The 112,261-nt window shown below is 59.4% G+C and carries 115 protein-coding genes (1 of these 115 running past the window's edge); 42 read left to right on the top strand and 73 right to left on the bottom strand.

The genetic code is table 11. From position 1 onward, the window contains the following. Positions 1 to 29: 29 nt before the first annotated feature. Positions 30 to 737, bottom strand: a complete 708-nt coding sequence (locus tag E4O98_RS05510; protein WP_248134378.1) for a tellurite resistance TerB family protein — start codon at positions 735 to 737, stop codon at positions 30 to 32. A gap of 304 nt (positions 738 to 1,041) precedes the next feature. Between E4O98_RS05510 and E4O98_RS05515 the strand changes: the two genes are divergently transcribed. Further along, positions 1,042 to 2,667 (top strand): glucan biosynthesis protein D, encoded by a 1,626-nt coding sequence (locus E4O98_RS05515; protein WP_032877493.1) that lies wholly within the window; start codon positions 1,042 to 1,044, stop codon positions 2,665 to 2,667. Between the two features lie 53 nt (positions 2,668 to 2,720). Here E4O98_RS05515 and E4O98_RS05520 read toward each other — a convergent pair whose 3' ends face one another. The 3 genes from E4O98_RS05520 to E4O98_RS05530 all read right to left on the bottom strand — a co-directional run bounded on the left by E4O98_RS05520 (position 2,721) and on the right by E4O98_RS05530 (position 6,342). Next, positions 2,721 to 2,906: a hypothetical protein gene (locus E4O98_RS05520; protein WP_005785481.1), complete on the bottom strand. Its 186-nt coding sequence runs from the start codon at positions 2,904 to 2,906 to the stop codon at positions 2,721 to 2,723. Between the two features lie 301 nt (positions 2,907 to 3,207). Continuing rightward, positions 3,208 to 4,314, bottom strand: coding sequence for an NADH:flavin oxidoreductase/NADH oxidase (locus tag E4O98_RS05525; protein WP_005785478.1), 1,107 nt, complete (start codon positions 4,312 to 4,314; stop codon positions 3,208 to 3,210). Between the two features lie 126 nt (positions 4,315 to 4,440). Then, positions 4,441 to 6,342, bottom strand: a complete 1,902-nt coding sequence (locus E4O98_RS05530; protein WP_005785476.1) for a potassium transporter Kup — start codon at positions 6,340 to 6,342, stop codon at positions 4,441 to 4,443. Positions 6,343 to 6,643: 301 nt separating this feature from the next. On the opposite strand from E4O98_RS05530, the gene rimO reads away from it, so the two are divergent. From rimO to tsaA, 5 genes are all read left to right on the top strand, one after another. After that, positions 6,644 to 7,972, top strand: coding sequence for a 30S ribosomal protein S12 methylthiotransferase RimO (gene rimO / locus E4O98_RS05535; protein ID WP_169899532.1), 1,329 nt, complete (start codon positions 6,644 to 6,646; stop codon positions 7,970 to 7,972). Between the two features lie 109 nt (positions 7,973 to 8,081). After that, positions 8,082 to 8,555, top strand: coding sequence for a GNAT family N-acetyltransferase (locus tag E4O98_RS05540; RefSeq protein WP_032877496.1), 474 nt, complete (start codon positions 8,082 to 8,084; stop codon positions 8,553 to 8,555). A gap of 71 nt (positions 8,556 to 8,626) precedes the next feature. Then, entirely contained in the window at positions 8,627 to 9,337 is a 711-nt protein-coding gene (locus tag E4O98_RS05545; protein WP_005785471.1) for an rRNA pseudouridine synthase, read from the top strand. 68 nt (positions 9,338 to 9,405) lie between these two features. Continuing rightward, a complete protein-coding gene (locus tag E4O98_RS05550; RefSeq protein WP_005785469.1) occupies positions 9,406 to 9,867 on the top strand; it encodes a DUF1456 family protein in 462 nt (153 codons plus the stop codon). A 3-nt stretch (positions 9,868 to 9,870) separates the two neighbouring features. Beyond that, positions 9,871 to 10,566 carry a tRNA (N6-threonylcarbamoyladenosine(37)-N6)-methyltransferase TrmO gene (gene tsaA / locus E4O98_RS05555; RefSeq protein WP_005785467.1) on the top strand — a complete coding sequence of 232 codons (696 nt, stop codon included), beginning with the start codon at positions 9,871 to 9,873 and terminating at the stop codon, positions 10,564 to 10,566. Positions 10,567 to 10,694: 128 nt separating this feature from the next. Here the strand turns inward: tsaA and fpr are convergent, their stop codons facing one another. Continuing rightward, positions 10,695 to 11,474, bottom strand: a complete 780-nt coding sequence (gene fpr, locus E4O98_RS05560; protein WP_003189055.1) for a ferredoxin-NADP reductase — start codon at positions 11,472 to 11,474, stop codon at positions 10,695 to 10,697. A gap of 125 nt (positions 11,475 to 11,599) precedes the next feature. Between fpr and E4O98_RS05565 the strand changes: the two genes are divergently transcribed. Beyond that, positions 11,600 to 12,526 (top strand): LysR family transcriptional regulator, encoded by a 927-nt coding sequence (locus E4O98_RS05565; protein WP_248134380.1) that lies wholly within the window; start codon positions 11,600 to 11,602, stop codon positions 12,524 to 12,526. Between the two features lie 3 nt (positions 12,527 to 12,529). Here E4O98_RS05565 and E4O98_RS05570 read toward each other — a convergent pair whose 3' ends face one another. From E4O98_RS05570 to E4O98_RS05580, 3 genes are all read right to left on the bottom strand, one after another. Then, positions 12,530 to 12,892 carry a diacylglycerol kinase gene (locus E4O98_RS05570; RefSeq protein WP_003189051.1) on the bottom strand — a complete coding sequence of 121 codons (363 nt, stop codon included), beginning with the start codon at positions 12,890 to 12,892 and terminating at the stop codon, positions 12,530 to 12,532. A 75-nt stretch (positions 12,893 to 12,967) separates the two neighbouring features. After that, positions 12,968 to 13,618, bottom strand: coding sequence for a response regulator transcription factor ErdR (erdR, locus tag E4O98_RS05575; RefSeq protein ID WP_032877498.1), 651 nt, complete (start codon positions 13,616 to 13,618; stop codon positions 12,968 to 12,970). A gap of 251 nt (positions 13,619 to 13,869) precedes the next feature. Then, the gene (locus E4O98_RS05580) at positions 13,870 to 14,589 is read right to left on the bottom strand and encodes a tRNA-uridine aminocarboxypropyltransferase (RefSeq protein WP_032877499.1); all 720 of its coding nucleotides are present in this window, start codon (positions 14,587 to 14,589) and stop codon (positions 13,870 to 13,872) included. A 178-nt stretch (positions 14,590 to 14,767) separates the two neighbouring features. Here E4O98_RS05580 and E4O98_RS05585 point away from each other — a divergent pair, with 178 nt between their 5' ends. Together E4O98_RS05585 and E4O98_RS05590 are read left to right on the top strand one after the other, a co-directional pair. Next, positions 14,768 to 15,208 (top strand): PA3611 family quorum-sensing-regulated virulence factor, encoded by a 441-nt coding sequence (locus E4O98_RS05585; RefSeq protein ID WP_103733429.1) that lies wholly within the window; start codon positions 14,768 to 14,770, stop codon positions 15,206 to 15,208. 293 nt (positions 15,209 to 15,501) lie between these two features. Further along, positions 15,502 to 16,614: a TIGR00730 family Rossman fold protein gene (locus tag E4O98_RS05590; protein WP_032877501.1), complete on the top strand. Its 1,113-nt coding sequence runs from the start codon at positions 15,502 to 15,504 to the stop codon at positions 16,612 to 16,614. 62 nt (positions 16,615 to 16,676) lie between these two features. Here E4O98_RS05590 and recX read toward each other — a convergent pair whose 3' ends face one another. From recX to E4O98_RS05795, 41 genes are all read right to left on the bottom strand, one after another. Continuing rightward, complete coding sequence (recX, locus tag E4O98_RS05595; protein WP_005785456.1) at positions 16,677 to 17,144, bottom strand: recombination regulator RecX; 468 nt, start codon at positions 17,142 to 17,144, stop codon at positions 16,677 to 16,679. An 8-nt stretch (positions 17,145 to 17,152) separates the two neighbouring features. Then, entirely contained in the window at positions 17,153 to 18,211 is a 1,059-nt protein-coding gene (gene recA, locus E4O98_RS05600) for a recombinase RecA (protein ID WP_005785454.1), read from the bottom strand. An 83-nt stretch (positions 18,212 to 18,294) separates the two neighbouring features. Beyond that, complete coding sequence (locus E4O98_RS05605) at positions 18,295 to 18,795, bottom strand: CinA family protein (RefSeq protein ID WP_005785452.1); 501 nt, start codon at positions 18,793 to 18,795, stop codon at positions 18,295 to 18,297. A gap of 81 nt (positions 18,796 to 18,876) precedes the next feature. Beyond that, the gene (locus E4O98_RS05610; protein WP_248134382.1) at positions 18,877 to 19,371 is read right to left on the bottom strand and encodes a lysis system i-spanin subunit Rz; all 495 of its coding nucleotides are present in this window, start codon (positions 19,369 to 19,371) and stop codon (positions 18,877 to 18,879) included. Continuing rightward, positions 19,359 to 19,910: a glycoside hydrolase family 19 protein gene (locus E4O98_RS05615; protein ID WP_103733426.1), complete on the bottom strand. Its 552-nt coding sequence runs from the start codon at positions 19,908 to 19,910 to the stop codon at positions 19,359 to 19,361. Before E4O98_RS05615 ends, E4O98_RS05610 begins: the two co-directional genes overlap by 13 nt. After that, positions 19,907 to 20,098 (bottom strand): hypothetical protein, encoded by a 192-nt coding sequence (locus tag E4O98_RS05620; RefSeq protein ID WP_103733425.1) that lies wholly within the window; start codon positions 20,096 to 20,098, stop codon positions 19,907 to 19,909. Before E4O98_RS05620 ends, E4O98_RS05615 begins: the two co-directional genes overlap by 4 nt. Continuing rightward, complete coding sequence (locus E4O98_RS05625; RefSeq protein WP_103733424.1) at positions 20,091 to 20,444, bottom strand: hypothetical protein; 354 nt, start codon at positions 20,442 to 20,444, stop codon at positions 20,091 to 20,093. Before E4O98_RS05625 ends, E4O98_RS05620 begins: the two co-directional genes overlap by 8 nt. After that, a complete protein-coding gene (locus E4O98_RS05630; RefSeq protein ID WP_005785442.1) occupies positions 20,441 to 21,535 on the bottom strand; it encodes a hypothetical protein in 1,095 nt (364 codons plus the stop codon). Before E4O98_RS05630 ends, E4O98_RS05625 begins: the two co-directional genes overlap by 4 nt. A 70-nt stretch (positions 21,536 to 21,605) precedes the next feature. After that, positions 21,606 to 21,932: a hypothetical protein gene (locus E4O98_RS05635; RefSeq protein ID WP_103733423.1), complete on the bottom strand. Its 327-nt coding sequence runs from the start codon at positions 21,930 to 21,932 to the stop codon at positions 21,606 to 21,608. 2 nt (positions 21,933 to 21,934) lie between these two features. Then, positions 21,935 to 22,966, bottom strand: a complete 1,032-nt coding sequence (locus E4O98_RS05640) for a pyocin knob domain-containing protein (RefSeq protein ID WP_146097857.1) — start codon at positions 22,964 to 22,966, stop codon at positions 21,935 to 21,937. Between the two features lie 66 nt (positions 22,967 to 23,032). Further along, on the bottom strand, positions 23,033 to 23,746 hold the full coding sequence (locus tag E4O98_RS05645) for a hypothetical protein (RefSeq protein WP_248134383.1): 714 nt from the start codon (positions 23,744 to 23,746) through the stop codon (positions 23,033 to 23,035). Further along, positions 23,743 to 24,012, bottom strand: coding sequence for a hypothetical protein (locus E4O98_RS05650; protein ID WP_146097855.1), 270 nt, complete (start codon positions 24,010 to 24,012; stop codon positions 23,743 to 23,745). The genes E4O98_RS05645 and E4O98_RS05650 overlap by 4 nt, the downstream gene beginning before the upstream one ends. 28 nt (positions 24,013 to 24,040) lie before the next feature. After that, positions 24,041 to 27,865, bottom strand: a complete 3,825-nt coding sequence (locus E4O98_RS05655; RefSeq protein ID WP_248134385.1) for a phage tail protein — start codon at positions 27,863 to 27,865, stop codon at positions 24,041 to 24,043. Between the two features lie 59 nt (positions 27,866 to 27,924). Beyond that, positions 27,925 to 28,584, bottom strand: coding sequence for a tail assembly protein (locus E4O98_RS05660; RefSeq protein WP_228309406.1), 660 nt, complete (start codon positions 28,582 to 28,584; stop codon positions 27,925 to 27,927). Next, positions 28,581 to 29,210 carry a tail assembly protein gene (locus E4O98_RS05665; RefSeq protein ID WP_005785432.1) on the bottom strand — a complete coding sequence of 210 codons (630 nt, stop codon included), beginning with the start codon at positions 29,208 to 29,210 and terminating at the stop codon, positions 28,581 to 28,583. Before E4O98_RS05665 ends, E4O98_RS05660 begins: the two co-directional genes overlap by 4 nt. Before the next feature lie 33 nt (positions 29,211 to 29,243). Then, the gene (locus E4O98_RS05670) at positions 29,244 to 30,017 is read right to left on the bottom strand and encodes a Mov34/MPN/PAD-1 family protein (protein ID WP_005785430.1); all 774 of its coding nucleotides are present in this window, start codon (positions 30,015 to 30,017) and stop codon (positions 29,244 to 29,246) included. 2 nt (positions 30,018 to 30,019) lie between these two features. Continuing rightward, entirely contained in the window at positions 30,020 to 30,703 is a 684-nt protein-coding gene (locus E4O98_RS05675; RefSeq protein ID WP_223017650.1) for a phage minor tail protein L, read from the bottom strand. A gap of 50 nt (positions 30,704 to 30,753) precedes the next feature. Next, entirely contained in the window at positions 30,754 to 31,092 is a 339-nt protein-coding gene (locus tag E4O98_RS05680; protein ID WP_005785426.1) for a phage tail protein, read from the bottom strand. 28 nt (positions 31,093 to 31,120) lie between these two features. Continuing rightward, positions 31,121 to 32,344: a phage tail tape measure C-terminal domain-containing protein gene (locus E4O98_RS05685; RefSeq protein WP_078820431.1), complete on the bottom strand. Its 1,224-nt coding sequence runs from the start codon at positions 32,342 to 32,344 to the stop codon at positions 31,121 to 31,123. 62 nt (positions 32,345 to 32,406) lie between these two features. Beyond that, positions 32,407 to 32,661, bottom strand: coding sequence for a hypothetical protein (locus E4O98_RS05690; RefSeq protein ID WP_032803291.1), 255 nt, complete (start codon positions 32,659 to 32,661; stop codon positions 32,407 to 32,409). Between the two features lie 29 nt (positions 32,662 to 32,690). After that, complete coding sequence (locus E4O98_RS05695) at positions 32,691 to 33,041, bottom strand: phage tail assembly chaperone family protein, TAC (RefSeq protein ID WP_005785418.1); 351 nt, start codon at positions 33,039 to 33,041, stop codon at positions 32,691 to 32,693. A gap of 8 nt (positions 33,042 to 33,049) precedes the next feature. Further along, on the bottom strand, positions 33,050 to 33,541 hold the full coding sequence (locus E4O98_RS05700) for a phage tail tube protein (protein WP_005785416.1): 492 nt from the start codon (positions 33,539 to 33,541) through the stop codon (positions 33,050 to 33,052). 92 nt (positions 33,542 to 33,633) lie between these two features. Beyond that, complete coding sequence (locus tag E4O98_RS05705; RefSeq protein WP_228391189.1) at positions 33,634 to 33,831, bottom strand: hypothetical protein; 198 nt, start codon at positions 33,829 to 33,831, stop codon at positions 33,634 to 33,636. A gap of 62 nt (positions 33,832 to 33,893) precedes the next feature. Next, positions 33,894 to 34,904, bottom strand: coding sequence for a contractile injection system protein, VgrG/Pvc8 family (locus E4O98_RS05710; RefSeq protein ID WP_103733419.1), 1,011 nt, complete (start codon positions 34,902 to 34,904; stop codon positions 33,894 to 33,896). Between the two features lie 9 nt (positions 34,905 to 34,913). Further along, complete coding sequence (locus E4O98_RS05715; protein ID WP_005785409.1) at positions 34,914 to 35,126, bottom strand: tail protein X; 213 nt, start codon at positions 35,124 to 35,126, stop codon at positions 34,914 to 34,916. After that, entirely contained in the window at positions 35,119 to 35,502 is a 384-nt protein-coding gene (locus tag E4O98_RS05720; RefSeq protein ID WP_005785407.1) for a phage tail protein, read from the bottom strand. Before E4O98_RS05720 ends, E4O98_RS05715 begins: the two co-directional genes overlap by 8 nt. Further along, positions 35,502 to 37,058 (bottom strand): tail tape measure protein, encoded by a 1,557-nt coding sequence (locus E4O98_RS05725; RefSeq protein ID WP_223017646.1) that lies wholly within the window; start codon positions 37,056 to 37,058, stop codon positions 35,502 to 35,504. Before E4O98_RS05725 ends, E4O98_RS05720 begins: the two co-directional genes overlap by 1 nt. 127 nt (positions 37,059 to 37,185) lie before the next feature. Further along, positions 37,186 to 37,758 (bottom strand): phage tail assembly protein, encoded by a 573-nt coding sequence (locus E4O98_RS05730; RefSeq protein ID WP_032877507.1) that lies wholly within the window; start codon positions 37,756 to 37,758, stop codon positions 37,186 to 37,188. 180 nt (positions 37,759 to 37,938) lie between these two features. Beyond that, positions 37,939 to 38,445 (bottom strand): phage major tail tube protein, encoded by a 507-nt coding sequence (locus E4O98_RS05735; RefSeq protein ID WP_005785401.1) that lies wholly within the window; start codon positions 38,443 to 38,445, stop codon positions 37,939 to 37,941. Then, entirely contained in the window at positions 38,445 to 39,611 is a 1,167-nt protein-coding gene (locus E4O98_RS05740) for a phage tail protein (RefSeq protein ID WP_248134388.1), read from the bottom strand. Before E4O98_RS05740 ends, E4O98_RS05735 begins: the two co-directional genes overlap by 1 nt. Positions 39,612 to 39,613: 2 nt before the next feature. After that, positions 39,614 to 39,787: a hypothetical protein gene (locus tag E4O98_RS05745; RefSeq protein ID WP_003189022.1), complete on the bottom strand. Its 174-nt coding sequence runs from the start codon at positions 39,785 to 39,787 to the stop codon at positions 39,614 to 39,616. Positions 39,788 to 39,877: 90 nt separating this feature from the next. After that, complete coding sequence (locus E4O98_RS05750; protein WP_005785396.1) at positions 39,878 to 40,114, bottom strand: tail fiber assembly protein; 237 nt, start codon at positions 40,112 to 40,114, stop codon at positions 39,878 to 39,880. Between the two features lie 9 nt (positions 40,115 to 40,123). Then, the gene (locus E4O98_RS05755) at positions 40,124 to 40,876 is read right to left on the bottom strand and encodes a hypothetical protein (RefSeq protein ID WP_005785395.1); all 753 of its coding nucleotides are present in this window, start codon (positions 40,874 to 40,876) and stop codon (positions 40,124 to 40,126) included. Positions 40,877 to 40,929: 53 nt separating this feature from the next. Then, complete coding sequence (locus E4O98_RS05760; RefSeq protein WP_228309401.1) at positions 40,930 to 41,460, bottom strand: phage tail protein; 531 nt, start codon at positions 41,458 to 41,460, stop codon at positions 40,930 to 40,932. Then, positions 41,457 to 42,095, bottom strand: a complete 639-nt coding sequence (locus E4O98_RS05765) for a phage tail protein I (RefSeq protein ID WP_248134390.1) — start codon at positions 42,093 to 42,095, stop codon at positions 41,457 to 41,459. Before E4O98_RS05765 ends, E4O98_RS05760 begins: the two co-directional genes overlap by 4 nt. Then, positions 42,092 to 43,087, bottom strand: a complete 996-nt coding sequence (locus E4O98_RS05770; protein ID WP_248134392.1) for a baseplate J/gp47 family protein — start codon at positions 43,085 to 43,087, stop codon at positions 42,092 to 42,094. The genes E4O98_RS05765 and E4O98_RS05770 overlap by 4 nt, the downstream gene beginning before the upstream one ends. Then, positions 43,084 to 43,416: a phage baseplate protein gene (locus tag E4O98_RS05775; protein ID WP_005785388.1), complete on the bottom strand. Its 333-nt coding sequence runs from the start codon at positions 43,414 to 43,416 to the stop codon at positions 43,084 to 43,086. Before E4O98_RS05775 ends, E4O98_RS05770 begins: the two co-directional genes overlap by 4 nt. Positions 43,417 to 43,425: 9 nt before the next feature. Beyond that, positions 43,426 to 44,037 carry a phage baseplate assembly protein V gene (locus E4O98_RS05780; RefSeq protein ID WP_032877515.1) on the bottom strand — a complete coding sequence of 204 codons (612 nt, stop codon included), beginning with the start codon at positions 44,035 to 44,037 and terminating at the stop codon, positions 43,426 to 43,428. Between the two features lie 3 nt (positions 44,038 to 44,040). Next, on the bottom strand, positions 44,041 to 44,556 hold the full coding sequence (locus E4O98_RS05785) for a hypothetical protein (protein WP_248134394.1): 516 nt from the start codon (positions 44,554 to 44,556) through the stop codon (positions 44,041 to 44,043). A 23-nt stretch (positions 44,557 to 44,579) separates the two neighbouring features. Further along, on the bottom strand, positions 44,580 to 44,918 hold the full coding sequence (locus E4O98_RS05790; protein WP_005785384.1) for a phage holin family protein: 339 nt from the start codon (positions 44,916 to 44,918) through the stop codon (positions 44,580 to 44,582). Positions 44,919 to 45,508: 590 nt separating this feature from the next. Next, the gene (locus E4O98_RS05795) at positions 45,509 to 46,252 is read right to left on the bottom strand and encodes an XRE family transcriptional regulator (protein WP_177327421.1); all 744 of its coding nucleotides are present in this window, start codon (positions 46,250 to 46,252) and stop codon (positions 45,509 to 45,511) included. Between the two features lie 233 nt (positions 46,253 to 46,485). Here E4O98_RS05795 and E4O98_RS05800 point away from each other — a divergent pair, with 233 nt between their 5' ends. From E4O98_RS05800 to fdxA, 4 genes are all read left to right on the top strand, one after another. Next, positions 46,486 to 46,974 (top strand): type II toxin-antitoxin system antitoxin SocA domain-containing protein, encoded by a 489-nt coding sequence (locus E4O98_RS05800; RefSeq protein WP_032877518.1) that lies wholly within the window; start codon positions 46,486 to 46,488, stop codon positions 46,972 to 46,974. Beyond that, entirely contained in the window at positions 46,967 to 47,338 is a 372-nt protein-coding gene (locus tag E4O98_RS05805) for a hypothetical protein (protein ID WP_248134396.1), read from the top strand. The genes E4O98_RS05800 and E4O98_RS05805 overlap by 8 nt, the downstream gene beginning before the upstream one ends. Positions 47,339 to 47,619: 281 nt before the next feature. Next, positions 47,620 to 50,211, top strand: coding sequence for a DNA mismatch repair protein MutS (gene mutS / locus E4O98_RS05810; protein WP_032877521.1), 2,592 nt, complete (start codon positions 47,620 to 47,622; stop codon positions 50,209 to 50,211). 142 nt (positions 50,212 to 50,353) lie between these two features. Next, positions 50,354 to 50,677 carry a ferredoxin FdxA gene (gene fdxA / locus E4O98_RS05815; protein WP_003208688.1) on the top strand — a complete coding sequence of 108 codons (324 nt, stop codon included), beginning with the start codon at positions 50,354 to 50,356 and terminating at the stop codon, positions 50,675 to 50,677. Positions 50,678 to 51,139: 462 nt separating this feature from the next. Here the strand turns inward: fdxA and apbC are convergent, their stop codons facing one another. Then, positions 51,140 to 52,234, bottom strand: a complete 1,095-nt coding sequence (gene apbC, locus E4O98_RS05820; protein ID WP_032877523.1) for an iron-sulfur cluster carrier protein ApbC — start codon at positions 52,232 to 52,234, stop codon at positions 51,140 to 51,142. A gap of 172 nt (positions 52,235 to 52,406) precedes the next feature. Between apbC and metG the strand changes: the two genes are divergently transcribed. The 4 genes from metG (at position 52,407) to E4O98_RS05840 (ending at position 56,498) form a co-directional block, all read left to right on the top strand. Further along, positions 52,407 to 54,458 (top strand): methionine--tRNA ligase, encoded by a 2,052-nt coding sequence (gene metG, locus E4O98_RS05825; protein WP_078820415.1) that lies wholly within the window; start codon positions 52,407 to 52,409, stop codon positions 54,456 to 54,458. Positions 54,459 to 54,545: 87 nt separating this feature from the next. Then, the gene (gene rsxB / locus E4O98_RS05830) at positions 54,546 to 55,514 is read left to right on the top strand and encodes an electron transport complex subunit RsxB (protein ID WP_032877526.1); all 969 of its coding nucleotides are present in this window, start codon (positions 54,546 to 54,548) and stop codon (positions 55,512 to 55,514) included. Positions 55,515 to 55,572: 58 nt separating this feature from the next. Next, positions 55,573 to 56,211, top strand: a complete 639-nt coding sequence (gene nth, locus E4O98_RS05835; RefSeq protein WP_032877527.1) for an endonuclease III — start codon at positions 55,573 to 55,575, stop codon at positions 56,209 to 56,211. Between the two features lie 107 nt (positions 56,212 to 56,318). Next, a complete protein-coding gene (locus tag E4O98_RS05840; protein ID WP_005785279.1) occupies positions 56,319 to 56,498 on the top strand; it encodes a hypothetical protein in 180 nt (59 codons plus the stop codon). Between the two features lie 82 nt (positions 56,499 to 56,580). On the opposite strand, the gene E4O98_RS05845 is transcribed toward E4O98_RS05840, so the two are convergent. From E4O98_RS05845 to E4O98_RS05855, 3 genes are all read right to left on the bottom strand, one after another. Then, the gene (locus tag E4O98_RS05845) at positions 56,581 to 57,213 is read right to left on the bottom strand and encodes a response regulator transcription factor (protein ID WP_005785278.1); all 633 of its coding nucleotides are present in this window, start codon (positions 57,211 to 57,213) and stop codon (positions 56,581 to 56,583) included. 632 nt (positions 57,214 to 57,845) lie between these two features. Further along, positions 57,846 to 59,063, bottom strand: coding sequence for an argininosuccinate synthase (locus E4O98_RS05850; RefSeq protein ID WP_005785276.1), 1,218 nt, complete (start codon positions 59,061 to 59,063; stop codon positions 57,846 to 57,848). Positions 59,064 to 59,191: 128 nt separating this feature from the next. Beyond that, positions 59,192 to 60,100, bottom strand: a complete 909-nt coding sequence (locus E4O98_RS05855) for an OmpA family protein (RefSeq protein ID WP_032877528.1) — start codon at positions 60,098 to 60,100, stop codon at positions 59,192 to 59,194. Between the two features lie 156 nt (positions 60,101 to 60,256). On the opposite strand from E4O98_RS05855, the gene pyrC reads away from it, so the two are divergent. Both pyrC and rnt read left to right on the top strand, forming a co-directional pair. Beyond that, entirely contained in the window at positions 60,257 to 61,303 is a 1,047-nt protein-coding gene (gene pyrC / locus E4O98_RS05860) for a dihydroorotase (RefSeq protein WP_223017644.1), read from the top strand. After that, the gene (rnt, locus tag E4O98_RS05865; protein ID WP_005785271.1) at positions 61,300 to 61,971 is read left to right on the top strand and encodes a ribonuclease T; all 672 of its coding nucleotides are present in this window, start codon (positions 61,300 to 61,302) and stop codon (positions 61,969 to 61,971) included. Before pyrC ends, rnt begins: the two co-directional genes overlap by 4 nt. 68 nt (positions 61,972 to 62,039) lie before the next feature. Here rnt and E4O98_RS05870 read toward each other — a convergent pair whose 3' ends face one another. Beyond that, positions 62,040 to 62,642 (bottom strand): peroxiredoxin, encoded by a 603-nt coding sequence (locus E4O98_RS05870; protein WP_003172097.1) that lies wholly within the window; start codon positions 62,640 to 62,642, stop codon positions 62,040 to 62,042. Between the two features lie 244 nt (positions 62,643 to 62,886). On the opposite strand from E4O98_RS05870, the gene E4O98_RS05875 reads away from it, so the two are divergent. Continuing rightward, positions 62,887 to 63,105: a bacterioferritin-associated ferredoxin gene (locus E4O98_RS05875; RefSeq protein WP_005785268.1), complete on the top strand. Its 219-nt coding sequence runs from the start codon at positions 62,887 to 62,889 to the stop codon at positions 63,103 to 63,105. Positions 63,106 to 63,305: 200 nt separating this feature from the next. Continuing rightward, positions 63,306 to 63,776 carry a bacterioferritin gene (bfr, locus tag E4O98_RS05880; protein ID WP_005785266.1) on the top strand — a complete coding sequence of 157 codons (471 nt, stop codon included), beginning with the start codon at positions 63,306 to 63,308 and terminating at the stop codon, positions 63,774 to 63,776. A gap of 61 nt (positions 63,777 to 63,837) precedes the next feature. Here bfr and grxD read toward each other — a convergent pair whose 3' ends face one another. Then, a complete protein-coding gene (gene grxD / locus E4O98_RS05885) occupies positions 63,838 to 64,176 on the bottom strand; it encodes a Grx4 family monothiol glutaredoxin (RefSeq protein ID WP_005785264.1) in 339 nt (112 codons plus the stop codon). Between the two features lie 86 nt (positions 64,177 to 64,262). After that, on the bottom strand, positions 64,263 to 66,371 hold the full coding sequence (locus tag E4O98_RS05890; protein WP_032877531.1) for a molybdopterin oxidoreductase family protein: 2,109 nt from the start codon (positions 66,369 to 66,371) through the stop codon (positions 64,263 to 64,265). A gap of 433 nt (positions 66,372 to 66,804) precedes the next feature. On the opposite strand from E4O98_RS05890, the gene argF reads away from it, so the two are divergent. Next, positions 66,805 to 67,725, top strand: a complete 921-nt coding sequence (gene argF / locus E4O98_RS05895; protein ID WP_057701405.1) for an ornithine carbamoyltransferase — start codon at positions 66,805 to 66,807, stop codon at positions 67,723 to 67,725. Continuing rightward, complete coding sequence (locus E4O98_RS05900; RefSeq protein WP_078820412.1) at positions 67,722 to 68,765, top strand: ABC transporter ATP-binding protein; 1,044 nt, start codon at positions 67,722 to 67,724, stop codon at positions 68,763 to 68,765. The genes argF and E4O98_RS05900 overlap by 4 nt, the downstream gene beginning before the upstream one ends. Before the next feature lie 61 nt (positions 68,766 to 68,826). Here the strand turns inward: E4O98_RS05900 and ybaK are convergent, their stop codons facing one another. Further along, positions 68,827 to 69,297 (bottom strand): Cys-tRNA(Pro) deacylase, encoded by a 471-nt coding sequence (gene ybaK, locus E4O98_RS05905; protein ID WP_248134398.1) that lies wholly within the window; start codon positions 69,295 to 69,297, stop codon positions 68,827 to 68,829. Between the two features lie 327 nt (positions 69,298 to 69,624). Here ybaK and E4O98_RS05910 point away from each other — a divergent pair, with 327 nt between their 5' ends. The 11 genes from E4O98_RS05910 (at position 69,625) to E4O98_RS05960 (ending at position 82,080) form a co-directional block, all read left to right on the top strand. Next, positions 69,625 to 70,479 carry an MIP/aquaporin family protein gene (locus E4O98_RS05910; RefSeq protein WP_032877537.1) on the top strand — a complete coding sequence of 285 codons (855 nt, stop codon included), beginning with the start codon at positions 69,625 to 69,627 and terminating at the stop codon, positions 70,477 to 70,479. A gap of 76 nt (positions 70,480 to 70,555) precedes the next feature. Further along, entirely contained in the window at positions 70,556 to 72,061 is a 1,506-nt protein-coding gene (gene glpK / locus E4O98_RS05915) for a glycerol kinase GlpK (RefSeq protein ID WP_005785253.1), read from the top strand. Between the two features lie 73 nt (positions 72,062 to 72,134). Continuing rightward, positions 72,135 to 72,890 (top strand): DeoR/GlpR family transcriptional regulator, encoded by a 756-nt coding sequence (locus E4O98_RS05920; RefSeq protein ID WP_003188962.1) that lies wholly within the window; start codon positions 72,135 to 72,137, stop codon positions 72,888 to 72,890. A gap of 276 nt (positions 72,891 to 73,166) precedes the next feature. Next, positions 73,167 to 74,705, top strand: a complete 1,539-nt coding sequence (gene glpD, locus E4O98_RS05925; RefSeq protein WP_228309395.1) for a glycerol-3-phosphate dehydrogenase — start codon at positions 73,167 to 73,169, stop codon at positions 74,703 to 74,705. Between the two features lie 362 nt (positions 74,706 to 75,067). Continuing rightward, the gene (locus E4O98_RS05930) at positions 75,068 to 75,994 is read left to right on the top strand and encodes a glutamate/aspartate ABC transporter substrate-binding protein (RefSeq protein WP_005785249.1); all 927 of its coding nucleotides are present in this window, start codon (positions 75,068 to 75,070) and stop codon (positions 75,992 to 75,994) included. Between the two features lie 193 nt (positions 75,995 to 76,187). After that, positions 76,188 to 76,934, top strand: a complete 747-nt coding sequence (locus E4O98_RS05935) for an amino acid ABC transporter permease (RefSeq protein ID WP_003188956.1) — start codon at positions 76,188 to 76,190, stop codon at positions 76,932 to 76,934. Beyond that, positions 76,934 to 77,605 (top strand): ABC transporter permease subunit, encoded by a 672-nt coding sequence (locus E4O98_RS05940; RefSeq protein ID WP_003188954.1) that lies wholly within the window; start codon positions 76,934 to 76,936, stop codon positions 77,603 to 77,605. The genes E4O98_RS05935 and E4O98_RS05940 overlap by 1 nt, the downstream gene beginning before the upstream one ends. Next, on the top strand, positions 77,602 to 78,336 hold the full coding sequence (locus E4O98_RS05945) for an amino acid ABC transporter ATP-binding protein (protein ID WP_003188952.1): 735 nt from the start codon (positions 77,602 to 77,604) through the stop codon (positions 78,334 to 78,336). Before E4O98_RS05940 ends, E4O98_RS05945 begins: the two co-directional genes overlap by 4 nt. 170 nt (positions 78,337 to 78,506) lie before the next feature. Continuing rightward, positions 78,507 to 80,408 (top strand): sensor histidine kinase, encoded by a 1,902-nt coding sequence (locus E4O98_RS05950; protein WP_228309394.1) that lies wholly within the window; start codon positions 78,507 to 78,509, stop codon positions 80,406 to 80,408. Next, the gene (locus E4O98_RS05955) at positions 80,405 to 81,742 is read left to right on the top strand and encodes a sigma-54 dependent transcriptional regulator (RefSeq protein ID WP_032877540.1); all 1,338 of its coding nucleotides are present in this window, start codon (positions 80,405 to 80,407) and stop codon (positions 81,740 to 81,742) included. The genes E4O98_RS05950 and E4O98_RS05955 overlap by 4 nt, the downstream gene beginning before the upstream one ends. Then, on the top strand, positions 81,742 to 82,080 hold the full coding sequence (locus tag E4O98_RS05960; protein WP_005785241.1) for a GlpM family protein: 339 nt from the start codon (positions 81,742 to 81,744) through the stop codon (positions 82,078 to 82,080). Before E4O98_RS05955 ends, E4O98_RS05960 begins: the two co-directional genes overlap by 1 nt. Positions 82,081 to 82,139: 59 nt before the next feature. Here E4O98_RS05960 and E4O98_RS05965 read toward each other — a convergent pair whose 3' ends face one another. Genes E4O98_RS05965 through E4O98_RS05990 form a run of 6 tightly spaced genes read right to left on the bottom strand, consistent with a single transcriptional unit; the run spans position 82,140 to position 89,469 of the window. Continuing rightward, positions 82,140 to 83,537, bottom strand: coding sequence for a sigma-54 dependent transcriptional regulator (locus E4O98_RS05965; protein WP_005785239.1), 1,398 nt, complete (start codon positions 83,535 to 83,537; stop codon positions 82,140 to 82,142). Continuing rightward, positions 83,527 to 85,305: a HAMP domain-containing sensor histidine kinase gene (locus E4O98_RS05970; protein ID WP_078820407.1), complete on the bottom strand. Its 1,779-nt coding sequence runs from the start codon at positions 85,303 to 85,305 to the stop codon at positions 83,527 to 83,529. Before E4O98_RS05970 ends, E4O98_RS05965 begins: the two co-directional genes overlap by 11 nt. Beyond that, positions 85,305 to 86,429, bottom strand: coding sequence for a GNAT family N-acetyltransferase (locus tag E4O98_RS05975; protein ID WP_032877545.1), 1,125 nt, complete (start codon positions 86,427 to 86,429; stop codon positions 85,305 to 85,307). Before E4O98_RS05975 ends, E4O98_RS05970 begins: the two co-directional genes overlap by 1 nt. A 58-nt stretch (positions 86,430 to 86,487) precedes the next feature. Beyond that, on the bottom strand, positions 86,488 to 87,381 hold the full coding sequence (locus E4O98_RS05980; protein ID WP_005785233.1) for an alpha/beta fold hydrolase: 894 nt from the start codon (positions 87,379 to 87,381) through the stop codon (positions 86,488 to 86,490). After that, on the bottom strand, positions 87,378 to 88,772 hold the full coding sequence (locus E4O98_RS05985; RefSeq protein ID WP_005785231.1) for an aminotransferase class III-fold pyridoxal phosphate-dependent enzyme: 1,395 nt from the start codon (positions 88,770 to 88,772) through the stop codon (positions 87,378 to 87,380). Before E4O98_RS05985 ends, E4O98_RS05980 begins: the two co-directional genes overlap by 4 nt. After that, positions 88,765 to 89,469: an MtnX-like HAD-IB family phosphatase gene (locus E4O98_RS05990; protein ID WP_032877547.1), complete on the bottom strand. Its 705-nt coding sequence runs from the start codon at positions 89,467 to 89,469 to the stop codon at positions 88,765 to 88,767. Before E4O98_RS05990 ends, E4O98_RS05985 begins: the two co-directional genes overlap by 8 nt. Positions 89,470 to 89,695: 226 nt before the next feature. Between E4O98_RS05990 and E4O98_RS05995 the strand changes: the two genes are divergently transcribed. Beyond that, positions 89,696 to 90,466 (top strand): MipA/OmpV family protein, encoded by a 771-nt coding sequence (locus E4O98_RS05995; RefSeq protein WP_005785228.1) that lies wholly within the window; start codon positions 89,696 to 89,698, stop codon positions 90,464 to 90,466. Between the two features lie 108 nt (positions 90,467 to 90,574). Here E4O98_RS05995 and E4O98_RS06000 read toward each other — a convergent pair whose 3' ends face one another. The 5 genes from E4O98_RS06000 to E4O98_RS06020 all read right to left on the bottom strand — a co-directional run bounded on the left by E4O98_RS06000 (position 90,575) and on the right by E4O98_RS06020 (position 94,161). After that, on the bottom strand, positions 90,575 to 90,979 hold the full coding sequence (locus E4O98_RS06000; protein ID WP_078820405.1) for an EamA family transporter: 405 nt from the start codon (positions 90,977 to 90,979) through the stop codon (positions 90,575 to 90,577). Next, entirely contained in the window at positions 90,976 to 91,356 is a 381-nt protein-coding gene (locus E4O98_RS06005) for an EamA family transporter (protein WP_032877549.1), read from the bottom strand. Before E4O98_RS06005 ends, E4O98_RS06000 begins: the two co-directional genes overlap by 4 nt. After that, the gene (locus tag E4O98_RS06010; protein WP_148853361.1) at positions 91,353 to 92,273 is read right to left on the bottom strand and encodes an arginase; all 921 of its coding nucleotides are present in this window, start codon (positions 92,271 to 92,273) and stop codon (positions 91,353 to 91,355) included. The genes E4O98_RS06005 and E4O98_RS06010 overlap by 4 nt, the downstream gene beginning before the upstream one ends. 159 nt (positions 92,274 to 92,432) lie before the next feature. After that, on the bottom strand, positions 92,433 to 93,086 hold the full coding sequence (locus tag E4O98_RS06015; RefSeq protein ID WP_032877552.1) for a DsbA family oxidoreductase: 654 nt from the start codon (positions 93,084 to 93,086) through the stop codon (positions 92,433 to 92,435). Between the two features lie 55 nt (positions 93,087 to 93,141). Then, positions 93,142 to 94,161, bottom strand: a complete 1,020-nt coding sequence (locus tag E4O98_RS06020; protein ID WP_103733405.1) for an alpha/beta hydrolase — start codon at positions 94,159 to 94,161, stop codon at positions 93,142 to 93,144. Between the two features lie 281 nt (positions 94,162 to 94,442). Between E4O98_RS06020 and E4O98_RS06025 the strand changes: the two genes are divergently transcribed. Both E4O98_RS06025 and metR read left to right on the top strand, forming a co-directional pair. Then, entirely contained in the window at positions 94,443 to 100,013 is a 5,571-nt protein-coding gene (locus E4O98_RS06025; protein WP_248134400.1) for a DUF6543 domain-containing protein, read from the top strand. 78 nt (positions 100,014 to 100,091) lie between these two features. After that, positions 100,092 to 101,009, top strand: coding sequence for a transcriptional regulator MetR (metR, locus tag E4O98_RS06030; protein WP_005785216.1), 918 nt, complete (start codon positions 100,092 to 100,094; stop codon positions 101,007 to 101,009). A gap of 459 nt (positions 101,010 to 101,468) precedes the next feature. On the opposite strand, the gene E4O98_RS06035 is transcribed toward metR, so the two are convergent. Genes E4O98_RS06035 through E4O98_RS06045 form a run of 3 tightly spaced genes read right to left on the bottom strand, consistent with a single transcriptional unit; the run spans position 101,469 to position 103,695 of the window. Beyond that, positions 101,469 to 101,975, bottom strand: a complete 507-nt coding sequence (locus E4O98_RS06035; RefSeq protein WP_032877554.1) for a GNAT family N-acetyltransferase — start codon at positions 101,973 to 101,975, stop codon at positions 101,469 to 101,471. Then, on the bottom strand, positions 101,972 to 102,385 hold the full coding sequence (locus E4O98_RS06040; RefSeq protein WP_005785212.1) for an NUDIX domain-containing protein: 414 nt from the start codon (positions 102,383 to 102,385) through the stop codon (positions 101,972 to 101,974). Before E4O98_RS06040 ends, E4O98_RS06035 begins: the two co-directional genes overlap by 4 nt. Beyond that, positions 102,382 to 103,695 (bottom strand): HD domain-containing phosphohydrolase, encoded by a 1,314-nt coding sequence (locus E4O98_RS06045; protein WP_032877556.1) that lies wholly within the window; start codon positions 103,693 to 103,695, stop codon positions 102,382 to 102,384. Before E4O98_RS06045 ends, E4O98_RS06040 begins: the two co-directional genes overlap by 4 nt. A 217-nt stretch (positions 103,696 to 103,912) precedes the next feature. Here E4O98_RS06045 and E4O98_RS06050 point away from each other — a divergent pair, with 217 nt between their 5' ends. Genes E4O98_RS06050 through E4O98_RS06065 form a run of 4 tightly spaced genes read left to right on the top strand, consistent with a single transcriptional unit; the run spans position 103,913 to position 109,971 of the window. Next, a complete protein-coding gene (locus tag E4O98_RS06050) occupies positions 103,913 to 105,787 on the top strand; it encodes a GGDEF and EAL domain-containing protein (RefSeq protein WP_032877557.1) in 1,875 nt (624 codons plus the stop codon). Between the two features lie 58 nt (positions 105,788 to 105,845). After that, positions 105,846 to 106,781 carry a cytochrome c peroxidase gene (locus E4O98_RS06055; protein WP_228309894.1) on the top strand — a complete coding sequence of 312 codons (936 nt, stop codon included), beginning with the start codon at positions 105,846 to 105,848 and terminating at the stop codon, positions 106,779 to 106,781. Next, positions 106,778 to 108,595, top strand: a complete 1,818-nt coding sequence (locus tag E4O98_RS06060) for a DAHL domain-containing protein (RefSeq protein ID WP_228309389.1) — start codon at positions 106,778 to 106,780, stop codon at positions 108,593 to 108,595. Before E4O98_RS06055 ends, E4O98_RS06060 begins: the two co-directional genes overlap by 4 nt. Further along, complete coding sequence (locus E4O98_RS06065) at positions 108,592 to 109,971, top strand: ATP-binding protein (RefSeq protein ID WP_032877560.1); 1,380 nt, start codon at positions 108,592 to 108,594, stop codon at positions 109,969 to 109,971. Before E4O98_RS06060 ends, E4O98_RS06065 begins: the two co-directional genes overlap by 4 nt. A 20-nt stretch (positions 109,972 to 109,991) precedes the next feature. Here E4O98_RS06065 and E4O98_RS06070 read toward each other — a convergent pair whose 3' ends face one another. Beyond that, entirely contained in the window at positions 109,992 to 110,261 is a 270-nt protein-coding gene (locus tag E4O98_RS06070; RefSeq protein WP_078820386.1) for a type B 50S ribosomal protein L31, read from the bottom strand. Positions 110,262 to 110,440: 179 nt separating this feature from the next. Next, positions 110,441 to 111,319, bottom strand: coding sequence for a hypothetical protein (locus E4O98_RS06075; protein WP_248134402.1), 879 nt, complete (start codon positions 111,317 to 111,319; stop codon positions 110,441 to 110,443). A gap of 238 nt (positions 111,320 to 111,557) precedes the next feature. On the opposite strand from E4O98_RS06075, the gene E4O98_RS06080 reads away from it, so the two are divergent. Continuing rightward, positions 111,558 to 112,261: the 5' end (the start) of an FMN-binding glutamate synthase family protein gene (locus E4O98_RS06080; RefSeq protein ID WP_248134404.1), read on the top strand. It continues 916 nt past the right edge of the window; the window shows 704 of its 1,620 coding nt (coding positions 1-704); it begins with the start codon at positions 111,558 to 111,560; its stop codon lies beyond the right edge, outside the window.

Consider the following 112,261-nt stretch of genomic DNA (forward strand, 5'->3'; position numbering starts at 1 on the left):
GCGGGGCAGAGCTGCGTCGATAGCCTTACTTATGCGTTGAGCCGCACTTGCTTTTCCAACTCCAGCTTTAAGCCGGGTTCAAGTTTCAGTTGGCGGGCCAGTTCATCCAGGTAGGCTTTTTCCATGAAATTTTCCTCATCCACCAGCATTACGCTGGCGATGTACATTTCGGCGGCCATTTCCGGGGTGCTGGCGGCGCGGGCGACGTCGGTGGGGTCCAGGGGCTTGTTGAGTTCAGCGTGCAGCCAGTGTTGCAGTTCCTGGTCGTTGTCCAGCTTGGTGAATTCGCCTTCGATCAACGCGCGCTCGCGCTCATCCACATGACCGTCTGCCTTTGCGGCGGCCACCAGTGCCTTGAGAATGCCCTGGCTGTGTTGTTCAACCTGGGCCGGAGGCAGGCGGTCGATGGTTTGTGGTTCGCCTTGGGGGGCGCTGGCTTGCTGGGCTTGCCAGTTGCCGTAGGCTTTATAGGCAATCACACCCAATGCGGCCAGGCCACCGTAGGTCAGGGCCTTGCCGCCGAATTTGCGCGCTTTTTTGTTGCCCAGCAGCAAGCCCATGGCTCCGGCCGCCAGGGCGCCGCCGCCGGCACCGCCGAGCATGCTGCCCAGCCCGCTACCGCCGAGTAAACCGCCAAGGGCGCTTTTGTCGTTGGATTTGCGTTGGCCGCCAGCCTTGTTTTGCAACATATCCTGGCCGGACTTGAGCAACTGATCGAGCAATCCGCGGGTATTCATTCGTAGCCTCCAGACACTTGGGTTCATAGGACCAATAGGCCCCCAGCGTAAGACGAAGTGCCAAAAAGCCGCGATCTAGAGTGCTTCCAGATGTAACGCGGGTATGCCAACCAGGAAACGTCTTGTTGCATATGCAAGGCCATCATCCCGCCATCAATCAATTTGCCTTGTTCATCGAACCGCTTAAGCTATCCGGCGTCTGTTTATTGTCCGTTGCGTTTGGCCGAAGGCATGTCCGAACCGTTATTTCTGATCCGCTACGTGCCAGGAACGGCGCGGGATTTGCTCACGACAGGTTGTCTCTATGCACCGCAGGAATTTGCTCAAAGCATCCATGGCCATTGCGGCTTACACCGGTTTGTCGGCCAGCGGCCTGCTGGCCGCGCAGGCTTGGGCCGGGAACCGTGCCGCCGACGGCGAGGCCGTGGCGTTCGATTTCGAAGCGCTCAAGGCGCAAGCCAAGCAACTGGCCACCCGTGGCTATCAAGACACTAAGCAGGTGCTGCCGCCAACCCTGGCCACCATGACCCCGCAGAATTTCAACGCCATTGGCTACGACGGTAACCATTCGTTGTGGAAAGAGTTGAACGGCCAACTGGACGTGCAATTCTTCCATGTCGGCATGGGCTTCAAGACGCCGGTGCGCATGCACAGTGTCGACCCCAAGACCCGCGAGGCTCGCGAAGTTCATTTCCGCCCTTCACTGTTCAACTATGAAAAAACCACGGTGGACACCCAGCAACTGACCGGCGACCTGGGTTTTTCCGGCTTCAAGCTGTTCAAGGCGCCGGAGCTGGACCGCCATGACGTGCTGTCGTTTCTCGGCGCCAGCTACTTTCGCGCGGTTGACTCCACCGGCCAATATGGCCTGTCGGCCCGCGGCCTGGCGATTGATACCTACGCGAAAAAACGCGAGGAATTCCCCGACTTCACGCAGTTCTGGTTCGAAACTCCGGACAAGAATGCCACCCGCTTTGTGGTCTACGCCCTGCTTGACTCGCCAAGCGCCACCGGCGCCTACCGCTTCGATATCGACTGCCAGGCCAACCAGGTGGTGATGGCAATCGACGCGCACATCAATGCACGCACTGCCATCGAACAATTGGGCATCGCCCCCATGACCAGCATGTTCAGCTGCGGCACCCATGAGCGGCGCATGTGCGACACCATCCACCCGCAAATCCACGATTCGGACCGCCTGGCCATGTGGCGCGGCAATGGCGAGTGGATCTGCCGCCCGCTGAACAACCCGGCCAAGCTGCAATTCAACGCGTTCGCCGACACCGACCCCAAAGGCTTCGGCCTGGTGCAGACCGACCATGAGTTCGCCAGCTACCAGGACACCGTCGACTGGTACAGCAAGCGCCCAAGCCTGTGGGTTGAACCTACCACCGCGTGGGGCGAAGGCTCGATCGACCTGCTGGAAATCCCCACCACCGGCGAAACCCTGGACAATATCGTCGCCTTCTGGACCCCGAAAAAGCCCGTGGCCGCGGGTGATTCGCTCAACTATGGCTACAAGTTGTACTGGAGCGCACTGCCACCGGTGAGCACGCCGCTGGCGCAGGTCGACGCGACCCGGTCAGGCATGGGTGGTTTTACCGAAGGCTGGGCACCCGGCGAGCATTACCCGAAGGTGTGGGCGCGGCGTTTCGCCGTAGACTTCAAAGGCGGCGGGCTGGATCGCCTGCCAGCGGGCACCGGCATCGAGCCGGTGGTGACCTGCTCCCATGGTGAGGTGAAGGATTTCAGCGTGCTGGTGCTGGATAACATCAAGGGCTATCGCATTCTGTTCGACTGGTACCCCACCAGCGACAGTGTGGAGCCGGTGGAGCTGCGCCTGTTTATTCGCACCCAAGACCGCACCCTGAGCGAAACCTGGCTGTATCAGTACTTCCCGCCCGCACCGGAGCAGCGCAAGTACACCTGAAATTAACCGCCTGATCATTCCCACGTCGCAGCGTGGGAATGATCGCAGGTGGCTTAGAACCGCGATACGCTTTTCATCGCGCCAATCAGATACCGCATCGCCACCTGATCACTCTCGGTCAGCGCCCGGTACTGGGCCAGCAACTCCATTTCATCCGAACTCAACCTTCGACCCCGCAATGACATCCGGCGGCTCAGAAAAGACGCCATTGCACCCGCTACGCCATAGGATTTGGCCATGGACCACTACTCCTGATATCAGTCAAATACTCCTGGTGCCCATTTCCAAACTCCCCCCGAAGCACAACGCTTTCGTGGTCAAGCAGCCTACCTCCCTGGGCTAGGAACCAGGCTTACCCTAAGCTTAGAAACTATCTTGTGGCACGTGGGATTTTTTTAGAGTATTCACTTAAAAAAATGGCCTCGGTAATAAAACCCTACAGCGCTTGCTTACGCCGTGGTCGATACAGGACGCGAGTTCTGGCAACCGCAAGAAAAAACCCACCGTATCAGGGTGGGTTCGACCTAACTGTGCGCGGGATCAATCGCGCAGATCCGACTCATGAATCGGCTGGTCCCGATGGGTTGCCCGCTGGTACTGCGCCGGCCAGATAGCCTTGCGCCCGCCCAGGTCATCGTCGGCATGCAGCGGCCAGTACGGGTCGCGCAGCAGTTCACGGGCCAGGAAGATGATGTCGGCCTGGCAGGTGCGCAGGATGTGCTCGGCCTGGGCCGGTTCGGTAATCATGCCAACCGTGCCGGTGGCGATGCCCGACTCCTTGCGCACGCGCTCGGCGAAGCGCGTCTGGTAGCCAGGGCCGGTGGGGATCTCGGCATTGGCGGCGGTGCCCCCGGAGGACACATCGATCAGGTCAACACCCAAGTCTTTCAGGCGGCGCGCCAATTCCACGGTTTCATCCGGGTTCCATCCGTCTTCGACCCAGTCGGTAGCCGATACCCGCACAAACAGTGGCAACTCCTGAGGCCAGGCCGCACGTACGGCCTTGGTCACCTCCAGCACCAGGCGAATGCGGTTTTCGAACGAGCCGCCGTAGTGGTCCTGACGCTGGTTGCTGATGGGCGAGAGAAACTGGTGCAGCAGGTAGCCATGGGCAGCATGGATTTCCACCACTTCAAAACCTGCGGTCAAGGCACGCTTGGCGGCAGCGACAAAGTCGGCGATTACTTGCTGGATCTGCCCTTCGTCCAATTGCTTGGGCTGGGTGTGATTGGGGTCGAAGGCAATCGGCGAAGGGCCCACCGGCACCCACCCGCCCTCCTCCGGCTTGACGCTGCCATGCTTGCCGATCCAGGGCCGATGGGTGCTGGCCTTGCGCCCGGCATGGGCCAGTTGAATACCCGCCACCGCGCCCTGGGCCGCGATAAAGCGCGTGATACGCCGCAGCGGCTCGATCTGGGCGTCGTTCCACAGGCCCAGGTCCTGGGCGGTGATACGCCCATCAGCAGTCACGGCGGTGGCTTCGGTGAAAATCAGCCCCGCGCCCCCCACGGCTCGGCTGCCGAGATGCACCAGGTGCCAGTCATTGGCCAGGCCGTCGTCGCTGGAGTATTGGCACATCGGCGAGACCGCGATGCGGTTGAGCAGGGTCAATTGGCGCAGGGTATAGGGTTCGAGCAGCTGACTCATGGCGCACCTCTTCTGGGTTCTATGGGCACTGTTCAACAGTGTTTAGAGCCTAGTCGACAACCACCGATTGCACAGGGTTCAGAAAGGAAAGCGGGAGCCGATTGCCGGCTCCCGTTATGCAGCGCCTTACATTTCGACCTGGGTGCCCAGCTCGATCACACGGTTTACCGGCAGCTTGAAGAAGCGCAGGTTACCGTTGGCGTTCTTCAACATGAAGGCGAACAAGGTTTCGCGCCAGCGCGCCATGCCCTTGATGCGCGAGGCGATCACGGTCTCGCGGCTGAGGAAATAGGTGGTGCGCATCGGGCTGAAATCCAGATCATCCAGATGGCACAGTTTCAGCGCTTCGGGCACGTCCGGCTCATCGGTGAACCCGAAATGCAGGATCACGCGAAAGAAGCCTTCGCCGTAGGAGTCCACCTCGAAACGCCGTGCGGCAGGCACCCGTGGAATGTCTTCGTAGACCACCGTCAGCAGCACCACCTGCTCATGCAGCACCTGGTTGTGCAGCAGGTTATGCAACAGCGCGTGGGGCACCGCATCCGGGCGCGCGGTCAGGAACACCGCCGTGCCCTGCACGCGATGAGGCGGCTGCACGCGGATGCTGCTGATAAAAATCGGCAATGGCAGCCCACCCTCGTCGAGGCGCTCGACCAGCAATTGCTTGCCGCGCTTCCAGGTGGTCATCAACACGAACAACACGATCCCCGCCAGTACCGGGAACGCGCCGCCCTGGATCACCTTGGGCACGTTGGCGGCGAAAAACAGACCGTCCACCAGCAAGCAGCAGAGCAACACCGGCACCGCCAGCACCGGCGGCCACTTCCACAGCAACAGCATGACCGCCGACACCAGGATGGTGGTCATCAGCATGGTGCCGGTCACCGCTACGCCGTAGGCCGACGCCAGGGCACCGGAAGATTCGAAGCCCAGCACCAGCAGGATCACGCCCACCATCAACGACCAGTTCACGGCGCCGATGTAGATCTGGCCTTGCTCGGCACTCGAAGTGTGCTGGATGTGCATACGCGGGATGTAACCCAACTGGATCGCCTGGCGGGTCAACGAGAACGCACCGGAAATGACTGCCTGGGACGCGATCACGGTCGCCAGGGTGGACAAGCCCACCAGCGGGATCAGCGCCCAGCTCGGTGCCAGCAGGTAAAACGGGTTGCGCGCGGCCTCCGGATCGCCCAGCAGCATCGCGCCCTGGCCGAAATAGTTGAGCACCAGCGCCGGCAGCACCAGGATGAACCAGGCACGGGCGATGGGCTTGCGCCCGAAGTGGCCCATGTCGGCGTACAACGCTTCGGCGCCGGTCAAGGCCAGCACCACCGCGCCAAGAATCGCCACGCCGATGCCGGGGTGAACCATAAAGAAGCGCACGCCCCATGCAGGGTTCAGCGCATTCAATACTTCAGGCTGCTGCAGAATGCCGTACACCCCGAGACCGCCCAACACCAGGAACCAGGTGACCATCACCGGGCCGAACAGCTTGCCGATACGATCGGTGCCGTGTTTCTGGATCAGAAACAGCGCCACCAGCACGATCAGCGCGATGGGCACCACCCATTTTTCCAGGCCGTCAAACGCCAGCTCCAGACCTTCAATGGCCGACAATACCGAAATCGCCGGGGTGATCATGCTGTCGCCATAAAAGAGCGCCGCGCCACACAGGCCGCACACCACCAGGAAACTGCGCAATTTAGCGCGCTCCCCAGCAGCCCGCCGCGCCAACGCGGTGAGAGCCATGATGCCGCCCTCGCCCTGGTTGTCGGCACGTAGCACGAACAACATGTACTTGATCGACACCACCCAGATCAGCGACCAGAAGATCAGCGCCAGAATCCCCAAGACGCCGTCATGGTTGACCTGCACCCCATAACCACCGTTGAACACCTCTTTAAGGGTGTAGAGCGGGCTGGTCCCGATATCGCCATAAACCACCCCGACCGCTGCCACCAGCATGCCAATCGGCTTGGCGTTTGAATGCTCGGCACCTGCTGCCTGACTACTTGCCTGACCCATCAACCACTCCTGCCCTTTGACCCAAGGTCTTTTATAAACAGCACGACTAAGCTGACCCTAGCATGCGCTGTTTTACTTCTCGAAACAGACGTTTTATTGACCCAAGGGCATTACCCGTGCGCAACGGCGCGAAGCATAGCGCAGCACTCGTCGCATTTCCCTGCATAAAGCTGGTCAAGTGCGCTGCCCGCCGATAGAATTGCGCACTTTTTGATCAGAGGCGCACCAAGCGCCCATCCGTTGCCTTGTCGTGCACGACCGGCAGCGTCATTCAATACCGAGGTTAGACATGTCCACCACCATCGCAAAAGCCAACCCCAAGGTTGGCTTTGTTTCCCTGGGTTGCCCGAAGGCTCTGGTCGACTCCGAGCGCATCCTCACGCAACTGCGTATGGAAGGCTATGACGTCGTGTCCACGTACCAGGACGCCGATGTGGTGGTGGTCAACACCTGCGGCTTCATCGACTCGGCCAAGGCGGAGTCGCTGGAAGTGATCGGCGAAGCCATCAAGGAAAACGGCAAGGTCATCGTGACCGGCTGCATGGGCGTGGAAGAAGGCAATATCCGTAACGTGCACCCGAGTGTGCTGGCGGTGACCGGCCCGCAGCAGTACGAGCAGGTGGTCAACGCCGTGCATGACGTGGTGCCGCCACGCCAGGATCACAACCCGCTGATCGACCTGGTGCCGCCCCAAGGCATCAAACTGACCCCACGCCACTACGCGTACCTGAAGATATCCGAGGGCTGCAACCACAGCTGCAGCTTCTGCATCATCCCGTCGATGCGCGGCAAACTGGTGAGCCGCCCGGTGGGTGATGTGCTTGACGAGGCCCAGCGCCTGGTCAAATCCGGCGTCAAGGAGCTGCTGGTGATCTCCCAGGACACCAGCGCCTACGGCGTCGACGTGAAATACCGCACTGGCTTCTGGAATGGCGCGCCGGTGAAAACCCGCATGACCGAACTCTGCGAAGCCCTCAGCAGTCTGGGCGTGTGGGTGCGCCTGCACTACGTTTACCCGTACCCGCACGTGGACGAGCTGATCCCGTTGATGGCCGCCGGCAAGATCCTGCCGTACCTGGACATCCCATTCCAGCACGCCAGCCCCAAAGTGCTCAAGGCAATGAAACGCCCGGCGTTCGAAGACAAGACCCTGGCGCGTATCAAGAACTGGCGCGAGATCTGCCCGGAGCTGATCATCCGCTCCACCTTCATCGTCGGCTTCCCCGGCGAGACCGAAGAAGACTTCCAGTACCTGCTCGACTGGCTGACCGAAGCGCAGCTGGACCGCGTCGGCTGCTTCCAGTACTCGCCAGTGGAAGGCGCTCCGGCCAACCTGCTGGACCTGGCCGTGGTGCCGGACGACGTCAAGCAAGATCGTTGGGAGCGCTTCATGGCGCACCAACAGGCGATCAGCTCTGCACGCCTGCAACTGCGCATCGGCAAGGAAATCGAAGTGCTGATCGACGAAGTCGACGAGCAAGGCGCCGTTGGCCGCTGCTTCTTCGATGCACCGGAAATCGACGGCAACGTGTTTATTGACGATGCCAGCGGCTTGAAGCCGGGCGACAAGGTCTGGTGCACCGTGACCGACGCCGACGAGTACGACTTGTGGGCTGAAAAGCGCGACTGAAGCGTGTTTGCGTAATATTTTGAAAAAGCCCCGCCTCTGACAAGATGCGGGGCTTTTTTAGGTCTATCGTTTTGCTCATCAGCGCAAATAACGCCAAGAGGCAGCGGTCATGCGACAGCATTCGGTCATCTATACGCCTAAATCCAGCGACTACCCGCGCCTGGCGCAGATCTGGGAAGCCTCAGTACGCGCCACCCACGACTTCCTGCCGGACAGCTATATAGACCGGTTGAAAAACCTGGTGCTGACCCGCTACCTGGATGCGGTGATGCTGATCTGCACCAAGGACTCGCGCCAGCGCATCACCGGGTTCGCCGGGGTGGTGGCCGGCAAGGTGGAAATGCTGTTTATCGACCCGCAACACCGTGGCCAGGGCCTGGGCCGGCAATTGCTGGGCTATGCCACCGAACACCTGAACGCCGAGGAACTGGACGTCAACGAGCAGAACCCCCAGGCGCTGGGCTTTTACCTCAAGCAGGGCTTCGAGGTGATCGGACGCACGGAGCATGATGGCCTTGGGCAGCCTTACCCGTTGCTGCATATGCGTTTGCGCCAGCTGCAACAACAGGCGCGCCAGGGCTAAATGAAATGGGCTCGGGATTAACCGGCGCCAGGCAGGTACAATAGCCGCCCCCTTTTGTTACGGCCCTTGTCATGACTGACCCCATACGCCTCTCCAAACGCCTTATCGAACTGGTCGGTTGCTCCCGTCGGGAGGCTGAGCTGTTTATCGAAGGCGGCTGGGTCTCGGTGGACGGCGAAGTGATCGACGAGCCGCAGTTCAAGGTCACAACCGAAAAAGTCGAGCTGGACCCAGAGGCCAAAGCCACCCCACCAGAGCCGGTGACCATTCTGTTGCACGCGCCGGCAGGCATGGACGCTGAAACCGCCATGGCCACGATCAGCGCCGAGACCTTGTCTGAAGAACACCGCTTCAGCAAGCGCCCGCTCAAGGGGCATTTCCTGCGCCTGACCGCCAGCGCCGACTTGCAAGCCAAGGCCAGCGGCTTGCTGGTGTTCACCCAGGACTGGAAGATTCTGCGCAAGTTGACCGCCGACGCCGCCAAGATCGAGCAGGAATACGTAGTAGAAGTCGAAGGCGACATGGTTGCCCACGGCCTCAACCGCCTGAACCACGGCCTGACTTACAAAGGTAAGGAACTGCCCGCCGTGAAAGCCAGCTGGCAGAACGAAAACCGCCTGCGCTTTGCGATGAAAAACCCGCAACCCGGCGTTATCGCGCTGTTCTGCGAAGCTGTTGGCCTGAAAGTCATCGCCATCCGCCGTATCCGCATCGGCGGCGTGTCCATTGGCAAGGTGCCAGTGGGCCAATGGCGCTACCTGTCCGGCAAAGAGAAGTTCTAAGCCGTTCCCCTTTTCCCGACACCGCCTGATTGGGCGGCGTCATCAGTTCAATAGCAGGATTGCTCACCATGATTCACAACGATGTACTGCGCAGCGTGCGCTACATGCTCGACATCAGCGACAACAAGATGGTCGAGATCATCAAGCTCGGCGGCATGGACGTGACCAAGGAAGACCTGCTGACCTACCTCAAGAAAGATGAGGAAGAAGGCTTCGTGTTCTGCCCGGATGAAGTCATGGCTCACTTCCTCGATGGCTTGGTCATCTTCAAGCGCGGCAAGGACGAAAGCCGTCCACCGCAGCCGATCGAAACGCCGGTGACCAACAACATCATCCTGAAAAAGCTGCGCGTGGCCTTCGAACTGAAGGAAGACGACATGCATGCCATCCTCAAGGCAGCGGAGTTCCCGGTGTCCAAGCCAGAGCTGAGCGCGCTGTTCCGCAAGTTCGGCCATACCAACTACCGCACCTGTGGTGATCAGTTGCTGCGTAACTTCCTCAAGGGCCTGACCTTGCGGGTCCGTGCCTAAGCCATGAGTTACCAGGTCTCGCCCGTCGGTTTCGTACGCTCCTGCTTCAAGGAGAAGTTCGCCATCCCGCGCCAACCGCAACTGGCACCGGCTGCCCGTGGCGTGCTGGAGTTGGTGGCGCCGTTCGACCAGGGCGAGGCGGTGCAGGGGCTGGAACAGGTCAGCCATGTGTGGTTGCTGTTCCTGTTTCATCAGGCCCTGGAAGACAAGCCACGCCTGAAAGTGCGCCCGCCACGCCTGGGCGGCAATACGTCCATGGGCGTGTTTGCCACCCGTGCCACTCACCGACCTAATGGCATTGGCCAATCGGTGGTCAAGCTGGACAAGGTGGAACCGGGACGATTGTGGATTTCCGGGATCGACTTGCTCGATGGCACGCCGGTGCTGGATATCAAGCCATATGTGCCCTATGCCGACATTGTCGACAGCGCCACCAACAGCATCGCCAGCAGCGCGCCGCAACTGATTGCGGTGCAGTGGCTCAAGACTGCGCTGCAACAGGCGCAAGGCCACGCTCAACGCCTCGGCGAGCCGTTGGTGGAACTGATTGAGCAGTGTTTGGCGCAGGATCCGCGGCCGGCGTATCAGGTTCCTACGTCGGAACGGGAATACGGTGCGCAATTCTGGGATGTGGATGTGCGCTGGCACTACCCGGAACCCGGGATGATTTGTGTGCTGGAAGTGGTTCCCGCCGGATAAAGCGGAGACTGAATGTGGGAGGGGGCTTGCTCCCGATAGCAGTGGGTCAGTCACCAGATGCAGTGACTGACACTCCGCCATCGGGGGCAAGCCCCCTCCCACATTTTGATCTGCTTACTGACGCGGTATTACTTCTCGACGAACGCACGCTCGATCAGGTAATCACCCGGCTCACGCATCCGTGGCGAAACCTTCAGGCCGAAGCTGTTCAGCACTTCGCTGGTCTCATCCAACATGCTTGGGCTGCCGCACAGCATGGCGCGGTCGTCTTCGGGGTTGATCGGTGGCAGGCCGATGTCGCTGAACAGCTTGCCACTGCGCATCAGGTCGGTCAGGCGGCCTTCGTTTTCGAACGGCTCGCGGGTCACGGTCGGGTAGTAGATCAACTTGTCACGCAGGGCCTCGCCGAAGAATTCGTTCTGCGGCAGGTGCTCGGTGATGAATTCGCGGTAGGCGACTTCGTTGACGTAGCGCACGCCGTGGCACAGGATGACTTTTTCGAAACGCTCGTAGGTCTCCGGGTCCTGGATCACGCTCATGAACGGCGCGAGGCCAGTGCCGGTGCTGAGCAGGTACAGGTGTTTGCCCGGCTTCAAATCGTCAAGCACCAAGGTGCCCGTCGGTTTTTTGCTGATGATGATCTCGTCGCCTTCCTTCAAGTGCTGCAATTGGGAAGTCAGCGGGCCATCCGGCACCTTGATGCTGAAGAATTCCAGATGCTCTTCCCAGTTCGGGCTGGCAATCGAGTAAGCGCGCATGAGCGGGCGGCCGTTGGGCTGTTGCAGGCCGATCATCACGAACTGACCGTTCTCGAAGCGCAGGCCCGGGTCGCGGGTGCACTTGAAGCTGAACAGAGTGTCGTTCCAGTGATGAACACTGAGGACACGCTCGTGGTTCATGTTGCTCATGTACGGGGGACTCCTGGAAATGGGTCTGCGCCAAAGGTAAGGATGCGCAATTGCACAGCATTCTAATGGCGGCGACAATATCTGTTAACTGGATTATTAAGATAAGGGTTATCGGTTATATCGATATGCGATTTACTCTCCGTCAACTGCAAGTTTTCGTCGCCGTCGCCCAGCAGGAAAGCGTCTCTCGCGCTGCTGGCCTTCTGGCCTTATCTCAATCCGCCGCCAGCACGTCGATTACCGAGCTGGAGCGTCAATCCAGCTGCCAATTGTTCGACCGCGCCGGCAAACGCCTGAGTCTCAACGCCCTCGGTCACCAGCTATTGCCCCAGGCGGTTGCACTGCTGGACCAGGCCAAAGAGATCGAGGACCTGCTCAACGGCAAGTCCGGCTTCGGCTCCTTGGCGGTCGGCGCGACCCTGACCATCGGCAATTACTTGGCGACGCTGCTGATTGGCAGCTTTATGCAGCAGCATCCCGAAAGCCAGGTGAAACTCCATGTGCAGAACACTGCACATATCGTGCATCAGGTAGCGCACTACGAAATTGACCTGGGTCTAATCGAAGGTGACTGCAGCCATCCGGACATCGAGGTGCAAACCTGGGTAGAAGACGAGCTCGTGGTGTTTTGTGCGCCCCAGCATCATCTGGCCAAACGTGGCGTGGCCAGCATGGATGAGTTGACCCACGAGGCGTGGATCCTGCGCGAACAAGGCTCGGGCACGCGCCTGACGTTTGACCAGGCCATGCGCCATCATCGCAGCGCGCTGAATATCCGTCTGGAACTGGAACACACCGAGGCGATCAAGCGGGCAGTGGAGTCGGGGTTGGGGATCGGCTGCATTTCGCGGCTGGCGCTGCGCGACGCGTTCCGCCGCGGCAGCCTGGTACCGGTGGAAACCCCGGAGCTGGACCTGGCCCGGCAGTTCTACTTCATCTGGCATAAGCAGAAATACCAGACCTCGGCGATGCGCGAGTTTCTCGAACTGTGCCGCGCTTTCACCGCCGGGGTGCAGCGCAGCGACGAGATCGTACTGCCGAGTATTGCCTGATCGTTAGATCAGGATCACCGCCCACACCAGGGTGATCATGGTCAGTGCCACAAATTGCGCGGCGCTGCCCATGTCCTTGGCGTTCTTCGACAGCGGATGGCGGTCCAGGGAAATACGGTCAATGGCCGCTTCTACCGCAGAGTTGAGTAATTCGACAATCAACGCCAGCAGGCACACTGCAATCAGTAGTGCTCGCTCGACCCGGCTGACCTGCAGGAAAAAGCTCAAAGGGATCAGGATGACGTTCAACAACACCAACTGACGGAACGCCGCCTCGCCGGTGAAAGCTGCGCGCAGACCATCCAGGGAATAGCCCCCTGCATTGAAGATACGTTTGATACCGGTTTGACCCTTGAAAGGCGACATAGATGTAGGCAACTGAACCAAAGAAGTGGGGAAGCTAGATCACGCAAAGTCAAAAAAGCGTGAAGCGGCTGTAACTTAATGTTGCGAGATTGACTCAAGTTGTTGCAAGAGCAACGCCGCCTGGGTCCGGGTACGCACTCCCAGCTTACGGAAAATCGCCGTTACATGGGCCTTGATGGTCGCTTCCGACACGCTCAATTCGTAGGCAATCTGCTTGTTCAGCAAACCCTCGCAGACCATGGTCAGCACCCGAAACTGCTGGGGTGTGAGACTGGCCAGGCCATCACGGGCGGCCTTGGCTTCGTCGGACACGTTGATTTGTTCAAACGCCTGGGGCGGCCAGGACACATCGCCGTCCAATACCGCGCGCACGGCTTTCTGGATATCTTCCATCGCGCTGGACTTGGGAATGAAGCCACTGGCGCCAAACTCCTTGGAGCGCACCACCACGTCGGCTTCCTCCTGGGCCGAGACCATCACCACGGGGATCTGCGGGTATTGCCCGCGCAGCAGCACCAGCCCGGAAAAGCCGTAGGCACCGGGCATGTTCAGGTCAAGCAGCACCAGGTCCCAGTCGGATTTTTCGGTGAGGCGAGCTTCCAGTTCGGCGATGCTGGCCACTTCGACCAGGCGAACATCAGGGCCAAGCCCCAGGGTGACTGCCTGATGCAGAGCGCTGCGAAACAGCGGATGGTCATCGGCTATCAGGATTTCGTATGTGGCCATTGGTTAAATGATCCTGTTTTTTATGGCAGCCCTGATGGTTCAGGGCTCACCAATACACAAGGCGACGGCCTGGCAGCTATCGCCACAGGGCCTGCTCAACGTCAAAAGCACTTGAAACGACGTCAGGCATTCACGGTTGCGCCCCAATCGGCGCCCAGCATGACCAGCGTAGCCTGGAGGGTCAAGCACTACGCCCGCGGGCATTTTAGCGGGTTGCAGGTTTACGGTGCCATCATGCAAACGTCGTCTGGTTATACCGCCGGGATGTAGGGTGCAAGGCGAGTATGCACAGCGTCCATCGGGTCCAGCGGCATTTGGAACTTGGCAGCCAGGTAATGGGTGCTGAATACATCGAGATAGGCATCCAACACTTCGCTGGCGGCCACGTCTTCGGCCAACTCCAGACAAAGTGCCGCCACCTCGGCGGTGCAGAAATGGTCATCACGCTTGGAACGCCGCAGTTTGTAGCGTGACAACTGCTCTGGCGCCAGGCTCAGTACCGGCAAGTGCTCCAAGTAGGGGCTTTTGCGAAACATCTTGCGCGCTTCGCTCCAGGTGCCGTCCAGCAGTATGAACAGCGGGCGCTTGCCCTCCTCCATGCGCACTTCACTGACCACCCGTTCCGGTGCCACGAATTCACCAGGGAAGACAATATATGGCTGCCACTGCGGGTCAGCCAACAATCTGAGCAAATCGGGGTCGACTTCGGTGCGCGACCATGCGAATGCAGTGGTGTCGTGTATGACATCAGCGATCAGCCAACCCGTGTTACTGGGTTTCATCGGCTCAACGTCATGCATCAACAGGCACATGGCCGACTTGGCTTGTACCTGGGGCCGCCAGGCACATAAGCAGTACTCGGGAATTACCCGACAGCCGGGGCAACGCTCAGCTCGGGAACCACGATTAAGAAACGGCCTGACGGCACGCGCCAGACGCTGAGCACGCAAACGGGAAACGGCGTGGCTCATCGGGCACGCGGCGAAGAAAAGGGAATCGGCACGGAAGAAACTCGTGAAAAGCAGAAGTCCCGCAGTTTACCAGCGATACGCCTGGCTGTAGTGGCAAGGGCTCACCTATAATTGCGCGCCACTGAACGCACAGCGCAGTGGCTGGTCTATGCACCAGTAACCGAATCAGGAGAGTTTCATGCTGCGTTCCATGCTGCGCCTTGTTGCCCCATCCCTCGCCATAGCGTTGGTCTTGCCTATGGGCGCCCACGCGGCCTCGCTGCTGGAGGCTCAAATGAATAGGAAACTGCAAAGCGTCGCGGCCGAAAGCAACAAGGACCTGCCCCGGGAAATTGATGAAAAGACCCTGGAAGTGGCCTACACCGTTGAAGGTATGCAGCTGATTGATCACCTCAGCGTTCAGCCTGATCGTGCCGAACAGATGCGTGCCAACCCCAAGGCTGTGTATTTCCAGCTCGGCCGCAGCGTCTGCACCAACCCAGGCTACCGCGAGCTGATGGCCAAGGGCGCAGTGATGCGCTATGAAATCACCGAGAACAAAAGCAACCGCCCTGTGGCATCGGTCAAGTTCGTTGAAGCGGATTGCCCGGCACCGGCTGCGGCGAAGAAGAAAAAGTAAGCACGATTTGACCGTCGCGCGCTGCTGTCCAGCGGCGCGCACTCCCCCGCTCCAGCTCCTGCCAACGACTAAACTACGCGATGAGTAACCAATAAGCGGTTGCCAGCCAAGGGTTTTTCGGCCCATGATCAAGCCATCCCATACGCCCGCCCACAGCTACTTCAATGCTGTTCTGTAACACTTTCAGGGCATAAGCGGCCTGCCCTCCTGTGGCATGCAACGACACATGCAGTGTCGTGGCCCCGACGACGCTCTCGTCGACTATCCAGGCCCTGTAAAGAAGGAGAAGTTGAATGCCTTATGAATCCAATGATCAGTTGCTTCGTCATTTTGAAGAAAACGGGACCGACCTCACGCAGCAGGTCGACGCGCAAATCCAGTTGATCGCCCCCAACAGCCCGAATATCCCCCTTTATCGCGACATGATCCTTACCGTTCTGCGCATGGCCCAGGACGACCGGGATCGCTGGAATGCCAAGATCACCCTGCGCGCCATTCGTGAATTGGACCATGCATTTCGCGTACTCGAACAATTCAAGGACCGGCGCAAGGTGACGGTGTTCGGCTCGGCACGTACACCTGTGGAAAGCCCACTGTATGCACTGGCACGAGAGGTGGGTGCAGCATTGGCGCGCTCCGACCTGATGGTGATCACCGGCGGTGGCGGCGGCATCATGGCGGCAGCCCACGAAGGCGCGGGCCTGGCGCACAGCCTGGGGTTCAATATCACGCTACCCTTTGAACAGCACGCCAACCCCACCATCGATGGCACCGAAAACCTGCTGTCATTCCACTTCTTCTTTACCCGCAAGCTGTTCTTCGTCAAGGAAGCCGACGCGCTGGTGTTGTGCCCAGGCGGTTTCGGCACCCTGGACGAGGCTTTGGAAGTACTGACCCTGATCCAGACTGGCAAGAGCCCGCTGGTGCCAGTAGTGTTGCTGGATGCGCCAGGCGGTGGGTTCTGGCAAGGTGCCCTGGACTTTATCCGCAGCCAGTTGGAAGCCAACCGCTACATTCTGCCTACTGACCTCAAGCTGATACGCCTGGTCTACAGCGCCGAAGAAGCAGTGGATGAAATCAACCAGTTCTATGCCAACTTCCACTCCACCCGTTGGTTGAAACGCGAGTTTGTGGTGCGCATGAACCATCCTCTCAGTGAGCGTGCTCTGGCCCATTTGCAGCAAGAGTTTGCCAGCCTGCGGCTCAGTGGCGAGTTTCAACAGCTCGCCTATACAGGCGAAGACCATGACGAACCAAGGTTCAGTCACTTGACCCGCCTGATGTTCAACTTCAATGGCCGCGACCAGGGGCGACTGCGTGAATTGGTGGATTACATCAACCTGCCGGAAAACTGGGCACAGGCCCAAGGCAAGACGCAGCAACGTGTGACGTCACTGCCGGCGTAGTTTTTTGCAGGCGAAAAAAAAGGCCCACTATTTTCATAGTGGGCCTTTTCGTTTTGGGGCGTTCAGTCGTCCATATCGCGGCCGCTCAACAAGCGGCTGATCATGTCCATCGAAAACCCGCGATAGCTCAGAAAGCGCCCTTGCTTCGCACGCTCCCTGGCGTCAATCGGAAGGTGCCCCGCAAACTTGCGGCGCCAAGTGTCTTCCAACTGCGACTGCCAGTTGATACCGCACTCACGCAGGGCAAGGTCGATATCGGCACGTTGCAGACCACGCTGGCTCAGCTCTTCACGAATCCGCGCAGGGCCGTAACCGGAGCGCGCTCGGTAGGACACAAAACTTTCAAGGTAACGGGCTTCCGACAACAGCCCTTCTTCTGTCAAACGGTCGAGGGCTGTTTCGATCATCTCAGGCTCTGCGCCGCGCTGACGCAATTTACGCGTCAGCTCGACTCGGCCATGCTCGCGGCGAGCGAGCAGGTCCATTGCAGTGCGCCGAACGGCAACGAGTGTATCCAGTACAACGGTCATCGTTTGCTTCAGATGTCAGTGTCGGCTTCTTCCATCTCGTCAACCGGCTCGCGGTTAGCGGCAGCTTTCACGTCCGGCGCCGGGGTCAGCAGCTTGTCGCGAATCTGCTTCTCAAGCGTGGCAGCGATATCCGGGTTGTCCGCCAGGAACTTGGCCGAGTTGGCCTTGCCCTGACCGATCTTGCTGCCGTTGTAGGCATACCAGGCACCGGACTTTTCGACGAAACCGTGCAGTACACCCAGGTCGATCATCTCGCCGTTCAGGTAGATACCCTTGCCGTAGAGAATCTGGAACTCAGCCTGACGGAATGGCGGGGCCACTTTGTTCTTCACAACCTTGACGCGAGTTTCGCTACCGACAACCTCGTCACCTTCCTTCACCGCGCCAGTACGGCGGATATCCAGACGGACCGAAGCGTAGAACTTCAGCGCGTTACCACCGGTGGTGGTTTCCGGGCTGCCGAACATCACGCCGATCTTCATGCGGATCTGGTTGATGAAGATCACCAGGCAGTTGGCGTTCTTGATGTTACCGGTGATTTTACGCAGCGCCTGGGACATCAGGCGGGCTTGCAGGCCCACGTGCATGTCGCCCATTTCGCCTTCGATTTCAGCCTTGGGTACCAGGGCAGCCACGGAGTCGACCACGATCACGTCAATGGCGTTGGAGCGCACCAGCATGTCGGTGATTTCCAGGGCTTGCTCGCCGGTGTCCGGCTGGGAAACCAGCAGGTCATCGACGTTGACGCCCAGCTTGCCGGCGTACTCAGGATCCAGGGCGTGCTCGGCGTCGACGAACGCGCAGGTGGCGCCCATCTTTTGCGCCTGGGCAATCACCGACAGGGTCAGGGTGGTTTTACCGGAAGATTCAGGACCGTAGATTTCAACGATACGGCCTTTTGGCAGGCCGCCAATGCCGAGCGCGATGTCCAGACCCAGAGAGCCAGTGGAAATAGCCGGGATCGCCTGACGGTCGTGATCGCCCATACGCATTACGGCACCCTTGCCGAATTGACGTTCGATCTGACCCAGGGCCGCAGCCAAGGCTTTCTTCTTGTTGTCGTCCATTAAAGTCCTCACGTAATCAATAAGGCCTGACGGCCAACACCTGTATAAGTAGACAGTATTGTTCCACAAAGATCGGTGATCGCCTACCCCTGTTTCTCGATTTCTGCTGCAGCTCGTCGCAACAAGCCCTCCAGTGCGGCTTTTACCGTTTGTCGGCGCACCTCGTCGCGGTTGCCGGGGAAGTGCGCAAGCTCGGCTGTCACCTCGTCGCCCACTGCAAAGGCCAGCCAAACGGTGCCCACCGGCTTGTCTGGCGAGCCGCCATCGGGGCCGGCCACACCGCTGACCGCCACGGCAAACCGCGCCAGGCTTTTTTCCTGCGCGCCGCGGGCCATCGCCTCCACCACTTCCTGGCTGACGGCGCCTACTTTGGAAAAGAGTTTTTCCGGCACGTTCAACTGCCGGGTCTTCTGGCGATTGGAATAGGTGACATAGCCCGCCTCGAACCAGGCCGAACTGCCCGGGATCCGCGTGATGGCTTCGGCAATGCCGCCGCCGGTACAGGACTCGGCAGTGGTGACGTGGGCACTGAGCACCTGCAAACGGCGCCCCAGTTCAGCGGCCAGTTGAGTGATTTCCTTCACGGTCGTCTCCAGGAGTGGGCGGGGGTTCGCCTACCCTACAGGAGCCTATCGGCCATGCAAGATACAGAGTGCATCAAGAGGCTAACGCGCGACGGCCTGCACATAGGCCTGGCAAGCGCGCAAGGCGATCAGGGCGCTGTCGCCGTCGTCGGTGATGCGGATAATTCGCTGAGCATGCGCCGGGTCAAGTCGGGCTCGCGGGGCTGCATGAACCAGGCTGCCGGCGGTGGTGGAGGCAGGCACTGTACAGCCAGTGGCGGCGCTGTCGAGAAGGACTGACAGCCGCACATCAGCAGTGGCCAGGCGGTCGCGCAGAGCAGCTTGATTGCGTTGGGCATTGGTTAATTCCTGGGTGTGTTGCTGGTCGCTGGCGTTGAGCTGTTGCTCAAGGGCCAGGCGCTTGGTCTGTTCGGCCTGTTGCTGGCGAAGGATTGCCTGGCTTTGTTGGCTGAGCGCTTGCGCGTGGACCACCGATTGCAGCTCCAACTGCGCCCTGTATCGCCACGCCTGCACCTGCCAAACAAGCGCCATGAGCAGGCACACACCCACCAAGCGAAACGCACCTAGGAAACGCATAGCACCGCCTTCGCCCGCGCCCACAACTGCAAACGGTCGTCCAGACCGTTGAGCCCACCGTTGATGCGCCGGGTGATGGTGGTGAACTGGTCTTTGTCGGCGAGCTCGTTGAGGCCGTTGCTTTGCCAGAACCAGGCGGCGGATTCGCAGGCCCATTGCGGTTGTTCCAGCAGTTGCGGCTGGAGCAGCAGGCGATCATCGCCGAACAGGGCCTGGCTGCACGCAAGGTAATTACGACGGCCGGTTATCTGGATCAGCCCTCTGCCACGATACTTTTGTCCATCTGCGTCCGCTTCGGGGGTGTTGCCCAGGCGCGCCGCCAAGACGCCGGTGTCGTATTTGCTCAGGTATTGATCACTGCCCAGCTCGCGCACGTAGTGCAGCTCACCGGACTCGTGACCGATTTGAGCGAGGAAGGCTGCGGCGCGTTGGGGAGTGTTGATTTGCCGATTCAGCATTGCCAAGTTGAGTGAGGATATGAAAACGCCCGCTAGAGAGCGGGCGCGTGGGAAGACTTGCTGAAGTTGCGCGAGCGTCATGGGATGACCTTGCCACGGGCCACCGCCCTGGCCGCCAGAATCTCTGCGGGTACGGGCGTGTTCTCTTCAAGAAACCGCAAACTGTACCAGTCGGTAGACGCCAGATAAGCGAGGGCCTCACGCGAGTCCGCCTGTGCCTGGAGGTCTTGGGGCGTCTGGTTTTTTTCAAGTTTCGACAAATCAAACATCGCTCAAGTCCTCCGCGGGTTTGGCTAAGTGAGTGGGCAGATCAATCGGCTCGACCGGAAAGGGAACCGGCCCGGCCGATACCTGGAGCCTGCCGTTCTGCCACATGTAAGCTGGCGCATCCGCGTTGACGGCCAGCTTCAAGGTCAATTCGATCTCGCCATTACGACGGCTGACGGGCCCTGCGAACAATTCATGCCCGATGGCGGACATCGGCAGGGTCATCCCGTCAGGGATCAGCGAAAGGTCAATCCTCTGGTCATTCAGGATCAATATTTCACCTTCGACAAAGGCTGTCGTGGGAGTCGCGGTGCCAAGAGGCCGAAAAGGAACATGGTGAATAATCATGCGTGCCATCTCCCGATTGCCGTCACTGTCACGATATTGTTCAGCGTCCGGTCAGACATAAAAAAGTAGGAACCACTATTGCCGTAGCACCTGGCCGACATGTCCCAGTCAATCGACGGGTAAATGTTGGGGAACACCGCCACAGGCGTATCCGCGAAAGCCGCCAGCCATGCAACGTTGCGCGTGACACCAGCGGTGTAGCCGGTGAAGCGCTGCTGACAGATTTGCAAACCGCCGGCAAAGCGGAAGTACCAATTATCAAGCGAACCACCGCGCTCGATGAGCCCCGAATTAATCGGCAGGGCACCCGAAGGGCCAGCGTTGAGTACCCCGGAAATCGCGTTGCCGTTATGAAGAATGCTGCGCCAGTTGGGCGCAGCCGCGCCTGGGTTGACACTGAACTGGCGGAAGTGAATACCGTCCCCCGATACCGCCATCGACAACTGCGCACGCCATTGCGGGTCATGGCCCCACGCCTGGGACAGCACACTGATCGCACCAAAGCCCGGCACACCGTCGGGGTGCAGGTAGTAGCTGTACAGGCCGGTATTGGCTTTGTTGGGCGAAGCGGTTTGCGCCGCCGATAGCCCCATCAATTCTCCCGGCGTCGCGCCTGGCGCAGTCCCCAGAGCGAAAACCGAGGTATTGATTTCGGCGCGCCACGGCGTCCACTGGCCATCAGCCCGTCGACCACGGGTGAAAACCGACTCATCCAGCATGGCTTTCGCGGTTTGCCAGATATAGCCACCCGAGTTGGCAATCTGCAGGATCTGCACATAAGGATTGGGGAGGTTGGCGCCCCCATTACCAAACTGAAACAACCCACTGACACGCGGCAGTTCGTTGGCATCGTCGGTGGGCTGTTTCGAAATGGGCTCGGCACCCCAGCCCGCATGACCCATCATTGACACCCGCCCTGGGGTGAAGTCGTCGCTGCCGCTCACCACGTTTTGAGTGGCTGCAGTGCCCAACTGAGCCTGGCGGGCGAACAGCTCCTGGGTCATTGCGTTGATCTTGATACTGGCGCTGCGCGGTGTGTCACCGCCGACGCCAGTGGGTGCCGCACCAATATTGATTTCCTGTCGTGCCATGTGGACTCTCCATAGTCATTTCAATAAAAAGCCCGCACAAAGGCGGGCACCGGAAACGCCAGTCAACTATTCAAAAAACTGGCACGACCACCGGAGCCGAATCAGCGATTTCACAATGCAAAGAGACGGCCCCCACCAACTCGTAGGGTTGCCCATCTTTTTGCAATTTAACGGTCATGATTTTTCGGGAGTACGTGACAACTGCCGAAACCTCTTTCTCACCCACTCCCATGCTGTAGCCCCACCCACTTCCTTCAGGCGCCAGCGGGATAAGACCCAACGTACCGCGCACTTCATAGACACCTTGAGCCTTTCGCTTGGAGGTGACTTTTTGATTGCTGAACGGCACAACCGTGCAGGCGCCCTCGGCCCCGCTTAGTTCAATGACTGCTCTCATTTTCAAATCGCCTTTATCGAGCCATCAGCCTGTTTTGCGCAGTTGGCCGTGTTCAGAGTGGTGATGACATTCAGCGCGCCCATGTTCATGCCGCTGGTAGGCGGTGCGATGTCCGCTTCTGTGATCCAGTTCGATGCAAAGGCGGCAGGCACTTCAAGGGTGCCAGTCTGAATTGAGTACATCGCAAACCGGGGCAGGTAGACCACGCCGGGAAAACCGATGTAAATCGACATCAGGCCGGTCTCTGGACGGCGGTACACGCTGACTTTCAAAGCGGATCCGCTTTGCACGCTGCCGATGGCCGGGGATGCTGCATTCAACAGCGCAACGCCGGAACTGAACGCGCCCTGGTAGTAGTACCAGGACAGGTCGAGCGTAAACGGCGACGTGTAACCGTTTATGCAGCCCACACAACGAATCAACGGCGACTCGCTCTCGGTATAGGGGATGGTGGTGTGGATGGTCAGCGAGGAAACCAGCGAACCACTGGCCCTCCCCGCCTCCGTAGTGTTCTGCCCCAGCAGGCGCTCACCATCGGCCTGGAAGGCACGCGACTTGAGACCCAGCCGTTGCTGGGTGGAAGCCAGGCCCGGGCCGTCGGTGAGGACTTTTTGCCAGGGTTGCCAAACACCCACAACCTCCACACGAACCCACCTCGAAGCGTCGTTGACGACGAAGTACTCTTGCATGGTATAGCCGGCGCCGGCCTCATTGACGGTCAACCAACCGTTTTGGCCTGTGGGGGTATGCAAGCCGGATATTGAATAATAGGTGCCCGCTTTGCGCACACCATCAAGGTCTGCTTCCGGGAGGGGATTGTAGGCACCCACGCCGAAGTCGCCCACGCGAACGACTCGGCCTGGAGTATGGTCATCGGCGCTTGTCGTCAATATGCCGGAAGCCGCCGAGCCAAGTGCATCCATCCGGCTATATAGCTCTTGAGTCATTGCGTTGATTTTAAAGTTAGCGCTACGCGGAGTATCACCCCCTACGCCGCTGGGGCGCGTACCGAGATCAATTTCTTGTCGTGACATCCTTCACCTCCAAATTGAAAATCCATTTCAAGCTCAGCAATATCCTTATCTTGTTATCTCTCGTAGTCATATCCCGCTTACGTCTACTACGAGGTAGCTGTAGGCTTCAGCTCGATAATTAAACTCTTTCACCTGATGCTGCTTGGTATAACCAAAATAATAATAATATTTGACCTTGAAATTTATTTTACCTGGGCCGTGAGTGAAGAAGTTGGTGCTCGCATACTCATTAATCCTAAAGTTCCCACCGCCACCTGTAAATTGCGTGGTGCGCCAACTTCGCCCACATCGGCCTCCAAACACAACTGCATATTTCTTGCCTGCTTCATAATTATGATCGCCGACCACCGCCTCAAAATTATCCGTTCCGACCAATACGTCTCTTACAATTAACTGAGGCGTCGTCGCGTCATACACCAACTCGCCATGGTCATTGAATATCTGCATGCCAAAGGCACCTCCCGCAGACACGCCCGGCCGGAAACGATATACATCCAAGTTGACGATCGTTGAACCGTCCGTGACGTAACGCTGGATGTAACCGCCGCCACTGCGCGATACATTCGCCAGGCACACTGAGTGAGCTTCATTCTGGGCGCGTACAGCCACAATTTCCTCGGCATCCGGTATCCAGACATCCAAGTACTGCCCCCACGCCGGGTTACTGCTGGTGGCAGTACTCACCTGAGTTGTCTTACTCACAAAACCGTAGGTTTTAAAGTTTTGATCAAGGAGGACACTACGGTCATCGTTTAAAACTTGAAAGCCAATAGCCATCATGAAATACCGTACGTAATAAGCCCTGGATTGACAGAGGCACTCCACATCAAGGTGTTCTGCGAAATACGGCATTGGGGCCCATCAGTAACATTGATGCCGGCCTCAAGTGTGACCATATACCAAGGACGACCTTGGGCAAATGCATCGACCACCAACGAACCTGCTCCCGTGCCGCTGCTTATTCTGCCAATGACCCGGGCAAGCCGAGTATTTACATCGACCAGCACTCCGCCCTGTGCATTGAACGCTTGAAATCCTGCTGCCATAGCCTCTCTCCTGTTGATGGGTTGGTGATTAACCCCAGATCCCGAATCGAACACGCAATACCTGGTTAGCATCAAACACTTGAACCAATTGATTGCTGATGGTCATCCGGCCACCGCCCCCTACCCCGTTAAGTTCCAACCCCCCCGCCTTGTCAAGCTTCCAACCACGGACACCCGGCTGATAATCATTGGACTGAATAACCTGACCAATTTTGGCGTTAGTGATCGTGCCGTTCTGAATGAATGCACTATCGATAAACGTCTCAGTCCCCCTGACTGCGAAGGGCGTTGTCGGCTTACCCGGGGTATTTTCGTTATAAATCGCAAACTGATCCGCCGAAATCAGAAACTGACTTTGCAACCCACCTGGACCATTCTCGATGCCCAACCCAATACCGGCGAACTTATAACCACCACCCGCAGCAACTTGCATCCGCACTGACCAATTCGCCGCCAACTTCCCATTGGTATCCGCAATCGCCGAGGCATTGGTCTGGATACTCACTGACTGTTGGTTAACTTTGGTCTGTACCGTTTCAATGCTTTGGGCCAGCGTTTTATCCGCAGTGGCCAAGGTCGTCAGTCGCGTATCGATCGATGCCGAGTTGTTATTGACCTTTGCATCCAGCTGCGTAACCCGCTGGCCAAGGGCTTCATCTCGGGAGGCAGAAGCGCTGTCTACGTTGGTGATACTGGCCTGGTTCTGACTGACCCTTGCATCCAGCCGCGTAACCCGCTGGGCAAGGGCTTCATCCCGGGAAGCAGAAGCGCTGTCTACGGTGGTAATACTGGCTCGGTTCTGATTGACCCTCACCTCCAACGCATCCGTCTTCATTGCCTGGGCAATATCACCCTCGGCAATCGCCGACATCACCGACCAAGTGCCAGCCATGGAAACGTCATCGCCCGCGAATGAGGTTTGCTCGTCACCTGCCATCTTCGGGTTGACCTGGGCATACACCCCGTCGGTTTTCTGGGCAGTACTGGTGACCTTGCCGTCCACCGTCTCAATCGCCGTTTTGTTCTGCTGGATCTGCAACGCCAGTGCATTGCTGGTTTGCACCAGGGAGCCAATGTCCAGCCAATAAGCCGCGTTAGGCGGTGGGCTGTTAGCCGGTACTGCCTGGATAGCCTGGTAAAGATGACTCTCCTGGCGTACAAACTCGCCACTGGCATATGCCCTGGCCGCGTCGTACAGCAACGCATCCGTGACTTGATCAACCAGTGCTTGCAGTTCTTTACGGGTATTGTCCAATCGGTCGTTGACCGAACCCGAGCCAGATCCATCAATCAACTCGATACGGTCGAGCAAGTGCTTGCCCAGTTCCGTCTCGCTGATTTGCCCTGCGATCAGATCCAGAATCGGCGACGCATCCGAACTCGCTTGCCCGTTGACGCCCGACCCGCTTGGAAACCACGGCCCGATATTGCCCGTGCGATCCACCAACCGTGCCCAGAAAAACAACGATGTCCCCGCCGCCAGCCCCATCATGGTCAAATCGGTCTGCGGATAGGCGTAATCCCCCAACTTGGTTGCCATCGCCAAATCAGCGGTTTTCCCGTACCAGATCTCCGTGCGTTGCAAATCCGCGGTGCTTACACCCTGCGGAATCTGCCATTTGACCTTGATCGCAAACACCAACGACTCCGTCGTCAGCGCGGCCACGGTCGGCGGCAGTGTGGTCTTGCCGTTAAGTACAGTCTCTACAGACTCGCTATACAGGGAGCCGATATCCAGCGCGTTGATCGCCCGCACCTTGGCCACATAACGCCCGGCATAAATGCCGGACACCTCGATAGAACTGCCGCCCGTGCGGCCAGCGTAGACCCACTCACCGTCGTTCTTGCGCCAGTAAGCCTCATAGGCAATGGCATTGGCCGCCCGCTGCCACTCGATGGTCATGACATTGACCGCGCTGCCTTGCTCGACGAAATGGTCATTACTGACCGTTACCCCGGTAGGTGCTGCTTGCACGCTCGGCGGGATCACGGTGATCGGCGGGCTGTCGATTTTGGCGCCGTTGTCGATGGCGGCAAATTTGCTCGGTACGTGCTTGACCGCGCTGAGGCTGTATTTGATTTCGTCATCCGAAAAGTCTTCGGAAATCGACAGTACGCGAAACTGTTGCAAAGCCAGGGTCGCGGAGTCGATGGCCCAGATCGATTGGGCCGGCGGGAGTTCGTCGAGCTTGGTTTGCAGCACTACCAACTGTTCATCCGCACCTGCGGCGCTGACGGATTTGACCGCTCGGGACACCGCCTTGCCGTTGGGCATTACCAGGGTGATGGTGTCGCCGGCAGTGGCGGTGACTTCGGCATCCAGGGTCAGGCTGTCGAGTGTGGCAGCACGCAGGCGCCCGCCAATGCGGCGGCCGGCGCGGTCGTTGTCGGCCACGCGGATGATCTGGCCGGGCCGCGCCAGGGTGCCGTCCAGGCCGACCGAGAAGGTCACGCTTTCGGTTTCCAGGCGGTTGGTCAGCAACGCCCATTTGCCGATGCGCTGGGCTTGCGCCTGGGAGGTACAACCGGTGGCACTGATTTCGGTTTGCTGGATGCCGTAGCGCGCGATGCCTTCGGCGTCGTCGACGTACTGCACCTTCTGGCGATAGAAATCCGTCGGGTCATTCCAGCTGACCAGGGCGACGGTGTAGCGGGTCTTTTTCGCCGAGCCGCCGTAGATGAATTGGCCGCCGATGACGTTGGCGTTGGAGTAGGTGTAGACCGGGTCCTCCGGCATATCCGCCACCGCCATCACCGAACCCGCGCCCCAATAGGCCATGCCCCGGAAGGTGGTCGCCAGGTCTTGCAGCACCTTCAAGGCATCGGCGCGCACCGACAGGTACAGGTTGCAGGTGAAGCGCGGTTCGGTGCCGCCCTTGCCGTCGGACACCGGCTGGTCGCAGTACTGGCCGATGCGGTACAGCTCCCATTTGTCCACTTGGCCGGCGTTGAGCAGGTGGCCCAGGCCATAGCGTTGGTGCAACAGCAGATCGTAGTAAATCCATGCCGGATTGTCGGTCCAGGCGGATTTGAACGTGCCGTCCCACACGCCGCTGTAAACACGGGTTTGCGGGTCGTAGTTACTCGGCACCTTGATGATTCGCCCACGCAGTTCGAAAGAGCGCGAGGGGATCGACTGGAATTGCGCGGCATCGAATTGCAGACCGATCAACGCCGAGCCCGGGTAGCGCAGCTTGGCATCAATCACCTCGGTGGAAGACTCCACGGTGGTGGTATCGGCAATCGCGCCACTGGTGGAGTTCGGTGTGATCCGCCGCACGCGCAGGGCCCAACCCACTTTGGCAGGGGGCAAGTCAACGCGGTGGGAACGTTCGTACTTGGTGGTGGTTTTACCGCTGAACGCGGCGGCCAGCACCTCTGTAAACGCACCGCCGTCGGTAGACAGGTCAATGGCGTACTGCACGGTATAACCGTTGGTGTCGCCGTTGCTGGTGTTGGTCTGCGACAGCCGCGTAACCGCCAGGCGTATCCGCACTGCCGACAATTGCAGGTTGGAGTAGGACTTGGTCCAGGGCTGATCGCTGCGCAGCTCGATGGACACCGGGCTTTCGTTTTCCACTGCCGGGAAGCCGGGGATATGTGACTGGTCCTGGCTGCCATTGCGGGTGTCGAGGGTCACGCCACTGAAGTTGAGGCTGCCATCGGCGTTGGCCAGCGGGGTCTCGTCGAGAAACACCGAGCGCTTATCGTTTTTCAAACCGACAATCTCGCCTTCGCTGACGAGATCGAGGATACGGGCATAGGCCGTACTTTGCAGGCTGTCTGGCGCCTCCACGGAGGGACGGGGCTTGGACGCGCCGCCTTTGCTGCCAGCGAGAGTGAGGTCAGTCATGGCTTTCCTTCAGGCGAAATAAAGCCCGCACTTGGCGGGCTGGTTGAAGAGCAGGAACGTTAGAGTTGATCCTGGGTGTAGATCCCGGCGCTGATCACCGAGCTGCCGACGATCAGTTGGCCGTAAAGCAGGCCTACCGGGTTGCCCTGGGCGCTGGTGTTGACCGGTCCGTTGAAGCTGTAGCTGGCGCGGTTGTTGGGGCCATCTTGCGCCGCCAGGCCCTTGGGCACGGGTGACAACATTTGCATTACCCCGCCCATTACCATGGAGGCGCCCATCATGATCAGGCTCGAACCAAACGGTGCGCCGGCACCAAAGGTGCCGCCCGTGATAATTGCGCCAACGACGATCAGCACCGCACCGACAATGGTCTGCAGGGCGCCTGCGCGCTTGCTGCCGATCAGCACTGGCGCCAGGCGGATGTCGTCATTGCCGACAGGGGCACCGAGGCGCTCCTGGGGAATGTTTTGCTTGCCCATGAACACCGAATAGGTCAGCCCGTTGTCTTTGGATTCCATCAGGAAACGTTCAAAGCCAGGCAGGAGAATGCTCAGGGCCCGGATGGCTTCTGAAACGCTACTGACCGCCAATCGATGCACTCTGCCAAAGCGCGCACCCAGCACGCCGTACAAGCGAACCGTGCGCACCTTTTCAGTGGCGGCTTGTTGTATGGCTGGCACGCACGTTGGGGAATCGGGAGTCACCGCAATCTTCCTCATAGTTGGTCCTGTGCATAAATGCCTGCGCTGATTACCGCGCTGCCTACCGTCAACTGACCATAAAGCAGGCCCACCGGGCTGCCTTGAATGCTTGTATTGACCGGCCCATTGAAGCTGTAACTCGCACGGTTTTCCGGACGGTCCATGGTTCCCAGGCCTTTGGCCATGGGTGACATCAACTGCGCGACGCCACCCATGGCCATGGAAATCCCCATGCTCGCGGCGAAGGTCCAACCGGTGGTGGATGAAGCGCCGATCAAGGCAGAGGAACTGCCCGAGGCCAGACCGCCAGAGAAGTACGACGCAGCCACAATCAGCGCCACACCAATAATGGTTTGCATCGACCCTGCGCGCTTGCTGCCCATCAGCACCGGTGCGATACGGATATCCGCAGCGCCTGGAGGTGCCTTGAGGCGATCCTGGCCAATGTTGTCGCGGCCCAGGAAAATCGAATACGTCACGCCCCGGTCCTTGGACTCCATCAAGAAACGCTCGAACCCCGGCACCAGAATGCACAGCGCATGGATCGCTTCCGAAGCATTGCTCACCGCCAGCCGATGCACACGCCCGAAGCTCGCGCCCAGGCTGCCGTAGAGGCGCACCGTCCTGACTTTTTCATGATGCATGGCATCCTCCAGGCGAATGATCCGCCGATGTGGTTAGTGTTTGGCCCGCAGGCCATGTCGCCAATAGCTGACCGTCACCTCGCCCCAATAGCCGCCGTAGGTATCGCGCTTGCTGTCGCGACCATACAGGTGGTGCAGGATGGAACCTGGGGCCGGGTAATGCTCGGGTTCGCTTTGCAGCACGCCGTCGGCCAGGTAGATCGCGGCATGGTTGGGCACTGGCGACCGGATCTGCATCAGCACGATATCGCCCTGTTGCAGTTGGCTGACCTGCACGAAACCGGCGGCCGGCAGGTTGTCCAGGTAGAGGTTGCCGCCCTTGTCCCACCAACCGTCTTCACGCTGATAGTCGCCAAGCTCGATGCCCAGCTCGCGGCGGTAGTAGTCGAGGATGATGCTCAGGCAGTCATGCACGCCGTGGGCGAAGGCACGACCGATCAGGGGCGCCTGGTAGCCGTTTGGCGTGCAACTGGCCCATTCACCGGTACGCACCTGTCCGTCGTCGTCGGTGCGTACCTCAACAATGTGCCAGGGCAACCCGGAGGCTTCGCACGCCACGCGGTCTGCTTCACTGGGTGTCGCCGGACAATCCGGATGGCTGTGCACCACCGCGAGAATCTCGCCCCGCTCTTCGGCGCCAGCGTAGTCCTCGGGTGCCAGGCGAAAGTGTTCGCTGGGTGTGCTCGCCGTATTTCGACACGGCACATACACACGCTTGCGCCCTTCACGAATCAGCAGGCCGCAGCACTCATGGGGATACGCGGCCACGGCGTGCCGGGCAATCGCCGCCAGATTGGTCTTGTTCATGCTCAGCTCCGCAATAGTCCGGCTGCCGGGAATGAGCCGTAGGGAAGTGGGTTGTTCTCGCCGAAACGCAGCTTGCAGCTGGTCAGCCGCCCACCGCATTTATCCTTGGCCGCGTCGGTGACAATCACGTCATTGGCATCCGCCACCGGGCCGCCGTTGTAGCCGCAATAGGGGCCGCGATAACCGCCGCAGCTGAGCCACCAACATACGTTGGCAACGATCTGTCGACGGGGCAGTTGCACGCCGTTGAAGTCCAGCGCGCTGGCCAGTTCGAACTTCACCGTCTCACTGCTTTCGGCAACCTTGCGCTCGACGTACCAGATGTCTGGCGGCAGTTCCTCTTCCGGGTCAGCTTCGGGCTGGCCGTCGAGGTACTTGGCCAAAGTCCGATGGCGGATCAGGCGCGCGCCTACCAGGTCTTCGAAATACAGCACCAGCGCCGTGATGAAACCGCCGACGTTGCCTACGGCCAGTGTCGGCGTCGGTTGGGTGCCCTGCCCCGACATTTCGAAGCCCTCGGCCTGGATCGGCCAGGGTGAATATTCGTGGCCCTGCCAGAAGATCGATGACTCCTTAGGGTAACCGTGAAATCGGTACAACTCGGCACCCAGGGGGGTGGCATCGAGCTCGAAAAGCTCCACCCAGGCCCCGGGCTCCAGGGTCTGGATATCTGCAGTGATGGACATATGATTCTCCGGGCAAAGAAAACCCCGCACTACGGCGGGGTGGAGGCGCGCTAGGGGTGGAAGGCTTGCTCGAACGTTGCCGTCAGGGAGTAGAGCCCGGCGCCCATGGGCGTTGGCTGGTAACCCTTGCAGCGATACAACGCAGGCGCTGCCAGTGGTGCGGTCCAGTTGAACGCCTTGGCGCCGGCATGGCGATCAAGGAAAGCAACGATCGCTTTGATGCGCGCTTCATCACCCACGAACGTCAGTGGCCAGGACTGGGTCTTGTTGTTGATCCCGTCCGCTGCCGTTTGCTGGTAGCCATCGCCGAATTTGGCCGTCTTAAGACGAAACTCGACGCTGCCGACGGGCTCCACCTTGGGCACCCATGTGAAAGTTTCTGTGCTCATGTTTTCTCCAGGCGTAAGCCGTTGATGATCAGCGGCCATTGATGGCCGACCAGATTTGCCCGCCCGGCTTGAGGTCGCGGGCGATCTGCTCGGCGGCGCCCTGACGGGCAGAGCCGGCGTAGGCGCGGGCAACGTTCTGGGCGTTGGTGTCGGTGCCTGAGCCCTGGCCGTCGGCAACGTTGATGGTTTGCTGGATCACCACCTGGTTGCTGCTGGTGCTGCCTGACTGACCGCCGCCCAGTGCGCGCACACCGAGGGAGCCGTCGGAGCCACGACTCAGAGGCATGATGGCTTCGGGGCCGGCTTCGCCGAACAGGGCCATGGGGGCCAGGGTTGGGCCTGAGGCGACGGAATTGGTGAAGGTGCCGCCGTTGGCGAAGGCTTGAACACCGTAGTTCCAGGCGCTCCCTTTCGCGTTGTAATGAATACCCGCCGTGTTGAGCTGGGGGTTAAAGGTGTAGCTGTTAGCACCGACACTGGTGGTTGTCGGAGTGGGCGTGCTGCTGCCCAACCAGGCGCCCACTGCCGAACTGGCCAGCCCGAACAACGAACTCAGCGCACTGGATGCCGCGGTCTTCGCCGCCATCGTGGCCATGTCCTTGAGCACTGACGTGGCGAAATCCGAAAAATTGAATTTGCCCGTGGTTGCGAACGTCAGCACCGCCTGGTCCATCTTTTCGAAAGCACTGCTAAACACTGCCTTCGACTGCTCGGCCGCCGTGCCTGCCTTGGTCGAATACTCTTCGAATGCGCTGCTCGCCCCCTGGCGCCAGTCATCAAGCAACTGCGTCATTTCGGCGAAGTTGCTCTTTACCTGCCGGGTCTTTGCGTCGTCCAGAAATGCCATCGTCGCGTCGTCACCCGAAGGCGTCGGTACAGCCTCTGCGTACGGCCCACCCACTGGAAACTTCAGCCCCGCCCGCTCGGTGTAACTGGACTGCGCATCCAGCGCGCCAACAAAATCATTCTGCGCACCCTGGCTCTGCTTGAGCACTTGCACCAGTTGCGCATTTTTCTGGATAAATTTTTCCGCCGCATCCGTGGCCGGGTCATAGGCCCTTTGAAAGCCCTTGAACTGGCCGGACGTGACCTGTAGCGCAGCTGCGGCAGAGGCGCTGACCTTTTTACTGGCGTCCTCGATCTTCTGCTGCATCTCGCGCATGCTGTTTTCGGTAATCCGCGACGCCTTCGCCAGGGCCTGCTCCAGGCTGCCGAGGTTGAGCGTCAGATTACCCTGGGAAGCAGTTGCCATAGGTTTCTCCGGGTCATGGATAAAACCCGTCGAAACGGGTTTCAAGGAAAGTGGCGTCGTCCTTAACGCCACTCGTTCATCGCACGTTCAAGCGACACACCCCGGCGCAGCTCGTGGGGCATGAAGTCAATCATCTCGGCCGTGCCGCCGCCCAGCCGGTGGGTCTGCAGCGCCACCAACGCGCTGCCCGCCTCCAGCCGCCTACCGGCGTGCAGGGAGCCATATCGGTCGATATAGCGTCCCCAGGCCAGGGCTTCGTGGTAGGTCATGCGTTCCTTGGCTTCGGCGATCGTGCGGCCGCCCACTCCGTTCAGCACCAGTTCGTGCCAGAACTCATCGGCGGCCGTCAGCTCTTTGCGCCACCACCCTGGGTGCCATTGACCTCATTGACTGCATTGAGGATCACAAACCCCAATGACGGCTCAAGACCGAACGCATCGTCGTAACTCAGGGCTTCATCACCCTCGGCCCCCAACGACACTGAGGCCGCGAGGTAGCTGGCGTTGCGGCTCTGTGCCGACTCGCCCTGGCTGAACAGACGTTCGATCACACCGAACGACTGGCGACGGATGTGCACCGTGAATGTGTCAGTCACTTGCTTGCCGGTTTTGCTGTCCAGGTGCGTCCAGCTGATGTCTTTCTTCACCGGCTGGGCATCGACGATGCCGCCCTTGGCTTTCAGTTGTTTGAGGTTCATGGCGTCTCTCAGACTTTCTTGATCCAGGCGCTGGCGCCGGTGCGTTGGATGGTGACGGTGGTGGTCACGACTGCGTTCAGTGCGAAGTTGAACGGGAAGTCCGAGACGTAGCCGTCGAATGTGAACCAGGTGCGGGTTGCCGGCAGCTCAAAGCCATCGCCCTTGGCGTTGACGGTTGGCAGCACGTCCTTGCCGTCGGACCAGCCCACCGCCCACTTCACGCCGGTATCGCCCTTGGCCTCGGAGAGCTGGTGCAGGCGGATATGGCTGGCGTTGGTCGGGTCGGCGTTCAGGCCCAGGCTCGCCGTGCCAGGGGTACGCAAACCTTTCTTGTAGCTGCGCTCTTCGGCATTGAGGCTGGTGTCTTCAATCTGCTCGGCCGGGGCACCGCCCGGTTCGAACGAAGTGGCGTGCTCGACTTCCAGCACGGTGTAGGGCCCGGTGCCGGAGACCGGCGGGACGAGGGCAAAAATCTGGGTACCTTGGGTAAGAATCGACATCGAATGTTCTCCATGAACAATAAAAAACCCGCGAAGGCGGGCTGTGGGGTGCAACGGCTGTGTTGCTGCGTGCAAGGCAGGTCGAGACGGGATCAGGGGGCCGGTTTGCCATCCAGATAAGGCGGCGCATTCGGGTCCGGCTCTCGGCTCTTGATCAGGTCGACCAACGCCTGGTTGCTCTGGGCCAACAGTCGAATGGCCGCGTTGAGCGCCACCTGGCCATCGGTCTGGGTTTGCAGGGCGGCGATCAAGCGGTTGATCGCGGCCAATTCTTCGTCGTTCATAGGCATCTTGGTTCCTGTATCGCTTCAGGTCGGTAATGGGGAGCTTCAACGGCGCGCAGTAGTGACGATCAAGACGCCAGTCCACTGGCCATGATCGAGCTGCGATATCCCGTCGCCGGGTCGCCAACGTGGGTCACTTGAGTAATCGACCAGCGCCCCTGCATATACGAAGGCCAGGTTTCATCCAGCACCAGCAAGCCTTCGGCAGCGAGCAAAGGGTTACCGGGGCAATCGATCTGCAGCTTCAAACCTTCACGGCCCACCCGGCGCAGTTCGCCTTCGGCCACGGCGCGGGCTTCGGCTTCGTTCTGGCAGCGCTGGCGCACGGTCTTGAACGGGGCAATCCCGACCTGGACCATGCGCTGCTTGCCAGCCCCGGAATCCCACCAGCTGACGCGGCTGCCCATGTACTTGGAGCGCGATTTTTCGTCGAGCTTGGCGGTGATAAAGGCCTGGTCTCCCGGGCGGTTGTCGTGTGTCACAGACAGCTTCACTTCGGGCAGCAACTGGCCGGTAAGGGACTTGGCCTGCCCCGCTTCGGCCAGCACGTAAAGCTCGTTAAACGGCTTGGTGACCGCGTTGTAACGCTTGGCCAGGCGGGTGATGAAGGCCATGTCGCTTTCGTTGGACTGGTCGATGTGCGCAATTGCAATGCCGTCCAGTGTCGGTGCCACTCGCGGTGAAAAACCATGGCGGCTGACCACTTGGCGAAACAATGCCCCCAAGGTAGTCGGCCCATGGCTGGCGGAGCGGCGCTGGCGATAGCCGCTTTTATCCGCCTCGCTGAAGGGCGCGGCGGTCGCCACGATCATCAGGCGCATCGGAAACAACACTGGGGTGCGTTGGGTGACAACAAACTCGCCTTTTTCCACCAAGCCGGTTTCCTGGTAACCGACGCGCAGGCCAATCTTGCCACTGAGGCTGGGCAAGCCCTCCAACCCTTCTATATTAAGGGTCAGTTCCAGGCGGTCAGTCTGGATACCCGCGGCGTCGGTGTGGCTCCAGTGCATCAGGCGTTGATTGAGCAGCGCCGCGTTGGCGCCGTAGAACTCTACGATCGGGGTAAATCCCTGTGCCATGCAGCCTCCTTAATCCCAGGCCAGAACGGGCCGTACAGCAGCCGGCCGGGCTTGCATCTCAGGCACGACCACCCATACGCCTGCCGGCAGTACCGGGCCGTATTCAGCCAGTTCAGGGTTCAAGCGCCAGAGGGTTTCTTCCGCCGCGTCATCGCAACGCCCCAGTTCGCGGTAGAGCAGCAGGTTGACCGAATCACCGGCAATACTTCGCACTCTACGCATTGACGTACTCCTCCAGCTCAAGGGTCCAGGTCATGACCATGGCAGTGCCGTCATCGATCACATTGCTTTGGGCTTCCACCACCGAATTGATCCGCCACAGGCCCCAGTTACGGCCGATACCGTCGACCAGCGGCAACGGCGCCCGCGCATTTTGCAGAGCGCGCAATTCGTCCAGGCGCTGCATGCCAACGGCGTACATGGCCGTGCCGCTGAAGGTGAGTTTTTCCAGCTTCTGGCCGCTCTGACGCGACTGCGGCTTGCTGGCAATAATCGCCAGGTCACTCCAGCCGCCGTCGCTGTTGCGGGCCAGTGTGGAATAGGCGAACCCTCGGGATAAGCCAAAAATAAAGTCGCCCAGCACCATTTGTTGTCGCATCAATCACCTCCTGAAGGATCGGCCAGTGCCGCGTTGCGCCGGATGCCCAGGGAATCGGTGACCATCGGCACGCATTGAAACTGCAGGGCCTGGATCACCTGATTGACCACTTGCTGGGCGTCCGCCGGATTAACGCCGGTGATCTGGATGCTCGGTGAGAGCGTGACCTGGACGTTGTCCGTTCGCGCGCTGTTGAGCTCTTTACTCAGCGCGTTCGGCGCAGGTAGACGATCGCCTGAACCGAACAACTTGTCCCCAAGCCAACTGCCGGCTTCGCTGCCGAGCAAGCCACCGATGGCGCCACCGACTGCGGTGCCAATGCCAGGGAAAACCAGCGTGCCGAGCGCGGCGCCGGCGGATGCTCCCGCCCAGGCGCCGCCAGCAGTGCTAAGGCCAGCACCGACGGCCTTGGCGTCGCCATTGCGTACGCCCTGGATCACATCCACGGCGGTGTCGACATACTTCAGCGGGCCAAGGCGGCGTACGGCGGACGATTCAAGCTTTGCGAGCGTCCCCGACAGTCCAGGGGCCAAACCCTTGGGCCCACCCTGTGCTGCGACTCGGTCTGCCGAAGCGGCTGCGTAAGAGGTCAATGAGTTGCCGGAAATACTGCGTGTAGTCTCGCTCACCCGTTTGCTGTCGAACGCTAGCTGCGGCTGGCCCATGATATTGACTGGCGGCGCAGCAGGGGCTGGCGTGACAGTAGGCTGCGATTTGAGATCCGTCCGCCTTCTGACCTCTGGGATTTTGACCTCGCGCGATTTTATTTGACGGGCCTTGTTACGCTTGCCGCGCGGCCTCCTGGGATTATCTTTGGGGCGTGCCTTCTCTTCTTTCCTGGCGGTCTCACCGACACTCTCTGGCAACTGTGCGGCAGCGCTATCAAGCGGGCCGCGAATCTGCGCAGGCAGTGCTCCCGTGCAGCAACAGTCCTTGCCTTTTTCAGCACCCTTGCCGTTATCGTCCTTGAGCCACTTGGCACCCTTCGGATACCTGGCAGCCACCGCATCAATCGCCTTGCCTGAAAGACGGTCTTTGGCTTTATCCCACAAACCGGTGAACACTTCCTTGCCGACGAACTTGACGGCATCCGTGGCCAGTTCAACACTTTTTTCCCCCCAGGACGGATTAGCAGACGCAGGCTTGTCCTGCTTGCTTTCTGCGACTCCCGCGCGGACCTCTGCCGTCTTGGTTGCCAGCGAATTGGCGCTAATGAACAGCGTGCTGGTGAGCGTTTCCAGCGATTCGCGCAACCGAATTTGCTCTTGGGCCAGAGCGTTGATGTCCACACTGACGGTGATCAGCGCCGAGGTCAGCTCCGGCAGTGGTTGCGGCTGGGGTTGGAGTTGCGGCTGCGGCTGCGGTTGCGGCTGCGGCTGCGGCTGCGGCTGCGGCTGCGGCAACAATAACGGCGCCGACTGTGGTACCGATTCAAGGCTGACAGGCGCGGCGAGGTCTGCGGAAAACGGCGCCAGCACATTGCCCAGGTCCGCATCGCCAAGCAGCCAACGCTTGTCCTCCTGGACGAGCCTGGTCCCAAATTGAGTTTCTTGCATCCCGCTTACTCCTGTTTAACGCCAAGGCGAGTGATCGCTATGTCGTAGCGGCGCAATGCTTTTCCGGCGTCCCAGTCGAGGATCTCCGCCTCATTGACCGAGTAGATCAGCGGCACCACATCGAGGATTACTTCGATGTCGCGCTGCGAAAGAAGTCCGCCGGTTGATTTAAAAAATCGTCGATACGCTCCTGCAGTTCCGTCCAGTCGGGCACGGTCAAGCCGGCCAGGTCAGGGATCATCAGGCCGGTGCAATGGGCGGTGATGAACTCGGCGCGCTCTTTGTTGGTGGCGAGTTTTTTCATCACCTTGGTGGCGCGCAGGGCAGGCATTTCCAGGGGCAGTTCGGTCAGGGTTCGGCCGGCTGCGTTCAGGGGCAATAGCAACTGGACGGGTTGGTCGTGGGGTGTCGCTTCATCCGCATTCAGGAAGAACGACGTCGGGCGCGTCGACATCTCGTGTACGTACTGGGCAATGCTCACGTAGTCAGGGCGCTTGAGCTGGTCGAGCTCTTTTTCCGACAGGCCAGTGGCGAGTTTCGCCAGTTCGAAAAACTGATCGTCCTCGTCATCACCGGCCCGGGCCAGCGCGTCTTTTTGCGCGGCGTAGAACAACGGTTTTAGCTGAACCTGCTGGATCGTCGCGCCGGTGTCGGCGGTGATCGGAGCCAGCAGGATGTGCAACGGTGGCATCCAGGCCATGGGGCAATTCCTTGTAGAACGGTATTGAAAAGCACGGGAATCCCAATCTGAGCGCGGTCTCTGTGGGAGCTGGCTTGCCTGCGATAGCATCAACTCGGTGCTCCAGACGCACCGAGTCGCCTGCATCGCGGGCAAGCCCGGCTCCCACATTGACCGTGCCCGCTTCGATTGCAGTTATCCTTACGGCATCAGCACGGCGCGGCGCGCATCGCCCAGAATGTCGACGCCGTTGAGCACGAACTTCTGGGTGCGCACGTCGATGTCGATCACCGAAACGCCATTTTCCAGACGGTTGTAGGTACGGCAGGACAGTTCCAGCGTGGTGGTAGCCTTGTCGCCCATTTTCAGCTTCGCCTCCTCCAGGGATTTGAGCTTGCCGCCGACGGTGTGGTAGGTGAAGTAGGTCTTCCCGTCCTGGTCCTGGCCGGCTTCACGCACGTTCAGCAGGATGTCGTCGCCCATGCGCACGCCCAGGGCCAGCATGATTTCCGGACCGGCACCTTGCAGCACCAGCTTGGCATTGAGCACCTTGCCGCTCTTGGCCATTTCCTCGGCGATAAAGCGACCGCCGGACATGGGCTCCATGTCGAACTCGATCTTCGGCGGGGTGAACTCTTCCACGGTTGCGGACAACGGCAGGCCTTGAAGGGTGGCCGCAATGGCCTGTCTGACTCGGTTGGTAAACATTAGAGAACGTCCTCCAGGAACTGCTCGATGATTTCATCGCGGGCGTTGAGTTGATAAACCATGTGTTCGTTCGGCGCGTAGCGGCCGTAGTCGATAACGATGAACCAGGTGCCGTTCTTGTACTTCTCGACGCTGTTCAATTCCGGGTGCAGGTATACGCTGCCGCCAGGGATGGTCTCGTCGGCCACCAGGGTTTGCAGCCAGTCGTTGATGCGCTTGACCTCCTGGTCCATGAAGGACTTGGTGAGGTTCTTGGCCATGGCTTTCTGGCCGGCCTTGACCAGCTTGCGGCTGATAGCATCTTCCAGGCCGACGTAGCTGATGAACTTGCCGGTGATGGAGCGGTTACCCAGCAGCGAGAAACCGCCGAGGATGGTGCGGGCGTAGTAGCTCACGCCGTAGCGGTTGAGCAGGTCCCCTTCGGTGGAGGTATCGAGGATGTTGTACTCGACCACGCGGGAAACGTCTTCGGCGAAGGTCACCTGGTTGCCCGGGCTTTCCCACTGTTTGACCTTGGCCAGTGCGGCGATGGCCAACGAGGATGGCGACAGGAATACGTTTTTCTTCGCGGCCTTGGAGTACACCGACGGCATGTTGTGCACCAGCAGGCAACGGTCGAAACCGAGGTCGGCACCGCCCAGCTCGCCGCTGTAGGTCACTTGATCGGCCACCGAAGCGTCCTTGCCATCCAGTACCACACGCGCCTTGATACGCTTGCCGAAGGAGGCAAACTCACCGGCCACGGCCTTGGTGCCGGTAAAGCCTGGAGCGCCGATGATGGTCAGGTCTTCAGGCACGCTGCTCAGGGCCGCCAGGCCCAGCTTGCGACCGGTGACCGGGTCGTTGCCGCCGATCGCATTGTTGATCGTATCGGCCGGGGTGGCGCCTTCTTCGACGATGACCACATAGACCGGCACCTTGACCACTTTGAGGATCTGGTACACCGCCTGGAACAAGGTGCCCGACTCGGTGCCGGTGGGGTCCAGCAGCGCCTGGGTGGTGAAGCTGTTGATACGGAACGGGGCGTTTTTCGGGATCGATGCGTGGGCGTTGGGGGCAGTGCCGACCAGGCCGATCACGTTATCGCCAAGGCCCCCCATGGCCTCGGGGGATTCAGTGGCATTCACAGTGATGCCGTTGTGCTCGAAGTTCAGGACTTCTGCCATGGTTATTCAGCCTTCTTGGGGGTGGAGTTGAGGACGCTGGTCAGTTCCAGGCGGCCAGCGGTGCGCAGGGCGGATGCTTCGACGTCGAGCAGTTCCAATTCCTCGCCAGCGGTGGACCAATGGCCGTTGCCGATGGGGAATGGGATGAGGACGGTGTAGGTTTGGCGGGTGGGCATGGGTGAAAAATCTCCGGGTGGAAAATACAAAAGCCCCTGTTGAGGAGGAGCTTTGGGGAGGCGAAAAAAAACCGCTTTCGCGGTTATCAGTTATTTCAGGAAATCTGGTTTGGATGGCCAGAGCACTGCATCAGGGTTTTCTCCCTGATCTGGAATATCACGCAGTTTTTGACGATACTCAGCGAACAAGAGCTTATGGGTGTCGAGCATCGGATAGTCTGGCATTGCTGCATAATCACTCGCCGACAAGTCTTGATCCCTTGCCTTACGAATCATTTCCCACTTGATAATCGGATGAAGTTCAGCAGGTATAAATAGTGGTTTCATATTCTCTCCTCAGCCTAGGGCCAACATCGTTCCCCAATCACCTGGGTTGGTTACAACGCCTGTGCATGCCCCTGCGAGCATCACCTCAACAACGCCAGTTGACGAGGTGCGCATCGGGTGCAGATGGTAATAAGTTCCAAACAACTCTGTAGGAGAAATAACACTGGAGCACCAGCGCCATTTGCCTTTTTCAACGCCATTACTCCATGCTCCAGACACGTTACCCTCCAAAAGACGTACGAAGGCACCAACGGTAAGGTAGGAGTTCTGCGGTACTGCACCAGAGCCATTCGCGAGCGCCATATCGACAGTGTAAGGGAACGCGAGCCAAGGACTAGCGTCTGACACCGACCACTTCATTTGCCACAGATGTACCAACGTGCGCCAATAGTCGCTGGCCCTGATTTCAAAATTTGGATATTGCTCACGCACATCTGCCTGCACCTGAAGCAAGAAATCCACATCAGCTTGCGGGCGTCCGGCCGCTTGAGAGGCAGTGGTGATAGTTCGCAGCTTAGTCGGCGTCACTTCAGCGTGAATCCCCCAATTTTCAATCAGTGTTCCATCGGCATTCGGGGACAAATTGAAGTTCTTGGTGACCGCCAATCTTGGGAGTCTATTTTTCAACTCCGACAATTGAGCGTCGTACGCCTGGCGGGCATCGACTATCGCCTTGTCAATTTCTCCGACTTTTCCGGTAATGACGTTAGTCAAGTTATTTGCCGCGCTTACAACGGCAGCAAGTTGCTGTTCGGTACTCAAATGAATGCTCCTAAACGCCTGGATAGCGTCATGTAAAATAAATTGAAAACGCTCTATTTTCTTTCGACTTCCATCACTCGAAATAGAACCCCTACACCGCGTGCCATATTGTCTATGCTCGCAGCTGATAAGGCCGCAATTTCATCAGTCAATAGCACATTCAAATTGTCGCTACCCACCACAATCGTCACGCTATCCGTCGGCAACGGCGAAACATCCAACGTAAACTTCTGCAGCACCCGAGCCGCCGCCGCCTTATACGTCAGCAACTTCCCCGCCACGGAATACACCGCCAGCAAAGTCCCGCTTGCGAGGTAAAAACCGAACTCGCCAATCTCATATTCTCCGTCGCCATCAAACAGCGCGGCCATCCTGAGTTGGCGCTCGCCCAGGTCTTCGTAATCGACGATGGCCACCCGTTGTCGCTCGTCACGCAAGGCCACTTCTGTGCCGTCGGGGTTGTAGCGGCCGGTGCCGCCGCCGATGTGGGTGATTTGGCCTTTGAGGCCCTGGTTCTTTGCCTGCAGCACTTCATCCAAACCTTTGGAAGTGAAGCGCACCAGGCGCGTGATTTCATCTGTCATGGCTGCGCCCTGAGGTCGTAGTCGTTAATGGTGTAGTGCTGGGCAACCCCGGCACTGTTAAGCCGAGCAACCAGCGCCAATTCCGGCAACGCGCCGTTTAGATAAAACTCGCCATCGCTTAAAGGGGCGTCGAGCACTTGCGTGAATGCAAGGTGACCTTCGGTTTCATGCACGATGGTGATCGTCGCCTGATCGCGCTCACTCTTGGCCGCATTGATACGCCGGATCAGCCGGTTGTGATCGCCGCTGGACCAACTGCGCCCGATGATCGCCTGTACGTCGAAGGTGTAAGGCACACCCAAGGGGCGTTGCTGATACCAGGCGCTGATGTTGGGAGTGAAGCCCAATGACTCCACCGCATGACTCAGCGCCTTGGGCGTACCGGCCTGGCGCTGGATTTGCCAGGACAAGGCCACGGTCAGGCGCTTTTCCGCCTCGCTGGCCTCGGCATCCCATTCGCTGACGCCGCGGTCGGCGGCTAGGTACGGGAGGAATTCGCTGGGGGTTTGAAGTGGGTTCATCAGCACTGGAAACGGCGGCGTGACGCGCTCAAGCAATGTGCCGAAGCCCAGGTCCAGGGCCTTTTCCAGCGGTGAACTGTTGGCCGGCAACAGACTCGCGTTGGGTTCACTCATAGCGTGCGCACCTCCACCTCGACACCCGTGCAATACGGGGCCTGGAACGCGGTGCTGACAATCGGCGCCAGCGGTTCCAGGATCTGCAGTTGCGTAGCACCGGCGCTGTGGATGGCGTAGTCGATCCAGCTGGGGTCGACCCGCCCTTCCAGCCGATGGCAGGACTCTGCGTAGTCTTGCAGCAGTTTCTGCGCCGCCACTTGGGTCAGCCCCGAGTCCGGGCCGGCGTTGATCTTGGCCACCACGCGAATTTTGTAGGGTTGAATTTGAGCGCCCTGGACGGTGACAAGATCGGTTTCCGGCCTTACATCCGGCCGTGCGAAATGTCGACGTACACCGTCAAGCAAGTCCGCAGACGGCGTGCCGTCGCCCTCGCGGGAAAGCACAGTGACCATGACTTCACCCGGTGCGGTGCGTCGGGCGTTGCCATCCTTGACCTGGGCTGCATAGCCATCCGGATCGAAGGTGTAGATGACGCTCACCACTCCCGGCGTCGCGCTTTGCACTTTCACCGCCGGGCGCTCGCCAAGGGTGAACACTTCGCGGCGATACTGCATCCGCGAGCCCGCTGCCGGGGCGTGGGGGGCCAGGTAGTAACGCAGGCGAGCGTCGTCGTCGCTTTCCAGGGTGGGCGGCACGGGCGGGAACGCCGCCGGGTCGCCAGGGTCGAGCACTTGGCGTTCCAGGCCCATATCGGCCAGGCGCGCATCCAGGTTGCTGCCGGTAGCCCACCACGCCAGCATCTGCTTGATGCGGGCGTTGTATTTGCGCTCGTGGGTTTGCAGACGCACGCAAAACGCTTCCAGGGCCAGGGTCAGCAGTTCGCTTTCGTTGTCGAGGCTGGCCTTGAGTTTGGCCGCGCTTTGCGGCGCGCGGGTGGCGACGTAGTCGATGACAAACATCTTGAACTCGGCCAGCAACGGTTCGAACTCATCCACCTTGATGATGGTCGGTTCCGCCAGTTGGTTCTGGCCGGGGATCAACATACTCATGTCACGACCTCGAAGGATTGTTGGCGGTTTTTCCAGGTACCGGCAAACCGCAGCAGCAGGCCGGCGCCTTGGCGAGTGGCGACGATGACCTGGGGGTCAAAATCGCTGATGCCGTTATGGGTGTTGTAGAACGCCTGGGCGGCATGGCTCTGGGCGAGAATCAGCAGGTCGTCGCCGAGGTTTTGCCCGAGCAACTGCGGGATCAGCGAGCCATACAACGGACGCTTTTGCCGGGTGCCCACGGGGGTGGTCAGCGCTCGGGTGGCGCGCTGCACAAATTGCAGCCAGTCATCGACGGCTGCCCCGGTGTTCCTCTCGATTCCGAGCATGGGATGTCCTTATCGCGGGCTGATGACGCGTCCTTGATGGTCCACTACCGGGCCGCTGAAGTGAGCTCCGCCAGCATCCAGCAACAGGCTGGTGCCGCCGATTTGCAAAGTGATGCTCTGGGCATTCATGGTCAGGCTGGCGGCGCCGACGTTAATGTCGACCTGTTCACGGGAGCCGCTGACGGCGGTTGGGCCGTTGACCCAGTTGAAGGTATGGCTGGCGTCGTCGTAGTCGCTTTGGGTGCCGTCTTGATGGCGACGCCTGGTCAGCGTCGCGACGCTGGAGACCGGCGGAAAGCGATCACTGTTGAGGCCGAACAGCGCCACTGACTGCACGCCGCCCTCCCCACCACCGTAGTTAAGCAATAGGCATTGCTCGCCCACCGTTGGAATGCGGGTTTCCGTTTGCGCACCGGCGCTGGGGTTGAAAAAGCGGATCGCCGGGGTCAGCAAATCACCGTGGCTGACCTTGCAGGTGTTGCTGGCCGCATCGACCTGCTGGCAAATGCCAATCCGGCAGAAGCTTTCAGCGCGGCGGTAAAGGTCTTCGAGTTGGGTCTCCATCTCTGCCAGGCGTTCGACGATCGGTCCCAATTGCATGCGTAACAGCGCGTCGAACATGGGCTACTCCGCCAGTGGTTTGTATTGGGCCGGGTCGTCGATGTTGGAGACGTCCCAGGTGCAGGCAAACAGCGGCTGGCCTGTAGGATCTTCAAGTAACGGCGGCCCCAGATAGAGGGTTTGAGTGAAGGAAACCGTCCAGGTGTCGTAGTCCGTATCAAGGGTGCTGCGCACAGCCGGAGCGGCGACGATATTTGCGGGCAAATCGCACTGTGCCTGGGGCAGGTCCCAACGGTTATCCAGCACAAGGTCCATGAGTTGGCTGGCCAGGTCGCAGGCATCGAACGGCAATGCCCCGGGGGCGACCATGGCCCTGAGTGAAATGCTCAGCACGTGAGCCTTGCGCCCTTCGCGAGAGCGAATGCCCGGGCCATTGCCTTCGACTGTGACCTGCACACCGGTTTTTTCAGTGTCGCCCTGGAAGTCCTGATGACTGCCGACCTTGAGGTCCGGGAAGGCTGCATGCAGCGCAGCGCCCACGGCCTGAGGCAGTTGGGATGGCTTTTCGATAAGCGTCATTTTATGTAGCGTCCTTGCAACGATTACTGCGGGTCCTGGCGGGAGCCTTGGTTGATCCCGATGCGCTTGGCCGCCCACCGCTCATAAAGGCCGATAGCCACGTCGGCACCGGCCATGGCGGTCAGGCAACCAATGGCGCCGGCGGTCCAGATCGACATCCCCGCTGCGTAGCACAGCATCAGAGCCGAAACCCCGCAGACCATGCACGCCCCGGAACGCAGGGCCAGGCGTCGGATCAGCGACCAACCGCGAGCCCCTTCCTTATCGGCGCGCCACATCTCGCCGGATACGCCGCCGATCACGGCCAATACGATGACCAGCCAGATAGGCATTTCCGCTAACGCTTGCTGTTCATTTGTCATGTCACGCCTCCTGGCTGAGCATTTAATAATCCATATTTCATTTACAGATGCTTCGATAGGTAGGCATTCCAAAAAGCCCGGTTGCCCGGGCTTTTCAGTAATGCTGTCCTCGGACTTTCGGCGCTACTGGCGCGGTACGGTCCTTTCCTCGATGTTTTTCCGACCACGATCCCTGTCTGCCGGATAACTGCTTCTGGTGCTTTACGCTGCACACCCGGGTCAGTTGCCAACCCTCTGAACCGTCAAGGCCGGTTCATCGCTGCCTGTTTTTGAAGCGTTGAAACTAAAGAGCGTCGGCATCCTTGCCGGTATTGCCTGGCATCCCTGCCATCGCTTCGATGGCGTCCTTGCCGATGTTGCGTGCCTTCCTTGTCTTCCTTGGCAGCATCCTTGCCACCTCCACCAGGCCTTGTTGGCTGGCTTGAGATGGAGAATATGCATGTATGCATATACAGTCAATGCATAAATGCATTTATTTTTGCTATGGAAATGCACAAATGCATTTGAGGCCTTGCCAGCATGGGGTTTGCCGGTTTTTTCGGGGCGAAAAAAAACCCGCTCATGGGCGGGTTTCGTCTTACGCGAGGGGGTTAGCGGGCGTACATGCCCCACCAGAAAACATGACCGAGGATGCTGATCTGCTCATCCTGTATATCCTGGAAGCTGTAGTCCTCATCCGGATGCTCATCACGGTTGAAGCTGCGCAGGCGAATCCCGGAAGGCAGGCGGTAGAGCTGTTTAACTCGCAGCTGGCCGTTGTGATTGATGGCATACAGATCACCATCGACGATATCGCCAATGCCGCTTTTACCGGCGTTCACGCCAACCGTGGCGCCGTCGCGCAGTACCGGCAACATGCTGTTGCCGCGTACCGTCACGCACTTGGCCTGGTCGAACTGCACGCCGTTATGCCGCAGACTGCGCTTGCCGAACCGCAGGCTGGCCTTCTCGCTTTCCTCGATGACGAATCTTCCTGATCCAGCAGCCAATTCAACCTCGCGCAGAAAGGGGATCGACACCTCGTCATCATTGACGGGGGTGTCGTCGTCCCACAGGCTTATGTCCTTGAGTTCCGAATGCATCGGGTCGCGCCCGTCATCGCGCAAGGCTCCCACCGCAGCGCGCCCGCGCAGTTGGTCGGTGCTCACGCGAAAATACTCGGCGATACGGGAGATGTGTTTATCCGACGGATCAACGATCTTGCCGCTGAGGATCCGGGACAGTGTGGATTGAGGCACGCCGGTGCGCCGATGAAGCTCCGTGGGGGAGATCCGGTCGCGATCCAGCAGCTCTCTTAAGACGATAGAAACATTGCGTTTTTGCATAACGCGGATAGTGACGGGAGTTTTTAAGGTTGGCAAATGCTAATTTGCATATTTATGCATTAAACATCCAATTGTGTTTAGCTTGAAAAAAAATACTGTATATCCAGACAGTTAAATACTCACTATTATTGCGAGCGCCTGAGGTAAGACGCGGCAAATGAACAGCCTCCCTTGCTTATCGACAATTCAGGGGCTATGTATAAAACTCGTCAATCACCTAGCCAGCAACGACGGAGGTGCTCATGGCTTATTCAGCGCTAGCTGTTGCTAACGCCTTCATTGAACGCGCGAAGGAAGGCAAGGTTTCGGGCCTGACCCCGATGAAGCTGCAGAAACTGCTGTTCTATACACAGTCCTGGCATTTGCGCGAGCGAGACCAGCCCCTGATGGATGACCACTTCGCCCGCTGGCAATATGGCCCGGTCATTCCGTCGCTTTACCATGAGCTGAAATCCTACGGTAATCGCCCGGTGACCTCACTGCTCAGCAACCTGAAGCCCGACGCCGAAGACATTGTCTTCGTTACACCGAGGGTTCCGGAGAGCGATACCTATACCCATCGTTTGATTGACCGGATCATTAACAAATACGGCAAATGGTCCGGCACCCAACTGTCCAACCTGTCCCACGAGGACGGCACAGCCTGGGCCCTCAAGGGCGCCGACGGCTCCGCCATAGACTGGGAAGACATGGCAGCACTCATTCACCCAAAGAGCCGTATCCGTGAGTGAAGAACTCGACAACCTGGAACTCACCCTGCCCCCCGTGGCAGGGCCTGACCAGGACTCCCAGGCCGGCGGCGAGCAAGCCATAGGCACCGACGATGAAAGAAGCCAGAACCTCAAAGACCAGAAAGCCGAGCGGCAACTGCGCAAGAAGTATGCGGGGCGTGCGTTTTGGTTTGCTGCCTGCGGCGTGATCTTCTGGGCGGTCCTGCTGGTGTGGAATGGCTGGTCGACGTATTACTCGGGTAAAGCGCCGTTCTCGGACAATGTATTGATTGCCATCACTACGGCGACTTCAATCAACTTGTTTGCGGCGTTTCTTGGGGTGATCAGAGGGTTGTTTCCGGCCAGTGGGCGTAGATTCAAATAGCTTGGTCGTATTCACGATCTGCATCCTGCATTGAGATATGAAAAGTCAGCTCATCATCTTCCAGGCACTGACCGGATTGTTTAACGCTGCTGCAATGCCTGATTAAACCGCTAACCTGTGGCGAGGGAGCTTCTTGAGGCGATGCCGCTTTCGCGTTTTACCTGGCCGTTTGCGACCTGCGAAGGGCCGACCTCGCGTGTTAACCTTGCCCCCATCGCAAAAAATGCTGGGCCAAGCGCCCCCTTTGCCCCATCACTTTCAACGAATTTGCCTACTACCCAATGAGTAAAAACACTTCAGACCTGTCCTCCCACACCCCGATGATGCAGCAGTACTGGCGCCTGAAAAACCAGCACCCTGATCAGTTGATGTTCTATCGCATGGGCGACTTCTACGAGATCTTCTATGAAGATGCGAAGAAGGCCGCCAAGCTGCTGGACATTACCCTGACCGCGCGCGGGCAGTCGGCGGGGCAGTCGATTCCGATGTGTGGCATTCCTTATCACTCGTTGGAAGGCTACCTGGTCAAGCTGGTCAAGCTGGGCGAGTCGGTGGTGATCTGTGAGCAGATCGGCGACCCGGCTACCAGTAAAGGGCCGGTGGAACGTCAAGTGGTGCGCATTATTACGCCGGGTACGGTGAGTGATGAAGCGTTGCTGGATGAGCGTCGCGATAACCTGATCGCTGCGGTGTTGGGCGATGAGCGTCTGTTCGGCCTGTCGGTGCTGGATATCACCAGCGGCAACTTCAGCGTGCTGGAGATCAAGGGCTGGGAGAACCTGCTGGCGGAGCTGGAGCGTATCAACCCGGTGGAGTTGTTGATCCCGGATGATTGGCCCAAGGACTTGCCGGCGGAGAAACGTCGTGGGACCAAGCGTCGTGCGCCGTGGGATTTCGAGCGTGATTCGGCGCTGAAAAGTCTGTGCCAGCAGTTCTCGGTGCAGGACCTTAAAGGCTTTGGCTGTGAAACGCTGACCCTGGCCATCGGCGCTGCTGGCTGCCTGCTCAGCTACGCGAAGGAAACCCAGCGCACCGCCCTGCCCCACTTGCGCAGCCTGCGTCATGAACGCCTGGACGATACCGTGGTGCTCGATGGCGCCAGCCGTCGCAACCTGGAATTGGATACTAACCTGGCCGGCGGGCGCGATAACACCCTGCAATCGGTGGTCGACCGCTGCCAGACCGCGATGGGCAGTCGCTTGCTGACTCGTTGGCTGAACCGTCCGCTGCGGGACTTGACCGTGCTGCAAGCGCGTCAAACCTCTATTACCTGCCTGCTCGATGGCTATCGCTTTGAAAAGCTGCAGCCGCAACTCAAAGAAATCGGTGATATCGAGCGTATCCTGGCGCGGATCGGCCTGCGCAATGCACGACCCCGCGACCTGGCGCGCCTTCGTGATGCCTTGAGCGCCCTGCCGCAGTTGCAACTGGCAATGACTGAGTTGGACACGCCTCACTTGCAACAGCTGGCGGTGACTGCCGGCACTTACCCGGACCTCGCGGCGCTGCTGGAAAAAGCCATCATCGACAACCCGCCCGCGATCATCCGTGACGGCGGCGTGTTGAAAACCGGCTACGACAGCGAGCTGGATGAGCTGCAGTCCCTGAGCGAAAACGCCGGCCAGTTCCTGATCGACCTGGAAGCCCGCGAAAAAGCCCGCACCGGTCTGGCTAACCTGAAGGTGGGCTACAACCGCGTGCATGGCTACTTTATTGAGTTACCGAGCAAGCAAGCGGAGTCGGCGCCTATCGATTATCAACGTCGCCAGACGCTCAAGGGTGCCGAGCGTTTTATCACCCCAGAGCTCAAGGAGTTCGAAGACAAGGCGCTGTCAGCCAAAAGCCGCGCCCTGGCCCGGGAAAAGATGCTTTACGAAGCCTTGCTCGAGGATTTGATCAGCCGTTTGGCGCCATTGCAGGACACTGCGGCCGCCCTGGCGGAGCTGGATGTACTGAGCAACCTCGCCGAACGAGCGCTGAACCTTGACCTGAACTGCCCACGGTTTGTCAGCGAGCCATGCATGCGCATTGTGCAAGGTCGCCACCCGGTGGTGGAGCAGGTATTGACCACGCCGTTCGTCGCCAACGACCTGTCGCTGGACGACGATACCCGCATGTTGGTGATCACCGGTCCGAACATGGGTGGTAAATCCACCTATATGCGCCAGACCGCGTTGATCGTGTTGTTGGCCCATATCGGCAGCTTTGTGCCGGCGGCCAGTTGCGAGCTGTCCCTGGTGGACCGCATCTTCACGCGGATCGGCTCCAGTGATGACCTGGCGGGTGGCCGTTCGACCTTTATGGTGGAAATGAGCGAGACCGCCAACATCCTGCACAACGCTACCGAGCGCAGTCTCGTGCTGATGGACGAAGTGGGTCGCGGCACCAGCACCTTCGACGGCCTGTCCCTGGCTTGGGCGGCGGCCGAACGCCTGGCGCATTTGCGCGCTTATACACTGTTTGCCACGCACTACTTCGAACTCACGGTGTTGCCGGAAAGCGAGCCACTGGTGGCCAACGTGCATCTCAATGCCACCGAGCACAATGAGCGCATCGTGTTCCTGCACCATGTGCTGCCAGGGCCGGCGAGCCAGAGCTATGGCTTGGCCGTAGCACAGTTGGCCGGCGTGCCGAATGACGTGATTACTCGCGCCCGCGAACACCTCAGCCGCCTGGAAACCACAGCCCTGCCCCATGAAACCGTGGTCGCCAGCCCTGCCAAGGCCAGCAAGAAACCCGCCGCGCCGCACCAGAGCGATATGTTCGCCAGCCTGCCCCATCCGGTGCTGGATGAGTTGGCAAAGCTTGATCTGGATGACTTGACGCCGCGTAAAGCGCTCGAAATGTTATATGCACTGAAGACTCGGATATAACGCAGACGCTTGCAAGCTGATAGAATCTCGCGCGGTTTGGGATGCTGCGGGCTTTTAGCCTGGTCCGCAGACTATCGCTCTCAAACCTCGCGAACCCCACCACAAGGGGTTTCGCTGCCGCCGCCTGAGGAGAAAATTAGAAATGACCTTCGTCGTCACCGACAACTGCATCAAGTGCAAGTACACCGACTGCGTAGAAGTGTGTCCGGTGGACTGCTTCTACGAAGGCCCGAACTTCCTGGTTATTCACCCGGATGAGTGCATCGACTGCGCCCTGTGTGAACCAGAATGCCCGGCCGTCGCGATTTTCTCCGAGGACGAAGTGCCTGCGGAGATGCAGGAGTTTATTCAGCTGAACGTCGAGTTGGCGGAAATCTGGCCGAATATCACCGAGCGCAAAGACCCGATGCCCGATGCAGCGGAGTGGGATGGCAAAAAAGGTAAGATTGCAGACCTCGAACGCTGATAGCGTCGCCGCCCCCAAAAGGCCCCTTGCGGGCCTTTTTGCGTTTCTGATGGGAGCGTTTTTACTTTTCTACAGGCGAAAAAAGGGGCGGTATGACCCGCCCACATTTTTTCCCTAGTCCCTGTATTCCTTTTCATCATCCTGATGAATCGCATCCTGCGACGTTCCTTCAAACCATCGTTCCTTGATGGCTGTGTCAATCCGTGGACACAGGGCTGATGTTAGAGGGTTCGAAGATAAGTTCAACGCGACCCGGTTCGATCGACTGGCACGCTCTGACACCTAAACACAGATAAATAAGTCTTGTTTTTCAATGAGATGAAAAAAGTCTCAAAAAAATCGAGACGTCCATGCATGATAAAAAAACCGATCGCTTACGCAAAGGTAAGCAAATGCTTACACGCACAATTGCGGAAAAGGGCAATAAGCCTCATTTCCCCCACCGCTTACTGTTGAAAGGCATCAGTCGTCACTGACAGTAATGGTCGGCATCGCCGGCGCAGCAGCTTCCTGCAAGACAATTCTCGCGCCGACATGCCGGGCCAGTTCCTGGTAGATCATCGCGACCTGCCCGTCCGGTTCGGACGCCACGGTTGGTTTGCCACCATCTGCCTGTTCACGAATGCCCATCGCCAGCGGCAACGAAGCGAGCAGCTCGACACCGTATTGGGTCGCGAGCTTTTCGCCCCCACCTTCACCGAACAGATGCTCGGCGTGACCACAGTTGGAGCAGATGTGCACCGCCATATTTTCCACGACGCCGAGCACCGGGATATTGACTTTGCGGAACATCTCGACGCCTTTCCTGGCGTCCAGCAGCGCGAGGTCCTGAGGCGTGGTGACGATCACCGCACCGGCCACCGGCACTTTTTGCGCCAGGGTCAGCTGGATGTCGCCGGTGCCTGGCGGCATGTCGATCACCAGGTAATCGAGGTCGCCCCAGGCGGTCTGTGTGACCAATTGCAGCAACGCCCCGGAAACCATCGGCCCGCGCCAGACCATCGGCGTGTTGTCATCGGTAAGAAAGGCCATGGACATCACTTCCACACCGAGCGACTCGATGGGTACAAACCATTTCTGATCCTTGACCTTCGGCCGCGTGCCTTCGGCGATGCCGAACATCACGCCTTGGCTTGGGCCGTAGATATCGGCGTCGAGAATCCCCACCCGCGCGCCTTCGCGGGCCAGGGCCAGGGCCAGGTTGGCCGCGGTGGTGGATTTGCCCACGCCACCCTTGCCGGAGGCCACCGCCACCACGTTCTTGACGTTGGCCAGGCCCGGGATCTGCGCCTGGGCCTTGTGCGGGGCGATCACGCATTGGATATCGACCTTGGCCGAACCCACGCCGTCGATGCCCTCAATGGCCATTTGGAGCATCTGCGCCCAGCCGCGTTTGAACAAGCCTGCGGCATAGCCCAGTTGCATCTGTACCGACACCTGGTCGCCCTGGACCTCGATGCTGCGCACACAACCGGCACTGACCGGGTCCTGGTTCAAATAAGGGTCGGTGTACTGGCGAAGAACGGCTTCCACCGCTGCGCGATTGACGGCGCTCATGGGCTACTCCCGAAAAAAGACTGACTGAAACAGGCGGCTATCCTAACCGTTCCGGCGGTTGAACGGCACGCTTTCGAGGTTCCGGAAGATTCTGAAACAGCGTCACGGGGTGAAATAAATTTCCCGGCGCTTTATAGTGGCCGACCTCCGTTTCATCAAGTAGCCGAGCCCCATGTCCGAGCCACGCAAGATCCTCGTCACCAGCGCCCTGCCCTATGCCAATGGTTCCATCCATCTTGGCCATATGCTTGAGTACATCCAGACCGATATGTGGGTGCGCTTCCAGAAGCATCGCGGCAATCAATGCATTTATGTCTGCGCGGACGACGCCCACGGTTCGGCCATCATGTTGCGCGCCGAAAAGGAAGGTATCACCCCGGAACAACTGATCGCCAACGTGCAGGCTGAACACAGCGCCGACTTTGCCGAGTTCCTGGTGGACTTCGACAACTTCCATTCGACCCACTCCGACGAAAACCGCGAGTTGTCGAGCCAGATCTACCTGCGGTTGAAGGAAGCCGGGCACATCGACCAACGTTCGGTGACCCAGTATTTCGACCCGGAAAAGAAGATGTTCCTGGCCGACCGCTTCATCAAGGGCACCTGCCCCAAATGCGGCACCGAAGACCAGTACGGCGACAACTGCGAAAAATGCGGCGCGACCTACGCACCGACCGACCTGAAGGATCCCAAGTCGGCGATCTCCGGTGCCACTCCGGTGCTCAAGGACTCGCAGCACTTCTTCTTCAAGCTCCCGGATTTCCAGCAAATGCTGCAAACCTGGACGCGCAGCGGTACCTTGCAGGACGCCGTGGCCAACAAACTCTCCGAATGGCTCGACAGTGGCCTGCAGCAGTGGGACATCTCCCGCGACGCGCCATACTTCGGCTTCGAGATCCCGGGCGAGCCGGGCAAGTACTTCTATGTATGGCTGGACGCGCCGATCGGCTACATGGCCAGCTTCAAGAACCTGTGCGACCGCACCCCGGAGCTGGACTTCGACGCGTTCTGGGGCAAGGACTCCACTGCCGAGCTGTACCACTTCATCGGCAAGGACATCGTCAACTTCCACGCGCTGTTCTGGCCGGCGATGCTTGAAGGCTCGGGCTACCGCAAGCCGACCGGCATTGCCGTGCACGGCTACCTGACGGTGAACGGGCAGAAAATGTCCAAGTCCCGTGGCACCTTTATCAAGGCGCGCACCTACCTGGACCACCTGTCGCCTGAATACCTGCGCTACTACTACGCATCCAAGCTGGGCCGGGGTGTCGACGACCTGGACCTGAACCTGGAAGACTTCGTACAGAAGGTCAACTCGGATCTGGTGGGTAAAGTCGTCAACATCGCCAGCCGTTGCGCCGGGTTTATCCACAAGGGCAACGCCGGTGTACTGGTAGCCGAGAACGCCGCACCGGAACTGACCGACGCCTTCCTGGCCGCCGCACCAAGCATCGCCGACGCCTATGAGGCCCGCGACTTCGCCCGCGCCATGCGCGAAATCATGGGCCTGGCCGACCGTGCCAACGCCTGGATCGCCGACAAGGCCCCGTGGTCGCTGAACAAGCAGGAAGGCAAGGAAGCTGAGGTTCAGGCTATCTGCGCCACCGGCGTCAATCTGTTCCGCCAGTTGGTGATCTTCCTCAAGCCGGTGCTGCCATTGCTGGCCGCCGATGCCGAGGCGTTCCTGAATGTGGCGCCGCTGACCTGGAACGATCACGCCACCTTGCTCGGTAATCATCAGTTGAACGCGTTCAAGCCCTTGATGACCCGCATTGACCCGGTGAAAGTCCAGGCCATGACCGATGCTTCGAAGGAAGACCTGGTCGCCAGCCAGACCGATACCGGCCAATCTGCGCCTGCGGGCAATGGCGAACTGGCCAAGGACCCGATTTCTCCGGAAATCGATTTCGACGCCTTTGCCGCCGTGGACCTGCGCGTAGCACTGATTATCAAGGCCGAAGCCGTGGAGGGCGCCGACAAGTTGCTGCGCCTGACATTGGATATCGGTGACGAACAGCGCAACGTGTTCTCCGGGATCAAGAGCGCTTACCCGGACCCGTCCAAGCTCGATGGGCGCCTGACCATGATGATCGCCAACCTCAAGCCACGGAAAATGAAGTTTGGCATTTCCGAAGGCATGGTGATGGCGGCGGGCCCTGGCGGCGAAGAAATCTACCTGCTGAGCCCCGACAGCGGCGCCAAGCCGGGCCAACGCATCAAGTAATTCCTGCAAAATGCCCCGCTGTTGCCACGGCGGGGCTTTTCAGCTTGCCCACCTCCCTGGGCCGGGCGTCAACGCTATGATCACAGCATGAACCTCATTCAACGTATCGACGCGCTGCTGCCGCAGACTCAATGCGGCAAGTGCGGGCACCCGGGTTGCAAGCCTTATGCAGAAGGCATCGCCAGGGGCGAGGCCATCAACAAGTGCCCGCCCGGTGGGCAGGAAACTATCGCCGGGCTTGCGCAACTGCTGCACCTGCCAGTGCTGGACCTGGACACCAGCCGCGGGGAAGCGCCCGCGCAGATTGCCTATATCCGTGAGGCCGAATGCATCGGTTGTACCAAATGCATCCAGGCTTGCCCGGTGGACGCCATTGTGGGCGCCGCCAAGCTGATGCACACCGTGATTACCGACGAGTGCACCGGTTGCGACCTCTGTGTCGCCCCCTGCCCCGTCGACTGTATCGAGATGCGTGCGCTCGCTGACGTACTGCCTATCGTGGGCGGCTTGGCAGGCACCGATGACGAGCGGCGTGAACGCGACCTCAAACGTGATCGGGCGCGACGGCGTTTCGAACAACGCAACGCCCGCCTGCAACGTGAGGAAGCCTGCAAGCTCGCCGAACGCCTGACACGGGCCAAACGCGCAGCTGCGGTGGAAACGACACAGGTCAATAATCATCAGGCCGCTCAGGACGCCGCGATCAAGCAGGCCAAAATCAGCGTCACCATGAGTCGCGCTCAATTGCACAAATCGTTGAAGGCGTTTGGGCATCCCCCGACCTTTGAGCAACAGTCGCAATTGATTATGCTGCAACGGCAGTTCGAGGCTTGCGAACAGGCGCTTGCCGCGCTGGAGGCCAACAGTGCGCCGCCGACAACGCCCCCCAAGAGCGCCGACCTCAAGCGTGCAAAAATCCAACTGGCCATGCGCCGAGCCGAGTTGAAAAAGGCCCAGGCCGAGCAGGCTGGCGAGCAGCAACTGGCAGCCTTGAGCGCTGCGTTGAACGCCGCCGAGCAGACGCTGCAGGATGCCGAGGCCAACACCGACGCCTGAACCTGCGCTTTGCATTGCTAACATCACGTCGATCGCCAGCAAGGAAACGTCCGCCCCTATGAATGCCGCAAAACGCCTGGAAATCTTCCGCAGGTTTCATGAAGACAATCCGGAACCGAAAACCGAACTGGCCTACTCCTCCCCTTTCGAATTACTGATTGCGGTGATCCTGTCAGCCCAATCCACGGACGTCGGTGTCAACAAGGCCACGGCGAAGCTGTATCCCGTGGCCAATACCCCGGCCGCGATTTACGCCCTGGGTGTGGAAGGTTTGTCCGAGTACATCAAGACCATCGGCCTGTATAACAGCAAGGCCAAGAATGTGATCGAAACGTGCCGCCTGCTGGTAGAGCTGCATGGTGGTGAAGTCCCGAAAACGCGCGAAGCCCTGGAAGCCTTGCCAGGGGTGGGCCGCAAAACGGCCAACGTGGTACTCAATACCGCATTCCGGCAGTTGACCATGGCTGTGGATACGCACATCTTCCGGGTCAGTAACCGAACCGGCATTGCGCGGGGCAAAAATGTGGTCGAGGTGGAAAAGCAACTGATGAAGTTCGTGCCCAAGCCGTATTTGCTCGACTCCCATCATTGGCTGATCCTGCATGGGCGCTACGTTTGCCAGGCTCGCAAGCCCCGCTGCGGCAGCTGTCGCATCGAAGATCTGTGTGAATACAAGGACAAGACGTCCGACGATTGAGCGACCATTGATTTTTTTGATCAGTCGATTGAAAAAATCTTTTTTACCCGTTCGCAGATTATCGCTATAAGGAGCCCCAATGGCAGTCTTAGCCCGGAGTTAATCTTATGAGCGCTGGCAAAGAACAACTGGAAGTGGAAGACGACCTCGCTGAGTCGGATGAGGACGCGGTAGAGACACCTGTAGAGGTAGCCAAGACCAATTTGAGCAAACGTCGCACTATCGACAATCTTCTGGAAGAGCGACGCTTGCAAAAACAGCTGGCCGATTACGACTTCGATCTGTGATCGATGCGTGAACGACCGGAAGCCTCCCTGACGGAGGCTTTTTTCTGCCGGATACACGGGTTTTGAGCGGTGCAACGTCCTCCTACACCAAGCCGTTGCGCTGGGCCAACTCGATCAGGTCCACAAGGGAGCGGGCATTGAGCTTGAGTAGCAGGCGAGTCTTGTAGGTACTGACGGTTTTGTTACTGAGGAACATGCCGTCGGCAATCTCCTTGTTGGTTTTGCCACGTGCCAGTTGCTGCAGCACCATCATCTCTCGCCCCGACAAGCGTTCAACCATTTCAGCTTCGCTGGCGTTGCCCATGGTTGAACGCACTGAATTGAGCGCCTGGTTCGGGAAGTAGCTGTAGCCGGAGAGCACCGCCTTGATGGCGCTCAACAACTCGGTAAGATCCTGCTGCTTGCAGACATAGCCGGCCGCCCCTGCCTGCATGCAGCGCATGGAAAAATGGCCAGGGGCCTGGGACGTCAGCACCAGCACCTTGAACGATATGGCTTGCTTGGTTGAAGCCAACCGGCAAATCACCTCCAGGCCGTCGAGCTTGGGGATTCCGATATCCAGTATCACAATATCCGGCATGTGTTCCCGTGCAAGTTGCAACGCATCGACACCGTTATCGGTCTCGGCAACGACCTCATAACCATGACGCTCCATTAGCATGCGCACAGCAAGACGAATGACGGGATGATCATCCACGATCAGCACTTTATTCATGAGAAAGTCCAATTTCGCTGTTCGAATTATTTAGAGCAAACACAATAGCCTAGTCGATTACTAGTTGGCATAGCATTCCACCCCGAGCAACGGCAGGGAGAGACCCAACCCACAGGAAGATAGGAATTAGCCTACAAAAAATCGCAAACTTAGATGTATAGGGCTTTATGGATGCTTTCAGACTTTTCTCGACGCGCACATATTTTGAGTGAAATGTCCTTGGCATAAGCCTATGAAGGTAAACGCACCGCACAAGACTTTCAGGAAATACCCCTTGCCTGGAGCCTGGCTGCACGCAGAACGACAAGGAAAGCCCGTCTGTATTAGTTCCATTTAACATATTTATAGATTTCCATAATTCCTACAGAAGATTCAACGAATAACCTCGCTATTGCAGTTACATGAGTGATTTTTCTGTCAGACATAGTTCCTCAGCAGATGTAAAAAATCATTCAGCGTTAAAAACAAAACGCAAAAAAGTAAAACAACCAGTAAAGTTTCAGAAAAAACACACTCAAGCACCCGCTAAACACTGATAAACATCATTGCCCTATTTATGTTCATCCAATAATAAACAAGCAAAAAAAATGGCCCCTTGGATAAGGGGCCATTTTTCACAACCGAGGCAACACTCAGAACAACGAGCGCCCCTTGTTGGCAGCAATCCGCATACGCAGGGCGTTCAGCTTGATGAAGCCCGCCGCATCCGCCTGGTTATAGGCGCCACCGTCTTCTTCAAACGTCGCAATGTTGGAGTCGAACAGCGACTCATCGGATTTACGACCCGTGACGATCACGTTGCCCTTGTAGAGTTTCAGGCGCACAACGCCGTTCACGTGGGCCTGGGAGGCGTCGATCATCTGTTGCAGCATCAGACGCTCAGGGCTCCACCAGTAACCGGTGTAGATCAGGCTGGCGTACTTGGGCATCAGCTCGTCTTTAAGGTGGGCGACTTCACGGTCCAGGGTGATGGATTCGATGGCACGGTGAGCACGCAGCATGATGGTGCCGCCCGGGGTTTCATAGCAGCCGCGGGACTTCATGCCCACATAGCGGTTCTCGACGATGTCGAGACGGCCGATACCATGCTGGCCACCGATACGGTTGAGGGTCGCCAGCACGGTGGCCGGAGACATTTCAACGCCGTCCAACGCGACGATGTCGCCGTTGCGGTAAGTCAGTTCCAGATACTGTGGCTTGTCTGGAGCGTTCTCCGGGGAGACGGTCCATTTCCACATGTCTTCTTCGTGCTCGGTCCAGGTGTCTTCCAGCACGCCGCCCTCATAGGAGATGTGCAGCAGGTTGGCGTCCATCGAGTACGGCGACTTCTTCTTGCCATGACGCTCGATCGGGATCGCGTGCTTTTCAGCGTAATCCATCAGCTTTTCACGGGAGAGCAGGTCCCATTCACGCCAAGGGGCGATCACTTTTACCCCTGGCTTGAGTGCATAGGCACCCAGTTCGAAACGCACCTGGTCGTTGCCCTTGCCAGTGGCGCCGTGGGAAATGGCATCAGCGCCGGTTTCGTTGGCGATCTCGATCAGACGTTTGGCGATCAGCGGACGTGCGATGGAGGTACCCAGCAGGTACTCACCTTCGTAGACAGTGTTGGCGCGAAACATCGGGAATACGAAATCGCGGACGAACTCTTCGCGCAGGTCGTCAATGTAGATCTCTTTCACGCCCATGGCTTGCGCCTTGGCACGTGCAGGTTCGACCTCTTCGCCCTGACCCAGGTCAGCGGTGAAGGTCACCACCTCACAGTTATAAGTATCCTGCAGCCACTTGAGGATCACCGAAGTGTCCAGGCCGCCGGAATACGCGAGAACGACCTTGTTTACGTCGGCCATGCCATCACTCCACGGGGTTGTACGGAAAGGCAACGATTCTACCGATCAAAACCGCGAAATTACAGGGGCGCGACAGCAAATGAAGATAAAGCGACAGATTATGTCGAGTGGGCGACCGATGGTCGCACCTACGAGGTAGCCGCCGGGTTGCTCGGTACCGTGGCTTGGGATGCCGGTTTCTCGGGGGCAGCGACCCGCTCAAGCTGGATATTCACACGGCGGTTGCGGGCGCGGTTGGCGGCACTGGTGTTGGGTGCCAGAGGGTAGCTCTCGCCGTGGAAACGCAGGGTGATCTGCGATTCCTGAATGCCATTGGCCTTGAAGTAATCCATCACCGCCAGGGCGCGGCGGCGCGAGACGTCGCGATTGGTCAGGCGATTGCCACTGTTATCCGAGTGGCCGTTCAACTCGACATGATTGACGGTAGGGTCGGCCTTCATGAACGCAAGAATCACAGACAGCTTCTTCCTGGCGGCAGCGTCCAGCTCAATGCCGCCACCGGGGAATCCGACTTCAGTCTGCTTGACCTGATCGTAATTCATGGGCAACAGCTTGGCAGTGCACGACTGATAGTCGCTGTAAGCCTTGCTGAACCTCACCGGCAGCAGACGCACCTCCGAGTACCCGCCCTCGCGCGCGTAATGCCGTACGGTCGGGCTGCGCCCCTCAAGCAATCCAGTGAACAGGCGCCCGGCCTGGGCCTGGGAGCTATTGAACAGTACGTCGCCACTGCCGACACGTACCGCCCCGAGGTTGATATCGCCTCGGCCCGGCTGCCAGGGCGCAGCGGCGGCCAACAAGGTTGCCGAGCCTGCGCCAAACGCACCGTTATAGGCTTTCAGGCGAAACGTCGCCTGCTCGCCGGCCCGGCGCACGAACTCCCCGGAACCAAAGTCGGTGATCGGCTGCGTCAGGCGGCACTCGAACTGGTCGCCCTCTACCTTCCACTCAATATTCTCCAGACGGGTCTGGAACGTGAGGGCCATAGCGGGCAGGCTGGCGAACACACTGAGCAGGGCTAGATAATGCTGGCGCACGGGAGGCTCCACTGGTTTCTACAACACTTCAAAGCGTCATACATCGTTAAGGCATACCCGGGGATATCGGTCGCATCCGGCAAAACTTGATAGCGAGTGCCTGCAAGAGTCTTTTCCGGTAGCATTCCCACCAGATTGACCCGCCTGGAATCCCCAATGTCCGACCGCCTGACCCTGCTGCGTCCCGACGACTGGCATATTCATCTTCGCGATGGTGCTGCGTTACCCCAAACCGTGGCCGATGTGGCGCGCACGTTTGGCCGTGCCATCATCATGCCTAACCTGGTACCTCCGGTGCGCAATGCCGCAGAAGCCGACGCCTATCGGCAGCGTATTCTCGCTGCACGACCGGCCGGCAGCCGCTTTGAACCGTTGATGGTGCTCTACCTGACCGACCGCACCCAGCCTGAAGAGATTCGCCAGGCTAAGGCTAGCGGCTTCGTCCACGCTGCCAAGCTCTATCCGGCCGGCGCGACCACCAACTCTGATTCCGGCGTGACCAGTATCGACAAGATCCTGCCGGCGATCGAAGCCATGGCCGAAGTTGGTATGCCGTTGCTGATCCATGGGGAAGTGACCCGTGGCGATGTGGACGTGTTCGATCGCGAGAAAATCTTTATCGACGAACACATGCGTCGTGTGGTCGAGTTGTTCCCGACTTTAAAGGTAGTGTTCGAGCACATCACCACCGCCGATGCCGTGCAGTTCGTCACCGAAGCTTCGGCTAACGTTGGCGCGACCATCACCGCTCACCACCTGCTCTACAACCGCAACCACATGTTGGTGGGCGGAATTCGGCCGCACTTCTATTGCCTGCCGATCCTCAAGCGCAACACTCACCAGGTGGCACTGCTGGATGCCGCCACCAGCGGCAGCCCGAAGTTCTTCCTGGGCACCGACTCGGCGCCCCACGCCCAGCACGCCAAGGAAGCCGCATGCGGTTGTGCCGGATGCTACACGGCGTTTGCCGCCATCGAGCTGTATGCCGAAGCATTCGAACAGCGCAATGCCCTGGACAAACTCGAAGGTTTTGCCAGCCTCAATGGTCCGCGTTTCTACGGCCTGCCGACGAATACCGACCGCATTACCCTGGTCCGTGAAGATTGGACCGCCCCCGCCAGCCTGCCGTTTGGCGAGCTGACCGTTATCCCGCTGCGCGCCGGTGAAACACTGCGCTGGCGCCTGCTGGAGGAAAGCAAGTGAGTGAAGACCATTACGATGACGAACAAGAGCACAGTGGCGGCGGCTCGCGCCACCCGATGGCCGAGCGTTTTCGCGGTTATCTGCCGGTTGTCATCGACGTAGAAACCGGTGGCTTCAACTGCGCCACCGACGCCCTGCTGGAAATCGCCGCAACCACCATCGGCATGGACGAACAGGGTTTCGTGTTCCCGGAACACACCCACTTCTTCCGTGTCGAGCCGTTCGAAGGCGCCAATATCGAAGCCGCGGCCCTGGAGTTCACCGGGATCAAGCTCGACCACCCGCTGCGCATGGCCGTCAGTGAAGAAGCAGCACTGACCGATATCTTCCGTGGCGTGCGCAAGGCGCTGAAGGCCAATGGCTGCAAACGCGCGATCCTGGTCGGCCATAACAGCAGCTTCGACTTGGGCTTCCTGAATGCCGCCGTGGCGCGCCTGGACATGAAGCGCAACCCGTTTCACCCGTTCTCAAGCTTCGACACTGCCACCCTTGCAGGCCTGGCGTATGGCCAGACCGTACTGGCCAAAGCCTGCCAGGCAGCGGGTATCGACTTTGATGGTCGTGAAGCCCACTCGGCGCGCTACGACACCGAAAAGACCGCCGACCTGTTCTGTGGCATCGTCAACCGCTGGAAACAGATGGGTGGCTGGGAAGACTTCAACGACTGAGCCTGCACCGCCCCTCCCATAAAAAAACCGGCCTTTTCAGGCCGGTTTTTTTGTACCTCGACGCAGGCTTACAGCTTGCCGGCGTTCTCGGTCAGGTAAGCGGCAACGCCTTCTGGCGAAGCGTTCATGCCTTTGTCGCCTTTTTTCCAGTTGGCAGGGCAGACTTCACCGTGCTCTTCGTGGAATTGCAGGGCGTCAACCAGGCGGATCAGCTCTTCCATGTTACGGCCCAGCGGCAGGTCGTTGATGATCTGCGAACGCACGACGCCCTTGTCGTCGATCAGGAACGCGCCACGGAAAGCGACGCCGCCTTCAGACTCAACGTCGTAGGCCTTGGCGATGTCGTGCTTCATGTCGGCAGCCATGGTGTATTTGACTTTGCCGATGCCGCCGTCGTTGATGGCGGTGTTGCGCCAGGCGTTGTGGGTGAAATGGGAGTCGATGGACACGGCAACCACTTCTACGTTGCGCGCCTTGAAATCGTCCATGCGGTGGTCCAGGGCGATCAGCTCCGAAGGGCAGACGAAAGTGAAGTCCAGCGGGTAGAAGAATACCAGGCCGTATTTGCCTTTGATGGCTTCAGACAGTTTGAAGCTGTCTACGATTTCGCCATTGCCGAGGACGGCTGGAACGTCAAAATCCGGGGCTTGTTTACCGACGAGTACGCTCATTGGATATCTCCTGATATAGGGGGTGACGATTGAAGTAAAAGGACCGGTCGAGTCTGCCTGTGGAAGCAGACAGAAATATGACGCAATCACGCTTCGTGAAGACCGACCATCATACACCGAAAAAACCGTTCGTCAGCGCACGGGCAATTCCTCTCGGATTGCTGCTGAAACTATTTTGACAATCATTCTCGTTAACATTAAGATCCATCGCACTTAAGCCATAAACCCGCGACGGTTCTCACTTATGTATGTCTGCCTCTGCACTGGCGTCACCGACGGACAAATCCGCGAAGCGATCTACGAAGGTTGCTGCAGCTACAAAGAAGTGCGTGAAACCACGGGCGTTGCCAGCCAGTGCGGCAAATGCGCCTGCCTCGCCAAGCAAGTGGTACGGGAAACCCTGACGCAGCTGCAAACAGCCCAGGCCGCGATCCCCTACTCGACAGAATTTACACACGCCTGATAGGCATGTTTTAAAGAGCCGGACCTTGTGTCCGGTTTTTTTATGCCTGTAATTCAATTAGTTAGCGCCAAGACGCGGAACACAAACATTCTTATTCCGATTAATTTTCATTTATTATTCAATAACTTAGGTTTGACACTGGGATTTTCACCGCTCAGACTCCCCCTTATACACAGCTATTACAGGGCAGGACCCCAGTCATGAAAGGCGACATCTCAGTCATCCAGCAACTCAACAAAATCCTTGCCAATGAACTGGTCGCGATCAATCAGTACTTCCTGCATGCGCGCATGTACGACGATTGGGGCCTGGAAAAGCTCGGCAAGCGTGAATACAAAGAATCGATCAAGGCCATGAAGGACGCCGACGCGCTGATCAAGCGCATCCTGTTCCTGGAAGGTCTGCCGAACGTGCAGGACCTGGGCAAGCTGAACATCGGCGAGCACACTCAGGAAATGATCGGCAGTGACCTGGGCTTTGAGCGCAAAAGCCACAGCGACATCAAGGCAGCGATTGCCCACTGTGAGACCAAAGGCGATTTCGGCAGCCGTGAGCTGCTGGAAGACATCCTGGAAGACCAGGAAGAGCATATCGACTGGCTGGAAACCCAGTTGGGCCTGATAGACAAGGTCAGCCTGGAGAACTACCTGCAATCGCAGATGGGTGAATAACCCCTACATACAAAAAAGCCCCGCTCTCGTCAGAGAAGCGGGGCTTTTTATTGCAGGTCAATCAAGCTTCAGTCTTGGCTGCCGCTTTTTCCGCTGCGTCTTTGATCAGCGCTTGCAGCGAACCATCGGCTGCCATTTCAGTGATGATATCGCTGCCGCCAACCAGCTCACCGGCTACCCACAGTTGCGGGAAAGTCGGCCAGTTAGCGTATTTAGGCAGGTTGGCGCGAATTTCCGGATTCTGCAGGATATCCACGTAGGCGAACTTCTCGCCACACGCCATGATGGCCTGGGAGGCTTTTGCGGAAAAACCGCACTGAGGAGCGTTAGGCGCGCCCTTCATGTAGAGCAGAATGGTGTTGTTGGCAATCTGGTCTTTGATCGTTTCGATGATATCCATGGAACACCTCGGCTGGAACTTTGCGACTCACAGGTCGGCACGGTGGCGCATTGTAACGCAAAATCCCAGCGCAGTGCTCGGGCACCTCACGCAGCCGCCACTTGCACCGGCACCCCATTGAGCGCCGCATTACCCGATAACTCATCCAGTTGCCGCTCGTCGGTCAAGTCATTCGCACTCGCACCCGGCTGGCCGCTTGCGATGCTCATCTGCACGCCCGGACGATCATGACCCCAACCGTGAGGCAGGCTGACCACACCCGGCATCATGTCCGTGCTGGCCACGACTTCCACTTCGATCATGCCGATGCGCGAACTCACTCGCACTCGCTGGCCATCGCTCAACTGCCGACTGGCCAGATCGTCGGGGTGCATCAACAGTTGATGGCGCGGCTTGCCCTTCACCAGCCGGTGATAGTTATGCATCCACGAATTATTGCTGCGCACATGACGGCGACCAATCAGCAGCAGTTCGTCCACCGCAGGCACCGGTTGCGCGGCAAAACGCGACAGGTCCGCCAGGATCACCGGCGGTGCCGCCTGCACCTTGCCATCGGCGGTTTTCAGCCGCGCGCCCAGGTTTGGCTGGAGCGGGCCCAGGTCTACGCCGTGGGGGTGATCGGCCAGCATCGCCACCGACAGCTTATGTACAGACGCATCACCATAAGTGCCGGCGCGCAGCCCGAAATCGATCATTTGCGCGGGCGGCATTGTGGGTTTGAGTGACACGCCGGTCTGCGCCGCAAAGGCTTTGGCCAAGCCGACGAAAATTTCCCAATCGTGCAGCGCGCCTGCGGGTTTGGGCAGGATCGCGCGGTTGAAGCGCGTGACGTTGCGCACCGCGAACATGTTGAAGGTGGTGTCGTAGTGGTCATTTTCCAATGCCGATGTGGACGGCAGGATCAGGTCGGCATAACGCGTGGTTTCGTTGATGTAGAGATCGACACTGACCATGAACTCCAACCCATCCAGCGCCTGCTCCAGTTGACGGCCATTGGGCGTCGACAGGACCGGGTTGCCGGCCACCGTCACCAGGGCACGGATTTGCCCTTCACCTTCGGTGAGCATTTCTTCGGCCAAGGCTGACACCGGCAGTTCCCCGCCGTACTCGGGACGCCCGGACACGCGGCTCTGCCAGCGATTGAAATGCCCACCGCCAGTCGACGCCACCAGGTCCACCGCTGGTGTGGTGCACAACGCACCTCCCACCCGATCCAGGTTGCCGGTCACCAGGTTGATCAACTGCACCAGCCAATGACACAACGTGCCGAACGCCTGGGTCGAGACGCCCATGCGTCCGTAGCACACCGCTTTATCGGCGGCCGCAAAATCTCGCGCCAATTGACGGATCTGCTCGGCAGGCACTGCACATTGGCGGCTCATGGCCTCGGCGCTAAAGTTGGCGATCTCCCGGCGTACGTCGTCCAGGCCTTCAACCGGCAAATGGCTGGCGCGGGTCAGCCCTTCAGCAAACAGGGTGTTGAGCACCCCGAACAACAACGCCGCATCACCGCCGGGGCGTACGAACAAATGCTGATCGGCAATCGCCGCCGTCTCGCTGCGTCGAGGGTCGACCACCACCACTTTACCGCCCCGTGCCTGGATGGCTTTGAGGCGTTTCTCCACATCGGGCACGGTCATGATGCTGCCATTGGACGCCAGCGGGTTGCCACCCAGAATCAGCATGAAGTCGGTGTGGTCGATGTCCGGGATCGGCAGCAGCAAGCCATGGCCGTACATCAGGTGACTGGTCAGATGGTGGGGCAACTGGTCGACGGAGGTTGCAGAGAACCGGTTGCGCGTCTTCAAAAGGCCAAGAAAATAATTGCTGTGCGTCATCAGCCCATAGTTGTGCACGCTGGGGTTGCCTTGGTAAACCGCCACCGCGTTCTGGCCATGCCGGGCCTGGATACCCGCAAGGCGTTCGGCTACAAGCGCAAAGGCACTTTCCCATGAGATCGGCTGCCATTCGTTACCAACCCGTAGCATGGGCTGGTGGAGGCGGTCCGGGTCATTCTGGATATCCTGCAGCGCTACCGCCTTGGGGCAGATGTGTCCGCGGCTGAAGCTGTCCAGGGGGTCGCCCTTGATCGAGGTGATCGCCAGGCGACCGTCTTCGGCTTGAGTCGTTTCCAGGGTCAGGCCGCAGATGGCTTCGCACAGGTGGCAGGCACGGTGATGGAGAGTCTTGGTCATGGCCAGTCTCTTTATAAGGGCTTTGGCCAACTATGGCCCGCGACCGCCCAGGGCGCCAGCAACCTTCGCGCTGTGAATCGACGGGCATAGGCAAAGGCATGGCTAACCATGAGCAAATGTTTCAGAAGCCTCCCGCGCACCGACTAAAACCGACACAACCTGGCCTGGGCCCGCCCCCGCGCATTGCAAAAGGTCTCGGCGCCAGTGTACAAATGGCCCGCTGCTGTCAGGAAATCGTCTTCAAACGCGCGTCAGCGCCCTGCTTGAACACTCTTAAAAACCGTAGCCCTATTGGTAAGACGCGACATTTAATGTCAATATCGCGCCTTCCCCTATTTCGTCGCCCCGTGCGGCTTTCGCCGCAGGTCTCGCCCGTTGTCACAATAAACAAGGCTTTGAGTATCTGCGGTCTGTTGCAAAAAGGTAGTTAATGATGAGCGCAAGGCACTTTCTCTCCCTGATGGATTGCACGCCCGAAGAGCTGGTCAGCGTGATCCGTCGAGGCATTGAGCTTAAAGACCTGCGTAACCGCGGCGTACTGTTTGAGCCCTTGAAAAACCGTGTACTGGGGATGATCTTCGAGAAGTCTTCGACTCGTACACGCCTGTCTTTCGAAGCCGGCATGATCCAGCTGGGTGGCCAGGCGATCTTCCTGTCCCCGCGTGATACCCAACTGGGCCGTGGCGAGCCGATCAGCGATTGCGCCATTGTCATGTCGCGGATGCTCGATGCCGTAATGATCCGTACCTTCGCCCACAGCACCCTGACCGAATTTGCCGCCAACTCGCGCGTGCCGGTGATCAACGGGCTGTCCGACGACCTGCACCCCTGCCAGTTGCTGGCCGACATGCAAACCTTCCTCGAACACCGCGGTTCGATCCAGGGCAAGACCGTGGCCTGGATCGGTGACGGCAACAACATGTGCAACAGCTATATAGAAGCGGCGATCCAGTTCGACTTCCACCTGCGTATCGCTTGCCCTGAAGGCTACGAGCCGAGCGCCGAGTTCATGGCCAAGGCCGATGGCCGCGTGCAGTTGCTGCGTGATCCGAAGGATGCGGTGGTCGGCGCACACCTGGTCAGCACCGACGTCTGGACCTCTATGGGCCAGGAAGACGAAACGGCCAAGCGCCTGGCCCAGTTCGCACCTTTCCAGGTGACACGTGCCCTGCTCGATACCGCAGCGCCGGACGTACTGTTCATGCACTGCCTGCCTGCTCACCGAGGTGAGGAAATCAGCCTCGACCTGCTCGATGACCCACGCTCTGTCGCCTGGGACCAGGCCGAAAACCGCCTGCATGCGCAAAAAGCCTTGCTCGAGTTTCTCGTCCCACCGTCGTACCACCACGCATGAGCCAGCCATTACTGCTGAACCTGCGCAATCTGGCATGCGGCTATCAAGATCAACGGGTGGTGCAGAACCTCAACCTGCACCTCAATGCCGGCGACATCGGTTGCCTGCTTGGCTCGTCCGGTTGCGGCAAGACCACCACCTTGCGAGCCATTGCCGGCTTTGAACCGGTACACGAAGGCGAAATCAGCCTGGCGGGCGAAGTCATCTCCAGTGCAGGTTTCACCCTGGCACCGGAGAAACGGCGTATTGGCATGGTGTTCCAGGACTACGCACTGTTCCCGCATTTGAGCGTGGCAGACAACATCGTCTTTGGTATTCGCAAACATCCGCAAAAGGATCGTGTGGTCGCCGAGCTGCTGGAACTGGTGAACCTCAAGAATCTGGGCAAGCGCTTCCCTCATGAGCTTTCCGGTGGCCAGCAACAACGCGTCGCGCTCGCCCGCGCCCTGGCGCCAGAGCCGCAACTGTTGCTATTGGATGAACCCTTTTCCAACCTCGATGGCGAATTGCGCCGCAAGCTCAGCCATGAAGTGCGCGACATCCTCAAGGCACGCGGCACCAGTGCGATCCTGGTGACCCACGACCAGGAAGAAGCCTTCGCGGTCAGCGACCATGTCGGCGTGTTCAAGGAAGGTCGTCTGGAGCAATGGGACACGCCCTACAACCTTTACCACGAACCGCAGACGCCCTATGTCGCCAGCTTTATCGGGCAGGGTTACTTCATTCGAGGTCGCTTGAACTCACCGGAGTCAGTGAGCACCGAACTGGGAGACCTGCGCGGCAATCGCGCCTATACCTGGCCCACAGGTGGCGCGGTGGATGTATTGCTACGCCCGGACGACATCGTCTACGCGCCGGACAGCGCATTGAAAGCCCGGATCGTCGGCAAGACGTTCCAGGGCGCCTCGACCTTGTACCGGTTGCAACTGCCAACGGGCGCTCAGCTGGAATCGATTTTCCCCAGCCATGTTGATCAACAGGTGGGGACGGACGTGGGGATTCGAGTAGCGGCCGAGCATCTGGTGCTGTTCCAGGCGTAAGCGGTTATACATGGGGAGTGGGCAAGCCCCCTCCCCCATTAGATCTCCACAGGGCTGATCATCAGGCCCGGCCTATGGCCGCGAATTTGGCTTGGGTATGTTGAGCCAGCACCGCCGCTGGCAATTCCACCTCCAGCCCTCGCCTCCCGGCACTGACAAAAATCGTTGCAAAGGGTTGCGCAGTTTCGTCGATAAACGTGCGCAAGCGCTTCTTCTGCCCCAGCGGGCTGATACCGCCCAACAGATAGCCAGTAGACCGCTGCGCTGCCGCCGGGTCTGCCATTTCGACCTTTTTTACGCCAGCCGCATGGGCAAGCGCCTTCAAGTCCAGACTTCCGACGACCGGCACCACCGCCACCAACAATTCGCCCTTCTCGCTGCTCGCCAATAACGTCTTGAACACCTGCGCCGGGTCGAGGCCCAATTTCTCCGCAGCTTCCAGACCATACGACGCCGCCTTGGGGTCATGTTCATAACTGTGAATGCGATGTTCGGCGCGAACTTTTTTCAACAAATCCAGTGCGGGCGTCATGGCGTCTCCGGCAGTGAAAACAGGTGCCCAATTCTAGGCCAAGCGCCGGCAAAACGCTCTAGTCCAAGCACTGCTGGGGCACAAGCTCGGTATAAAGGGCGTGATCATTCACCAGACCAATAGTTCGAAAGTGACCAATGGTTCACTTTCGACCTTTGACAGCGGTCATTCTTGTCTATATTTTTTCGTTTCCGAATACTGTAGGAATAGTCCATCAGTGCTCCAGCAGTAAGCCGCGGCTAAGGATGGGGATCCTCGTCACGGTGAAAATCGCGCAACCGCCCGTTGAGGCAGTGCGCCAGACAAGAACAACAACTGAGGTTTTCCATGACAACTGCTCTTCAACAGCCTTCACTTTCGAGCCAATGCATGGCCGAGTTCCTGGGCACTGCGCTGCTGATCTTCTTCGGTACCGGTTGCGTCGCTGCGCTCAAGGTCGCGGGTGCGAGCTTTGGGTTATGGGAAATCAGCATCATCTGGGGGATCGGTGTCAGCATGGCGATCTACCTGAGTGCCGGTATATCCGGGGCTCACCTCAACCCGGCGGTAAGTATCGCCCTGTGCCTTTTTGCCGACTTCGAAAAACGCAAACTGCCCTTCTATATTCTCGCCCAGGTCGCCGGCGCATTCTGCTCCGCCGCACTGGTGTACACGCTCTACAGCAATCTTTTTTTCGATTACGAACAAACCCACCAGATGGTCCGTGGCTCCCAGGCCAGCCTGGAACTGGCGTCGGTGTTCTCCACCTACCCCCATGCATTGCTGAGCACGGCCCAGGCATTCCTGGTGGAAATGGTCATCACCGCAATATTGATGGGCGTGATCATGGCCCTCACCGACGACAACAACGGCCTGCCTCGCGGCCCACTGGCCCCGCTGCTGATCGGTTTATTGATCGCCGTGATTGGTAGCGCCATGGGCCCGCTGACCGGCTTTGCGATGAACCCGGCACGGGACTTCGGGCCCAAGCTGATGACCTTTTTCGCCGGTTGGGGTGAAATGGCCTTTACTGGCGGTCGCGATATTCCTTACTTCCTGGTACCGATATTCGCCCCGATTGTCGGTGCTTGCCTCGGTGCTGCCGCCTATCGCGGGCTGATCGCTCGCCACCTGCCGAGCGCAGCACCTGCTATAGCTGAAACACCTGACACGGCTGTCGACGGCAAGACTCGTATTTCCTGAAAGCGCCAGCCTGGTCCCCTGCCCTTCACGGCCCAGGCTGATTTCTGACTTCCTTATTTCGTTCAAGGCAATTGACATGACCGACCTTCAGAATAAGAACTACATCATTGCCCTCGATCAGGGCACCACCAGTTCGCGGGCGATCATCTTCGATCGCGACGCCAACGTGGTGTGCACCGCGCAACGTGAATTCGTCCAACACTACCCGCAGGCCGGCTGGGTTGAGCATGACCCGATGGAAATCTTCGCCACCCAAAGCGCGGTGATGGTAGAGGCGCTGGCCCAGGCCGGTTTGCACCATGATCAGGTTGCCGCCATCGGTATCACCAACCAGCGTGAAACCACCGTGGTCTGGGATAAAATCACCGGTCGCCCGATCTACAACGCCATCGTCTGGCAGTGCCGACGCAGCACCGAAATTTGCCAGCAACTCAAGCGAGACGGCCATGAGCAGTACATCAGCGACACTACCGGTCTGGTTACCGACCCGTACTTCTCCGGCACCAAGCTCAAGTGGATCCTCGACAACGTCGAAGGCAGCCGCGAACGTGCGCGCAATGGCGAGCTGTTGTTCGGCACCGTCGACAGCTGGCTGATCTGGAAATTTACCGGCGGCAAGACCCACGTCACCGACTACACCAACGCGTCGCGCACCATGCTCTTTAACATCCACACACTGGAGTGGGATGCGAAGATGCTGGAAATTCTCGACATCCCGCGGGAAATGCTCCCCGAAGTGAAGTCGTCCTCCGAAATCTACGGCCGCACCAAAAGTGGCATCGCCATTGGCGGTATTGCCGGTGACCAACAGGCCGCGCTGTTCGGCCAGATGTGCGTCGAAGCCGGCCAGGCCAAGAACACCTATGGCACCGGTTGCTTCCTGCTGATGAACACCGGCGACAAGGCGGTGAAATCCAAGCACGGCATGCTCACCACCATCGCCTGCGGCCCCCGCGGTGAAGTGGCTTACGCTCTGGAAGGCGCGGTATTCAATGGTGGCTCCACTGTGCAATGGCTGCGTGACGAACTGAAAATCATCAACGACGCCCACGACACCGAATACTTCGCCGGCAAGGTCAAGGACAGCAACGGCGTGTATCTGGTACCCGCCTTTACCGGCCTGGGCGCACCGTACTGGGACCCGTATGCCCGTGGCGCGCTGTTCGGCCTGACACGAGGCGTACGCGTGGACCACATCATTCGTGCGGCGCTGGAGTCGATTGCCTACCAGACCCGCGACGTACTCGACGCCATGCAGCAGGACTCGGGCGAACGCCTCAAGGCCCTGCGCGTGGACGGTGGTGCGGTCGCCAACAACTTCCTGATGCAATTTCAGGCCGACATCCTCGGCACTCAGGTCGAACGCCCACAAATGCGCGAGACTACTGCCCTCGGCGCCGCCTACCTGGCTGGCCTGGCGTGTGGCTTCTGGGGCAGCCTGGAGGAGTTGCGTGGCAAGGCGGTGATCGAGCGCGAGTTCGAACCACAGCTGGATGAAGCGGCCAAAGAGAAACTCTACGCCGGCTGGCAAAAAGCGGTGAGCCGCACCCGTGACTGGGAACCGCACGAAGGCGCTGAATAAGGTTGTAACTGGCAGGGAGCGGATTCCTGCGTCATCATGGGCCACTTTTGTATGGCAGCCCAAAGGACGCCCCATGAATCTGCCTCCCCGCCAACAACAAATCCTCGAACTGGTCCGCGAACGCGGCTACGTCAGTATCGAGGAAATGGCGCAGCTATTCGTTGTCACCCCGCAAACCATCCGCCGCGATATCAACCAACTGGCGGACGCCAATCTGCTGCGCCGCTACCACGGCGGCGCGGCCTATGACTCCAGTGTCGAGAACACCGCGTACGCCATGCGGGCCGATCAGATGCGTGACGAGAAGCAACGCATCGGCGAAGCGATCGCCGCTCAGATTCCCGATCATGCCTCGCTGTTCATCAACATCGGCACCACCACCGAATCCATCGCTCGTGCGCTGCTCAATCACAGCCACCTGAAAATCATCACCAATAACCTCAACGTCGCCACCATGCTCAGTGCCAAGGACGACTTCGATGTGTTGCTGACCGGCGGCAACGTGCGCCGCGATGGCGGCGTGGTGGGCCAGGCCAGTGTCGATTTCATCAATCAGTTCAAGGTCGACTTTGCCCTGGTCGGTATCAGCGGGATCGACGAGGACGGCAGCCTGCTGGACTTCGATTATCAGGAGGTGCGGGTTTCCCAGGCCATCATCGCCAATGCGCGGCAGGTGATCCTGGCGGCGGACTCCAGCAAATTCGGGCGCAATGCAATGATTCGCCTGGGGCCCATCAGCCTGGTGGATTGCCTGGTGACTGACCAGCAGCCGGTGCCCGCATTGGTGCAAGTGTTAAATGAGCATAAGGTGCGGCTCGAGGTCGTGTAGCGCCTGCACTGCCGCCATCGGGAGCAAGCCCCCTCCCACATTTTGAGCTGTGAACACATACCAAAGTGGGAGGGGGCTTGCTCCCGATGGCGATCTATCCAGCACTCAACCTCTTGAGTCTTCCCCCGACTCATGTTCACAAATTTTCCTTTTCCTGCCCTTCGATGAGTTTTTTCAATCGAAGTCAGCTGGCTGTGCCCGCATTTATCAGCTACCATTTTCGCAAATGAACATTAATGTTCGAATTCCAAGACGAAAAGATCGCGAGGCTAGCCGATGAACCCTTCCACCTTGCCTGCTCCACCGCTTGCCGAAGTCTATGACGTTGCCGTAATTGGCGGCGGGATCAACGGCGTCGGCATTGCAGCAGACGCAGCCGGGCGCGGTTTGTCGGTATTCCTTTGCGAAAAGGATGACTTGGCAAGCCACACGTCTTCGGCCAGCAGCAAGCTGATCCACGGTGGCCTGCGTTATCTGGAACATTACGAATTCCGCCTGGTGCGTGAAGCCCTCGCCGAGCGTGAAGTACTGCTGGCCAAGGCCCCGCACATCGTCAAGCAAATGCGCTTCGTACTGCCACACCGCCCGCACCTGCGCCCGGCGTGGATGATTCGTGCCGGTCTGTTCCTCTATGACCACTTGGGCAAGCGCGAAAAGCTGGCGGGCTCCAAAAGCCTCAAGTTCGGCGCCGACAGCCCGCTCAAAAGCGAAATCACCAAGGGCTTTGAATACTCCGACTGCTGGGTCGACGACGCCCGCCTGGTGGTACTCAACGCCATGGCTGCCCGCGAGAAAGGCGCGCACATCCACACCCAGACTCGTTGCGTCAGCGCCAAGCGCAGCAACGGCATGTGGGAAATGAACATGGAACGTGCCGACGGCAGCCTGTTCTCGATCCGCGCACGCGCGCTGGTGAATGCCGCCGGCCCGTGGGTAGCCAAATTCATCAGGGACGACCTGAAGCTGGATTCGCCTTACGGCATCCGCTTGATCCAGGGCAGCCACCTGATCGTGCCAAGACTGTACGAGGGCGCCCACGCGCATATCCTGCAGAACGAAGACCAACGCATCGTCTTCACCATTCCGTACCTGAACCACCTGACCATCATCGGCACCACCGACCGCGAATACACGGGCGACCCGGCTAAAGTAGCGATTACCGAAGGTGAAACCGACTACATGCTCAAAGTGGTCAACGCGCACTTCAAGAAGCAGCTGAGCCGCGAGGATATCGTCCACACGTATTCCGGCGTGCGCCCACTGTGCAATGACGAGTCGGACAACCCATCGGCCATTACGCGTGACTACACCCTGTCGCTGTCCGGCGGCTCCGGCGAAGCGCCGATCCTGTCGGTATTCGGCGGCAAGCTGACCACCTATCGCAAGCTGGCCGAATCGGCCATGGCCCAACTGGCGCCGTACTTTACCCAGATGCGCCCAAGCTGGACCGCCACCGCCAGCCTGCCCGGCGGCGAAAACATGAGCACGCCTGAAGCGCTGGCCGAATCCATCCGCAACAAGTTCGACTGGGTGCCGAGCGAGATCGCCCGTCGCTGGTCCACCACTTATGGCAGCCGCACCTGGCGCCTATTGGAAGGCGTGCAATCGCTGGCCGACCTCGGTGACCACCTGGGTGGCGGCCTGTATACCCGCGAAGTCGACTACCTGTGCGCCGAAGAGTGGGTGACCCAACCGCAGGACGTGCTGTGGCGCCGTACCAAGCTTGGCCTGTTCACCACACCGCAGGAGCAGGAAAACCTGCAGCGTTACCTGTCCAAGGTCGAGCAGAGCCGCAGCAAGATCGAAGCGGCCTGACCGCCCAATTGTAGGAGCGAGCTTGCTCGCGAAAAACCTGAGAGCGCCGCGTTTATTCAGCATAAACGCGGCGTTTTTGCGTTTTTCGCGAGCAAGCTCGCCCCTACGGACTATTCGGTTTTCCGAACACACCCCTCCACCCTATTCGGTTTGCCGGACCTCCGCCTGAAAATATCGCCGAAACAAAAAGTTAATCTCCATATAAATCATGTAGTTACCCTTTTATTTTCGGTATGGCACGACTCATGCTCTACACTCTCTGACGATTACCTGAGGCGCCTTAGGAGCCGTCACGGGCATTCGCTATACAAGAGAGCCGTTCACCTGGCTTCATAAAAAAAACAAATGTCGAGGAAGTATTGATGCGTATCGTTCCCCATATCCTGGGCGCAGCTATCGCTGCTGCTCTGATCAGCACTCCAGTTTTCGCCGCAGAACTCACCGGCACGCTGAAGAAAATCAACGACTCCGGCACCATCACTCTCGCTCACCGCGACAGCTCTATTCCGTTTTCCTACATTGCGGATGGTTCGGGCAAACCCGTGGGCTACTCCCACGACATTCAGTTGGCCGTCGTTGAACAACTGAAAAAAGACCTGAACAAACCCGACCTGAAAGCCAAATACAACCTGGTGACCTCGCAAACCCGTATCCCGTTGATCCAGAACGGCACCGCGGATCTGGAGTGCGGCTCCACCACCAACAACGCCGAACGCGCCCAGCAAGTCGACTTCACCGTCAACATCTTCGAAATCGGCACCCGCCTGCTGGTCAAGAAAGACAAGGAAGGCAAGCCGTCCTACGCTGACTTTGCCGACCTCAAAGGCAAGAACGTCGTGACCACCGCCGGCACCACGTCCGAGCGCATCATCAAGGCGATGAACGCCGACAAGCAGATGGGCATGAACGTTATCTCTGCCAAAGACCACGGCGAATCCTTCCAGATGCTCGAAAGCGGCCGTGCCGTTGCGTTCATGATGGACGACGCGCTGCTGGCCGGTGAAGAAGCCAAGGCCAAGAAGCCGGATGACTGGGTTATCACCGGCACTCCGCAGTCCTTCGAAGCCTATGCTTGCATGGTTCGCAAAGGCGACCCGGACTTCAAGAAAGCCGTGGATGACGCCATTGTCGCCCTGTACAAGTCCGGCGAGATCAACAAGATCTACGCCAAATGGTTCGAAAGCCCAATCCCACCGAAGGGCCTGAACCTGAACTTCCCGATGAGCGACAAGGTCAAGGAGCTGATCGCCAACCCAAGCGACAAACCAGCGCCAGAAGTAAAAATCTGATACCTGACTAAGCTTATCTCCTGAGGGAGCCAACCCTCCCTCAGGCGTCTGTAATTACCTGCTAGCTTCAACTTGGAACACTCGACCTGGCGGTTTTCGAGCCGATCGCGTGTGCCTGGCATTCATTGTCGGGCGGAAAAGGATCTTCCCAAGCGGGTGCTTGTACATCGATCGATCTCGAGGGGAGACCCTAATGAATTACAACTGGGACTGGGGCGTGTTCTTCAAGTCCACCGGCGTGGGCAGCGAGACTTATCTCGACTGGTACCTCTCCGGGCTGGGCTGGACCATCGCCATCGCCATCGTGGCATGGATTATCGCCTTGCTGCTGGGCTCCATTCTGGGGGTCATGCGCACGGTGCCAAACCGCCTCGTGTCGGGCATTGCGACCTGCTACGTAGAACTGTTTCGTAACGTGCCGCTGCTGGTTCAGCTGTTCATCTGGTACTTCCTGGTACCGGACATGCTGCCGCAAAACCTGCAGGACTGGTACAAACAAGACCTGAACCCGACCACCTCGGCCTACCTGAGCGTTGTGGTGTGCCTGGGCCTGTTCACCGCCGCCCGTGTGTGTGAGCAAGTACGTACAGGCATCCAGGCGCTGCCACGTGGCCAGGAATCCGCCGCGCGCGCCATGGGCTTCAAGCTGCCGCAGATCTACTGGAACGTGCTGCTGCCCCAGGCGTATCGCATCATCATTCCACCGCTTACCTCCGAATTCCTCAACGTGTTCAAGAACTCCTCCGTGGCGTCCTTGATCGGCTTGATGGAACTGCTGGCGCAAACCAAACAGACCGCCGAGTTTTCGGCCAACCTGTTTGAAGCCTTCACCCTGGCCACGCTGATCTACTTCACCCTGAACATGAGCCTGATGCTGCTGATGCGCGTAGTGGAGAAGAAAGTCGCAGTGCCCGGCCTGATCTCCGTGGGGGGTAAATAATGGACTTCGATTTCAGCGGCATCATCCCCGCCATCCCGGGCCTGTGGAACGGCATGGTCATGACCTTGAAGCTGATGGTCATGGGCGTGGTCGGCGGCATCATCATCGGGACCATCCTGGCCCTGATGCGCTTGTCGTCCAATAAACTGCTGTCGCGTGTGGCCGGCGCCTATGTGAACTACTTCCGCTCGATCCCGCTGCTGCTGGTGATCACCTGGTTCTACCTGGCGGTGCCGTTCGTACTGCGCTGGATCACCGGCGAAGACACGCCGATCGGTGCGTTCACTTCCTGCGTCGTGGCATTCATGATGTTCGAGGCTGCGTACTTCTGCGAAATCGTGCGGGCCGGCGTGCAGTCGATCCCCAAGGGCCAGATGGCAGCGGCACAAGCGATGGGCATGACCTACGGCCAGACCATGCGTCTGATCATCCTGCCCCAGGCGTTCCGCAAGATGACGCCGTTGCTGCTGCAACAGTCGATCATCCTGTTCCAGGACACCTCCCTGGTCTACACCGTGGGCCTGGTGGACTTCCTCAACTCCGCCCGCTCCAACGGCGACATCATCGGCCGCTCCAATGAGTTCCTGATCTTTGCCGGTGTCGTCTACTTCATCATCAGCTTTTCCGCCTCGCTGCTGGTCAAGCGTCTGCAAAAAAGGTTTGCCGTATGATCTCTATCAAGAACATCAACAAGTGGTATGGCGACTTCCAGGTGCTGACCGATTGCAGCACCGAGGTTAAAAAAGGCGAAGTGATCGTGGTGTGCGGGCCCTCCGGCTCGGGCAAGTCCACCCTGATCAAGTGCGTCAACGCGCTGGAACCGTTCCAGAAGGGCGACATTGTGGTCGATGGCACCTCCATCGCCGACCCGAAGACCAACCTGCCAAAACTGCGTTCACGCGTTGGCATGGTGTTCCAGCACTTCGAGCTGTTCCCGCACCTGACTATCACTGAAAACCTGACCATCGCGCAGATCAAGGTGCTGGGCCGCAGCAAGGAAGAAGCCACCAAGAAGGGCCTGCAACTGCTCGACCGCGTGGGCTTGTCGGCACACGCCCACAAGCATCCTGGCCAGCTCTCCGGCGGCCAGCAGCAACGTGTGGCGATTGCCCGCGCCCTGGCCATGGACCCGATCGTCATGCTGTTCGACGAGCCGACCTCGGCGCTGGACCCGGAAATGGTCAACGAAGTGCTCGACGTGATGGTGCAACTGGCCCATGAAGGCATGACCATGATGTGCGTGACCCACGAAATGGGCTTCGCCCGCAAAGTGGCCGACCGCGTGATCTTCATGGACGCCGGCAAGATCATCGAAGACTGCCCGAAAGAAGAGTTCTTCGGCGACATCAGCGCACGCTCCGAACGTGCGCAGCACTTCCTTGAGAAAATCCTGCAGCACTAAGTACTAAACAGCTCCCACTGTAGGAATATGGCCAATGTGGGAGGGGGCTTGCCCCCGATAGCGGTGGATCAGTCACAGATGTATCGACTGACACACTGCTATCGGGGGCAAGCCCCCTCCCACACTGGATCGCACAGGCTGGCAGCTCTGGTTGACCCAAGGCATCTGTGATGAAATGCGACCCCAATCAATATCGCGCCGCGCCGCCATCACTTGCCGTGAAGCCTCGTCTGATACGCCAACTGTTCCTGCCGCCGTTGATCATCGCCCTGATGATCGGCCTGGGTTATATCGGCTTTTGGGTCAGCGAGTACTATGGTATCCGCACCCTCAGCGACAACGGCGAACGCCAGTTGGAGTTGCACGCCCGCACCGTCGAAAGTGAACTGAGCAAATACACCTACCTGCCCAGCCTGCTGGAGCTGGAGTCCAGCGTGTCGCAATTGCTGGCCGAGCCGAACCAGGAAACCCGCAAAACGGTCAACGACTACCTTGAGGGCCTGAATCGTCGCAGTCGCAGCCGCGCCATCTACGTGATGGACACCACCGGCCGCGTGCTGGCCACCAGTAACTGGCGCGATGCCGACAGTTACCAGGGTGAGGACCTGTCTTTTCGCGCCTATTTCCAGAATGCCGTACGCGGCCAGCCCGGCCGTTTCTACGGTATCGGCAGCACCAACGGCGAACCCGGCTATTACCTGGCCCATGGCCTGGAAGAGCACGGCAAGATCATCGGCGTCGCCGTGGTCAAGGTGCGCCTCGAAGCCCTCGAAGAACGCTGGCAGCGCGCCCGTCTCGAGGCGTTCGTGAGCGACGAGAATGGCATCATCATTCTGTCCAGTGACCCGGCGCGCCGCCTCAAGGCTGTACGCCCGCTGAGCGATGACACCAAGGATCGCCTGGCCCACAGCCTGCAATATTACTGGGCGACGCTCAATGAACTGCAACCCCTGGCCCGCGAGCGCCTGAACGAAGGCACCGAGAAACTGACCTTCCCGGCCAATTCGGAAGTGGTCAACGACCAGCACGCCGTCAGCTACCTGGCGCAAACCCGACCGCTCAACGACACGCCGTGGAATTTCACCCTGCTCACCCCGCTCAATGATCTGCGCCGTGCCGCGATCAATCAGGGCATCCTGGTGGCAGTTGCCTTCGGCCTTGTCGCCTTCCTGCTGATTGCCTGGAACGAGCGACGCAAGGTCATCGCCACCCGCCTCGCCGCTCGGGAAGCCCTGCAGGAAGCCAACAGCCAACTGGAGCGGCGGATCGCCGAACGCACCGCCGACCTGCGCGCCAGTAACGAACGGCTCAAGGGCCAGATCCGCGAACGGCGCCAGGCCGAAGAGACCCTGCGCCGCGCCCAGGACGAACTGGTGCAGGCCGGCAAACTCGCCGCCATCGGCCAGATGTCCACCAGCATCGCCCACGAGTTGAACCAGCCGCTGGCCGCGCTGCGCACCCTGTCCGGCAATACCGTGCGCTTCCTTGAGCGCGGCGCCCTGGACACCGCCAGCACCAACCTCAAGACCATCAACGAACTGATCGACCGCATGGGCCGTATCACCGCCAGCCTGCGCTCGTTCGCCCGGCGCGGCGATGACCAGGGCGAAGCCAGCCTGGGCAAGGCCGTGGACGCTGCGTTCCAGGTGCTGGGCGCACGCCTGGACGGTTTGCCACTGACCTTGCACCGCGACTTCGCACCCGCCCAGTTGCAGATCGACCAGACACGCCTGGAACAGATTCTGGTCAACCTGATCGGTAATGCTCTGGACGCGATGCAGATGCAACCGGCGCCGCAATTGTGGTTGGAGGGCCAGAGTACCGAGGGCAAATACCGCCTGCTGGTACGCGACAATGGTCACGGCATCGCCCCTGAGGCACGCAAGCATTTGTTCGAACCCTTCTTCACCACCAAGCCCGGCGAACAAGGCCTGGGCCTGGGCCTGACCCTGTCCGCGAGCCTCGCAGCCGCGACCGGTGGCAGCCTGGCCGTGGAACACCCGGCCGGTGGTGGTACTGCCTTTGTCCTTAACCTGCCGCTGGCGGGCGCTAAAAAAGTTGAGTCGACATGAATACTGATCCCCAAGAACTGACCGTGCTGATCGTCGAAGATGATCCCCACGTGCTGCTCGGTTGCCAACAGGCCCTGGCGCTGGAAGACATCCACAGCGTCGGCGTGGGCAGCGCCGAAGAAGCGCTCAAACGTATCGGCGAAAACTTTGCCGGCATCGTCATCAGCGATATTCGCCTGCCGGGCATCGATGGTCTGGAGCTGCTGACCCGCCTCAAGGCGTTGGATAAAAGCCTGCCGGTGGTCCTGATTACCGGGCATGGCGATATTTCCATGGCCGTCGGCGCCATGCGCAACGGCGCCTACGATTTCATGGAAAAACCCTTCTCTCCCGAGCGCCTGGTCGATGTTGCCCGTCGCGCCCTGGAGCAGCGTGGGCTGGCGCGAGAGGTCTGGTCACTGCGCCGCCAGTTGGCCGAGCGTGATTCGCTGGAAGGCCGCATCATTGGCCGCTCGCCGGCGATGCAGAACCTGCGCGAGCTGATCGCCAACGTCGCCGACACGTCGGCCAACGTGCTGATCGAAGGTGAGACTGGCACTGGCAAGGAGCTGGTTGCCCGTTGCCTGCATGATTTCAGCCGACGCCACTCCCATCAGTTCGTCGCCTTGAACTGCGGGGGCCTGCCGGAAAACCTGTTCGAAAGCGAAATTTTCGGCCACGAGGCCAATGCCTTCACCGGCGCCGGCAAACGCCGCATCGGCAAGATCGAACACGCCCACCAAGGCACGCTGTTCCTCGATGAAGTGGAAAGTATGCCGATCAACCTGCAGATCAAACTGCTGCGGGTGCTGCAGGAACGCACCCTGGAGCGCCTGGGTTCGAACCAGAGCGTGGCAGTGGATTGCCGGGTAATCGCTGCCACCAAGTCCGACCTCGACGAACTGAGCCGCGCCAACCAGTTCCGCAGCGACCTGTACTACCGCCTCAACGTGGTCACCCTGGAACTGCCGCCTTTGCGCGAGCGGCGCGAAGACATCCTGCAACTGTTCGAACACTTCCTGCAGCAATCGTCGCTGCGCTTCGACCGGGCGGTGCCGGAGCTGGACAACCAGACCTTGTCGAGCCTGATGAGCCACGACTGGCCGGGCAACGTGCGTGAACTGCGCAACGTCGCCGAACGTTTTGCCCTGGGGCTGCCCGCCTTCAAGAAAAGCGGCGCCAGCAGCGGCAACCATGGCCTGGCCTTTACCGAAGCGGTAGAAGCCTTTGAGCGCAACCTGCTGGTGGACGCCCTGCAGCGTAGCGGCGGCAACCTGACCCAGGCCAGCCAGGAATTGGGCATGGCCAAGACCACGCTGTTCGACAAGGTCAAGAAATACGGGTTGAGCCACTGATGGATCTGTTCTTGAAGGCCGCACTTGGCGCGGCGGTGGTGCTGATCCTGGCGGCACTGGCCAAGACCAAAAACTATTACATCGCAGGCTTGGTGCCACTGTTTCCGACCTTCGCGCTGATCGCCCACTACATCGTCGGCAAAGGGCGTTCGGTGGAGGATTTGAAGACCACCATCGTGTTCGGGATGTGGTCGATCATTCCGTACTTCGTGTACCTGGCGACCTTGTATGTGATGGTCGATCGGATGCGGCTGGAGGCATCACTGGCAGTGGCTGCCGTGGCCTGGTTGATGGCCGCGACGATCCTGGTCAGCATCTGGGTTCGCCTCCACTCCTGACTCAACTCGGTCAAAAATGTGGGAGAAAGCCCCCTCCCACATTTTTTGCCCGCCGTGCGTCAGCGGACGATTTTGTCGACTTGAATCCCGAGTTTTTTCAGGCGATACCAGAAACTGCGCTCGGAAATCCCGATCCGCTGCGCCGCCGCGGCCTGCACCCCGTTGCTCTCCTGCAACGCCGCCAGAATGTAGGCTTTCTCCACCTCGGCCAGCGCCGCATCCAGATCCTGCGGCACGCCCGGGCCGTCGCTGAGGATCGCCGTCACATCGCCCTCGCTCGGTTTTGAAGCAAACAGATAACCCGGCAAATCAATATCCTCGATCACCGGCGACGCTGCCACGATGGTCGCGCGCTCCACGCAGTTTTGCAGCTCGCGGATATTGCCCGGCCAGTGATACGCCGCCATCGCCTGCAATGCCTCGGGGCTGAAGCCGGTAATGCGCTTACCGGCGGTGGCGCTCAAGGTCTGGGCGAAATGCCGGGCCAGGGGCGCGATATCTTCCACGCGCTCACGCAGGGCCGGCAATGGAATCGGGAAGACGTTGAGGCGGTAGTAGAGGTCTTCGCGAAACTCTTTGTTCGCCACTGCGTCCAGCAGGTTCTTGTTGGTGGCGGCAATGACCCGCACATCCACCTTGCGCTCGCGTGGATCGCCCACCGGCTCGATGACCCGCTCTTGCAAGGCGCGCAAAATCTTGGCCTGCAACGCCAGGGGCATGTCCCCCACTTCATCGAGGAACAGCGTGCCCTTGTCGGCCTGCATGAAGCGCCCTACCCGGTCGGCCACGGCGCCGGTGAAGGCGCCTTTGCGATGGCCGAACATCTCGCTTTCCAGCAAACCTTCGGGAATCGCCGCGCAGTTGACGGCCACAAAGGGTTTGTCGGCGCGGCTGCCATGCTTGTGGATGGCGCGGGCGACCATTTCCTTGCCGGTGCCGCTTTCGCCGGTCAGCAGGATGGTTGCGCTGCTGTCACGCACCGAATCCACGGCTTGCAGCACCTTGCGAAACGCCGGGCTGTCGCCCACCAGGCTGTCGAACTGCGCATGTTCATCCAGCTCGGCGCGCATCCGCGCGTTATCGCGCATGATGTCGCGAAATTGCAGGGCCTTGGCCACGGTGATATCCAGCTCGTCGATATCGAACGGCTTGGCGATGTAGTCATAGGCACCGTTGCGCATCGACTGCACGGCATTTTTTACCGTGCTGTAGGCGGTCATCACAATCACCGGCACCTGTGGATAGCGCACCTTGATCTCGGCCAGCAATGCCGGCCCGTCCATGCCCGGCATACGCCAGTCGCTGATCACCAGGTCGATGTCCTCCTCGCCCAGCACCTTGAGCGCATGCAGGCCGTTGCCCGCGCTGAACACCTGGATACCGTTCTGGCTCAGGGCCTGGGTCAGCAAATCACAGAGCTTGGGCTCGTCGTCCACCACCAATACGTTATGCGTCATGCCCGTCCTCATCCTCGCCGTCGTCTTCACCGTTAGCCGGAATGTACAGGCTGAAGGTGGCGCCGGCATCTTTCTCACTGGCGCATTCGATGCTGCCGTCGTGACTTTCCATGATCGAATAGACTTTGGCCAGGCCCAGTCCGGTGCCCGATGCCTTGGTGGTGACAAACGGCGTGAAGATACGCTCGACCATATCCGCCGGGATACCCTGGCCCGTATCGGCGATGCTGATCACCGTGTTGTCGCCCACGTTGCGGATGCCCAGGGTCAGGCGCCCGCCTTCAGGCATCGCGTCGATGGCGTTGAGTATCAGATTGAGGCAAGCCTGCTTGAGCTGCTTGGCATCGGCATAGATCGTGGCGTCGGGCGCCTGATCGTCAATCTGTGCATCAATATTGTGAGTGCTCAGCTCCGGGCCGCAGAAACCGAGGATTTCTTCCACCAGGGCACGTGCCGGCTGCAGCACGCGTATCGGTGGATTGGGCTTGGCGAAATCGAGGAACTCGGTAATCAGCTCGTTGATGCGGCTGACCTCGCTGATGACGTACTCCAGGTGACGCTTATCGGTTTCCGCGAGGTCGGCCCGCCGATGCAACAATTGGGTGGCGGTCTTGATGATGCCCAGCGGGTTGCGGATTTCATGGGCCAGGCCCATGGCGACTTCACCCAGGGCATGCAGCCGATCACGCCGGCGTAGTTGGGCTTCCAGGTGGTGCAGTTCGCCGAGGCGCTCGGTCATGTGGTTGAAGGTGCTGCTCAACTGCGCCAGTTCATCACCGCCACTGACCACCACGCGATGCGCGTAACTACCGGAGATCACCGCGTTCACACCTTGGGACAAGTCGCGCAGCGGTTTGGTCAGGCGCTGCGACACCAGCACCCCGGCCGCCAGTGACAGCGCCGAGCTGAGCAGGAAGATCAGCACGAACAGGTTGCTCTGGTTCACCAGCCCTACCAGGCTGGTGTGACGCAACAGGCCGCTGAATATAACGCCTTGCAGTTCGCCGGCATCATTGAAGATCGGCCAGTACAAACCGCTGTACTGGTTAGTGAATTGCTCGCTGGGCTGCTTGGTGCTGCGCAGCGCGGCCTCGACGTTCTTCGGGATGCGCGAAGGGTGATTCTCGAAACGCTGGGTGGAAAATATCTCGGAAAAACCCGCCGGGTTGGCCAGGTACAAACGCAGGTCCAGGGAGTGCACATCGGCCACGCTGGTGAGGAAACTGCTGTCCAGGTAGGTCGCCACCAACAACAGGTAATCAACGCCATCGCGGCTGGTCTCGAAGGTTGACACCACCAGCCCCGTGCTCACCCCCGCGACTTGCACGGTCTGTAGCACGGCATTGCTGGTCAGGTTGATCTGCCTGACGATGTCATCGGCGGCTGTGCTGAACACCACTTTGTGGTCGCTGGTGCGAATCAGCGCGACCACGTCGATATCGGTGGCATCGGCAATGTCGGCGGTCAGCCGGTCATGCTTGGCCGCCTGTTTGGACGACGGTGGGCTGGTATAGCGCAAGAACAGCTTGGCCATGCGCGCGTTGTCATGAAGGATGTCACCGATCTCATCCTTGACGATCTTGGTCGATTCTTGCAGCCAGATACGCACGTTGCTGTCGAAAATCTGCGACAGCGTGGTGGCGGCCAGCTCAGCGGCAATCATGGTCGGAATAACGCTGACCAGCCAGAACGCCAGCACCAGCTTGCGCTGGACGCTCCAACGCGAAATGGCAAAGGGGCGGGCTTTCTGGCGGGTCTTGGTGATCATCAGGTTTCGCTTATCGCAGCAGCCATGGCAGGGTCGGAACGATCCGGTCGAATAAACAGTTTTACAAGCTTGAGCAGGCCGTTGACCAGCCGGTTGCGGTGGCGGAAGAACAGGCTGTTGCCCTCGAACTCGCACCCCAGCCGCAGTTTACTGGCATACCCGGCCTGGCCGCACTCGTACACCGGGATATTGTGCTCAATACAATAGTCGACATTGGTCAGCCAACTGCGAAAGTACAGGTTGTACTCACGGCTGAATTCGATGTCGTGGCCAAAGAACTTATCCACCAGCCGCTGCTCATCCAGCAGGATCAGGTTGAACGCCACCAGGCGTTCGTCCACCCAGTAAAGAACACAGACCGCCCGTTCGTGAAGGTGTTCAAGCACGCCGGTGAAGTAAGCGGCAGGCAGGCGCTCGAACTGCAGATCTGCGCGCGCAAGCGTGGCCTCGTACAGGCGCATGATCTGGGGCAGCACATCATCGACGTTGTGCCGCCACTCGATGCGCGGCCCGGGTGCCCGTAGCTTGCGACGCAGGTCCTTGCGCGTGGATTTGCCCAGCGAGCCCAGGTACGCATCCACCGACCCATAGGGCAACGGCAACACCCCGGTCGGCAAGCTCGGCATGGTCTGAAAGCCGGCCGCACGACAACTGTCGGCCCAATGCGGGTCGTTGGTCGGCGCGTCCTTGACCGCCACCAGCCCAATACCGAAATGGTCGGCATCCCGACGCGCAGCCGCCAGTAACTGGCGCAACAACAACGCGCGGCGGGCCTCGGGCACATGGCTGGCGACCCCCGCATCACAACGCTCAGCCACCGGCGAACCAATGGCGTACAGCGCCAATTGCAAAGCCTGCGGCCACAGGCGAGCCAGGCGTTCGGTCACGCGCTTGCCCGCCCCCGACACCGTGGTGTCTAGGCGATAATGGGTAATGAACGCAGCAGCCACAGCCACTAACGTTTCATCTTCGTAGACCGCCAGGTAACGCCACTGAAAATCATCGATAGCGGCGTTTTCTACAGCCAGGTAATAGTCCCAATCCTCCAGGGCACCGGGAAAACAATCATTCCAGGCATCGCGCTGGATCGCCCGGATGGTCGGGAAGGCTTGGGTGGTTATCACAGATTGCCCTTATTTCTATGGCGAACGCCGATCAAATGTGAGAGCTGGCCTCGGTGCGTCAGGCAGACCGCAGTGATGCCATGGCTGGCAAGCCAGCGCCCACCTTGACCGGCGTTGACCTGAAGGCTGTGTGCTGCTCGACAAACTCGGCACTCAACTCGATCACCCGTCGGTATTGCAGGTCGACCGTGATCATGTGGTAGCAGTTATCCAGCAAAATCTTGGTCACCGGGCCGCCGAGGTGGCGTTCCACGTAGTCGGCGTTCCAGCGGCTGGTGATGTCGTCTTCGATCGAATGCAGCACCAGCGCCGGCACCTTGATGTCGGGCATGCGCTTTTTGACCACCGCGTTCATGCGGTGCAATTCGCGCACGGTAATGCCTTCCATGGTCAGTAAACCGGCCTCGCTGCTTTCGCCTTCCTTCATCTGTCGCTCGACGATGGCCCGCAGGCGCTCATTCTTGATGCCGTAGGGCGGCTTTTCTTCGAAGCTGCAAACGTGCACGCCGAATGGAATCTTCATCAGCAACGGCGTGAGGAACGCCAGCTTGTTGATGCTCCAGCCGTCGTACTTCAGGGTGGTGGAGTACATCAGCAGCCCGGCGACCTGGCCTGGGTGTTCGGCGGCCACATACATGGACATCACCGCGCCCATGGACAAGCCGCCGACAAACACCTGCCCGTGGCGTTGCTTGACCTGCAGGAAGGTCTTGCGTACGCCTTCGTACCAATCACGCCAGCCGGTAGCCTGCAAGTCGCTGTTATCGCCGCAGTGCCCGGCCAACGTGGGCACATACACCGTGCAATTGCCTGTCTTGGCCAGGCCCTTGGCGACCTGGCGCAACTCGGTCGGTGTGCCGGTCAGGCCGTGGATCAACAGGATCCCGACCGGACCTTCACCGAGAACGAAGCCGGCGGTACCTTCACCGAGGTCGATCCCTTGCGCATTCACCGATTGGTCGCTCGCACCAGCAGTTGCTCAAGCAGCTTGAGACCCAATTCGATTTCCGGGTAGCTGATTTCCAGGGACGGTGCCAGGGTGATCACGTTCTTGTAGTAACCGCCCACGTCGAGGATCAGACCCAGCTTCTGGCCGTCCACCACCATGTCGCCTTTCATGCCTTCCTCGACCATGTAGTCCAGGGTCGCCTTGTCTGGGGTGAAGCCGTCCGGGCCGCAGATTTCGCAGCGCAGCGCCAGGCCCAGGCCGTCGACATCGCCGATGATCGGGAAGCGTTTTTGCAGGTCCTGCAAGCCTTCCAGGAAGAACTTGCCCTTGGCCATGACCATCGCGCCGTAATCGACTTCGTTGGTCATCTTGAACATTTCCAGGCCGACGGCGGTGCCCAACGGGTTGGAGGCGAAGGTGGAGTGAGTCGAACCTGGCGGGAACACCTTCGGGTTGATCAACTCTTCACGGGCCCAGATACCGCCCAATGGGTTGAGGCCATTGGTCAGGGCCTTGCCGAACACGATCACGTCCGGCTGCACATCGAAGTGCTCGATCGACCAGAGCTTGCCGGTGCGGTAGAAGCCCATCTGGATTTCGTCGGACACCATCAGGATGCCGTGCTGGTCCAGGACGTGCTTGAGCTCGCGGTAGAAGTTCATCGGTGGGATCACGTAGCCGCCGGTGCCCTGGATCGGCTCGACATAGAAAGCTGCGTATTCGCACTGGTTGGTTTTGGGGTCCCAGACGCCGTTGTATTCGGTCTCGAACAAACGGGCGAACTGCTGCACGCAATGGCTGCCATATTCTTCCTTGGTCATGCCCTTCGGGCCACGGAAGTGGTAAGGGAATGGGATGAAGTTGGCGCGTTCACCAAAGTGGCCGTAGCGACGACGATAGCGGAAGCTGGAGGTGATCGACGAGGCGCCGAGGGTGCGGCCGTGGTAGCCGCCTTCAAAGGCGAACATCAGGCTTTTGCCGTTGCTGGCGTTGCGTACCACCTTCAACGAGTCTTCGATGGACTGCGAACCGCCGACGTTGAAGTGCACGCGGCCGTCGAGACCGAACTTCTTCTTGGCATCGACCGCGATCATTTCCGAGAGCTCGATCTTGCCTTTGTGCAGGTACTGGCTGGCAATTTGCGGCAGGGTGTCGATCTGTTGTTTCAGCGCATTGTTCAGACGCGGGTTGGCGTAGCCGAAGTTGACCGCCGAGTACCACATTTGCAGGTCGAGGTAAGCCTGGTCTTCGGTGTCCCACACGTAGGAGCCTTCGCAACGGCTGAAAATACGCGGAGGCTCGATGTAGTGAACGGTGTCGCCGTAGGAGCAATACTTGGCTTCTTTATCCAGAAGGATCTGGTCTTCGGCGGTAGCGATACGGATATCAGACATGATGGAAGAGTTCCTGAGTGTCAGAAGAGGTGTTGAAGGTGGTGGCGTTGGCGGCGATGCCTTGGGGCAGCTTGGCCAGCAGTGCGGTCACTTGCGCAAAGGTGTCGAAGCGCGCGTGAGGAATCTGGTTGGCGACGCAGTACTCGGCGAGGCTGCCCTTGGCGAACACGAAGTCGGCGGTGGAAGCCACGCACATGTCGGACTTGCCGTCACCTATCACCAGTACGCGCTTGTTGCGCGGGGTGGATTTGCACTTGCAGTTGCCGGAAGCGGCGCGGCAAGCATCGCTGGCGTAGGGGAAGTCGATACGCCAGCTGTTCTGGTCGACCTGGCGCAGGCGGTTGGCGAGGATCGGCAACAAGGTCACGTAATTGCGCGACAGGATGCGCGCGATGCCCTGCTCGATGCCGTCGCTGACCACCTCGATAGAGGCGCCCAGGTCCATGACGTGATCAACGAAATCCGGGAAGTCCGGGTCGATCTCGACGCTGTCGAAATACGCCAGCAGTTCGCTTGGGGTGGCCTTGATCAGCGCCAGTTGGCGGCTCAGGCATTCGCGTGAACCGATATGCCCGTCCAGCCATTGCTGTTCAATGGTTTCCCACTCGGGGCCGGCGAAGCGTTGGAGGACGTTGTCGATGACATCCGTGGGGGTAATGGTCCCATCGAAGTCACACACGATATGCCAGTGGATCATCTACCTGTACCTGAGAGAGCGCGCTGTATGCGCTTGCAACAGGGATAGAGCAGGGAGTGTGCCAACTAGTCAAAACCCAGTGGGGCTGGGGGTTTGCCGGCAGAGTCGCAGTGATAGACGTGCTGCAAGCTACAATTTTTGTAGCTTGCTACAAACAACATGAGTGCTTGCGCAGGCGCGAGGGTTTGCGCGTTCATGCGCGCCTGTCACCTCAGGAACGTACACCATGACCAACATCACTTCTGCCGTATTCGCAGGTTTGCTCGGCCTATGGGGCTGCTCCAGTGCCGCCTGGGCAGACGGCATCAGCGGCGACGTGGGCGCGGGCCTGAGCTATCAGCCCCATGACCCCACCGGCAGCCGCTACGAAACCCGACCCGTGCCCTACCTGGACCTGGATTGGGGCGACGTCAGCCTGAGCACCGACGACGGCCTGACCTGGAGCGCGCTGAACACCCACGGCATCACCGCCGGCCCCTATATCAATTACCTGGCAGGGCGTACCTCCAACGGTGAGTTGCAGGGCTTGCGCAATGTGTCGGACATGGCTGAGGTCGGCGGTTTCATCCAGTACGCCCCGGCCAACTTCTGGCGGGTCTACGCGCAACTGGGCCAGGCCGTGGGCGGCGGGCATTCCCAGAGCGGCACCCTGGGTAAGATCGGCGGCGAACTGGGCTACCCGTTGGGCGGCGGGATTATCGGCAGCAGTGGGCTGGTGGCGCATTTTGCCGATGCACGCCAGGCCAATACCTTCTTTGGCGTAGACAACAACGAAGCCGCCGCCACCGGCTTTCGGCCCTACAACGCCAGCGGCGGCTTCCAGAACGTGACGTTGAGCCAAAGCTTCGCCTTTCCCCTGGCGCCCCACTGGTCGCTGCTGACCAGCGCAAGCTGGGTGCATCTGGTTGGCTCGGCGGCCCGAAGCAGCATCGTCAAGCAGGCCGGCGAGGTGAATCAGGGGCAGGTGCAGACGGCGATCAGCTACACCTTCGATTAGAACCCGATGCAGTTCTGCCTTAAGTAAGCACATCCAAAATGTGGGAGGGGCAAGTCGAATCGTCGCACCGCCCCTCCCACATTTTGCCTGTGATTCGCAGCACAGTTTTCAGTGCTCTTCGCCCTCAGCCAAAAGCGCGATACCACCGATAATCACCCCCACCCCCACCCAATGCAACAGGCTGATGTGCTCACCCAACCCCAACCACGACCCCAGCAGCACCGCCACAAACACCAGTGAACTCAGGGGAAACGCCAGCGACAAACTGCTGCGCCGCAAGATCAGCATCCACACAAAAAACGCCCCCAGGTAACTGGCAATCGCCGCCAGGATCCCCGGGTTACGCGCCACGTCGGCCAGCCACTGCCAAGTGAAATCCATCTGCCCCAATTGATCACCGGCCACCTTGGTAAACAATTGCCCGGCGCTTTCGGTGGCAATCAGCAGCGCCCACAGCACCAGGGTGCCCAGGCGCCCATGTAACCAACCGCTATCGACTGTCTGCGTCGTCATGCCTGGCTCCCCGCAATCGCTACCAACATCACACCCAAGGTAATCACCAGCGTGCCCAGCCAACGCCTTGGGCTGACCCTTTCCTTGAGCACCACCCTGCCCGCCAGAACCACCAGGCAATAGGCCAAAGCCGCCAACGGAAACAGCAGACTCAATGGCGCACGGGACAGGGCTTCGAGCCAGACGAAAAACTCGATGACATAGGCGCCCACACCGGCCCAGAGCAACGGTGCATTGAACACCTGGCCCCAGAATGCGCGCAGGCTGAACCCGCCATCGAGTTGCGGTAAGCGGTCCACGCCCAGTTTGAAACACAGCTGGCCAATCACATCGAGAACAATGGAAAACGCCAGCAACAACACCACGGTCAGGGTCACGGGAACAGCTCCTCAAACAGGTTGATCAAGGCCTCATTGGTCGCGGCATTGCGCTGCAAGTCTTGCGCGCTCCAGCGCTGCGGTGGCGGCTGGTCGGACTTGGCTTCCCAGCGCTTGAACGCGTTGCTGAACACCGGCGTGGCGAACTCACCGCACACGTCGATGCCAATGATGCGTTTATGCGCCGCCAACGCCCGCAGGGCCTGGAGCAGATGGGTCAGGCGCATACCGCCCTGATCCCAATTGGTGGCGGCGTCTTCGCTGGCCAGCACATCCTTGTCGATGGTGATCCAGATCGCTTCGGTGGGCAGGCTGGCGATCATCTGGTCGAGGAATTTCGCCCAATCGAGCTCTGCCAGGTTGCGCCAGTGCAGGTGGTTTTCCTGCTGCTGGTGACCCGCTCCATCACCGACCCGACCCCAGACCTTCGACGGCGGGTGCTGCCAGGGAAACAGCTGCAATTGCCCGCGCTTGAGCGCGCCAAGGTTGCCGCCACGCAGTTGTGGGTTATGCAGGTCATCGCTGCACGGGCCGAGGGTGACGATGCGCTTGATCGCCGGCATCTTCAGTGCGCGGTTGACCCAAGAACCACAGTGGCGCTTGGGCGCAAAGCGTACCCAGTCGGGGTGGTTGTCGAAGTGGATCAGGCTGACGGGCTCTTTCAAATCAGCCAAAAAGGCCGGCGTAAGGTGGTGATAGTCACCGGAACCGACAAACAGGATTTCCGGGCGCGCATCCCTGGGCCGAGGCCGTTGGGCCAGGCGTTCGGTGAATCGTTTCCAGGTTTTTTCTGTGGACCACAGGCGCAGTTTCGGCCCCAGATCGAGCAGGTCCAGACGCGTGGCCCGGCCGTTGGCCAACCGTCGGGCAATGGGTGCCTGGCCGGTAAGGCTGTGGTCGAGGTCAAGTATATTCAAGGTAGTGTTTCACCCCTAATGGCAGCGCCCAACCGCAGGCCGGCCGGGCTTTAGGGGGGTAATGCAAGGGATGGGCCAGCGTTTGGATGAGCGCCGTTTTTGAAAACAATGAGTATCAAGTGTGGGAGCTGGCAAGCCAGCTCCCACATTAGAGCGGCGTCAGGATCGCGCTTCGGCAATGATCTGGCGAATCGCGCCCACAAAGGCTTCAGCAGGCTGGCCGCCGCTGACAGCGTACTGGTCGTTGAACACAATGGTCGGCACCGAGGTCACTCCGCGGGTGATCCACAGTTTTTCCTGCTCGCGCACTTCGGCGGCATATTCATCAGAGGCGAGAATTTCGGCGGCGCGCTTCAAGTCCAGGCCGACGCTTTCGGCAATGATCGCCAGGGTCGCGTGGTCGGACGGGTCCTGGCCATCGCTGAAGTACGCCTTGAAGAGTGCTTCCTTGAGGTTGTACTGCAAGCCTTCCAACCCGGCCCAATGCAACAGGCGATGCGCATCGAAGGTGTTGTAGATGCGGCTCTGGCCGTCGGTGCGAAAAGCGAAGCCCAACGCTGCGCCCATGTCGCGGATGCGCGCACGGTTGGCCTGGGATTCTTCGGCGGTGGAGCCGTATTTTTCAGTGATGTGCTCGACGATGTTCTGACCTTCGGCGGGCATGTTCGGGTTCAGCTCGAACGGCTGGAAATGAATCTCGGCCTGCACCTCGGCACCAAGCTGGTCGAGGGCTTCGGTCAGGCCGCGCAGGCCGATGATGCACCAGGGGCAGGACACGTCGCTGACGAAATCGATTTTCAGGGGAGTACTCATGGTAGGCAACCTCGCTGGCTTGAATGCGCCGCAAAGGTTGCACGATACACCAACTTCACAACACCTTCGAAGGCTCGCCCAAGTCGATCTGCGCCCAGTGCGCGGTATCTTCACGATGAGCCTGCAGGTAGGGCAACACCGCCGCCAGCAACGGCGCCTTGAACGCTTCCTGGAAACGGTGGGCCAGGCCGGGTATCAGTTTCAACTGGCTACCCTGGATATGCGCGGCCAGGTGCACGCCGTGCATCACCGGCAACAACGGATCGGCCGTGCCATGCACCACCAGGGTCGGCACGCGCAGTTGGTTGAGCAACGGCACGCGGCTCGGTTCGGCAAGGATCGCCATGATCTGACGCTTCACGCCTTCCGGGTTAAACGCGCGGTCGTAGGACTGCGCCGCCTGATGCAGCAACGCTTGACGATCATCCTTCACATTCGGGCTGCCCAGCGCCGCAAGCAAATCGGCTTGCTGCTCCAGGGCCACCTCACGATTGGGCGCGCTGCGCCGTGACAATAATTGCACCAGCGCCGCATTCGGGGCGGGCAGGCCCTCGGCGCCGGAGCTGGTCATGATCAACGTGAGGCTTTCCACCCGCTGCGGCGCCATTGCCGCCAGGTGCTGGGCGATCATGCCGCCCATGCTTGCGCCAAGGACATGGAATTGCTGCACCTGCAACGCATCCATCAAGCCCAGCGCGTCGTCGGCCATGTCGGTCAATGTATACGGCGCAGCCACCGGCAAACCGAGCTTGTAGCGCAGCACCTCGAAGGTCAGGTTGGCACTGGCCGGCGCTTGCCGCCAGGTGGACAGGCCGACGTCACGGTTGTCGTAACGGATCACCCGAAACCCTTGCTCGCACAGGGCGACCACCACTTCATCCGGCCAATGGATCAACTGCCCACCCAGGCCCATCACCAGCAGCAACGCAGGGTCCGACGCCCGCCCGATACTTTGGTAGGCGATGCTCACCTGTTCCAGGTCGACGGTTTGGGTCGGGACATTGACATCACATCGAGAAGCCGCAAAGGACGGCAGGCCGAATAGCAGAGCGGCCAGTAAAAGCAACACACGCATGAAAAACACCGAAACGCAGAACCCCAGTAGAGCGCGAGTCTGATGAAGTTTGTTCAAGCGCGCTGCCACAGTTGCGTGACAATTTGATGAATGACGCCGAGCGGTCATCGGCCTCTAACTATGTATGCCACAACCTTCCTCTTGCTCAACGTTAATGAGGCTCTCTTTTTTCGTGAGCACCGTCCCCTTTGGGTCGCCAGCGAATAAAGCTTGTTCACTTCAGCACAGTCCGCAACGTAGCGGCCTGTGCGCTCCAACGCCCTACTTCAAGGATTGAAACCATGACCCACACTACAGGCCCCACCGATTTCGGCGTCTGGTCTCCACTGCCGCTACCGAGCATTGACGAAGACCTGTTGGTCGACGCCACCCAACGCTGGCAAGACTGCCGCCGCGATATGCTCACGCTGATGGCCGGCATTCCGACGGTTCGCAGTTCGATCAACCGCCTGCTCCAAACCGATCTGCAACTGGACGGCGAGCGCGTGATGCTGCAATTCCCCGCCACCGAACAACGCGGCCGCAGCCTGATCAGCCTGACCGATGCCTGCCTCTACCTGCAACAACACCCAAACCTGGACACGACGCAAATACCGGAATGCAACCTGCTTTACCTGCCGGCGCAACCACCCCTGGCGCAACACACCGTTGCCCAACTGCTCGATGAGCTTAAAACCCTGGATCTGGAGCAAGCGATCGAGGACAACTGGTTGCGCTATTGGCGCACGGAGCGGGCCCCCAATACGCCTCTGACCTGCCTCAACCGGGCGATCGAACTCTACCGGATCCACTTCGAAGCCAGTGGTGAACACTTGCTGGCCGAAAAAAAGATCCATCCCGAAGTGCTCACACCGTTGTTCTCGCTGATCAACCCGGTAGCGCCCACGGCCGACGCGCCAAAATTCTGCGTCGAGCAGCTGTTGCTCAAGCGCACCGGGGCCAATGCCATCGCGCTGCCCGGCGCCTGGGTCCTGACCCTGGATACAGAACAACCGGTCAGCCAACTGGTGTACCTGCCGACACAGGCGCCTGCCTGGCATACCTTTAGCCGGCGGCTGGACCTGGAGCGTTGGTTGCTCGACCGGCAAACCACATTGTTCGCAGCCAGCAATATCGATCCCCTGGCCAGTATCGAGTACAAGATCAACAACAACCCGCTGGAAGCCGGCCTCAACCTTTGGCTCAAGCAGTTGGCCAACCAGCAATACCAGGACGCGATCAAGCCGTTGGCCCACGTCAAGATCCACAATGCCTACCAGGCCAGCCAGCACATTGACCAACGCGATGTTCAGCGCCGGGCCCAGGCACTCTTTGCGCAAGCGCCCGACCAACCGGGGACGACCGTCGATGCACAGGTCGACAGTAACCTGCCACAGTTCGGCCTGCTGCATAACGGCATGCACGCCAGCCAACGCAAGGTCCTGATAAGACAGCACCGCCGCGCCCTGGAAAAACTGTTCGGCAGCAACACCCCGACGAGCCCAGCCTGGCAATCGTTCAAACAGCAACTGGACAACCTGAAAGTGCAGCAACGCGCCGCTGAAGACGCGGCACGCGCCATGCTGAACCGTAGACACTTGGATTTCGCCGCACTCAACACCCACTACTCCGCGCTCTACCAGGCGCGCCTGCAGGGGCTGCGGATCGAGGCGAACATTCAGCGGGCCCTGGACCAGATCACCGAAGCCGAACTGCTACAGATCACCAGTGCCCTGGATACGCCTGAGCCTGACGTCATGACGTTGGTGTTGTCGGTCAAGCGGCCCGGCGATCTCCAGCCGACACACACCGAACTCAACGGGCCGCTGGTCTTGCTTCCCCCCCAGGACCCGCAAACCCCAACCACCGGCAGCGGCACGCATTTCGTCTACTGGCCCGGTAACGACGGCGGCTTGCAACGCTTCGCCTCCCGACAGGCGCTGGAAGAAGCTTTGTTCGCCATCCATCCCCAAGATGAGGTACTGGCCCTGCAGTTCAAGCCATTGGCCCAAGATCCCTTCGAGTACAGCCTGAGCAGTCAACAAACCGCCTTCGAAGAAAAAGCCGCGAGACTGCGCCAAACCTGGTCCGCCCCGGAAGACGCCGCAACGCTAGCCGGTGAGTTGGAAAGACTGCGTGCACAAACGCTGCCGAGCTTGCTGATCCCGGATAACGCGGCACGCGAGGCCGCGTACCTGCAACTCATCGAGCAGTACAATGCCCAGGTGCTGGCCAACGACATGCAACCGTGGATGCGCCTACAGTCCACAGAAAAACACGAAACCCTAAAGAAACTGCTGAGCGCCTATATCCCCGCGCTGACCCGTTCACAGGCCTTGTTTGGACGCTCGCTGCCAGCACGTGACGTGTTTGTCAGCCAACAGCTGGATGCACGCTTGCGCAAGGATTTCGGCATTAAAAAAGGTTTTACCCTGGAGCTGGAGCTGCCCGACTCGGTGGCGCAAAAGCGCGATATCGTTGCCGGTGCCGCGCCGGGCTCGCCAATCAAAATGATCGATGTCCCCAGCGCTAAACGCAGCAAGATGCCCCTGGATACCCTGGCCTTACTCAACATCGGCTCTGATATAAGTCTGCGCCTGGGGTTCGTGAGCGTCGAAGTGACGGCCGATGATCCCCTCGAAGGCAACACCCTGAAGGCGGGTGTCACCAGCCACTATCTGGCGGCCATGGTCAAGGACCTCAATCTGGCGCAACGCTATGAAACGCGGATTATCAGGGCCTTCGATGGTTCACCGGAGGAGTCTACATTCCAAAAACAGTACCGCCGCGAATGCCTGGTCGAACCCCTGCGTCTGATGCTCAAGGCCCAAGGCCTGCTGGCGGTCATGCAAAACCATATCAACAGCGACGAACTGAGTACCCTCAATACAGCGATCGATGCCGATACCCAGAGCGCCTGGGATGTCGATGGCAAGCGCATCCGCCTGTTGCCGGCCCACCTGAGCATAGGCGGCAAGGACACAAACCAGGAAAGCCCGATCACACTATCGGGTATCACATTCATTGAGGAACAGAACAGCGGGAGCATCGTGCTCTACCTACCCGACGCCCCCGACCAACGCTACCTGCGCGGTTATGCCAGCCTTGAAAAGGCGCGCCTTGCTCTGTTTGAACTGTGCCGGCTCGACAGCATGTTGGAGTATGTCGCGGGCCGTGCAATCAAGGGGGACGTACGGGCACACATCAGCCGCATCGGCCAGGCCATCGACAAAGACCAAAACGCGATGATCCAGTCAGGCTTTGCTTGGCCGGCCACCACTTCGCTGGCTGTCCATCAGTTGAATGCCCATAGGGGCCGCCTGCTCGAAGCCCATCGTAATGACTCGCGCTCCAACGATGATCTGGCCAATGAGAGGTACCATCTTCAAAGCGCCAAGGTGTTCAACGGCATCAAAATTGCCCTGAGTATTGTCCCGGTGGTTGGCACCGCCGTATCCCTGGTAGACGCTCGCATCAGCCTACATCAGGCGGTTGCTGCGTTCCGGCGCGGTGATATCGACGATGGCATCGACCTGCTGGCCTCGGTGTTCGAAAGCCTGTTGTATGCGGCCATGGATGCCCTGGCCATGGCCGCGGTGCCCAGCGCACGCGCCAGCACCGCCCGCCAACTGACCGCAGCACGCCAAGGCAAACAGGCGCCAAGCCCAAGCTTCTGGCGATCCTTGAAACGCCGCCAGGGCACCACCACTCGCCAGCGCTTCGCTGGCTTCGAACACCCCGACCCCCTTGCAAGCGGCAGCCTGCAACCGGTGTTGACCGGGCCCTATCGCCACACCTTGCGCCATAACGTGTCCGGCGATTACTTCATCTTCAGTGAAGGGCGTTATTACAGAGTCAGGTACGACGCCGGCACCGGAGAAATGCGCCTGATTGCCAGAAACAGGTACGACAGTGTGGTCGTTGAGCTGGACCCTGCCCTGCAATGGGACACTTACGGAGCGCTGCATGGTGGTCGCAACACCGTTTATGGCGGTGGCAGCCGGCGCAGAGGGCGTGGGGAAGCCCAGCCGGGCAGCGTTCCACCGGCGGTCAATCGGCAACTCCCGGCACCCGCGCTGGAGGTCAATACGCAGCGCGCTACGCTCGGTAACGATGTGACAACCCAATACAACAACCTTAAGACCCAAGTCGATGCCAGCACCGCAAAGTTAAGAAAATACGCAAGCGACTATCCAACCCCCTCAACCACGTCCACTCAAAGAACAACAGACAGCAAAGCCCTGGATGTCGACCTGGCCAGGGACATCGAAAGCGCCAAGAAGATGTATACGTCGCTCGAACTGGCCCAGCAACAGCAAGTCCGCCTACCCGACTTCAACTATGCTGCAGAACTGAGTAAAACAGCCCACATTGTGTCGGACCGACTCAATCACCTGATTCACCATGCCAGCAACCGTTCCGTGGCGTCACTTGACCGATCCATCGCGATCACCCAGCAACTGGATAACCTGTCTCCAGCCTCCCCCATCACTCAAACACTGCTCAATGAAGTGAGGCAATGCCGCCTGAACATACTTGATGATCTTAACGTGATAGAGCGCTCGATGAAGGACATGGGCACCTGGAGCAAACGCATTACCGCCAGAACGGCGCGCACTGAGGTCGCGGCCAACCTGGCTCATTGGAAGCAGAAATTTACCGACCTGCGCATTACCAGTATGCGCAGCGGCCAACTGTTGCACCCCATCACCCGCCGACAGCAAACCGTGGGCATTGACTGGATCTACCAGGAAACTGCGGTGAATCAGGCCAGGCACAACGTCAGCCGCGCTCTAACCGCGAACATGACCCTACCCGAAGCCAATATCAGCCGGGTTGAACGCAATCGAATATTGCAGAACTGCATCAAGGTCTATGAAGAGTTTTCACGTGATCTGAGTGCCTGGAACGAGAGGTCACCAGATCATTTCGATCCGAACTTTTTCCAACTCATGCAAAAAGACCTTGACCGCTTGATTCGAAAAGCCGAACGGGCCATCAAGAAACCCGCCTCCGAGCCCAATCCAAACGCTACTCGGAAGGCCTTTGAAACCGAGGACGGGCAACTATTGATAGGCACCGAAAAACCCGCCGGGCAACAATCACCGCGACAATTCATCATCAGCGACGCCGACGGCAATCCCACTGAGGTATGGGATAGGGTTGGCGACAGCAACACCTACCGTTTGAACCCGACCCAGAGCCAACCTGCCGCCGCCCCGCCTGCGCTGCCCACCGACCGCCGCGCCACGCTTGCGGATGCCCGTACCCGCCTGGACGCAGTGGATGCTTTTGAAAAGCAGGTGCGAGGGTACAAAACCATGGAGCCGATCAACCTCGAACACAGGCTGGTCACCGAAGCCAAACAACTCAGGATTCGCGCCAACAACGTGCAAAGCCTGGACGCGGGCAACCCGATTGTCGATCAATTACGCACTCGTGCAACTGCGCTTGAACAGGCAGGCGAAGCCTTACGGATCCAACGCAGCCTGGAAAGCCCAACGCCGACTGAAGGCTACCTGGACTATCTGGCCGGTAAAGGCCGAGTGGTGATTCGAAAAATCGGCGCGCGTAAAAAGCTCAGGGACAAACGCCCTGACGGCAAAGACGACTACCTGCAGGAATACGAGATCTACGACTCGAACCGGCAGGCTAAGGCTGACCAACCGATCTGGTACGCGCACTTTCACTATGACGCGCTGCAGTCCTCGTTCGACAGTTTCCCCAAGGCGCATTTAAAGCGCTTTGAACAACGCTACCTGGGAATGAAATGGCAAGCCGCAGCAGAGGGACTGGCATTTGCAGACACTAAAATCTGGCGTGGGTCTATCGAAAAGCCCTTCGCCAGAATGCACTTCCAGGCGCTGAAGTAAGCCCAATAGGTGGGCGGCCAACATGAAGAGCTTTCAATGAATTATCATTGTGCGCAAATACTATTCATGGAGGCGACAGTGCTGGAAATCCGTCATCTAAAAACACTGCATGCCCTGCGTGAAGCCGACAGCCTGGTAGAGGCAGCCGAGCGCCTGCACCTGACACAGTCCGCCTTGTCCCACCAGTTCAAGGAACTGGAAGAGCGCCTGGGCATGCCGCTGTTCGCGCGCAAGACCAAGCCTGTGCGCTTCACCAGCGCAGGTCTGCGTCTGCTGCAACTGGCGGACGCCACCCTGCCCTTGCTGCGTGGCGCCGAACGCGACATCGCACGGCTGGCAGGCGGCACCGCCGGGCGCCTGCACATGGCCATCGAATGCCACAGCTGCTTCCAGTGGCTGATGCCCACTATCGACCAGTTCCGCGATGCGTGGCCGGAGGTCGAGCTCGACCTGGCCTCCGGCTTTGCCTTCGCCCCCCTGCCGGCCCTGGCCCGTGGCGACCTGGACCTGGTGGTGACTTCCGACCCGCTGGAGCTGCCGGGTATCACCTATGTGCCGCTGTTCACCTACGAAGCCATGTTGGCCGTGGCCAACCAGCACCCGCTGGCGAACAAGTCATACATCGTGCCGGAAGACCTGCTGACAGAAACCCTGATCACCTACCCGGTGGAAAGAGACCGCCTGGACATCTTCACCCGCTTCCTGGAACCGGCCGACGTGGAACCCGCCCTGGTACGCACCTCGGAGCTGACGGTGATGATGATGCAACTGGTGGCCAGCGGCCGAGGCGTCTGCGGTATGCCCCACTGGGCGCTGCATGAGTACAGCTCACGCGGGTATGTGAAGGCCAAGCGCCTGGGCGAGAAAGGTCTGTTCGCCACGCTGTACGCGGGCATTCGGGCGGACATGCTGGATGCGCCGTACATGCGCGACTTCTTGCTGACGGCCAAGGACACGTCGTTTTCCACCCTGGATGGGGTCAGCGCAGTGCGTTAAGCGACTTCGCAGCCGCCAACGGTAACCACGATGCGAAGCGAGCCGCTCTTGATCCTGATCTGCTTTTGATCTGCTTTTGATCTTGATCTTAAGCGCCCCGTCAAACCACGCTGGCCGTAATCCGACATGGATTTGGGGGGTAAACCGGCAGGGATGCCGGTTTAGCCGCCTCGCGCCATGGATGGCGCGTGGCGGCGGCCCCCCAAATCCATGGCGGATTACGGGCACACCGAGCCTAAGCGAGGTGCCGAGTGGTGGGGCAAGAGCCCTTTTGGTTACTTTTGGCTGGGCCGGCATTCCGGGCTCTTTTCCAAAAGTGACCCGCTGTAAAAGCGGAACCAATAGCAGCCGTTACCCAAATAACGGATATGTACTCAGTCTGATCCAGCATCCCAACCAACCCTGAGGCCGCCATCGGGGGCAAGTCGAACCGTCGCACCGCCCCTCCCACATTGGATATCACTGATCTTTTAACTCACGCCACATGTGGATCTTGTCGAAATACTCCTCACCTACCCGCACCGCCAACGGCTCCAAGCCGTACTGAATGAAGCCGCAACGCTGGTACAGCGCAAACGCTGCCTCATTCCCGGCAGTGACAGTCAGTTGGATCAGCTCCAGCCGCGGGTGCCTACGGGCCTCCTCCAGCGCGGCCTCTACCAGTTGCCGGCCCAAGCCTCGCTGTTGATAAGCCGCGCTCACATACATGCCGAATAATGTCGCCTTGTGCCACGCCTTCTCCCGCGGTTCGAACGCCAGGCCGACGATACCCGCCAATTGGTCGCCCTCGAATGCGCCAAGCAGGTGATCCAGCGCGCTGCTCACGCGTTTTTCCCACCAGCTGAGGGGCATCGCGGCGCGCTCGGCAACACTGGAGGTAAACGCCTGGGGATAAGCGCCATAAGCCTCAAGCATCAACGCCCGATACGCCAGGGCATCGCTAGCCTGCAGCGGGCGAATCATCATGCGCTGAGCAAGGAAGCACGATAATGCGGCAGGATGAACTCACGCGTCAGCGGCGCCAACTCCAGGCCACCGTCGCCCATGGGGTCGATCCAGCATATTTCTTCTATTTCAGCCGCCGGTTCGACCGCCACGTCGATATGCAGCTGGTACATATCGGCCTGCACCATAAAACCCGGCTCGTTTGCGGCCCGGCTCGAGAATTGGCCGAGGTACACGGCTTCTTGCGGATTGATGTGCAGGTTCAGCTCTTCGTGCAGCTCACGAGCCAACGCCTGGAGCGGGGTTTCGTCAGCGTCGATCTTGCCGCCAGGCTGCATGAAGGCCCGGGTGCCGCGCTTGCGTACCAGCAGGGTTTGGCCGTCTTTATCGATCAGGACGGCGGCGGCGATGCGGATAGTTGAATGGCTCATGAAGGAATCGAGGTCTCGTCCGGTTGTTTGATGAATATGCTGTATTTGGCACCCTCCATGGCTTCGAAGGCAATCAGCTTGTCTACCAGCGGCAGGTTCAACACCTTGCCGGCGTTGAGCAGCAACATGCCGTTGTCGGCATTGAGGTTGCGGGCCAGCACCATCCCGGCTTCAAGTTCGCGGGTAGTGAGGACTTTGACCGTGGGGTCGCCCAGGGTCACGTCACTGAGGAAAGCCGCGCAGGCCAGCACAAAGTCTTCCACCAGCGTCGGGTCATACAAACGCCCGGCGTATTTGCGGATATACAGCAGCGCTTCGTCGCTGTTCAGGTGCCGCTCCAGGATCAAGCCCTTTTGCAGCTCGATGAAATCCACCGCCAGCTTCAACAACCGCGCCCCCGCCGGAATGGCCTCGCCCTTGAGGTGGTCGGGAAACCCCGAGCCGTCCCACCGTTCCTGATGATGACGAATGATCCGCGCTGCATCCTTCATCGGCTCCAGGGTCATCAACAGTGATTCGCTTTGCGTCGGGTACTCGCGATACTGCGCGCGGTCGGTGCTGTGCAGCTTGTCCGCCGGCGACACCATCATGCTGTCGCTCCAGCTCAGCTTGCCGATGTTGTACAGCGCGGCGGCCATGGTCAGGTCGCGGGTGCTGGCTTCGTCCAGGGACTGGGCGGAACAGCACACGCGGATCAGCTCGATCAACGCGCGGTTGGTCTGCTTGTTCTTGGGCAAGCGCAGGTTGGCCAACAGCGAAAACACTTCAGTGCCGGTCACGTAGCTGCGCTTGAGCTCGTCATAGGCCAGGTCGAGCATATCGGCGGTCTGCTGCAACTCGGCGGTGCGCGCGGTCACGCGTTTTTCCAGGGTGGCGTTGAGCGCTTTGAGCTGCTCGTTCTGCTCGCGGGTCAGGTGTTGGAGCCGCTGGTGTTCGAGGCACTGCTGCAGCACCAGTATCAGCTCTGCGTCATTCCAGGGCTTGCTGATGTAGCGGTGGATCTGCCCATCATTGATTGCCTTGATGATGGTGTCATGGTCTGCGTAACCGGTGAGCAGGATGCGGCCGGTGGCGGGATACAGGCGGTGAACCTGCGCCAGAAGCGTGGCCCCGTCCATACCGGGCATACGCGCATCGCTCATCACCAAATCCACGGGCCGACTGGCCATGATCTCCAGCGCCTGGGTGCCGCTGGTGGCCAATAACACCTCGTAAGGCTGGCCGCGCAGCAAGCGGCGCAGGCTATTGAGGATCGATTCCTCATCGTCAACCAGCAAAACGGCAGACTTCGTAGCGAGTTGTTCATCCATGGTGACTCTGCCTTCAAATTGAACGAAGTTAAGCTAGATTGACGCGGGGGCGTGCCGTACCGGCTCCCGGCGCACAGCGCTGTTGATTTGACGCCAAGTGGCCGTCGATATCAAGGAGTTCGACTATGCTGTCACTGCCAGTTGGCACCGAGCTACGCAGTCCAGCCAGGGAAGGAATCGCTATGCAATCAAATCTTTTGCCTAGGCCAGACGCGCCATGAACACCCAAGGTGAACGGGCCAACCGTCGCATCCTCATCGTCGATGACACCGCCTCGATCCATCAGGACTTTCGCAAGATCCTCTGCGCCGATGAAGACGGCAAGCCCTCCCTCGACACCCTGGAGTCGACCCTGTTCGGTACCACTGCACCGTTGCGCCAAGCGTTCGAGCTGGATTCCGCCTACCAGGGTCAGGAAGCGCTGGCGCTGGTGAACAAGGCGCTGGCGGACAACGCCCCCTACGCCATGGTGTTTATCGACATGCGCATGCCGCCCGGCTGGGACGGGCTGCAAACCATCGAACAGCTATGGAACGTCGACCCCAACCTGCAAATCGCCCTGTGCACCGCCTACTCCGACTATTCCTTTGAGGCCATCGAAGCGCGACTGAAATACAGCGATCAGTTGCTGATCCTGAAAAAACCTTTCGACCCCTTGGAAATCCGCCAGATGGCCAGCGCACTGACCTGGAAATGGCAACTGGCCCAGGACGTGGCCCACAAGGTGCTCGGCCTGGAACGCATCATTGAAGAACGCGTGCAGGAACTGCTCAAGGTCTCGCACCTGTTGCAATACGATGCCCTCACCGAGTTGCCCAACAGCACGTTACTCGGCGACCGGCTGACCCAGGCCATCGCCCTGGGCCGGCGGCATGACTCGCAACTGGCGGTGATGTTTATCGGGCTGGACCGCTTCAAACGCATCAACAACGCCCTCGGCTATCCGGTGGGCGATGAAGTGCTGCAGCACGTCAGTCGCAGCCTGGTGGCGACGGTACGCGCTTCGGATTCAACGTTTCGCTACGGCGCCGATGAGTTCGTGATCCTGCTCAACGATATCCAACACCCTCAGCAAACCCAACACATTGCGCAAAAACTGCTCAGCGCCGTCAGCGCAACGCGTCATATTGCGGGGCACGACCTGAACGTCACCGCAAGCCTGGGTATCAGCATTTACCCCAATGACAGTACCAATGCGGTGCAACTGATCAAGCACGCCGAAACCGCCATGCGCACCAGCAAGGAACGTGGCCCCAACGACTTCAGCTTTTACACCGAAGACATGAACCGCCGCGCCCAGCACCAGCAAAACCTGGAGAGCGCGATGCGCCAGGCCCTGGAACGCCATGAGTTCGTCCTGCATTACCAACCCAAGCTGGATCTGGCGTCCGGGCGGATCGTCGGCGCCGAGGCGTTGACCCGCTGGTTTGAACCGCAGTCAGGCTGGATCAGCCCGGCGCAGTTCATTCCGGTGGCCGAAGACAGCGGGCTGATCGTGCGCCTGACCCAGTGGGTGTTGCGCCAGGCCTGCGAGCAAGCCCAAGCCTGGCGGGATCTGGGCCTGGCGCCGCTGCGCATGTCGGTGAACATCTCGGCGATCGACTTTCGCCAACGGGACTTCGTCGACAACCTGGCCGCCATCCTCAAGCAAACCGGCCTGCCGCCCGCCCAGCTGGAGCTGGAAATCACCGAAAGCGTGCTGATGCAGAATGTCGACGAGACCGTAGATACCCTGCGCAGAATCAAGGCCATGGGCGTGCGTCTGGCGCTGGATGATTTCGGTACCGGCTATTCGAGTCTGAGCTACCTGCGGCGCTTTCCCATCGATGTGCTGAAAATCGACCAGTCCTTCGTGCGCGGCCTCAGCGTAAATAACCAGGACGAACAACTGATCAGCGCTATCATCGGCATGGGCAAGAGCCTGGAGCTGAACATCATTGCCGAAGGCGTGGAAACCGTCGAGCAACTCAATTTCCTCAAGGCCCACAAGTGTGAAGAGGGCCAGGGTTTTCTCTTCAGCAAGGCGTTGCCCCCCAAGGATTTCGTGCAGTTGCTGCAAGTGGGTTGCGCGACACTGATGCCCCATCCATAGCCCTAGGCCTGCAAGGAGTGCTCGCTTGAGCAACGTTTCAACTACCCGATTCAGCCTTGTGCTCGCGTTGGGCCTGTGCACCGGCGCAGTACTCGCGGCCGCACCGCTGGACGAAGCCCTAAAGCCGTTGCCGAGTGTTCCCCTACAGGATCCGGCCAAGGTTGAGCTGGGCCGTCGGCTGTTCAATGATCCGCGCTTATCGGCCAATAACAGCTTGTCCTGCGCCAGCTGCCATCACCTGGAAACCGGCGGCGCCGACAACAAACCTTTCTCCCTTGGCCTGGATGGCAAGCCGGTGCCACTCAATACGCCCACCGTGTTCAACGCCAGCCTGAACTTCAAGCAGTTCTGGAATGGCCGGGTGGACACCCTTCAAGCGCAGATCGAGCACGCGGTCATCAGCCCGGTGGAAATGGGCAGCGACTGGAAAGCTGTGGAATACAACCTGTCCGCCTACCCTGATTACCAGCGCGCCTTCGCGCAGGTGTATGCCGATGGCGTCAGTGCCGCCAACGTGCAGGATGCGCTGGCGAGTTACGAGCGCACGCTGCTGACGCCCAACTCGCGGTTCGACCAGTACCTGCTGGGCAACACCGAGATACTGACGATCAAGGAAAAATACGGCTACCAGCGTTTCAAGGAGTACGGCTGTATTGCCTGCCATCAGGGCGTGAATATCGGCGGCAATATGTTGCAGAAATTCGGCGTGATGGACGATTACTTCAAGGCACGAGGCAACCCGGTCGAATCGGACCTGGGCCGCTACCTGCTGACCGGCGATGAAGAGGACCGCCACGTGTTCAAGGTGCCCAGCCTGCGCAATGTGGCCGTCACCGCACCTTACTTCCACGACGCCTCGGCCAAGACGCTTGAAGAGGCGGTTGACGTGATGTTCAAGTATCAGTTGGGGCGCAATCCTTCTCAGGAAGACAAGGAGCTGATTATCCAGTTTCTCAGAACCTTGACCGGCGAATGGGCGGGCAAGCCGCTATGAGACGTTTCTCGCGCCGTCGTGCCAGCCAGATGCTGCTGGGCCTGATAGCCTTGTTATTGGCCTCTACACTGGTGTTTTTGTACCTCAAATCTTCCCGCGACCAAACAGCCACTTATACCCAGTCCCGGGACCTGATCCGCCAGCTTCAGCAACTCAATGCCCAATGGGACAGTGAAGTGCTCAAGGCCCGGATCGCGATTACCCACAACTACGATCCGCTGGTCACGCCCCTCTCGGACATGACCCGTATCTGGTCTGAACTACAAGGCCGCGACACCTACCACAACCCTGCCGACCTGCCGAGTTGGCAAGCCAGCCAGGCAGCGTATGTGGCCGCCATCCAGGAAAAAGCCCGACTGGTGGATCAGTTCAAGTCCCACAACGCCGTGTTGCGCAACTCGCTGGCGTTTTTGCCGACCGCCGAAGACGACATTCAAGCCCAATTCAACCAGATTGACGATCAAGGCCGGCTGCAACTGCAAGGCGTGGCCACCGACACTTACGACCTGCTGCTCAGCAGCCTGGAGTTTGCCCAGGTCACCAGCGATGAACGCGCCGCCGATATCCTGGTGGGCCTGGGCAAACTGGCGATCAACAAACAGAGCCTGCCCAGTGAGTTCCAGGCGCCGGTGGATATCCTCAGCAACCATATTTCGCTGATCCTGCGCGAGCAGCCGCTGGTCAACAGCCTCCTCGAACGCATTGCCGCCGTGCCGGTGGCCGAGCGCCTCGATGACCTGACCACCCACCTCAATCAGGACCAGCAGACCGCGGACCTCGTTGACCATCAATATCATCGCTACCTGCTGATCTTCTCGACGCTGCTGGTGGTGCTGTTGCTCTACCTGGCGGTGCGTCTGCTGCGCAGTTTCGCCGAGATCAACCGCGTCAATCGCGCCTTGCAATCGGCCAACGAAACCCTGGAGCAACGGGTGGAACGGCGCACCCAACAACTCAAGGATGCCCAGAGCGAACTGCTGGACAGCGCCCGCCAGGCAGGCATGGCAGAGATCGCCACCAACGTGCTGCACAACGTCGGCAACGTGCTCAACAGCGTGAATATTTCTGCCGAGCTGGTCAGCCGTAAACTGCGCGGCAGCAAAGCGCTGGGCCTGGGCAAAGCGATGCAATTGATCAACGCACACCAGGGCGACCTGGGCACCTTTCTCACCGAAGATGCAAAGGGCAAATTGCTGCCCGGCTACCTCAACCAACTGGTGGAAGCGATCGCCATGGAGCAACAGGGCATGAGCGATGAGCTGGCGCAACTGAGCAAAAGCATCGATCACATCAAGGACATCGTCTCGACCCAGCAATCCTATGCCGGCGCCGCCACATTGCTGGAGCCAATCAATATCGGCGCCTTGATGGACGATGCCCTGCGCATGAACGCCGGCGCGCTGAGCCGTCACCACGTCACTGTGGTCAAGGAATACGCACAGGTACCGCAGATCCTCGGCGACAAGCATCGCCTGCTGCTGATCATGGTCAACCTGATCAGCAACGCCAAGTACGCCATGTCCAACCTTTCCGAGAGGCCACGGCAAATCACGCTGAAGGTCGAGGCCCAGGGTGAAGATACCTTGAAGATCAGTGTGAAGGACGATGGCGAAGGCATACCACCCGAGAACATGACACGGATCTTCACCCATGGTTTTACCACGCGCAAAGAAGGCCATGGCTTCGGCCTGCACAGCTGCGCCCTGGCCGCGGTGCAAATGCACGGCCAGCTCAGTGCTCACAGCGACGGGCCGGGCCTCGGCGCGGTATTCACCTTGACCATTCCCCTGACCCTTGCCGGAAGCAGCTCATGAACCAACCTCCCAACCGGCGCGTCCTGCTGATCGATGACACACCGTCCATTCATGAGGATTTTCGCAAGATCCTGATGCCGGATACTGCGCCCAACCAGGCGCTGGATGACATGGAGTCGGCACTGTTTGGTGACGCGGCCAAGCCCCAGGCCCAGGCGTTCGAACTGCATTCGGCCTATGGCGGCGAAGAGGGCCTGGGCTTGCTCACCAGCGCCATGGCGCAGCAGCGTCCTTATGCACTGGCGTTCGTTGACATGCGCATGCCCCAAGGCTGGGACGGCGCGAAGACGATCGAGGCGTTATGGCAGGTCGCACCCGAGTTGCAAGTGGTGGTGTGCACCGCGTACTCGGATTACTCCTGGGAAGACCTGCTGTTGCGCCTGCAGGCCCATGACCGTTTGCTGATCCTGAAAAAACCGTTCGACAATATTGAAGTGCAACAAATGGCCAATACCTTGGCCAATAAATGGGACATGGCCCGGCGTGCGTCGCTGCAAACATCTCTGCTGGAACAACTGGTTGAAGAACGCACCCAGGCGCTGCAATTGGAAATCAACGAGCGCAAGCATCTGGAAAGCCAACTGGTGCAGTCGGAAAAGCTCGCCTCCCTTGGGCAGCTCGCCGCCGGCGTCGCCCATGAAATCAACAACCCGGTGGGGTTTATTTCCTCCAACCTCAGCACGCTCGACAGCTACTTCACGCAGCTGCAACAGATGCTCGACGCCTATCAACGCAGCGAGGAACACCTCGCGGCGCCAGAACAGCGGGATCAGCTAAAGGTTTTGCGCACCGACCTGGAACTGGATTTCCTCAAGGAAGACATACCGATCCTGATCCGCGAATCCAAGGAAGGGATTGGCCGTGTCGTGCAGATCGTCAAAGACCTGAAGAACTTCTCACGCGTGGATAACGACCAGACCTGGCAACTGGCTGACCTGCAGCAAGGCATCGATTCGACCCTGAACATCGTCGCCAGCGAACTCAAGTACAAGGCCGACGTGGTCAAGCACTACACGCCCCTGCCGGACATCGAATGCCTGGCCTCGCAGCTCAATCAGGTAGTGATGAACCTGGTGATCAATGCGGCCCAGGCCATGGGGCCCCAGCGTGGCACCATTACCATCAGCAACGGCGTGGAAGGCGAGAATATCTGGCTGGAAGTGGCCGATAACGGCTGCGGAATTGCCCCTGAAAGCTTACAGAAGATTTTCGACCCGTTCTTTACCACCAAGCCTGTGGGCGAAGGGACTGGACTGGGATTGTCACTGTCCTACGGCATCATCAAGAAACACGGCGGGGATATCTCCGTCAGCAGCGAACTGGGCAGGGGCACGACATTTCGCGTGGTGTTGCCGATTCGCCAGAAGGCGGCGTAGGGCACGCCGCCGAATCATCCTCACGCGTCGGCTTTCGGGGTCGACCCAAACGAGGCAAAGCGCTTGTTGAAGCCGGCAATGCGGCCTTCGGCTTGGGTCTTGCGCTGTTGGCCGGTGTAGACCGGGTGCGAAGCACTTGAAACATCCAACGGGATATAGGGATAGGTGTTGCCGTCGCTGTGTGTGTGGGTGCGGTCGCTGTCGGCAGTGGAGCCGATGAGGAAGTACACGTCGGCGGCGGTGTCGTGGAACAGTACGGTGCGGTAGTCGGGGTGGATACCAGCTTTCATAAGGCCTCCGGGGCGTTTGGGTGCATTAGACATGTTATACAGTAACACTAAAAAACACCTGCAAACGAGAACCGATTGCAATAATACCAGCAGGAAAAGTTCTAGCCGTTTCCTGGAGGTCCCTTTCCAGGAAATCGAGCTAATCCATGATTGAGCTCATCGGTTCAAACCAATCCGACTCAACTGCCGGTCGCCCCGAGTTTTGACTTAACCAAATCAGGCGTGGCTTGGTTGTGCTTCACTGCGTTGACATAGCCTTGAACGACCCCCACCAAATTCCCCCTCGCAGCACTGAAAAGTGCCTGGTCAAAACCATCAGCCCGAGTTTTATCGAACCCCTTCTTGGCCCCCTTCACAGCCTCCGCCAACCCCGCATTTGAGTCGCTGATGCCCAGGAGAATATTGCTCAGCCCCGGGATAAACCAGGTTCTCTTGCCGATCTTACCGGAAACATGCTGCAGGTTATCTTTGTTGGCGCCGCCCTGGGTGACATGGCGGTCGTTGGTACTGTCCAAGCGGTGATGGTGCCGTAGGGCTGAATAACCTTGCTCCGTAAAGTCCTTCCACATGCCTGCCGGCGTGCCGTGCCGCGCATCACCGCTACGGGTGATGCCTTCAAGGTCGCCATTGTCATGGGCTTTGCCTCGGTGTTCGCCTGTAGTCGATAAAGACGTATCGATATAGTTAAGCACCCGCGCAGCGTTGAATGCGGCATCCGCTCGTGACTCAGGGTCTTTATTGTTGCTCGTCCAATCACCCAGAAGTTTGTAAGCTAATGGACGATTTATATCTTTTTGATGGCCGAGGTTTTTGAGGATCGGATTGTCGTTGATGATTTCGTCCGCAGTGCGGGTATCACCCGGTGGACGGCCAGTGGAGATTTCCGGCTTGCGACTCACATTCCGCTCAGGTTTCTCGATACCTTCCATTCGTTGATGTTCTTGGGCGACTTGCTCTCGTTGGGAGCCGGTTAATTGGCTTTTATCCCAGTTGGGAATGATCGGGATATAAATCGAGGCATGATGAGTATTGTTCGATGCCGATATCGATATAGACATAGGTAAGTCTCTCGCTCTGTTGTTATACATTCCTTCTGATTAACAGCGTCCTTAGTCTTACATTCGATGAATGGTGATTGGGCAGTCATAAGTTCCTCTATGAGGCTGATAGCTTTTTTTGTCTGGACTGATACATAGACGCACAAATACGCGACTGAGCGATCAATCCTTGTCCGTGCTTAATCCAGAGGTGCAGAATGGGTGATCGACCTGAAGAGTCCGAACCCAAGGAAACCGTATGAGCCTGTCCTTGTTAAGCCGCTACGCCTTCTTTGCTGTGTGCGTCATTTTCACCCTCGCCAGCCTGCCCTTTATCGAACACGAATGGTTGTGGCCCATTACTCTGGTCACCGGCATCCTCAGCCTGATCGGCATTTTCGACCTGCTGCAAAGCCCCCAAGCGGTGCGCCGCAACTACCCGATCCTGGGCAATATCCGTTACCTGGTGGAAGGCATCCGCCCGGAAATCCGCCAATACCTGCTCGAATCCGACAGCGACGCCCTGCCCTTCTCTCGGGCCCAGCGTTCGCTGGTGTATTCGCGCGCCAAGAACGAAACCGCAGACAAGCCCTTCGGCACCTTGATCGATGTATACCAGTCGGGCTTCGAATTTATCGGCCACTCCATGCGCCCGGCACCGTTGAGCGACCCCAGCGCATTTCGCGTGATGGTCGGCGGCCCGCAGTGCACACAACCGTACTCGGCGTCGGTGTTCAACATCTCGGCCATGAGCTTCGGCTCGCTGAGCGCCAACGCAATTCGCGCGCTCAACCAAGGTGCCAAACTCGGCAACTTTGCCCACGACACCGGTGAAGGCAGCATCAGCCCCTACCACCGTGAAAACGGTGGCGACCTGACCTGGGAACTGGGCAGCGGCTACTTCGGCTGCCGCACCAGCGACGGCCGTTTCGACCCGGAGCGCTTCGCCACGCAGGCGCAAAA

The sequence above is a fragment of the Pseudomonas sp. W2Jun17 genome, from assembly GCF_023127795.1.
Classification (GTDB): domain Bacteria; phylum Pseudomonadota; class Gammaproteobacteria; order Pseudomonadales; family Pseudomonadaceae; genus Aquipseudomonas; species Aquipseudomonas synxantha_A.

Excerpts from the sequence above, each read along its gene's own strand:
- E4O98_RS05790 (WP_005785384.1), bottom strand. The coding sequence starts at position 44,918 with ATGACAAATGAACAGCAAGCGTTAGCGGAAATGCCTATCTGGCTGGTC.
- E4O98_RS05550 (WP_005785469.1), top strand. The coding sequence starts at position 9,406 with ATGATTCACAACGATGTACTGCGCAGCGTGCGCTACATGCTCGACATC.
- metG (WP_078820415.1), top strand. The coding sequence starts at position 52,407 with ATGTCCGAGCCACGCAAGATCCTCGTCACCAGCGCCCTGCCCTATGCC.
- E4O98_RS05645 (WP_248134383.1), bottom strand. The coding sequence starts at position 23,746 with ATGATGGCTATTGGCTTTCAAGTTTTAAACGATGACCGTAGTGTCCTC.
- E4O98_RS05940 (WP_003188954.1), top strand. The coding sequence starts at position 76,934 with ATGGACTTCGATTTCAGCGGCATCATCCCCGCCATCCCGGGCCTGTGG.
- E4O98_RS05655 (WP_248134385.1), bottom strand. The coding sequence starts at position 27,865 with ATGACTGACCTCACTCTCGCTGGCAGCAAAGGCGGCGCGTCCAAGCCC.
- E4O98_RS05720 (WP_005785407.1), bottom strand. The coding sequence starts at position 35,502 with ATGCGACAACAAATGGTGCTGGGCGACTTTATTTTTGGCTTATCCCGA.
- E4O98_RS05565 (WP_248134380.1), top strand. The coding sequence starts at position 11,600 with ATGCGATTTACTCTCCGTCAACTGCAAGTTTTCGTCGCCGTCGCCCAG.
- E4O98_RS05510 (WP_248134378.1), bottom strand. The coding sequence starts at position 737 with ATGAATACCCGCGGATTGCTCGATCAGTTGCTCAAGTCCGGCCAGGAT.
- fdxA (WP_003208688.1), top strand. The coding sequence starts at position 50,354 with ATGACCTTCGTCGTCACCGACAACTGCATCAAGTGCAAGTACACCGAC.
- E4O98_RS05545 (WP_005785471.1), top strand. The coding sequence starts at position 8,627 with ATGACTGACCCCATACGCCTCTCCAAACGCCTTATCGAACTGGTCGGT.
- E4O98_RS05570 (WP_003189051.1), bottom strand. The coding sequence starts at position 12,892 with ATGTCGCCTTTCAAGGGTCAAACCGGTATCAAACGTATCTTCAATGCA.
- E4O98_RS05620 (WP_103733425.1), bottom strand. The coding sequence starts at position 20,098 with ATGTTTGATTTGTCGAAACTTGAAAAAAACCAGACGCCCCAAGACCTC.
- E4O98_RS05870 (WP_003172097.1), bottom strand. The coding sequence starts at position 62,642 with ATGAGCGTACTCGTCGGTAAACAAGCCCCGGATTTTGACGTTCCAGCC.
- E4O98_RS05990 (WP_032877547.1), bottom strand. The coding sequence starts at position 89,469 with ATGATCCACTGGCATATCGTGTGTGACTTCGATGGGACCATTACCCCC.
- E4O98_RS05610 (WP_248134382.1), bottom strand. The coding sequence starts at position 19,371 with ATGCGTTTCCTAGGTGCGTTTCGCTTGGTGGGTGTGTGCCTGCTCATG.
- apbC (WP_032877523.1), bottom strand. The coding sequence starts at position 52,234 with ATGAGCGCCGTCAATCGCGCAGCGGTGGAAGCCGTTCTTCGCCAGTAC.
- rsxB (WP_032877526.1), top strand. The coding sequence starts at position 54,546 with ATGAACCTCATTCAACGTATCGACGCGCTGCTGCCGCAGACTCAATGC.
- E4O98_RS05930 (WP_005785249.1), top strand. The coding sequence starts at position 75,068 with ATGCGTATCGTTCCCCATATCCTGGGCGCAGCTATCGCTGCTGCTCTG.
- recA (WP_005785454.1), bottom strand. The coding sequence starts at position 18,211 with ATGGACGACAACAAGAAGAAAGCCTTGGCTGCGGCCCTGGGTCAGATC.
- E4O98_RS05745 (WP_003189022.1), bottom strand. The coding sequence starts at position 39,787 with ATGCCCACCCGCCAAACCTACACCGTCCTCATCCCATTCCCCATCGGC.
- E4O98_RS06000 (WP_078820405.1), bottom strand. The coding sequence starts at position 90,979 with ATGACGACGCAGACAGTCGATAGCGGTTGGTTACATGGGCGCCTGGGC.
- pyrC (WP_223017644.1), top strand. The coding sequence starts at position 60,257 with ATGTCCGACCGCCTGACCCTGCTGCGTCCCGACGACTGGCATATTCAT.
- E4O98_RS06050 (WP_032877557.1), top strand. The coding sequence starts at position 103,913 with ATGAACACCCAAGGTGAACGGGCCAACCGTCGCATCCTCATCGTCGAT.
- E4O98_RS05740 (WP_248134388.1), bottom strand. The coding sequence starts at position 39,611 with ATGGCAGAAGTCCTGAACTTCGAGCACAACGGCATCACTGTGAATGCC.
- E4O98_RS05715 (WP_005785409.1), bottom strand. The coding sequence starts at position 35,126 with ATGCGTAGAGTGCGAAGTATTGCCGGTGATTCGGTCAACCTGCTGCTC.
- E4O98_RS05970 (WP_078820407.1), bottom strand. The coding sequence starts at position 85,305 with ATGATCACCAAGACCCGCCAGAAAGCCCGCCCCTTTGCCATTTCGCGT.
- E4O98_RS05695 (WP_005785418.1), bottom strand. The coding sequence starts at position 33,041 with ATGAACCTCAAACAACTGAAAGCCAAGGGCGGCATCGTCGATGCCCAG.
- E4O98_RS06020 (WP_103733405.1), bottom strand. The coding sequence starts at position 94,161 with ATGCGTGTGTTGCTTTTACTGGCCGCTCTGCTATTCGGCCTGCCGTCC.
- E4O98_RS05580 (WP_032877499.1), bottom strand. The coding sequence starts at position 14,589 with ATGAGCCACGCCGTTTCCCGTTTGCGTGCTCAGCGTCTGGCGCGTGCC.
- E4O98_RS05725 (WP_223017646.1), bottom strand. The coding sequence starts at position 37,058 with ATGCAAGAAACTCAATTTGGGACCAGGCTCGTCCAGGAGGACAAGCGT.
- erdR (WP_032877498.1), bottom strand. The coding sequence starts at position 13,618 with ATGGCCACATACGAAATCCTGATAGCCGATGACCATCCGCTGTTTCGC.
- E4O98_RS05890 (WP_032877531.1), bottom strand. The coding sequence starts at position 66,371 with ATGACCAAGACTCTCCATCACCGTGCCTGCCACCTGTGCGAAGCCATC.
- E4O98_RS05635 (WP_103733423.1), bottom strand. The coding sequence starts at position 21,932 with ATGAGAGCAGTCATTGAACTAAGCGGGGCCGAGGGCGCCTGCACGGTT.
- E4O98_RS05920 (WP_003188962.1), top strand. The coding sequence starts at position 72,135 with ATGAATCTGCCTCCCCGCCAACAACAAATCCTCGAACTGGTCCGCGAA.
- mutS (WP_032877521.1), top strand. The coding sequence starts at position 47,620 with ATGAGTAAAAACACTTCAGACCTGTCCTCCCACACCCCGATGATGCAG.
- E4O98_RS05760 (WP_228309401.1), bottom strand. The coding sequence starts at position 41,460 with ATGACAGATGAAATCACGCGCCTGGTGCGCTTCACTTCCAAAGGTTTG.
- E4O98_RS05965 (WP_005785239.1), bottom strand. The coding sequence starts at position 83,537 with ATGACGCATAACGTATTGGTGGTGGACGACGAGCCCAAGCTCTGTGAT.
- E4O98_RS05640 (WP_146097857.1), bottom strand. The coding sequence starts at position 22,966 with ATGTCACGACAAGAAATTGATCTCGGTACGCGCCCCAGCGGCGTAGGG.
- E4O98_RS06045 (WP_032877556.1), bottom strand. The coding sequence starts at position 103,695 with ATGGATGAACAACTCGCTACGAAGTCTGCCGTTTTGCTGGTTGACGAT.
- E4O98_RS05685 (WP_078820431.1), bottom strand. The coding sequence starts at position 32,344 with ATGGCAACTGCTTCCCAGGGTAATCTGACGCTCAACCTCGGCAGCCTG.
- E4O98_RS05910 (WP_032877537.1), top strand. The coding sequence starts at position 69,625 with ATGACAACTGCTCTTCAACAGCCTTCACTTTCGAGCCAATGCATGGCC.
- E4O98_RS05775 (WP_005785388.1), bottom strand. The coding sequence starts at position 43,416 with ATGCTCGGAATCGAGAGGAACACCGGGGCAGCCGTCGATGACTGGCTG.
- E4O98_RS05800 (WP_032877518.1), top strand. The coding sequence starts at position 46,486 with ATGGCTTATTCAGCGCTAGCTGTTGCTAACGCCTTCATTGAACGCGCG.
- E4O98_RS05630 (WP_005785442.1), bottom strand. The coding sequence starts at position 21,535 with ATGGCACGACAGGAAATCAATATTGGTGCGGCACCCACTGGCGTCGGC.
- E4O98_RS06075 (WP_248134402.1), bottom strand. The coding sequence starts at position 111,319 with ATGTCTATATCGATATCGGCATCGAACAATACTCATCATGCCTCGATT.
- E4O98_RS05730 (WP_032877507.1), bottom strand. The coding sequence starts at position 37,758 with ATGGCCTGGATGCCACCGTTGCACATCCTGCTGGCTCCGATCACCGCC.
- E4O98_RS06025 (WP_248134400.1), top strand. The coding sequence starts at position 94,443 with ATGACCCACACTACAGGCCCCACCGATTTCGGCGTCTGGTCTCCACTG.
- E4O98_RS06035 (WP_032877554.1), bottom strand. The coding sequence starts at position 101,975 with ATGATGATTCGCCCGCTGCAGGCTAGCGATGCCCTGGCGTATCGGGCG.
- E4O98_RS06065 (WP_032877560.1), top strand. The coding sequence starts at position 108,592 with ATGAACCAACCTCCCAACCGGCGCGTCCTGCTGATCGATGACACACCG.
- E4O98_RS05850 (WP_005785276.1), bottom strand. The coding sequence starts at position 59,063 with ATGGCCGACGTAAACAAGGTCGTTCTCGCGTATTCCGGCGGCCTGGAC.
- E4O98_RS05780 (WP_032877515.1), bottom strand. The coding sequence starts at position 44,037 with ATGTTCGACGCGCTGTTACGCATGCAATTGGGACCGATCGTCGAACGC.
- E4O98_RS05950 (WP_228309394.1), top strand. The coding sequence starts at position 78,507 with ATGAAATGCGACCCCAATCAATATCGCGCCGCGCCGCCATCACTTGCC.
- glpD (WP_228309395.1), top strand. The coding sequence starts at position 73,167 with ATGAACCCTTCCACCTTGCCTGCTCCACCGCTTGCCGAAGTCTATGAC.
- E4O98_RS05785 (WP_248134394.1), bottom strand. The coding sequence starts at position 44,556 with ATGACGCTTATCGAAAAGCCATCCCAACTGCCTCAGGCCGTGGGCGCT.
- E4O98_RS05710 (WP_103733419.1), bottom strand. The coding sequence starts at position 34,904 with ATGGCACAGGGATTTACCCCGATCGTAGAGTTCTACGGCGCCAACGCG.
- E4O98_RS05945 (WP_003188952.1), top strand. The coding sequence starts at position 77,602 with ATGATCTCTATCAAGAACATCAACAAGTGGTATGGCGACTTCCAGGTG.
- E4O98_RS05515 (WP_032877493.1), top strand. The coding sequence starts at position 1,042 with ATGCACCGCAGGAATTTGCTCAAAGCATCCATGGCCATTGCGGCTTAC.
- E4O98_RS05530 (WP_005785476.1), bottom strand. The coding sequence starts at position 6,342 with ATGGGTCAGGCAAGTAGTCAGGCAGCAGGTGCCGAGCATTCAAACGCC.
- E4O98_RS05985 (WP_005785231.1), bottom strand. The coding sequence starts at position 88,772 with ATGTCTGATATCCGTATCGCTACCGCCGAAGACCAGATCCTTCTGGAT.
- grxD (WP_005785264.1), bottom strand. The coding sequence starts at position 64,176 with ATGGATATCATCGAAACGATCAAAGACCAGATTGCCAACAACACCATT.
- E4O98_RS05675 (WP_223017650.1), bottom strand. The coding sequence starts at position 30,703 with ATGTCCATCACTGCAGATATCCAGACCCTGGAGCCCGGGGCCTGGGTG.
- E4O98_RS05540 (WP_032877496.1), top strand. The coding sequence starts at position 8,082 with ATGCGACAGCATTCGGTCATCTATACGCCTAAATCCAGCGACTACCCG.
- E4O98_RS05660 (WP_228309406.1), bottom strand. The coding sequence starts at position 28,584 with ATGAGGAAGATTGCGGTGACTCCCGATTCCCCAACGTGCGTGCCAGCC.
- E4O98_RS05650 (WP_146097855.1), bottom strand. The coding sequence starts at position 24,012 with ATGGCAGCAGGATTTCAAGCGTTCAATGCACAGGGCGGAGTGCTGGTC.
- E4O98_RS05520 (WP_005785481.1), bottom strand. The coding sequence starts at position 2,906 with ATGGCCAAATCCTATGGCGTAGCGGGTGCAATGGCGTCTTTTCTGAGC.
- E4O98_RS06040 (WP_005785212.1), bottom strand. The coding sequence starts at position 102,385 with ATGAGCCATTCAACTATCCGCATCGCCGCCGCCGTCCTGATCGATAAA.
- E4O98_RS05525 (WP_005785478.1), bottom strand. The coding sequence starts at position 4,314 with ATGAGTCAGCTGCTCGAACCCTATACCCTGCGCCAATTGACCCTGCTC.
- fpr (WP_003189055.1), bottom strand. The coding sequence starts at position 11,474 with ATGAGCAACATGAACCACGAGCGTGTCCTCAGTGTTCATCACTGGAAC.
- E4O98_RS06015 (WP_032877552.1), bottom strand. The coding sequence starts at position 93,086 with ATGAGTACTCCCCTGAAAATCGATTTCGTCAGCGACGTGTCCTGCCCC.
- ybaK (WP_248134398.1), bottom strand. The coding sequence starts at position 69,297 with ATGACGCCCGCACTGGATTTGTTGAAAAAAGTTCGCGCCGAACATCGC.
- E4O98_RS05955 (WP_032877540.1), top strand. The coding sequence starts at position 80,405 with ATGAATACTGATCCCCAAGAACTGACCGTGCTGATCGTCGAAGATGAT.
- E4O98_RS06070 (WP_078820386.1), bottom strand. The coding sequence starts at position 110,261 with ATGAAAGCTGGTATCCACCCCGACTACCGCACCGTACTGTTCCACGAC.
- E4O98_RS05765 (WP_248134390.1), bottom strand. The coding sequence starts at position 42,095 with ATGAGTGAACCCAACGCGAGTCTGTTGCCGGCCAACAGTTCACCGCTG.
- E4O98_RS05700 (WP_005785416.1), bottom strand. The coding sequence starts at position 33,541 with ATGTCGATTCTTACCCAAGGTACCCAGATTTTTGCCCTCGTCCCGCCG.
- E4O98_RS05585 (WP_103733429.1), top strand. The coding sequence starts at position 14,768 with ATGCTGCGTTCCATGCTGCGCCTTGTTGCCCCATCCCTCGCCATAGCG.
- E4O98_RS05935 (WP_003188956.1), top strand. The coding sequence starts at position 76,188 with ATGAATTACAACTGGGACTGGGGCGTGTTCTTCAAGTCCACCGGCGTG.
- E4O98_RS05615 (WP_103733426.1), bottom strand. The coding sequence starts at position 19,910 with ATGACGCTCGCGCAACTTCAGCAAGTCTTCCCACGCGCCCGCTCTCTA.
- E4O98_RS05705 (WP_228391189.1), bottom strand. The coding sequence starts at position 33,831 with ATGCCTATGAACGACGAAGAATTGGCCGCGATCAACCGCTTGATCGCC.
- E4O98_RS05590 (WP_032877501.1), top strand. The coding sequence starts at position 15,502 with ATGCCTTATGAATCCAATGATCAGTTGCTTCGTCATTTTGAAGAAAAC.
- E4O98_RS05625 (WP_103733424.1), bottom strand. The coding sequence starts at position 20,444 with ATGATTATTCACCATGTTCCTTTTCGGCCTCTTGGCACCGCGACTCCC.
- E4O98_RS05840 (WP_005785279.1), top strand. The coding sequence starts at position 56,319 with ATGAGCGCTGGCAAAGAACAACTGGAAGTGGAAGACGACCTCGCTGAG.
- E4O98_RS05680 (WP_005785426.1), bottom strand. The coding sequence starts at position 31,092 with ATGAGCACAGAAACTTTCACATGGGTGCCCAAGGTGGAGCCCGTCGGC.
- E4O98_RS05900 (WP_078820412.1), top strand. The coding sequence starts at position 67,722 with ATGAGCCAGCCATTACTGCTGAACCTGCGCAATCTGGCATGCGGCTAT.
- E4O98_RS05995 (WP_005785228.1), top strand. The coding sequence starts at position 89,696 with ATGACCAACATCACTTCTGCCGTATTCGCAGGTTTGCTCGGCCTATGG.
- E4O98_RS05670 (WP_005785430.1), bottom strand. The coding sequence starts at position 30,017 with ATGAACAAGACCAATCTGGCGGCGATTGCCCGGCACGCCGTGGCCGCG.
- argF (WP_057701405.1), top strand. The coding sequence starts at position 66,805 with ATGAGCGCAAGGCACTTTCTCTCCCTGATGGATTGCACGCCCGAAGAG.
- E4O98_RS06060 (WP_228309389.1), top strand. The coding sequence starts at position 106,778 with ATGAGACGTTTCTCGCGCCGTCGTGCCAGCCAGATGCTGCTGGGCCTG.
- E4O98_RS05735 (WP_005785401.1), bottom strand. The coding sequence starts at position 38,445 with ATGTTTACCAACCGAGTCAGACAGGCCATTGCGGCCACCCTTCAAGGC.
- E4O98_RS05845 (WP_005785278.1), bottom strand. The coding sequence starts at position 57,213 with ATGAATAAAGTGCTGATCGTGGATGATCATCCCGTCATTCGTCTTGCT.
- nth (WP_032877527.1), top strand. The coding sequence starts at position 55,573 with ATGAATGCCGCAAAACGCCTGGAAATCTTCCGCAGGTTTCATGAAGAC.
- E4O98_RS05750 (WP_005785396.1), bottom strand. The coding sequence starts at position 40,114 with ATGAAACCACTATTTATACCTGCTGAACTTCATCCGATTATCAAGTGG.
- E4O98_RS05960 (WP_005785241.1), top strand. The coding sequence starts at position 81,742 with ATGGATCTGTTCTTGAAGGCCGCACTTGGCGCGGCGGTGGTGCTGATC.
- E4O98_RS05875 (WP_005785268.1), top strand. The coding sequence starts at position 62,887 with ATGTATGTCTGCCTCTGCACTGGCGTCACCGACGGACAAATCCGCGAA.
- bfr (WP_005785266.1), top strand. The coding sequence starts at position 63,306 with ATGAAAGGCGACATCTCAGTCATCCAGCAACTCAACAAAATCCTTGCC.
- tsaA (WP_005785467.1), top strand. The coding sequence starts at position 9,871 with ATGAGTTACCAGGTCTCGCCCGTCGGTTTCGTACGCTCCTGCTTCAAG.
- glpK (WP_005785253.1), top strand. The coding sequence starts at position 70,556 with ATGACCGACCTTCAGAATAAGAACTACATCATTGCCCTCGATCAGGGC.
- recX (WP_005785456.1), bottom strand. The coding sequence starts at position 17,144 with ATGACCGTTGTACTGGATACACTCGTTGCCGTTCGGCGCACTGCAATG.
- E4O98_RS05665 (WP_005785432.1), bottom strand. The coding sequence starts at position 29,210 with ATGCATCATGAAAAAGTCAGGACGGTGCGCCTCTACGGCAGCCTGGGC.
- E4O98_RS05770 (WP_248134392.1), bottom strand. The coding sequence starts at position 43,087 with ATGAGTATGTTGATCCCCGGCCAGAACCAACTGGCGGAACCGACCATC.